The organism is Erwinia papayae (assembly GCF_058241465.1).
The window spans coordinates 575,826-691,168 of sequence record NZ_JBZCHT010000013.1 but is presented as its reverse complement, the minus strand read 5'-3'; the positions used below and the strand labels follow the sequence as shown (position 1 = coordinate 691,168).

The following is a 115,343-nucleotide window of genomic DNA, read 5'->3' as shown; positions in this document are numbered from 1 at the left end:
ACAAAGGGAATGACGTTGTCAGCCATACCGTGGATCAGCAGAACCGGCGTCTTGTGCGCCGCATTAAAGGGTTCAGGGGAGGCCAGCCTGCCTGAGAATCCCACCACACCCGCCACCGGCCAGCGTCCGGTCACCACGGCATCCAGCGCCATAATCGTACCCTGCGAAAAGCCAGCCAGCACGACGTTGTCCAGCTGGTCGTGCATCTGATGCTGAATCAGGATGTCGTTGAGCAGGGCATCAAAGGCTTCGCGAGCTTCTGCAACCCGCGCTGGCCGATTATCCGGCGTGATACCTGTCAGGCTGAACCACTGGTAACCGGCACCATGCTCGAAATGAAACGGGGCATCCGGGCTGACGGCGTGGAGATCGGGCAGGCTGGCGCACCAGTGCGCGCCCAGCCCGGCTAAATCGTCACCGTTGCTGCCTACACCATGCAACAGAATCACCAGTTTTTTTGTCATATTTAACCTCACAGGGGGACAGAGGCGTCATCCTTCAGATTGCAGGCGTTTGCCACTTTGTGCATCAAAAAGATGAAGTTTATCGACGTTGACAGCCAGCGCCAGCGGTATCTCCGGGGATGCGGAAACGCGACCGGCAAACTGCACGTGCATCGGGAATCCCTGCCAGTCAATGTGCAGCAGGCTGGATTCACCGGTGACTTCCACCAGTTTCACCCGTGCTTCCGGCAGGTCTGTAACCCTGTTCAGCACAAAATCCTGCGCACGTATCCCGACGATCACTGGCCGCTGGCCCTGCTCCGAGGCCGCCTTTTGCCACTGTGCAGGCAGGGCGAACCATAAGCCATTGCACTCTACGCCGGCCATTCCCTGACGATTTTCCAGCTGGCCTTCCAGCAGGTTCATCGGCGGGGAACCAATAAAGCGTGCGACAAAGGTATCTGCCGGATGGTCATAGATCTCCAGCGGTTTGCCCTGCTGCACGATCTCACCTTCACGCATCACCACGATTTGATCGGCCAGCGTCATCGCCTCGACCTGGTCATGAGTGACGTAAACCATGGTGGTTTTGAAACGCTGATGCAGAGCTTTGATCTCTGCACGCAGCTCCATGCGCAACTGTGCGTCAAGGTTGGAGAGCGGTTCGTCGAACAAAAAGACCTGGGGATTACGCACCATTGCCCGTCCCATCGCCACCCGCTGGCGCTGACCACCTGATAATGCACGGGGATAACGGTTCAGCAGCTTGCTGATGCCCAGGATCTCCGCCACGCGAGCGATCTTGCTCTGCTGTTCCTCACGCTTTACGCGCCTGACCTTCATATGAAAGCCCAGATTTTCGGCCACCGTCAGATGGGGATAAAGGGCATAACTTTGAAAGACCATCGCAATATCGCGATCCGCCGGATCGAGATCGTTAATCTTTTGGTTATCCAGCATTATTTTTCCGTCTGAGACGGTGTCCAGCCCTGCCAGCAGGCGCAGCAGGGTGGATTTTCCGCAGCCGGAAGGGCCAACCAGCACGGTAAAACTGCCATCAGGAATGATCAGATCCAGCGGGCTGAGTACCGTTTGTTTGGCATAGCGTTTTGTCACGCCAACCAGTTCAACACGAGCCATACAGCTATCCTCTTAATTCTGTTGCGGTCAGCCTTTACTGCCGCCACTGGCCAGTCCGCTGACCAGGCTTTTTTGTAGCCAGATGGCAATAAACAGCGGGGGAACCGAGGCCAGAATACCGACGGCGGCAATCAGCCCGTCATCGGTGGCGCGTCCCGCCGTGAAACCGGCAATGGTCACCGGCAGCGTTTGTGCGCTGATGTTGCTGGTAAACAGCAGCGCATAGAAAAACTCGTCCCACGCCAGCAGCCAGCCAAACAGCGCGGAGGCACCCAGCATCGGTTTCGCCAGCGGCAGGGTGATGCGCAGCAGCACCTGCCAGAAACGCAGACCGTCAAGCCGGGCAGCCTGCTCAATATCCAGCGGCAGCGTATCAAACTGATTTTTCAGCATCCAGGTGAGAAACGGCAGGATCAGCGAGCAGTAGACCAGCACCAGCCCGGCATGGGTGTTGAGCAGACCGAGTTGTTGCAGGATGAAATAGAGCGGCAGAACGAAGGCCACCGGCGGCACCATGTAAATGGCCAGGCTGCCAAACAGCCAGCCATCGCGTCCAGGATAACGGGAGAAACTGAATGCCGCCGGGACAGCCAGCAGCAGCGAGATAGCAGTGGCTCCGCAGGCGACCAGCAGACTGTTACCCAGTGCATGCAGGAACAGGGCACCGGGCTCACCAGGCTGTAGCGACACCAGCCGGGCATAGCGACTGAAATCCCACTGACGCGGCAGCCACTCCAGCGGCACGCGGGTCAGATCGGTGTTGGAACTGACGCTCATCATAAACAGCCACAGCATGGGGCCAAGAATACTGGCAGCCACCAGCAGGGCGGCAAAATAACGGAAGAAAATACGCAGATTACGTTTCATGAGCGGTACTCCGACGGCGTTGACGCCAGACCATCGCCATATAAATAGCAATCAGCACGCTGCACATCAGCGTCATCAGGATGGCATAGGCTGCGCCGCTTCCTGCACGCAGGTAGCTGAAAGACTCCTGATAGACATAAAAACTCAGCGTTTTGGTGCTGTCTACCGGGCCGCCTCGCGTCATGACATAGATGATGTCGAACACTTTAAAGGCGTCGATGGTGCGCAGGATCAGCGCCACGCTGAGTGGACCGACAATCGCCGGGAAGGTGATTGCACGAAACCGGCGGAAGGCGGATGCGCCATCAAGCCTGGCGGCCTCGAACAGGTCATCCGGAATGGATTGCAGCGCGGCCAGCACCAGTAAGGTCACCAGCGGGTAGTTTTTCCATACGTCGGCCAGCATGACTGCATTCAGCGCCGAATCCGGCGAGCCAAGCCAGCTGCGGTAACCATCAATAATTCCCAGCTGGGTAAGCAGTGCGTTAATGCTGCCGTAGTCGGGATTAAAGTTCAGCCGCCACATCATCGCATTGACAATGGTTGGCAATGCCCACGGCAGGATAACTAATACCCTGAGCACGCTTCGGCCATAGAATTTCTGGTTAAGCAGTAGCGCCACCAGCACCCCGATAACGCCTTCCAGCGCTACCGACAGGACGGTGAAGTACAAAGTACGCAGCAGTGATGAGAGGAAGTCGGGATCGGTCAGGGCGAAAAGGTAATTCTCCAGACCAGTGTAGTTAATGCTGCCGCCATTATTGATTAATGCGGCATCGGTGAAGCTAAGCCAGATGGTACGCAGCAGGGGCCAGGCAGTTAACAGGCCCATCACCAACAGCATGGGTGCCAGAAGCACCCATGCCTGTCGCTGCTCACGTCGTTGCAAACTGAGCATTAATACCTCTTAACGCAGGCGCTGGGCGCTTTTGGTCACAGATTCCATCGCGGATTGAGGCGTCTGTTGGCCTTGCAGAACCTGCTGAAGCTGCTGCTGAAGGGTGTTAGACAAACGTGAATAGTCTGCGGTAATCGGACGCATCAGCATCACGTTCAGCGCCGGTTTCGCCGCCGCGATCAGCGGTTCCTGGCCCTTTTGCACCGCTGGATCATCATAGGATGATTTCCAGATTGGCAGGCTCAGACGGGCATACTTGTTCTGCACCGGCTGCGATGTCAGATAACGGATATATTGCCAGGACTGATCGGGGTGGCTGCTGGACTGGGTTACGCCCAGGCCCATTGAGCCGTTCATGGCTGCCACTTCCCCCGGTTTTTCTGACGGGGCAGGGATAATACCCACCTCTCCGGCCACTTTACTCTGCTTCGGATCGTTAGCCATGTTGTACATGTAAGTCCAGTTCAGCGCGAAGGCCGCATCGCCATTGGAGAAGACTTTACGCACGTCCTCTTCCAGATATTCGCGAGAGTTCGGATTACTGACACCTTTATCCAGCGTGGCTTTCATGTAATCAACCGCTTTAATCGAACCGGCGTTGCTAAAGTTCAGTTTGCCATTCTGATAAAACTGCCCGCCAAAGGCTGACACCAGCGTGGTGTAGTCACACACCAGCGCCTCTGCCTGCGACCAGCTCCAGACCAGAGGATACTTAACAATGCTTTTTTCTTTTAACGTTTGCGACTGCTCCATCACCTGCTGCCAGGTTGTTGGCGGCGTGGTGATCCCGGCTTTAGCCAGCATCGCTTTGTTGTAATAAAGGTACTTGGTATCGAGGATCCACGGCATCCCCCACTGTTTGTTATTCCAGCTGACCGTACTCCAGGCTCCGTCGAACACTTTGGCTTTCTCGTCCGCAGAGATCAGGGGAGTGACATCTTTCAACATGTTGAATTTACTGAATTCCGCTGGCCACATATCGTCGAACAGCACTACGTCGTAGCCGTTACTACCGGCACCGCGAGCGGCCACGATTTTGTCGTGCAACGCTTCGTAGGGGACGAATTCCAGATTAACCTTGATATCCGGATGGGCTTTCTCGAAGTCGCTGGTCATCGAGCGGACATCACTTTCGCTGTACGCCGCCTGTGACATGAAAAGTGCATTGATTTGCGTTTGTGCTGAGGCCACGCCAGCAGCGCTCAGCGCCAACAGGGTGACTAAACATTTGCTGAAGCTGGGTGTAAATCGACTCGTCATAACAATTCTCCATAACGATAAATGAGAAGCGATTGATTAGTGAGGTTAAGGCCAGAAAAATGCCTGGACCCATCGTAAATTAAATGGACCAGGCATGAATTAACAGCATTTTATTATTTATAACTTACAGTTGGCGGGATTCCCTGTGTATTGGCCGTATTGGCTACCCCTGGCACGCCCGCCGCGTGACCTGGGGATATTTATTAGTTTATTTTACAACTTATGGTTGGCGGGTTCCCCGTAGCGTTGGCAGTATCGCCGCCCCCAGCGCGCCCGCCGCGTCGCCAAGAGCAGATTGTGAAATCTTGCGGTTAACGGCATAGCCGTCAGCGCGGTTCAGAGCGGTATCCAGCCCTGACTGGAAAAGCGGCAGTAGTGCGGCAGCACTGCCGCTCAGCACGGTAACATCAGGCCCATATAACGCCAGTAACGTATTCAGACCACGACCAACCATCTCACCATACTGGTGGAGAATTTTGGCTATACGAGGCCGTGTTACCATCATGTTCTGGAGTAATGCCGGGGTATCCGCACCCCACTGCAAATCTGCTATCTCCTGCTCCAGCTTCTGTTGCAGGAAACCGCGTGAGGCCAGCGACTCCCAGCAACCCTGCAAACCGCAGTAGCAGCTGGTCGCATCTGCGGAAACCGGGATATGTCCGGCTTCCGGATGCCTGCCGTCAGCAGCGCGAAATGGCTGACCCTCATTCAGTAACGCGACGCCAATACCTGTCCCCAGCGTGACCATCATCATGCGTTTGCTACCCTTACCCGCCCCCAGATGGTATTCACCCAGTGCGGCGGCCACGGCATCGTTATCAATGGCGACCGGAACAGCCAGTAACTCCCGCAATTGTGAAACAAGCGGATAATAAGAGAAGCAGGTCAGCGTATCGTTATTTTCAATAATTTCCGTGGTGTTATTAACCGGCCCACTGGCACCAATGCCAAGACTGACCAGAGAACCTCCTACTGGTAACAGCTGGCGAATTTTATCGACCAGCGCGCCCGCTCGCGAAGCCTGGGGAAGTGTGGCGAACCAGGCTGTCGGGATGTTTTCAACTGCCACTTCACGTTCTTCATGCAGCAAGATTATTCGGGTGCCGGTGCCTCCGATATCAATGCCTGCGCGAAACAGAAGTGCAGTCTGGGTCATATTTTCACCGTTACCTTTTGGCCGTACAGAAATTCGCCCGGCACCATCCCGTTACCCCTGGCAAGGGTGACGGTCAGGTGTTGTACCCAGAGCATAGTGCTTAATAAACGGATCAGTGTAGATTCCCCTGGTGTTGGCAAATGTTGACTGCCGGAGTATGCCACTTGTCCTATGGTAACGACTTCGGTTCCGTTGTCAGCCAGATCGCTTGCCAGCGTCTTGAGCGTTGTTCCGCTGCCGTCGCCGAACAGTAAAGCCAGCATGCCTTTACCTGAAGTCTCCATCGGGCCATGACGGAATTCACCGCCAATAAACCCTTCCGCACTGACTTTAGAGGCTTCTTTAGTAATCAGTGCGCCTGTCAGAGCCGTTGCTGCGTCGGCTCCCATGCCGATCAGCGCCACCCGAGGTTTGGCATGGGTGAAAAACCGATCGGTTATTGCCTGCACCGGCGCGCGTTTTTTGATGATTTCCGCGAGCTCGGGCAATGATGCGTTGATGTTACGTAAAAAGGGGGTTTCATCCCGTCCGGTCAGCGCCCAAAAGGTGCGGTAACCGGCAATCAGCGTGTTGAGATAGCTTTTAGCGCTGACGGTTGATTCCTCTCCACTCTTAAGTTCTACTAAAATATCAGCACGTTTTGCCAGCAGGCTTTCCGCGTTGTTGGTCACGCCAATCAGTGTTTTGGGTGCCGGGATTTTTTCCAGCACTGCAACAATTTCACCGCTCATGCCGGACTGTGACGTTAACCACAACAGGGTCTGTGGTGTGACCAGTTGTGGCATGTCCAGCAGGCGACCTGCATCAATGCGCCAGACGGGCAAACCCAGAGCAATAAGCTCTCGCTCAACCGGGATCAACGCATAATCTGATGATCCCATCCCGGCCAGTACAATACGATCAAACTGGTCAAGATTGAGCGTCTTCAGCGCCGCTGGCAGAGTATGATTCAGCTGGTCGGTCAAGGAACTGACCTGCTGATCTAACTCTTGTTCGTAAGCACTGAAATTGATGACCGTCATGGAGCATGTTCTCTTAAAAGGTAAATATAACTGATGTGTTTAACATATATGCACGAATTCGTGCGGTCAATACTATATTTCGTGAACGATGCGATTTTTTTTGCCCAATTAAACACGCTTAAGATGACATTACATCTTATGTAAGCCAGTATATGCATGAAAACGTGCAATTATAGACAGTAAGGAAGGCAGTATGACGGCGGCACAGCGTAGAGCAAAAATTGTGGAAATGCTCACAGAAAAAGGCTATCTGAACGCGGCAGAACTTTCAGAAATCTTCGGCGTGGACAGTTCGACTATCCGTCGTGATCTCTCATTGCTGGAGAAAACCGGCAAAGTGATGAGAACGCATGGTGGATTGTTACCGATTGAGGCAGCGCACACGTTTGACACGCCCTATGATGTCCGACTTGAAATGAATGCGTCAGCCAAAACTGCTATTGCCCGCTATGCTGCCAGTCTGGTTAAGGATGGTCAGTCGCTGATCCTGGATAATGGTTCCACGGTTTATGCTTTAGCGCTGGCCCTGAAAGACAAAAAGAATCTCACCGTTGTCACCAATGATATTTATTGCGCGATGGCAATGGGGCAGCATCCGGGGATCACCCTGCATGTCGCAGGAGGGCTGATGCTGGATAAGGTTTACACTTTAGTCGGTCAGGAGACGGTGGATAAAATCAACAGCGTGCATGTTGACTGGGCTTTTCTGGGATCGGAAGGAGTGCATTACGACAATGGTATCACCAATATCAATACCATTGAGATCCCGGTAAAGCAGGCAATGATCAAAGCCGCAGATAAAACGGTGGTGCTGGCTGACAGCAGCAAAATTGGTTATCGTGCGCTGGCACATGTCTGTCCGTTGAGCGATATCAGTATGGTGATCACTGAAGCGTCGCCTGACCTTAAGCAGCGCAGCAAATATGGTTCACAGTTAGTGGTGGTTGAGCCTGAGCCTGATGCAGAACAGAACTGATACCCCAGGTATCAGTTCTTCTTTTATGTTCGCCACTGTCAGGTTAGTGATGGACGAACTTAGTGGTGCAGCATTTCGTCGACGATTTGTTCTTTACTCAGACTCCACGGATAAAAAGTTGGCCAGTTATCCATCTCGCTGAGCAGGGCTTCGTGCGACTGATTGCCGAAAAAGATGTGGAAGTGTTGAGATTTGCGTGGCCCGATAATGTGATCGCTGAACTGCACATAAGCCGGTGCCTGAGAATTTTTGTCCTGGCAGGTAAACAGGTAGCGTACCCCTTTCTTCCCGGAAGCATAGGTCAGTATTTTAAATCCGGCATAGTCATAATGGCAGGCACTGACTTTGTCGCCGCGATGAAATTCAATGACGTTTTTTTCAATGCCAATCATATCGATATCCGTGGCATACCCTTTTTTGTAGTAAGCCCGGTACTCTTCCACCGATTTTTCACCGCTTTTGGCTTTCTGTTGCAGCACAGGGTCCAGGTCGCCTCTTAATAACCAGGGATTGAGTGACTGCCAGATACCATCCCAGTCGCTTAACTGACGGTCTTTAACGTTCTGGTCGTCAAAAACACCCTCGCTGGCTTTGCGCTCAATGTCCGTCAGCGGGGCACCGTGATCGTGCGCATCGTGGGCAAATGTGCCCATGCTGGTCATGCTGATGCCTACGGCCAGCAGGGTAGCAGATACTTTCCTTAACATTTTCTTCTCCGGTGAAATTCTTTATTTTATCAGGAAATGTTATAACATAACATTTCATATGTTAAAAGAGCAGTTGCTGACCCGTTTGCCGGTGAGAGATTTATTCTGTTGCGCACTAACTGTCGCAAGGCCGGGCGAAAATGCACTAAGATCCGTTTTTTGGCCTGTGAAGTGAGCCCCTTATGCTGTATCGCCGCTTTGAACGACTGAACGACATTTTTCAGGATGCGCCCGCCAGTACACCGCCAAACCGCGTCTGGGCTTTTTATATCTATTATCTGCGTCAGGTGTGGCAAAGCTTCGCCATGTTACTGGTAGTCGGGCTGATTGCCTCACTGATTGAAGTGGCGCTGTTCCGTTATCTGAGCACCATTATCGATATGGTTAACAGTACCCCGCCGGAGCGTTTTTTCAGTGACCATGCCAGTGAGCTGATCTGGATGGCGGTGGTGGCATTGCTGTTACGGCCGGTTTTTATCGGGCTGCATGACTTGCTGGTGCACCAGACCATTAACCCCGGCATGACCAGTATGATTCGCTGGCAGAATCATAACTACGTACTGCGCCAGAGCCTGAATTTCTTTCAGAGTGATTTTGCCGGGCGTATCGCTCAACGAATTATGCAAACCGGTAACGCGCTGCGTGATTCTGCGGTACAGGCGGTCGATGCTTTGTGGCATGTCCTGATCTACGCCATTACCTCGCTGGTGCTGTTTGCTGAGGCCGACTGGCGGTTGATGGTCCCATTGCTGGTGTGGATCCTGGGGTATGTCATCAGCCTGAGATATTTTGTGCCAAGGGTGAAATCCCGTTCTGTCGCGTCGTCTGAATCCCGCTCCCGGCTGATGGGAACTATCGTCGACGGTTACACCAATATCACCACCCTCAAATTGTTTGCGCACAGCTCTCTGGAACGCTCTTTTGCACGTGAGGCGATTGGCGATCAGACCGATAAAACCCGCCAGCAAGGGCGTATGGTGACCAATATGGATGTGGTGATCACCACGCTTAACGGCATGTTAATTGTGACGACGACCGGGCTGGCGCTGTGGCTCTGGACAGAATCACTGATCAGCGTCGGTGCTATCGCGCTGGCGACCGGTCTGGTGATCCGCATTGTCAATATGTCCGGCTGGATCATGTGGGTGGTGAATGGCATTTTTGAAAATATCGGTATGGTGCAGGATGGTCTGAAAACCATCGCCCAGCCTATCGCTGTGACTGACAAACCGCAGGCTGCGGCGCTGAAAGTGCAACGCGGTCAAATAAGCTTTGAGGGCGTGGACTTTAACTATGGACCTGAGCGTCGGGTTATTACGGATTTGCAACTGGCGATCGGTGCGGGTGAAAAAATCGGGCTGATTGGGCCGTCCGGGGCAGGAAAATCCACGCTGGTCAATTTGCTGTTGCGTCTGTATGACCTCGATGGGGGCCGGATTGTGATTGATGACCAGGATATTGCGCATGTCAGCCAGGAAAGTCTGCGTGCGCAGATTGGCATGATTACTCAGGATACGTCCCTGCTGCATCGCTCAATTCGTGACAACCTGTTATATGGTCGGCCAGATGCCAGTGAAGAAGAGTTGCAGCAGGCTATCCACCGGGCCAGAGCCGATGAGTTTATTCCCATGCTCTCTGATTCACAGGGCCGTTACGGGCTGGATGCGCATGTTGGTGAGCGTGGGGTGAAGCTCTCCGGAGGACAGCGCCAGCGTATTGCTATCGCCAGAGTGTTGCTGAAGGATGCGCCAATCCTGATTATGGATGAGGCGACTTCCGCCCTGGATTCAGAAGTAGAGGCGGCAATTCAGGAAAGCCTGGAGTCGCTGATGGCCGGTAAAACGGTGATTGCTATCGCACACCGCCTGTCGACCATTGCCAGAATGGACCGGCTGGTGGTACTGCAACATGGCAGGATCGCCGAAATGGGTAGCCACGCCGAACTGCTGGCTAAAGGAGGACTTTATGCCCGCCTGTGGCAGCATCAGACCGGTGGTTTCGTCGGCGAATCAGAATAAAACCGGCCTGCTGAGGTAACACCTTGTCAACGTACGGGAGGTGCTCCCTGCGTTGGCAGATTGGGCCTGTCAGGTTCTCATATGCGGCAGGTCAGGGAGGGTGGGCGGCCTGAATCAGCCCGTTAAGCCGCCTGCATCCCGACGATAAGGGAGTGCGTCCCGCGCCTCTTCCATCCATGCCAGTACGCCTTCCCGCTCCTGTTGCAGATAGTCTGCTACCGCAGCCCGTAGGCCTTCATGCCGCAAATAGTGCCAGGAGTGCGTAAGAACAGGTTCAAATCCACGCACCAGTTTGTGCTCGCCCTGTGCGCCGGCATCAAACCGTGGCAGGTGATGAGCGATGGCATAATCCATCCCCTGCCAGAAACAGGTTTCAAAATGCAGTCGGTTAAATTCTGCCAGACACCCCCAGTAGCGTCCGTAGAGAGATTGACCGTCTACCAGACTGAAAGCCATTGCGACCATGAGGCCATTTTGCTTAGCCAGGACCACACGGATTGCATCAGGCATTTTCTCGCTGAGCAGGCTAAAGAATTCACGGGTCAGATAGGGATGCTGGCCGCGAACAGCATAGGTGTTGGCATAACAGTGATAAATAAAATCCCACTGCGCCTCACTTAGCTGATGGCCGGCCAGCCACTCAAATTCAAAGCCCTGGCTGGCAACCAGCTCGCGTTCTTTACGGATCTGTTTGCGTTTACGGGACATCAGAGTATCAAGAAAATCCTGAAAATCACGATAGCCGGGATTATGCCAGTGATACTGACAGCCAGTGCGATGCAACCACTGACTTTCATCAGCCATTAGCGCTGCGGTTTGTGCATTGCCGAAATTAATATGTGCGCTGTACAACTGGGCCTGTGCTGAAAACGCCGGGATCGCCTGCAACAGCTGCTTCGCCGCGTCAGGTTCGCCCAGCAAACGTGCGCCGGTGACCGGGCTGAAAGGCACTGCGGCCAACCATTTGGGATAATAGGGTACACCGGCACGCTGACAGGCATCTGCCCAGGCATGATCAAACACATACTCGCCTCTGGAATGGCGTTTGCGATAACCCGGTATGGCGGCGCGCAGTTCGCCGTTTTCCATCCACAGCAGATGCTCAGAATGCCAGCCTGTTTCATTATTCACACAGCCACTCTCTTCCAGCGTGCTGAGAAAGGCATGGCGCAGGAAAGGCTGACTGTCAGGGATGAGGCAATCCCACTGGCTGGCGGGAAGGTCTGCCAGCCGGGTCAGAAGGGTAAGTGACATCAATACGCTCCGTTTTCAGTCCGCCAGCAGTAAAATCACTGCCGTTAAAGTGACGGGGTTAACGCTGAAGATCAATGTCTTCTGCCAACTGCATACCTGGTGGCAGTTGCTGCCACCGTTGCAAATGAATCTGTCATTACGTTCAGCAGGCTGCCCGTTTTCCTTTTACAGACAACCACTTTTACGGCCTGGCTCAGGCGGAGATCATCATCGGGGCCACCTGGCGCAATATATTGAAAAACCAGCTTTTGGCGGTGATATCACCAATTTCAGTATGAGAGTAGAGAAACACTTCGGAATCAGCCACCTGGAAGGGCAATTCCAGCACCCGGCCATTTCCCCTCTGCACATAAATTGCAGCGGCGTTATAAGGCAGGGTCACCAACAATTCGCTGGAGGCGATTAACTCGCCCAGCGCGGCAAAATGCGGTACTTCAACCACAACTTCCCGCTCCAGGCCGAACTCCTTCAGACGATCTTCCACCAGACCGTATCCGCTGGTGGCCGAAACGACGACATGTTGTTCATGCATATACTCATCCAGGGAGAGTTGCTGGCCGATCCGGGGATGGTGAATATTCAGCAGGCAGACGTAGCGTTGGTGCATCATCAGCTCGCGTCGGGCGGATAATACAGATTCATTACGATTACAGATAGCGGCATCAATCCTGCCTGTCAGCAACCATTCTTCCAGCTTTTGCATCTCTACCGGGATCACTTCCAGCTGCACACCGGGGGCCATCTGCCGCAGATGTGCCACCAGACGTGGCAGGAGTAGCAGTTCTCCCAGATCCGATAGCGCCAGGCGAAATTTATGGCGCGATGTTTCAGGGGCAAAAGTGCGCGTTTCAGCAACGGCTTTCTCAATCCCCGTCAGCGATTTTTTAAACACTTTATACAGCTGCAAGGCGTTGGGGGTGGGTTCCATCCCGTTCCGACTGCGCTTGAACAGCTCATCGTTGGTTTCCCTGCGTAGCCGTGCCAGCGCATAACTGACGGAAGGCTGGGTGATAAACAGACGCTGTGCAGCACCGCTAACGCTGCGGGTTTCATAGATGGCGGTGAACACCCGCACCAGGTTGAGATCTAACATCAGGCCTCTGTATAGATTCTGTCTATAAATCAGGATTCAAATTATCTATTTGAACTATTTTAAGCATCTTTATAACATTCACTCCAGAAAATTTTCATAAGTCACAGTATCAGTTGCATATTTATTTTATTCATTAAAAACAATCTATTGAAATTTAACATCATCGCAAAACCAGCAACGTAACATGCAGGGCGGGGCTGAAAGGAGAGAATAAATGAAAGGTGAAATTGTGGATGTCATTATCGACTGGATTGAGGAGCATCTGGATGATGGTCTGAATATTGAAGCGGTTGCTGCCCGGTCTGGCTACTCAAAATGGCATCTTCAGCGTGCATTTAAAGAGAAAAAAGGCATTACGCTGGGGACGTTTATCCGCCGCCGTCGGCTTGATGAGGCAGCAAAAAGTCTGGTCAGCTCACGCAAAACCATTATGACTATTTCCACCGACCTGGGCTTCTCTTCACAACAATGTTTCCAGCGCGTGTTTAAAAAGCACTTTAATGTGACGCCCAAAGACTACCGTAACCAGCATCGCGAGTTTCACTGAGTTACCGGGTCCGGGCAGCGGTCTGTCCGTCAACGGTGGCAAGCTAATGAAAAAATATCTTCTTATTATCCTCGCTCTGGCAATGGGCGAACCTTCTGTGGTGAGTGCCCGAAGCCTTACTGCACAGGCCAGCACGGCTACCGTGCAGTGTGAACCGGCTTACTGTATTGATCCTGTTATTGCCGGTGACGAACTGACACACGGAATGATGGGTTACCAGCGCCAGATTCAGCGTGTGCTGGAGTCTGAGAGGCCAGACCAGCCGGTCATGTTGTCAGGTAAAGCCAGTTAAATTGCGGATTAATGCCGTATCCTGATGCAGAATTTAACCCCTCATCAGGTATACTGATGCCGTGTTAAATTGCTCACGGGATGATATGGAACGTTTCACTGAAAATCTAATTTATGCTTCGCGCTGGCTGTTGGCACCGGTATATCTCGGGTTGTCACTGGGCCTGCTGGCGTTGACGATCAAATTTTTCCAGGAAGTTCTGCATCTGTTGCCAAACGTGTTGGCGATGGCGGAGAACGATCTGGTACTGGTGCTGCTGTCGATGATCGATCTGACTCTGGTGGGCGGCTTACTGGTGATGGTGATGCTCTCCGGTTATGAAAACTTCGTCTCCAGACTGGACATCTCCGAACATAAGGAGAAACTCAGCTGGTTAGGAAAAATGGATTCCGGATCGCTGAAGAACAAAGTCGCAGCGTCGATTGTGGCTATCTCTTCTATTCATCTGTTGCGGGTATTTATGGATGCGAAAAATATTCCGGACAATAAGCTGATGTGGTACGTCATTATCCACCTGACCTTCGTGCTGTCCGCCTTCGTAATGGGGTATCTGGATGGCATCTCCCGCCGTGAGAAATACACCAGTAGCTAACCTTTCCCGATTTGCCCGGCCTGTCTCCGGGCAGATTTTCCCTGTTGCATGATTTTTCTTGCCCGGAGAGGGCAAAATCGCATAAAAAGCGGTGCAGAAATCGGACCGCCATGCCGATAAAATAATCGCGTTCATTCAAAGGCTGGCAGATTGCCTGCATTAACCAGAATATATTGGCACCCACTTTGCATCTTTAAAATGTCTGTCGGCAATCTGCTGTTCGGCACGACGGAACAAGAGTGAGGGTCACAGAGGAAAGAGATGTCAGATGATTAGTCGTCGTCGGTTAATACTGGGTACCGGCGCCACTTTACTTGCGATGACAACCGGGAAGCTGTTTGCCCGCGAAGATATCATTCCTCTCTGGCAGGATGAGCCGCCGGGGGGCGGTGGCCCAAGTGGTGATTTACATGTTACCGCTAATGGTTCCTGGTCGAATATTGTCAGCCCGGCTATTCAACGTTTCCAGCCAGAGAATCCCAATGGTGCGGCAGTACTGATTGCGGCAGGGGGAGGCTATCGCTGGATTGGAATGGGGGGCGAGGCCTGGCCCGTGGCGCGCTGGCTGAATGCCCGTGGCTATACGGCTTATGTATTGAGTTACCGTTTGCCGCGTGAAAAATGGCGGGCAGGGCGACTGGCACCTTTGCAGGATGCGCAACGTGCGATTCGACTGGTGCGTTCAATGGAGCGCAAAGTGCATCTGCTTGGTTTCTCCGCCGGGGGGCATCTGATGGGGATGGTTGCAGCACGACCGGACTTTGTTACCTATCAACCACAGGACCCCCTTGACCAGATCAGGCCGCTGGCAGACAGCGTGGGGCTGATTTATCCGGTTATCACCCTTGAACCGCCTTATACCCACACCAATACGCACTTTGAGCTGCTGGGCGAAAATCCGTCTGCGGCTGACGAAGCCGGCTGGTCGGTGGAAAACTATGTCACCCGGCAATTCCCGCCAACGTTTCTGGCGCAGGCGGAGGATGATCTTGTTTCCAATCCGCACAACAGCCAGATCATGCATGATACCTGCCGTAAAATGGGGGTGCCGGTCGAGCAGATTAAAATTACTCGTGGCGGACATGGCTTTGGTTTGGGAAGAGCGGGGAGTCCGGCAGCAATATGGGATGAAGCCTATGCTGTCTGGCTGGAAACACGCAGAAAAAAAGAGGGGACCATCGCATGACGCGATGGTCAGAGACTATTTTCTGAGTCGCACCAGATCGACCGCATGATTAACACTTTTCGTCATAATCAGGCTGGCACGTTCGCGGGTTGGAAGGATGTTTTCTTTCAAATTCATCAGGTTGATCTCTTCCCACAACTGACCGGCAATGGTAATGGCTTCTGCCTCTGGCAATTTTGCGTAATGGTGGAAATAAGAATCGGGATCGGTAAACGCCCCCTGACGGAATTTGAGGAAGCGGTTGATGTACCAGTGCTGTAGCAAATCTTCAGGTGCATCAACATAAATTGAGAAATCTACAAAGTCTGAGACAAATACGTGATGTGGGTCGTGGGGATAATCCATGCCGCTTTGCAGCACATTCAATCCTTCAAGAATCAGAATATCCGGTTGTTGTACAACCTTGTCTCCATCAGGGATCACGTCGTATATCAGGTGCGAGTATACCGGCGCGGTAACCTGGGCCGCTCCGGATTTCAGGTCGGAAACAAAGTTCACCAGTCTGTGCATGTCATATGACTGGGGAAACCCTTTTTTCTTCATCAGCCCGCGCTCTTTCAGCACCTGATTAGGATGCAGAAAGCCGTCAGTGGTAATCAACTCAACGCGGCGGTGCTCTGGCCATCGGCTAAGCAGAGCTTGCAGAACACGCGCTGTGGTGCTTTTGCCAACTGCCACGCTACCGGCAATGCTGATGATGTAAGGGATTTTTTGTCCGTTAGTACCCAGAAACTGTTCCAGTACGGCCTGCCGACGCAGATTGGAACTGATATAGAAATTAAGCAGACGAGAAAGCGGCAAATAGATTTCAGTCACTTCATCAATGGATAAATCTTCGTTTATACCTTTAAGACGAGCCACTTCCTCTTCGCTGAGGGTCATCGGAACCGAATCACGTAGGGCGGCCCATTGTGTGCGGTTAAATTGCAAGTAGGGTGTGGTTAGCAGGGACTCTTTTTTAATCATATGGATGTTTCTGCCAGCAAGAATTTGCCTGATGTGGCGTAAAAAAACGAGGGAAGGAGGCAAAGAGTGCGCTTCCGGCTCACAAGCTCAGGAAAATTTCAGAAAACAATGCGCAGGAGATTACCACCAGACGGGCAGGAACCAGAAGGAAAAATAAAATCAGCGGGTGCAAACGCAACGGCTCCCGCATTTATCAAATAATTAGCTGGCAATCATGCGGATAACCTGATTTGCGGCCATCAACCGTTTGTAGTAGATCACCGCGGCATGTGAGTAGCCCTCAGGGGAGCAGGAAAAGTCGGGCAGCTCTCCCAGGCGGCGATAACCCTGAGCGCGGTAGAACGCCTCTGCTGCACCACCTGCTGGAGTATCCAGATAAAGAAGACCACGTTGCAGGTTCACCGCTTCCTGTTCTAGTGCCGCCATCAGCTTTCTGCCGGCTCCCAGGCGTCGCGCACGATCGTGAACCAGAAGTTGCTGAATTTCCGCACGATTTCTGCCTTCAGGTTTCTGACATATTTCCAGTTGCACACTTCCACTGATGCCCTGTTCATCACGAGCAATCCACAATTTTCTCTCTCCTCTGGAGAGTGCTGCCCGCAGGCTGTGGAAATAACTCTCGGCTTTTTGCCGCGAAAGACGTTGTTGTTCACCATCAGTAGCGTCGCTGGTTGCGGTGTTCAACAGCAGGTTTGCAAGCTCACTGCGATAAACAGGCAGGGTGGCGGCATTGATCATTACGATTTTCATGCTGTGTCCTCCACTGATGATGAAATATTAATCATGCAATAAGCGATCCAGGCTGTTTTAAGCGGCAGGCTGGGCAAATCTGACGTGAGATGAATAAAACAATGCACGATCAATGTGCAGGACGACCGCGATGGTGCAAAAGATCACCTTTTAAACCTGACTGGAGTATCCACAGATTCAGCTTAACAATGGGCATCGGTTAAAAGTGCTGGTGATTAAAACGCCATAGAGGTGATTAATTGAACGAAAGTCCTGGTGGTATATGGCAATTTGCGAAGAATTGCACAAATAACAGGCATAAGAACATTTATCGCAATTTTTTTGTTGCATCACGCGGCCGGTCTTCCTAGAATGCGCGTCACTTGATGCCGGCTTAGCTCAGTAGGTAGAGCAACTGACTTGTAATCAGTAGGTCACCAGTTCGATTCCGGTAGCCGGCACCATCAAGTACCCCTGGTGGGGTTCCCGAGCGGCCAAAGGGAGCAGACTGTAAATCTGCCGTCATCGACTTCGAAGGTTCGAATCCTTCCCCCACCACCATCTCAACCTTGAGTTTAAGGCTGAGGGCACAGAGCAATGCCATATTATTTCTCTGGGTCAAAGTGACATAGTGATTTTAGACTGAGCTCATGCGCAGTCGGAGTCATCAAGCGTATGCGGGTTGACTCGAATAGTAAGGCTTTCCTTATTATTCAAAAGCTACAGAATGAACAGGTAGCCGAGTTCCAGGATGCGGGCATCGTATAATGGCTATTACCTCAGCCTTCCAAGCTGATGATGCGGGTTCGATTCCCGCTGCCCGCTCCAAGCCGTGCTGATATGGCTCAGTTGGTAGAGCGCACCCTTGGTAAGGGTGAGGTCCCCAGTTCGACTCTGGGTATCAGCACCACTTCTAATTCTCCCTCCCTGATTCTTCTCTGTTACGTTAAAATTCAACAATTCAGGCAATGCCTGGTTGATGTGGTGATATCACCGATTTATCCGTGTCTTAGAGGGACAAGCGATATCTAAAGAAAAATTTGAACGTTCCAAACCGCACGTCAACGTTGGTACTATCGGCCACGTTGACCACGGTAAAACTACCCTGACCGCAGCTATCACTACCGTTCTGGCTAAAACCTACGGTGGCTCTGCTCGTGCATTCGATCAGATCGATAACGCACCAGAAGAAAAAGCAAGTGGTATCACCATCAACACCTCTCACGTTGAGTATGACACCCCAACCCGTCACTACGCTCACGTTGACTGCCCGGGCCACGCCGACTATGTGAAAAACATGATCACCGGTGCTGCGCAGATGGACGGTGCGATTCTGGTTGTTGCTGCGACTGACGGCCCAATGCCGCAGACCCGTGAGCACATCCTGCTGGGTCGTCAGGTAGGCGTTCCTTACATCATCGTGTTCCTGAACAAATGTGACATGGTTGATGACGAAGAGCTGCTGGAACTGGTTGAGATGGAAGTGCGTGATCTGCTGTCTCAGTACGAATTCCCGGGCGACGACACCCCAATCGTTCACGGTTCCGCGCTGAAAGCGCTGGAAGGTGACGCAGAGTGGGAAGCCAAAATCATCGAGCTGGCGGGCCACCTGGATAACTACATCCCGGAACCAGAGCGTGCTATTGACAAGCCGTTCCTGCTGCCAATCGAAGACGTGTTCTCCATCTCCGGCCGTGGTACCGTTGTGACCGGTCGTGTTGAGCGCGGCATCGTTAAAGTGGGTGAAGAAGTTGAAATCGTTGGTATCAAAGATACTGTGAAATCAACCTGTACCGGCGTTGAAATGTTCCGCAAGCTGCTGGACGAAGGCCGTGCTGGTGAGAACTGCGGTATCCTGCTGCGTGGTATCAAGCGTGAAGATATCCAGCGTGGTCAGGTACTGGCTAAGCCAAGCACCATCAATCCACACACCAAATTCGAGTCAGAAGTTTATATTCTGTCCAAAGATGAAGGCGGCCGTCATACTCCGTTCTTTAAAGGCTACCGTCCACAGTTCTACTTCCGTACTACTGACGTGACCGGTACCATTGAACTGCCAGAAGGCGTTGAAATGGTAATGCCAGGCGACAACATCAAAATGGTTGTTACGCTGATCCACCCAATCGCAATGGACGACGGTCTGCGTTTCGCAATCCGTGAAGGCGGACGTACTGTTGGTGCGGGCGTTGTTGCTAAAGTTATCGCTTAATCGCTGATAACATTTGACGCAACGCACAGGAAGAGGGCATCATTTGATGCCCTTTTTATACGCTGTAACATAGAACCTGGCTCATCAGTGATTTTCAATCATAATAATCATTGCTGAGGCAGGCTCTGTTGAACGGCGTAAAGCCCGACAGATTTCACGTTGCATCGCGATAGTAACTGAACAATTCCCGGACATTGTGGGTTGCCATAATGCCGGGTGAGTGAAGACAGTTAAGCATGTTGCAGCCTGAAAGATAAAGGGATATGCCGAGTTTCGCCTGAAAGCATCATTCGGTTCGGTTGCTCACATTTTTGTGGGCAAAATAGTTTCTGATTTATTGTGGCAGGTTGGTTTATGAGTGCTAATACCGAAGCTCAAGGGAGCGGGCGCGGCCTGGAAGCAGTTAAATGGCTGGTTGTTGCGATACTGCTGATTGCGGCTATCGTTGGCAACTATTTTTACCGTGAAATTACTCTCCCGCTGCGTGCGCTGGCCGTGGTTGTCCTGATTGCCGCAGCAGGTGGCATCGCACTACTGACAGCAAAAGGCAAGTCAACGCTGGCATTCGCGCGTGAAGCGCGCACTGAAGTTCGCAAGGTCATTTGGCCTACTCGCCAGGAAACGTTGCATACCACGTTAATCGTTGCCGCGGTCACTGCCGTGATGTCACTGATTCTGTGGGGGCTGGATGGCATTCTGGTCCGCCTGGTATCGTTTATTACTGGCCTGAGGTTCTGAGATGTCTGAAGCTCCAAAGAAGCGCTGGTACGTCGTTCAGGCGTTTTCCGGTTTTGAAGGCCGTGTAGCGCAGTCGTTACGCGAGCATATCAAGTTACATAACATGGAAGAACTTTTTGGCGAAGTCATGGTGCCAACCGAAGAAGTGGTTGAAATCCGTGGTGGTCAGCGTCGGAAAAGCGAGCGCAAGTTCTTCCCTGGCTACGTTCTGGTCCAGATGGTGATGAACGATGCAAGCTGGCATTTAGTGCGCAGTGTGCCCCGTGTCATGGGCTTCATCGGTGGGACCTCCGATCGCCCCGCACCTATCAGCGATAAAGAAGTCGACGCGATCATGAACCGCCTGCAACAGGTTGGCGATAAACCACGTCCGAAAACGTTGTTTGAACCAGGTGAAATGGTCCGCGTCAATGACGGTCCATTTGCTGATTTCAACGGCGTGGTGGAAGAGGTGGATTACGAGAAAAGCCGCCTCAAGGTTTCTGTTTCTATATTTGGCCGTGCGACGCCGGTTGAACTGGACTTCGGTCAGGTAGAAAAAGGCTGATAACCGGTTATTTGCTGGTGTGCGGGATTGTGAAATTGACAATCCGCGATGCGATTGAATAGCTGTTGCGAAAGGCGCGAAATTACACTACAATTTCGCGCCTTTTGTTTTTATGCGCTGTTTCATGCGTGTAAATATTAATCACGGGGAGCCTTTCAGGGCGTTTGTACCCAATAGAGGAAATATCATGGCTAAGAAAGTACAAGCCTACGTTAAGCTGCAAGTTGCAGCCGGTATGGCAAACCCAAGTCCACCAGTTGGTCCGGCACTGGGTCAGCAGGGCGTTAACATCATGGAATTCTGTAAAGCGTTCAACGCCAAAACAGAATCTCTGGAAAAAGGCCTGCCAACTCCGGTGGTGATCACCGTTTATTCTGACCGTTCTTTTACCTTTGTTACCAAAACGCCTCCGGCAGCCGTTCTGCTGAAAAAAGCGGCGGGCATCAAGTCTGGTTCCGGTAAGCCGAACAAAGAGAAAGTAGGTAAAGTTACACGTGATCAGTTACGTGAAATCGCAGCCACTAAAGCTGCGGACATGACTGGTGCTGACGTTGAAGCGATGACTCGCTCAATTGAAGGTACTGCTCGTTCCATGGGCCTGGTAGTAGAGGACTAAGAAATGGCTAAGCTGACCAAGCGCATGCGCGTGATCCGTGACAAAGTTGATTCAACTAAACAGTATGACATCAACGAAGCTGTTGCTCTGCTGAAGGAACTGGCCATGGCCAAATTCGTAGAAAGCGTTGACGTAGCAGTTAACCTGGGCATCGACGCTCGTAAATCCGATCAGAACGTTCGCGGTGCAACTGTACTGCCGCACGGTACTGGCCGTTCTGTTCGCGTTGCCGTATTTACTCAGGGTGCAAACGCAGAAGCTGCTAAAGCAGCCGGTGCTGAGCTGGTAGGTATGGAAGATCTGGCTGAACAGATCAAAAAAGGCGAAATGAACTTTGACGTCGTTATCGCATCTCCTGATGCAATGCGCGTTGTTGGCCAGTTGGGCCAGGTTCTGGGTCCACGCGGCCTGATGCCAAACCCGAAAGTGGGTACTGTAACTCCTAACGTTGCTGAAGCAGTTAAAAACGCTAAAGCGGGCCAGGTTCGTTACCGTAACGACAAGAACGGCATCATCCATACCACCATTGGTAAGGTTGATTTCGATTCAGACAAACTGAAAGAAAACCTGGAGTCTCTGCTGGTTGCACTGAAAAAAGCAAAACCTTCTCAGGCTAAAGGCGTTTACATCAAGAAAGTTAGCATCTCCACCACTATGGGTGCAGGCGTTGCGATTGATCAGGCAGGCCTGAGCGCAGCGGCTAACTAATCTGCTTTACCTGGGCGTCAGTTTCGACTAGAATCTTTCGCCCATTGTTCTGTTAACATGCAGAACCTCTAATCGATGTTGTCCAGTATCGGTTCGAGTGACAAATAAAAGCTGTTCAAGTCAGTCGGATTGAGACAAGGCGGCCAGTGAGCGAGTCGGCAGGAGCATAGCAAGCTATGTGACTGTTGCGAGCGAAAGCAGCCAACGCCGTATCGGTTCGAGTGACGCAGAACAGAAAGAATTTTCGGTTGGAGCCTGGCCTTATCCAGGCCTCCGTCCAAGACCGCAGGTGTGGGACCGCAAGGTCATGCTTAATTTCCTGCGTAGACGGTGACAGAACCTGAAGAATATTTTTATAGTCTTTGCTGGATTCTGCTCACCGTGTTTAGCGCCTGCCTCGGGAAACTGAGGTCAGGTGATGTGAGTTCCGGGGAAATTCATCTCCGGCCAAAATCCAGGAGCAAAAGCTAATGGCATTAAATCTTCAAGACAAACAAGCGATTGTTGCTGAAGTCAGCGAAGTAGCCAAAGGCGCGCTGTCTGCGGTAGTTGCGGATTCTCGTGGCGTAACCGTAGATAAAATGACCGAACTGCGTAAAGCAGGTCGTGAAGCTGGCGTATACATGCGTGTTGTTCGTAACACCCTGCTGCGCCGCGTCGTTGAAGGAACTCAGTTTGAGATCCTGAAAGACACGTTTGTTGGTCCGACCCTGATTGCATACTCTATGGAACACCCGGGCGCTGCTGCTCGTCTGTTCAAAGAGTTCGCGAAAGCGAATGCAAAATTTGAGGTCAAAGCTGCGGCCTTTGAAGGTGAGCTGATCAGTGCGGCCAATATTGACCGTCTGGCAACGCTGCCGACTTACGAAGAAGCGCTGGCACGTCTGATGTCGACCATGAAAGAAGCCGCTGCAGGCAAACTGGTCCGTACTCTGGCAGCCGTTCGCGACGCCAAAGAAGCTGCTTAATCGCACTTCCTTGTCTGTTGCACTCTAAGCACACACTATTTCTGATTTACAGGAACAATTGTTATGTCTATCACTAAAGAGCAAATTCTGGAAGCAGTAGCGGCTATGTCTGTAATGGACGTTGTTGAGCTGGTTTCCGCTATGGAAGAAAAATTCGGTGTTTCTGCTGCTGCTGCTGTAGCTGTTGCTGCTGGCGGTCCTGCTGAAGCTGCTGAAGAAAAAACTGAGTTCGACGTTGTACTGAAAGCTATCGGCGCTAACAAAGTTGCCGTGATCAAAGCAGTACGTGGCGCAACTGGTCTGGGCCTGAAAGAAGCTAAAGATCTGGTTGAGTCTGCACCTGCTGCCCTGAAAGAAGGCATCAGCAAAGATGACGCCGAAGCTCTGAAGAAAGCACTGGAAGAAGCTGGCGCAGAAGTTGAAGTTAAATAAGCCACGCTTTCAGGTTGCAGCCTGATTAGTCCGCAAGGATAACTCAGGCTGATGGCTGGTGACTGATTGGTCACCAGCCTTTTTGCGCTCTAAAGCGGCAATGACGTTTCACACTGTTTAGTCATTGTTTTGCTTAATATCTTTTTCTATCGACGACTTAATATACTGCTCTCCTGCCCGGTGGTCTGCTGCGGTTACGCGATGGCAATGAAATGATTTAAGAGTGATAGAAAGAGGTATTACGGAGGGGATTTCCTTCCGCGTCACAAAATAGTGTTGCATGAACTGTCCCCCCTGGACGGACAGAGAGGTTCTACTTTTCAGCGAGCTGAGGAACCCTATGGTTTACTCCTATACCGAGAAAAAACGCATTCGTAAGGATTTTGGAAAACGTCCACAAGTTCTGGATATTCCTTATCTCCTTTCTATCCAGCTTGACTCGTTCCAGAAGTTCATCGAGCAAGATCCGGAAGGTCAGTACGGTCTGGAAGCTGCTTTCCGTTCTGTATTTCCCATCCAAAGCTACAGCGGTAACTCAGAGCTACAGTATGTTAGCTACCGTCTGGGCGAGCCTGTTTTTGATGTTAAAGAGTGTCAGATTCGTGGCGTCACGTTCTCTGCACCTTTGCGCGTAAAACTGCGTCTGGTGATCTACGAGCGCGAAGCGCCGGAAGGCACGGTTAAAGACATTAAAGAACAAGAAGTTTACATGGGCGAAATTCCGCTCATGACCGATAACGGTACCTTTGTCATCAATGGTACAGAACGTGTTATCGTTTCTCAGCTGCATCGTAGTCCTGGCGTCTTCTTTGACAGCGACAAGGGTAAAACCCACTCTTCGGGTAAAGTGCTGTATAACGCACGTATTATCCCTTACCGTGGTTCCTGGCTGGACTTTGAATTCGATCCAAAAGATAACCTGTTCGTCCGTATTGACCGTCGCCGCAAGCTGCCTGCGACCATCATTCTGCGTGCGCTGAACTACACCACTGAGCAGATCCTTGACCTGTTCTTTGAAAAAGTAGTGTACGAAATCCGTGTCAATAAGTTGCAGATGGAGCTGGTGCCTGAGCGTCTGCGTGGTGAAACGGCTTCCTTCGATATCGAAGCTAACGGTAATGTCTACGTAGAAAAAGGTCGCCGCATTACGGCCCGCCACATTCGTCAGCTGGAAAAAGATGGCGTTGAGCACATCGAAGTTCCGGTTGAATACATTGCGGGTAAAGTCGTCGCTAAAGATTATATCGACGAAAACACCGGCGAATTGATCGTTGCCGCGAACATGGAACTGTCGCTGGATCTGTTGGCTAAACTGAGCCAGTCCGGTCATAAGCGTGTTGAGACGCTGTTCACCAACGATCTCGATCACGGTCCGTACATGTCCGAAACCGTACGCGTCGACCCAACCACCGATCGTCTGAGCGCGCTGGTTGAGATCTATCGCATGATGCGCCCTGGCGAACCGCCAACGCGCGAAGCGGCAGAAAACCTGTTTGAAAACCTGTTCTTCTCTGAAGACCGCTATGATCTCTCTGCGGTTGGCCGGATGAAGTTCAACCGCTCTTTGCTGCGTGATGAGATCGAAGGTTCAGGCATCCTGAGCAAAGATGACATCATCGAAGTGATGAAGAAACTCATCGGTATCCGTAACGGCATCGGCGAAGTGGATGACATAGACCACCTCGGTAACCGTCGTATCCGTTCCGTGGGTGAAATGGCTGAAAACCAGTTCCGTGTTGGGCTGGTGCGCGTTGAGCGTGCGGTGAAAGAGCGTCTTTCACTGGGCGATCTCGATACCCTGATGCCTCAGGATATGATCAATGCCAAGCCAATCTCTGCTGCGGTGAAAGAGTTCTTTGGTTCCAGCCAGCTGTCACAGTTTATGGACCAGAACAACCCACTGTCTGAGATTACGCACAAGCGTCGTATCTCGGCACTGGGCCCGGGCGGTCTGACGCGTGAGCGTGCAGGCTTTGAAGTTCGAGACGTTCACCCGACGCACTATGGTCGCGTGTGCCCAATCGAAACGCCTGAAGGTCCAAACATCGGTCTGATTAACTCCCTGTCTGTTTATGCGCAGACCAACGAGTATGGTTTCCTGGAAACCCCATACCGCCGCGTTCGCGATGGCGTGGTGACCGACGAAATTCATTACCTCTCTGCGATTGAAGAGGGGAATTACGTTATTGCGCAGGCGAACACCAACCTCGACGACGAAGGCCACTTTGTCGATGACCTGGTTACCTGCCGTAGCAAAGGCGAATCCAGTCTGTTCAGCCGCGATCAGGTTGACTACATGGACGTTTCCACTCAGCAGGTGGTTTCTGTCGGTGCGTCACTGATTCCGTTCCTTGAGCACGATGACGCCAACCGCGCATTGATGGGTGCAAACATGCAACGTCAGGCGGTTCCCACTCTGCGCGCTGACAAGCCGCTGGTTGGTACCGGTATGGAGCGCGCGGTAGCGGTTGACTCCGGTGTAACCGCGGTGGCGAAACGTGGTGGTGTTGTGCAGTATGTCGATGCTTCCCGTATTGTTATTAAAGTCAATGAAGATGAGATGTACCCGGGCGAAGCCGGTATCGACATCTACAACCTGACTAAATACACCCGTTCTAACCAGAACACCTGCATCAACCAGATGCCGTGTGTCAATCTGGGCGAACCGATTGAACGCGGTGACGTGCTGGCTGACGGTCCTTCAACGGATCTGGGCGAACTGGCTCTTGGCCAGAATATGCGCGTCGCGTTCATGCCGTGGAACGGCTACAACTTCGAAGACTCCATTTTAGTCTCCGAGCGTGTGGTGCAGGAAGATCGCTTCACCACCATCCACATTCAGGAACTGGCCTGTGTCTCCCGTGACACCAAGCTGGGGCCGGAAGAGATCACTGCTGATATCCCGAACGTAGGTGAAGCCGCGCTCTCTAAACTGGATGAGTCCGGTATTGTCTATATCGGTGCAGAAGTGACCGGTGGCGACATTCTGGTAGGTAAAGTGACGCCGAAAGGTGAAACCCAGCTGACGCCAGAAGAGAAGCTGCTGCGTGCGATCTTCGGTGAGAAAGCCTCTGACGTTAAAGACTCTTCTCTACGCGTGCCAAACGGCGTGTCAGGTACGGTTATTGACGTACAGGTCTTCACCCGCGACGGCGTGGAGAAAGACAAGCGTGCACTGGAAATCGAAGAGATGCAGCTGAAGCAGGCGAAAAAAGACCTGTCTGAAGAACTGCAAATCCTCGAAGCGGGCCTGTTCAGCCGTATCCACTACCTGCTGGTTTCCGGCGGGGTGGAAGCGGAAAAACTGGACAAACTGCCACGTGAGCGCTGGCTGGAACTGGGTCTGACCGACGAAGAGAAGCAAAACCAGCTGGAGCAGCTGGCGGAGCAGTACGACGAGCTGAAGCACGAGTTTGAGAAGAAACTCGAAGCGAAACGTCGCAAAATCACCCAGGGTGATGACCTCGCACCTGGCGTGCTGAAAATCGTCAAGGTGTACCTGGCGGTGAAACGTCAGATCCAGCCTGGTGATAAAATGGCAGGTCGCCATGGGAACAAAGGTGTTATCTCCAAGATCAACCCGATCGAAGATATGCCATACGATGAGAACGGTACGCCGGTCGATATCGTACTGAACCCGCTGGGCGTACCGTCACGTATGAACATTGGTCAGATTCTGGAAACCCACCTGGGTATGGCGGCGAAGGGCATCGGTGAGAAGATCAACGCGATGCTGAAGCAGCAGGAAGAAGTGGCCAAACTGCGTGAATTCATTCAGCGCGCCTACGACCTGGGCACCGACGTGCGTCAGAAAGTGGACCTGTCTACCTTCTCTGATGATGAAGTGATGCGCCTGGCTGAAAACCTGAAGAAAGGGATGCCAATCGCCACGCCGGTGTTTGATGGCGCAAAAGAGAGCGAGATCAAAGAGCTGTTACAGCTTGGCGGTCTGCCATCTTCTGGTCAGATTACCCTGTTCGATGGTCGTACCGGCGAGCAGTTCGAGCGTCAGGTTACCGTTGGCTACATGTACATGCTGAAACTCAACCACCTGGTAGATGACAAAATGCATGCACGTTCTACCGGTTCTTACAGCCTTGTTACTCAGCAGCCGCTGGGTGGTAAAGCGCAGTTCGGTGGACAGCGCTTCGGTGAGATGGAAGTGTGGGCACTGGAAGCATATGGTGCTGCCTACACCCTTCAGGAAATGCTGACCGTGAAGTCTGATGACGTTAACGGCCGTACCAAGATGTATAAGAACATTGTTGACGGCAACCATCAGATGGAGCCAGGCATGCCGGAATCTTTCAACGTTCTGTTGAAAGAGATCCGCTCGCTGGGTATCAACATCGAGCTGGAAGACGAGTAAACACTCGCATTTGTAATGGTTACAGCACGTCCTTCGGGGCGTGCTCAGAAGTCTCACTCCGACGGGAGCTAATCCGTGAAAGACTTTCTTAAGTTTCTGAAAGCGCAAACTAAGACCGAAGAGTTTGATGCGATCAAAATTGCGCTGGCCTCGCCAGACATGATCCGTTCCTGGTCTTTTGGTGAAGTTAAAAAGCCGGAAACCATTAACTACCGTACGTTCAAACCAGAGCGTGACGGGCTTTTCTGTGCGCGTATTTTCGGGCCAGTAAAAGATTACGAATGCCTGTGCGGTAAGTACAAGCGTTTGAAGCATCGTGGTGTGATCTGTGAGAAGTGTGGCGTTGAAGTTACACAGACCAAGGTCCGTCGTGAGCGTATGGGCCACATTGAGCTGGCTTCGCCAACGGCACACATCTGGTTCCTGAAATCGCTGCCATCCCGCATCGGTTTACTGCTGGACATGCCACTGCGTGACATCGAACGTGTACTGTACTTCGAATCTTATGTTGTTATCGAAGGCGGTATGACCAACCTCGAGCGCCGTCAGATCCTGACTGAAGAGCAGTATCTGGATGCGCTGGAAGAGTTTGGTGATGAGTTCGACGCGAAAATGGGTGCCGAAGCTATCCAGGCTCTGTTGAAAAACATGGATCTGGAGCAGGAATGCGAGCAGCTGCGTGAAGAGCTGAACGAAACCAACTCCGAAACCAAGCGTAAAAAGCTGACCAAGCGTATCAAACTGCTGGAAGCGTTCGTTCAGTCTGGTAACAAACCAGAGTGGATGATCCTGACCGTGCTGCCTGTGCTGCCGCCGGATCTGCGTCCACTGGTTCCGCTGGATGGCGGTCGCTTCGCGACAAGCGATCTGAACGATCTGTACCGTCGTGTGATCAACCGTAACAACCGTCTGAAGCGTCTGCTGGATCTGGCCGCGCCAGATATCATCGTCCGCAACGAAAAACGTATGTTGCAGGAAGCGGTTGATGCGTTGCTGGATAACGGCCGTCGTGGTCGTGCTATCACCGGTTCTAACAAACGCCCTCTGAAATCTTTGGCCGATATGATCAAAGGTAAACAGGGTCGTTTCCGTCAGAACCTGCTGGGTAAACGTGTTGACTACTCCGGCCGTTCGGTTATCACCGTGGGTCCATACCTGCGTCTGCACCAGTGTGGTCTGCCGAAGAAAATGGCACTGGAGCTGTTCAAACCCTTTATCTACGGCAAGCTGGAGCTGCGTGGCCTTGCCACCACCATCAAAGCGGCCAAGAAAATGGTTGAGCGTGAAGAAGCAGTGGTCTGGGATATCCTCGATGAAGTTATCCGCGAACACCCGGTGCTGCTGAACCGTGCGCCAACGCTGCACCGTCTGGGTATCCAGGCTTTTGAGCCAGTACTGATCGAAGGTAAAGCAATTCAGCTACACCCGCTGGTCTGTGCGGCTTATAACGCCGACTTCGATGGTGACCAGATGGCGGTTCACGTTCCGTTGACGCTGGAAGCCCAGCTGGAAGCGCGTGCGCTGATGATGTCCACCAACAACATCCTGTCGCCTGCTAACGGTGAGCCAATCATCGTTCCTTCTCAGGACGTGGTACTGGGTCTGTACTACATGACCCGCGACTGTGTTAACGCCAAAGGCGAAGGCATGGTGCTGACCGGCCCGAAAGAAGCTGAGCGTGTTTATCGCGCTGGCCTGGCCTCTCTGCATGCCCGCGTTAAGGTGCGCATCACCGAGCACGAGAAAAACGATCATGGCGACTGGGTAGCGAAAACCGGTCTGGTCGATACGACCATTGGTCGTGCCATCCTGTGGATGATCGTACCAAAAGGCCTGCCTTACTCCATCGTCAACCAGGCGCTGGGTAAGAAAGCTATCTCCAAAATGCTGAACACCTGTTACCGCATTCTGGGTCTGAAACCAACGGTTATCTTTGCTGACCAGACTATGTACACCGGCTTTGCCTATGCGGCGCGCTCTGGTGCGTCTGTGGGTATTGACGACATGGTTATCCCGGAGAAGAAAGTCGAAATTATCACCGAAGCGGAAGCGGAAGTGGCCGAGATCCAGGAGCAGTTCCAGTCTGGTCTGGTAACGGCTGGCGAACGCTATAACAAAGTGATCGATATCTGGGCTGCGGCTAACGAACGCGTTGCGAAAGCGATGATGGAGAATCTGTCCACCGAAACCGTGATCAACCGTGACGGTGAGGAAGAGCGTCAGGTCTCCTTCAACAGCATCTTTATGATGGCCGACTCCGGTGCGCGTGGTTCTGCGGCACAGATTCGTCAGCTGGCAGGTATGCGTGGTCTGATGGCGAAGCCAGATGGCTCGATCATTGAAACGCCAATTACCGCAAACTTCCGTGAAGGTCTGAACGTACTCCAGTACTTCATCTCCACGCACGGTGCGCGTAAAGGTCTGGCGGATACCGCACTGAAAACCGCGAACTCCGGTTATCTGACCCGTCGTCTGGTTGACGTGGCGCAGGACCTGGTGGTGACCGAGGACGACTGCGGCACGCACGAAGGCATCCTGATGACCCCGGTTATCGAAGGCGGCGACGTGAAAGAACCCCTGCGTGAGCGCGTACTGGGCCGTGTGACGGCTGAAGACGTACTCAAGCCGGGTACCGCAGACATCCTGCTACCACGCAACACCCTGCTGCACGAGCATCAGTGTGACCTGCTGGAAGAACACTCTGTTGACAGCCTGAAAGTGCGTTCCGTTGTAAGTTGTGAGACTGACTTCGGCGTGTGCGCCCACTGCTATGGACGCGATCTGGCGCGTGGTCACATCATCAACAAGGGTGAGGCTATCGGCGTTATTGCAGCACAGTCCATCGGTGAGCCGGGTACTCAGCTGACCATGCGTACGTTCCACATCGGTGGTGCGGCATCGCGTGCGGCAGCCGAATCCAGCATTCAGGTGAAAAACAAAGGTACGCTGAAACTGATCAACGCCAAGTCGGTAACTAACTCGGCTGGCAAGCTGGTGATCACCTCGCGTAACGTTGAACTGAAAATGATCGACGAGTTTGGTCGTACCAAAGAGAGCTATAAAGTTCCTTACGGTGCAACCATGGCGAAAGGTGACGGTCAGCAGGTGGCGGCGGGTGAAACTGTCGCAAACTGGGATCCGCACACCATGCCGGTTATCACTGAAGTGAGTGGTTTTGTTCGCTTCACCGATATGATCGACGGCCAGACCATTACCCGCCAGACGGATGACCTGACCGGTCTGTCCTCACTGGTGATCCTGGACAGTGCTGAGCGTACGTCCGGTGGTAAAGATCTGCGTCCTGCGCTGAAAATCGTTGATGCCAACGGTGATGACGTGCTGATCCCAGGTACAGATATGCCTGCTCAGTACTTCCTGCCGGGTAAAGCGATTGTGCAGCTGGAAGACGGTATCAAGATCAGTTCTGGTGACACCCTGGCGCGTGTGCCGCAGGAATCCGGCGGTACTAAAGATATTACCGGTGGTCTGCCACGCGTTGCGGATCTGTTCGAAGCCCGTCGTCCGAAAGAGCCGGCAATCCTGGCTGAAATCAGCGGCATCATTTCCTTCGGTAAAGAAACCAAAGGCAAACGTCGTCTGGTCATCACCCCGGTAGACGGTAGCGATCCATACGAAGAGATGATCCCGAAATGGCGTCAGCTGAACGTGTTCGAAGGCGAGCGCGTGGAGCGTGGTGACGTGGTTTCCGATGGCCCTGAGTCACCGCATGACATTCTGCGCCTGCGTGGCGTGCATGCTGTGACCCGTTATATCACTAACGAAGTGCAGGAAGTTTACCGTCTGCAAGGCGTTAAGATTAACGATAAGCACATCGAAGTCATCGTTCGTCAGATGCTGCGTAAAGCAACCATCGAAAGTGCAGGTAGCTCTGACTTCCTGGACGGCGAGCAGGTTGAAGTATCACGCGTTAAGATCTCTAACCGTGAGCTGGAAGCCAACGGCAAAATCGCGGCCACTTACATGCGCGATCTGCTGGGTATCACCAAAGCATCACTGGCGACCGAATCCTTCATCTCTGCGGCATCGTTCCAGGAAACGACGCGCGTACTGACCGAAGCAGCCGTTGCGGGTAAACGCGACGAACTGCGCGGCCTGAAAGAGAACGTTATCGTGGGCCGTCTGATCCCAGCCGGTACTGGTTACGCCTATCATCAGGATCGTATGCGTCGCCGTGCTGCTGGTGAAGCGCCGGTTGTGCCTCAGGTAACCGCAGATGAAGCGTCTGCCAGCCTGGCAGAACTGCTGAATGCAGGTCTGGGTGGCAACGACGATTAATCGTTGCTAATGCCCAGCATAAAAACCCCACTTCGGTGGGGTTTTTTATTGCCCGCTTAAAATCATCCACAGTCGGTGAGGTCAACAACGGCTGCTGGCTGTGTCGGTTCAACGCTGACAGACCGTCAGCGTATTTATTGCTTTCAAAGCCACCTGCCAGACAGATCGGTTTTCAGCTGCGATACCCTTTTACGACATGACTCTTTCAGCGAGATTGCAGAAAATCACCACCGTCCCGCAGGTTATCCGGTCACATCCTGTTTACGATACCGGTCCGCATCAATACCGTAGCGTTTGAGTTTGTTATACAGCGCCCCCCGCGAGAGACTGAGCGCAAAGGCCACCTGGCGCAGGTTTCCCTGTTTTTCAGCCAGACACAATTCAATTAAATGTTTTTCACCGCTCTTCAGGCTAAAAACATCAGCCGGCCTGGCGTCGGGCAGGATTTTGTTACGCAGTAAGGGTTTGACCTCATCAGGAAGATCGTGAACGTCGACGATCTGGCCCTCCATCATATTCAGCGTTCTTTCGACGATATTCTCCAGTTCACGGACATTTCCCGGCCACGAGTGCTTTTCGAGTAAATCGACAGCGGCGGCAGAGAAGCTGGCTTTATCACGCCGGAGAGAGCGACAAATTTTTTCACAGAACCAGTCAGCCAGCTCTTTAATATCTTCTCTTCTGGCGCGCAAAGGTGGAATGGTCAGACTGATAACATTCAGGCGAAAGTACAGATCCCGGCGAAATGCGCCAGACTCGACTTCTTTATTCAGGTCGCGATGGGTGGCGGCGATGATGCGCACGTCCACGTTAAGCGGACGTTTACCGCCCAGACGCGTTACCTCATTTTCCTGTAATACCCGCAGCAGGCTTGCCTGTGCTTCCAGTGGCATATCGCCAATCTCATCCAGAAACAGGGTGCCGCCATCAGCCAGTTCAAATTTGCCCGCCGCGCCGCCACGACGTGAGCTGGTAAAAGCCCCTTCCTCGTAGCCGAACAGTTCACTCTGTACCAGATCGCGCGGGATAGCGCCGCAGTTGAGGGCGAGAAAAGGTCCCTGGGCACGCGAACTGCTGTTATGAATCGACTGGGCAAACAGCTCCTTGCCGGTACCACTTTCCCCCGTCAGCAGCACCGTACTGTCGCTACGTCCCGCCGAATAAGCTTTACTGCGAATATCCTGCATGATCTGCGACTGGCCGAGGATCATATCAAAGCTGTAACTGGCGCTGCTTCCCAGCACGCGGCGGGTAATGTCTCTGGTCCGCCTGTTTTCGCGCAGCGAAATCACACGTCCTCCTTCCGGGGTAACAATGACCGAAATCAGGCAGGGAACACGTAAGCTTGGTGTCGGGCAAAATGTGATATTGCGATCCTTACAGGCAGGCAGGGCGCGCACCGTTTTTCCCTCTGGCCGCAACACCTCATCAACATTACGATCGGGCACCTCATCACCTATCATCAGAACCTGACGGGCGTAGCGATTTAACTGGCGTATTGCCCCTTGCGTATCCACCACGATCACGCCTTCGTTGAGCGATTCCATCACCGATTTTTGTTCTTCCACCATGCGGTGCAGAATTAGTTGCTGAGAAACAGCCTCGGCCGCTGCCTGCACTGTTCCCAGCGTGTGGTAATGGAAACAGTCCGGATCGGCGGTGAGTGTCAGTACGCCCAACATGTTGCCATTACCATCGTGAATCGGTGCGGCGGCACAGTGCTTGCCGCGTTCACGCAGCGTCTGCTTATAATTCTCTTCACTCAGCAGATAAACCAGCCGATTTTCTGCCAGACACCGTCCGGAGCAGTTTGTACCGAGCACATTTTCTCTCAGGATACTGCCAACGGGGGTTAGATCCTGGCCACAGAAGCACAGGGTTATTCCACTGGCATCGGTCAGATTGATATGACCATCCGGGTTATAAGCCAGTAAGTTACGCATGGTGTCACGCGCGGTTTGGATTAACAGCGCGTTGTGGCTGAGCGTACTCCGTAGTTGATCGGACGTACAAAAACTGTACTGAAAATGGCAGGGATCGATCCCCTGTTGTCGCGAACGGCCCCATGAGGCACAGATGCTGCCGCGCAGTCCTTCCGGCATTCGGCCTTCAGCGAATTCGCACCATGCTTTTCGCAAACTACGGCGATACTGACTGAAACGTTGCTGATGATTTAGCTGTGCCAGCAAGCTCCATTCCTCCTCCCACTGATGTGCATTTTCCTGATACATATTTTTCACCCTGAAAAAAAGTGGAGTGTTCATTCTATACACATGTTGAATGTACATGTCTTTATTGTGAACACTTTGTGATCGCCATCCTTTTTTTATTTCCTTTAAAAACAGCGAACTAACAGCTGGCATAGCTTTTGCTAAAGTGACAATGCCTTACCTGTACCGGATAAAAACGAAAAAAATCAACGTGGAGAAATAGTATGTCGACACGAAAACACAATGTGCCCTACATCATCTTTATTTGTGCGATTGCTTCGCTGAGTGGCGTCATATTAGGTTACGACGCTTCAGTAATCTCAGGGGTTATCGATCCCCTTACCGCACACCTTGCTTTAACCCCGGCAGAGAGCGGCTGGGCGGTATCAAACGTAATTCTTGGGTGTGTTATCGGTGCCTGGGGTGTGGGATATGTTTCTGACCGCTACGGTCGTAAATCGACACTGATTATCACCGCCATCCTGTTTGCGATTTCGGCAATCGGCGCGGCGCTGGCCTCGGGGCTGACGGAGTTTGTCATCTATCGAATGATTGGCGGTCTGGCAGTTGGGATGGCATCGGCGGTGACGCCGTTGTATATCGCGGAAGTGTCACCTAAAGATCTGCGCGGTCGGATGCTGGGAATGCAGCAAATGCTGATGGTGTCAGGCCAGGTGGTGGTTTATGTGGTGAATTTTCTCATCGCAAAAGGCATGCCGCATCAATGGCTGGTCACCACCGGCTGGCGCTGGATGCTGGCCTCCGGTCTGATACCCTGCCTGCTGTTTATGCTACTGGTGTGCTTTATGCCGGAATCTCCGCGCTGGTATGTGCTGCGTGATAAGCAGGAGAAGGCGCTGAAGGTTCTGACCCGCCTTTCCAATCCGACCCATGCGCAACGTCTGCATAGTGAAATCAGGCAGTCACTGGTGATTGCAGAACAGCCGGACGGCGTGGCGGAAAAAGGCATACTGCGCGATAAAAAAGCCACTTACATCCTGTGGATTGGCTGCGCGATTGCGGTGCTGCAACAGGTTTCGGGCATTAATATCCTGCTCTACTTCGCGCCGTCGCTGCTTCAGAACGTCACCGGTAATACTCAGGACTCCCTGTTCCAGAGTATCTTTCTTGGCCTTGCTTTGCTGGCTGGCGTCATCTTCGCCCTGTTTGCTGTCGATCGGACAGGGCGTATCCCGCTGCTGCGCTGGGGTTCGTTAGGCTGTGCGGCATGTTTATTTATCACCTCGTGGACCTTTATGCATGACATGAAAGGGTATGCCCCGGTGATTGGCCTGATCTGTTTTGTGCTGGTGTTTGGTATGTCCTGGAGTCTGGGAGCCTGGCTGCTGATCTCCGAAATCTTCCCAAACCGTATGCGTGCGGTGGCAATGGGATTTGCCTTCTGTTCGATGTGGATGTCGAACTTTATCGTGACGCAAAGCTTCCCAATGATGAATCGCAACCCCACCCTGATGGCGCATTTTAATGGTGCTTTTCCGCTGTTGCTTTGTGGTGGCTTCAGCCTGGTTGCATTTTGGTTTGTTGGACGCTTCCTTCCGGAAACCAGAGGCGTCTCTCTGGAGCACATTGAACCGCTGATGCTTTCAAAATCACGTCGCTTTGGCGGTGAACAGGCAAGGTCTGTTTCCTCCGCGTCCGTTTCAGAAAAATAAGCATTTCAACCTGACAGAAAGGAGAACGATATGTCTGTTAACAACACTGTACGCGTGGGTTTGATTGGTGCAGGACGCATGGGGAGTTTTCATGGTCAGACGGTAGCGCAAATTATTCCCGGTGCGGTTCTGGCGGCAGTCGCCGATCCGGTTCCGGGTGCAGCCGAAAAACTGGCCGCGTCACTGGGTGCGGAGAAGTCTTTTACCGATCCGGAGGCAATGCTGAATGACCCGGAAATTGACGCGGTGATCATTGCATCGCCCGCCCGCACCCATGCGGCGCTGGTGGTATCGGCGGCCAGAGCGGGCAAAAGCATTTTCTGCGAGAAACCGATGGCCATCACGCTGGAAGAGGCCGACAGCGCAATCAATGCCGCCCGATCCGCCGGTGTGGTATTACAGGTGGGGTTTAATCGCCGTTTCGTCAGTGGCTTTTCCGCAGCCAGAAAAGAAATTGCCACCGGGAAAATTGGTGTTCCGCAATTGCTGCGCTCCACCACTCGCGATCCCGCGCTGGTTGACCCTTCGCCAATCCCCCACTGGACCATCTTTCTGGAAACGCTAATCCACGATTTCGACATTTTACTGTACCTGAATCCGGGCGCAAAACCGGTCAGTGTTTACGCTATAGCCGATGCGCTGGTGCGGCCCGATTTTAAACAGCATGGCTTACTGGATACGGCAGTGGTCAATATCCATTTTGATAATGGCGCTATTGCCACGGCAGAAGCCAGTTTCCAGGCGGTTTATGGCTATGATGTGCGTGGTGAAGTCTTTGGCAGCAAGGGTATGCTTCAGGCTGGCAGCATTAATGTGAATAACTGCATACGCTATACCGCCGAGGGAATTTCCGTGGATACCGCACGTCGTGACACCGATCTGTTACGTGACGCCTATGTTGCTGAGCTGACTGACTTTGTTCGATGCGTGTCGTGTGGGGATGCACCCAACGCCAGCGGTACGGATGCGCGTAACGCACTGGAAATCGCGCTCGCCTGCATCGCGTCGGTGCAACAATCTAAACCGATTACGCTCTGAGGTCAGCTATGTCTCAATACACATTATCTGTCTGTGCCGAAATGGTATTTCTCGACCTGCCCTTTATTGAACGGGTGAGGCGCATTCACGCGCTGGGCTTTGGCGTGGAGATCTGGGGCTGGGCGCAAAAGGATATTGACGCGCTCATTCAGACCGGTGCCCGTTTTACTTCTATGACCGGTTATCTCTCCGGAAATCTGACGGAGAAAGAGGGGATCCGCGAGCTGCTCGGCAGCGCAGAAGAGTCGCTGCGGGTTGCGGAACGGCTTGGCTGTCCGTCACTCAATCTGCATGGTACGGGATTGAATAACGTTGGTTTGCCGGTAAGGCCGGTCGAGGTGGTCACTGGTGAGATGTGGCTTACGGCAAAGCAGACGTTAGATGCGCTGACTGCGTTGGGTGAAGGGGCCGGACGGGTATTCACACTGGAAAATCTGAACACCGCCGTCGACCATCCTGGTACGCCATTTGCCAGAGCAGAAGAGACGCTGGCGCTGGTCAGGGCGGTAGACAGCCCGTTTTTGAAGATGAATCTCGACATTTATCATGCCCAAATTGGCGAAGGGAATTTGTGCGAGTTGATCCGCAGAAGCAACCGTCATATTGGTGAAATTCAGGTTGCCGACGTGCCGGGACGAAAAGAACCGGGAACCGGAGAGATCAACTATCCGGCTATCGCCAGGGTACTGCGTGAAATTGACTACCGGGGTGTGGTGGCGCTGGAAGGCTGGGCATCCGCAGATGCTACCACCGCGCTAAATGCCTTCCGTACGGCCTTTTCCTGATTGAGTTTACCGGCATCGCGCTGATAAGGCGGTGCCGGTAAATCAGGCGCAATATCCGCATCCACCCAGGCTCCTTCCGCGCATCAGGCTTGCCTGCGGTAAATATCCGGGCGAACGATCTGCCAGGCGTTGCTTTTTTTGGTCATTGCTGAATAACCGCATTTCTCATACAGCCAGGGCGCGGTGCTGGTTACCAGCATAATTCTGCGTAATGTTGCCAAAAGCGGATGGGAATGACAGCACTCCATCAGCCAGCGGCCCAGTCCCTGCTTCTGAAACTCTTCTATGACCCAGACGTCGCAAAGATAGCCAAAGGTGGCGTAATCGGTGATCAGCCGGGCAAAGCCAATCTGTTCATTGTGCTGATACAGACCAAAATTGAGGCTGCCTTGCAGGCTTTTCTGCACGGTAGCCCGGTCAATCCCTGCGGCCCACGTTGAGCGGGTAAGATATGCATGGATAGCGGTGAGATCCAGTTGTGCCGGATCGGTTGACACCACAAAAGTGTCACGATGCCAGCTGAGATGCGAGGTCATGACTTACTCCACAGGCTTTACAGCAGAAAAAAAGTTGCTGAGCCAGCCTCAGCAACCGGGAGGGCGAAAGCTTCCGCGCCCAATGCCACATCACTTAAGGCGGTTTACATCTTCACAGGTTAAGCCGATATCCCGCAGCTGCGCTCTGTCCAGTCGGGACAATGCCCGTCGGGTAAGCGTACGCAACCGCCAGCTTTTCCACATCCGGTATGGCAGCTGACAGATCAAACGAAATGGTGATTCTTTAAAAGGGCGAGCGCTGCGGTTTTCGTAAAATTCCATACTGTCCTCCTCGCGTTAGTCTCGTTCTATTTTGCGGCGCGGAGGCAGGATGATACAGATGCAAAAATCACTTTTCTTTAACATACAGATCGCGTAATAGTAGCGCTGAATGGTGATTTAAAACGCTATCTGTACTGCTTTTATCGCAGTTACCGTTAGGGGGAGGATACAATTGACACGTTATCAGCATCTGGCCGCGCTGCTGATGCAGCGGATTGAGCAGGGTTTATATCAAAGTGGCGAGCGATTGCCCTCGGTCAGAACCTTAAGCAGTGAACATGGCGTCAGCATCAGCACCGTTCAGCAGGCGTATCATCTGCTGGAGGAGAAGCAACTTATCGCTCCTCAGGCGCGCTCAGGCTATTTTGTCAGCTCACGCCGTGCGGCACCTCCTGTACCGGCCATTACCCGACCGGTACAGCGGCCGGTGGAGATCACGCAATGGGAGTCGGTGCTCGAGCTGCTCAATGTGCGTGAAGGTGAGAATGTCATCAAGCTGGGCAGCGGAATTCCGGATCTGCAACAGCCGACGCTGAAACCCTTGTGGAAAATTTTCAGCCGCATGGGAAACCAGCAGGATATGCAGATGCTGGATTACGACAGTCTGTATGGTGTTTTGGAACTGCGTGAACAGGTGGCCAGACTGACCATCGACAGTGGCTGCCATCTGACACCTGAGGAGATTGTCATTACCACCGGTTGCCAGGAGGCGTTGTCAGTTGCCATCCGCGCAATCTGTCAGCCAGGTGATATCGTCGCCGTGGAGTCGCCCGCCTTTTATGGCACCATGCAGACGCTGCGTGGTTTTGGCATTAAAGCTATTGAGATCCCTACTGACTCCTGTACCGGCATCAGTCTGGAAGCGCTGGAGCTGGCCTTTGACCAGTGGCCGGTAAAAGCGGTGCTCGTTGTACCTGTCTGTAATAACCCGCTGGGTTTTACCATGCCGGACTCGCGTAAGCGAGCGTTGCTGGCGCTGGCTCAGCGCTTTGACGCGGCGATTATTGAAGATGATGTCTATGGCGAGCTGAGCTATGACTACCCGCGTCCCATCACCATCAAGTCGCTGGATGATGATGGTCGGGTGCTGCTTTGCAGCTCATTCTCTAAAACCCTCTCACCGGGGTTGCGTGTGGGATGGGTGGCGCCGGGGCGCTATCTTGATCGCGTATTGCACATGAAATACATCGTGACCGGTTCTACGGCGAAGCAGCCACAAATGGCGGTGGCGGAATTTATTCGTCAGGGTTTTTATTCTGTGCATTTGCGCAGAATGCGGCAGCAGTACCAGAAAAATCTTCAGGCTTTCACGCTCTCCCTGCGCAGGCATTTCCCCTGCGGTATCTGTGTGACGCGGCCCCAGGGCGGCTATCTGGTATGGATAGAACTGCCGGAGGCACTGGATACCGTGCGGCTGAACAGAAAGCTCAAAGAGAGTCATATCCAGATAGCGGTGGGCTCGCTTTTTTCTGCTTCAGGTAAGTATCGCAACTGTCTGCGGCTGAATTACGCCCAGCCTTTTACCGACAAGACCGAGAATGCGCTGAAGATCCTTGGTGCGGCGGTCGAAGATGCAATGGAAAAATGCGTCACCACGGTGGAGGAGTAATGAAGGCAGGCCCGACTGGAAGGAAGGGTTTCGGGCCTGGACGATGCCGTTTTGGCATCGACAGCAGGTAATTTACAGCAGAAGACCTTCGCCGAAAGTGGCTGAAAACAGGCCCGGAAGACGGGCCGTAATAGTATTCAGTGGTTGCAGCAAGTTTTTTAAAAATTGTGCGTTGTTACGCACGAACGTCCCAGATGACTGTCCCAGTCTTTCCACACCGGCTGCATTCCTGCCGCCATTAACGCTTTCGCGACCTGCTGTGGATGACGATTGTCGTGGGGAGAAAACTGCTCCAGCTCCGTATTGCCATCGGCATAGCCACCAGGTTGCGTTTTCGAGAAGGCGCTGAGCGAATTAATCGCCAGCGGCACCACCCTGTCCCGGAAACGGGGAGATTCGCGGGTCGACAACGACTGTTCCACTTCCGGCGCAAACAGACGGAAAGCGCAAATAACCTGTACCAGCTGTGCTTCATCCATCAGCGAGGCGGGTTGGATGCCCCCGGCACAGGGGCGCAGGCGGGGAAATGCCACGGAATAACGGCTCTGCCACCAGCTCTTTTGTAGCCACAACAGGTGCTCTGCCATCATATAACAGTCTGTTCGCCAGCTGTCTGACAAGCCAATCAGCGTACCCAGCCCAATCTTATCCACCCCTGCGCTGCCCAGCCTGTCCGGCGTTTCCAGTCGGAAAAAGAAATCCTGTTTATTCCCCTTCAGATGGTGCTGGCGGTACACCGCCGGATGGTAGGTCTCCTGATACACCAGCACGCCATCCAGCCCCAGCGTTTTCAGCTCAACGTAGTCTGCCTCGCTCATTGGTTGCACTTCCATCATCAGTGAACTGAAGTGGCGGCGAATGCCCGGCAGATGTTGGCGAAAATAATCCATGCCGACTTTGCTCTGGTGCTCGCCGGTAACCAGCAGCAGCTGGTCAAATCCCAGCTCGCGGATAGCCTGACATTCCCGGTCAATTTCCCGCGCATCCAGCGTCTTGCGTTTAATCCGGTTGCTCATGGAAAAGCCGCAATACGTGCAGTCGTTGGCACACAGGTTGGAAAGATACAGAGGAACAAACAGATTTACCGCATAGCCAAATCGCTGGCGGGTCAAGTACTGAGCTTTTTGCGCCAGCGGCTCAAGATAAGGCTGTGCGGCAGGGGAAAGCAGCGCCATCAGCTCCTCACGCCCCACCCTGGGCGCATTCAGCGCCCGCTCAACGTCGGCGGCTGTTTTACTGTGGATACGCATCCGGATGTCATCCCAGTCCAGCTTTTCCCATTGAGTAACAAAACTCTTCATGGCGTCGCCTCGTCAGTCAGGAAGCGGGTCAGCGGGCTGGTGGCCACCGCCTGCTGATGGCGACTGCCCGGACCGCTGCGAAAGGCAAGCTCGCCAGCCTCCACCGCCAGCCGGAAGGCCCGCGCCATATTGACCGGATGGCTGGCACAGGCCAGCGCGGTGTTGACCAGCACAGCATCGGCCCCCAGTTCCATCGCCTCGCTGGCGTGACTGGGCACGCCTATCCCGGCATCAATGACGACCGGGACATTCGACTGTTCAATAATAATTGCCAGCAAATCGCGGGTTTTCAGCCCCTGATTGCTGCCAATCGGCGCGCCCAGCGGCATAACGGCCGCACAGCCTGCCTCCTCCAGTCTTTTACACAGCACCGGGTCGGCGGGACAGTAGGGCAGCACGGTAAAGCCCTCTTTTACCAGCTGTTGGGCTGCTTTAAGCGTTTCAATGGCGTCGGGTAACAGGTAGCGAACATCCGGATGGATCTCCAGCTTCAGCCAGTGTGTATCCAGCGCCTCACGCGCCAGCCGTGCGGCAAAAACCGCTTCTTCGGCGGTTTTTGCACCGGAGGTGTTAGGCAACAGCTGTACGCCCAGCTGTTGCAAAGGCCGCAGGATACCGTCATCCCCGCCACGTAAATCGACTCTTTTCATCGCCACGGTGACCAGCTGGCTGCCGGAGGCGGTTAAAGCCTCCAGCATGATGGCCGGACTGGAGAATTTTCCCGTGCCGGTAAACAGACGGGAAGAAAACGTTTTATCGGCTATCTGTAACATATCAACCTCCGGCGATGACCTGGAATATCACCAGCTCATCCCCTTCCTGTAAGTACCAGTCTGCCCAACGATCGCGGGGCACAATCTGCTGATTAACCGCCAGAGCGATGCCTGCTGGCGAGCGGGACAGCTGTTGCAGCAGGGATGCCAGCGTCAGTGCGGCAGCCAGGTGAAAAGGCTCATCGTTAATGACGATGTTCATGATGGCCTCCACAGAGTGGACACTGACTGCTGCGCTCAAGATTCAGCGTTCGCCAGGTCTGCTGGCGGCCATCAAACAGCCGCAGTTTGCCATCCAGGGCAGAAGTCAGTCCCGCCAGCATTTTCAGCGCCTCCAGCGCCTGCATGGTGCCCATTATCCCCACCACCGGCCCCAGCACCCCTGACGTCCGGCAGTTACGAGGGGGCTCGGCATCGTCCGGCCACAGACAGCGGTAACAGCCGTGCAGGAATGGCGGGGTCAGCACCAGAAGCTGACCGCTGAAACCCACGGCGCTGGCGCTGACAAGCGGTGTGGCGTTCTGTACACAGGCGACATTGATTGCCTGCCGGGTCGCCATGTTGTCACTGCAATCGAGCACCAGATCCACTGAGCGGATGGTTTCTGCCAGCGATGTGGCTTCCATGCGGCGATCCAGAGTGATCACCTCTGTCTGTGGGTTCAGGGCCAGCAGATGCTGTCTGGCAGCTGCGGTTTTGGGCAGGCCGGTTTCATCACTGCGGAACAGAATCTGCCGTTGCAGGTTGCTGATATGCACACGGTCATCATCGGCCAGCAGCATTTTTCCCACGCCCGCCGCCGCAAGATAGAGCGCCGCCGGGGAGCCCAGGCCGCCCAGCCCGACAATCAGCACGCTGCTGTTATGCAGTTTTTGCTGTATATCAGCACCAAACTCTTCCAGCAGCAGCTGACGGCTGTAACGCATAAAGTCGCTGTCACTGAGCATCAACACCCCCTCCCACACCGACCAGTGACAGCAACTGCCGGGTTGCGGCCTGCCAGTCCTCAGCCTGAGTAATGGCGCTGACGACGGCAATGCTGCCAACGCCGGTTGCCAGCACGGCCGGGGCGCGTTGCAGGCTGATGCCGCCTATTGCCACGGTGGAGATACCGGGCAGCCGGGCGACATGACGTTGCAACTCGCTCAGCCCCTGGGGAGCGGATGGCATCTGTTTAGTTTGTGTCGGAAAAATATGTCCCAGGGCAATATACGAAGGCTGTTCGGCCAGCGCACGCTCCAGTTCAGCATCATCGTGAGTGGATAGCCCCAGACGCAGCCCCGCATGTTGAATGGCATCCAGATCGGCGCTGTCCATGTCCTGTTGCCCAAGGTGGACGCCGTAAGCCTGATGTCTGACAGCCAGTTGCCAGTAGTCGTTGATAAACAGCCGGGCGCCATAGCGTCGTCCCAGCGCCACAGCGGCAGCCACCTGTTGGTCGGCCATTTCTCCGGTCAGGTCTTTTATCCGTAGCTGAATGGTGCGAACGCCGGTTTCCAGCAAGCGCTCAATCCAGGTCACGGAGTCCACGACCGGATACAGCCCCAGTCTTTGTTCAGTCGCAGCAAAGGGAGGGCGACTCATACCTTTTCCTCCGGCGAGCGGTCAGTCACAGGGTGGTAGAGTTCGCCACCCAGCTCCCGGAATGTGGCTGACATCCCGGCCATGCCAATCTCAATCGGCTGTGCTGTCGCTTGCTGTTGTGCCGCATACTCCCGGACTTCCTGGGTTATTTTCATTGAGCAGAATTTTGGCCCGCACATTGAGCAAAAATGTGCCACCTTGCCGGACTCCTGCGGCAGCGTTTCATCGTGGTATGCCCGGGCCGTGTGTGGATCGAGCGCCAGATTAAACTGGTCCTCCCAGCGGAATTCGAAACGCGCTTTCGACATCGCGTTATCGCGGATCTGTGCGCCGGGGTGGCCTTTCGCCAGGTCTGCGGCATGGGCCGCAATTTTGTACGTGATCAGCCCTTGTTTGACATCCTCTTTATTTGGCAATCCGAGGTGCTCTTTTGGCGTGACGTAGCACAGCATGGCGCAGCCAAACCAGCCAATCATTGCGGCGCCAATCCCGGAAGTGAAGTGGTCGTAACCCGGCGCGATATCGGTGGTCAGCGGCCCCAGCGTATAGAAAGGGGCCTCGTGGCAATGCTCCAGCTGTTCAGTCATATTGCGGCGGATCATTTGCATCGGCACATGGCCGGGACCTTCGATCATCACCTGCACGTCGTACTCCCAGGCGATGCGGGTCAGTTCACCCAGCGTACGCAGCTCGGCAAACTGGGCTTCGTCGTTAGCATCCTGAATGGAGCCTGGCCGCAGGCCATCACCCAGCGACAGGGAGACATCATAAGCCGCACAGATTTCACAAATGTCGCGAAAGTGTTGATACAGGAAGCTCTCCTGATGATGCGACAGGCACCATTTCGCCATAATCGATCCACCGCGTGAAACAATGCCGGTCAGGCGCTTCGCGGTCATCGGTACATAGCGCAGCAGTACACCGGCGTGAATAGTGAAGTAGTCGACTCCCTGTTCCGCCTGTTCCAGCAGGGTATCGCGGAAGATTTCCCAGTTGAGGTTTTCTGCTATGCCATGCACTTTTTCCAGCGTCTGGTAAATCGGTACGGTGCCAATCGGCACCGGGCTGTTACGCAGGATCCACTCGCGGGTTTCGTGGATATTACGCCCGGTAGAGAGGTCCATTACCGTATCGGCTCCCCAGCGGGCGGCCCAGACGAGTTTTTCCACTTCCTCCTCAATCGAGGAGCTGACCGCAGAATTGCCAATGTTGGCGTTGATTTTCACCAGGAAATTACGCCCGATGATCATCGGCTCTGATTCCGGGTGATTGATATTGGCGGGAATAATGGCGCGTCCGGCAGCCACTTCCTGACGAACAAACTCCGGGGTGATCGCCTCCGGCAGTTGCGCGCCAAAGCTGTTACCCGGATGTTGCGCAAGCAGCACCTCGCCACGGATCCGCTCGCGGCCCATGTTTTCACGCAGGGCGATAAACTCCATCTCCGGGGTAATCACGCCCTGCCGGGCATAGTGCAGCTGAGTGACCCTGCGTCCGGGCACAGCCCGCTGCGGAACGGGACGATGAGCAAAGCGTAGCTGATCTAATCCTTCATCAGCCAGACGCTGCTGGCTGTAGCGCGAGCTGAGTTGCTCAACGGGATGGGTATCCCCGCGCTCGGTTATCCAGCGTTTACGTAGCGGCTCCAGTCCGGCGTGTACATCGATTTGTGCATCCGGATCGCCGTAAGGTCCGGCGGTATCGTACACCGGCACCGGCTCGTTTTCTTCAAACTGCGGGTTCTCTTTACTGCCGCCAACCATCGTTGCGCTGAGCTGAATTTCACGCAGCGGTACGCGGATATCGGCCCGGGAGCCGGTCAGGTAAATTCGTCTGGAATTGGGAAAAGCGCTGCCCTGTAAAGAATCAATAAACTGCTGGGCTTCAGCACGTTGTTCACGGCGGGTAGGTTTTTTATCAACGGTAGACATAGCACATTCCTGAATCAGGGAAAATGGCTTGTCCGGAGCTCGGCGGGAGTAAGCGCAGGAATGATGCCGCAGGCCTCATAACCTCACTGGATGTTTACTCTTGTTCCCTTCGCAGGTACTAACCTGATCAGGTTCCGCGGATCCCGAATTAACGGTCTCAGCCCCGAAGGGCACTCCGACAAGATGAATTCTGCTGTCCGATGGGGAGAGGCAGAATGAGAATGACCACTAACAGTCGGTCACTTTATTGCCCCCTGAGCATAAAGGGGCTTTCAGCAAAGCTCAAGATTTTTACAAATTGGTAACGTTTCAGGCCGGACGAGCCAGTGCGGCATCGTTTGCCGGGGCCAGCTGCTGCACATTTCTCTCCAGCGCCAGCTGGATAAACTTGTCTTCCAGGGTAAAACGGGCTTCCAGCGCTTCGCCTACGGCGGATAAAGCCTGTTGAAACTCACGGTAGTTATCATCATCGATAGCGGTTTCGAGATGTGAATCATAAACCTGCATGATCTGCTCGGTATTGGCCTGGAGCGAGGGATAAATTAATGCGGCTTTGGCCAGCTGCTTACTGCCTTCCATCTCTTTGATAAAGCGTTCGTAGATGGTGAAGTGGCCGGTGGAGAGATAATCCACCAGGGTCTGGCAAAAGGTGTCCAGCGCATTTTCATTGAGCGTGGTCAGCGAATCCTTGACAGGCTTGATGCCAACCATCTGATAATAAGCAACTAACAGCTGCTTACGTAATTGCAGACAAAAGTCCACCAGCTCATTGCATCCGCCAACGCGTGCGCTCAGGACGTCTAACTGGTCAAGCATGAGTGACTCCGTAAGTGTTATTTTTAATATCTGAGAGCAATCCCGTCGTACAGAGTGCCTGTGAAGTGGAGGATGAGCAAATTTATGCAACGTGAGATCTCAAGCGTAGACGCTGGCTGGTGGATTGTCAGCCATGAACAGAAACTTTGGTTGCCGGAAGGTCAGCTTCCCAGAGGCAGCGCACAAGATTTCGGACTGGCAGGTTTACAGGGATCGCTAATTGGTGAATGGCTGGGCGAGCCGGTATTTCTGATTTGTGCCAGCCGCAAAGAGGGAATGGCCTCGGTGCGACAACTTCTCAGTGAGGATGTCGGGCTGTTTCAGCTTGCCGGACGTGGGGTACAACTGGCAGAGTTCTATCGCTCACATCAGTGGTGTGGCTACTGCGGCCATCAGATGCTTCACAGCAAAACGGAGTGGGCCTGCCTGTGCAACCACTGTCGTCAGCGTTACTATCCGCAGTTCGCCCCCTGCATCATTGTGGCGATTCGTCGTGGCGATGAGATCCTGCTGGCTCAGCACACCCGACACCGTAACGGCATCTATACGGTGCTGGCTGGTTTTGTCGAAGTGGGGGAAACGCTGGAGCAGACCGTGGCACGAGAAGTAATGGAAGAGAGCGGCATTACGGTGAAAAATCTGCGCTATGTTTCCTCGCAGCCGTGGCCGTTTCCGCAATCACTGATGGTGGCATTTATGGCGGATTATCACAGTGGCGACATCAACATCGATCCGAAAGAGCTGCTGGATGCGGGCTGGTATCGCTTTGATGCCTTGCCAGCTCTGCCACCGGTGGGAACGGTGGCGCGTCGCCTGATTGAGGATACCGTTGCGCTCTGCCGCGCCTCAGAACAATGAAATGTTATACCCTTCATACTTCAAGTTGCAGGTGCGTTGGCTGCGCGAGCGCACCCCAGTCACTTACTTCAGTAAGCTCCTGGGGATTTACTCGCTTGCCGCCTTCCTGCAACTCGAATTATTTTGGGTATATACTGCGCACCTGCAAAACGAGAGCCCAAAAAAATGAGTGAACTGAAGAACGATCGTTATCTGCGCGCGCTGCTGCGCCAGCCGGTAGATGTGACGCCAGTCTGGATGATGCGCCAGGCAGGACGCTATCTGCCAGAGTACAAAGCTACCCGTGCCCAGGCCGGAGATTTTATGTCGCTGTGCAAAAATGCAGAGCTGGCCTGTGAGGTCACGCTGCAACCGCTGCGTCGTTATCCGCTGGACGCGGCGATTCTGTTCTCTGATATTCTGACAATCCCTGATGCGATGGGGCTGGGACTGTGGTTTGAGGCCGGTGAAGGACCCCGTTTTTCCTCCCCGGTCAGCTGCCGGGCAGATGTGGAAAAATTACCGGTCCCTGACCCGGAGCAGGAGCTGGGCTATGTGATGAATGCGGTGCGGACTATCCGGAAAAATTTGCAGGGCGCGGTGCCACTGATTGGCTTTTCAGGCAGCCCCTGGACGCTGGCGACTTACATGGTCGAAGGGGGGAGCAGTAAGGTTTTCACCAAACTGAAAAAGATGATGTACGCCGAACCACAAACCCTGCATCTGATGCTGGATAAGCTGGCCGACAGCGTCATTCTCTATCTTAATGCTCAGATCCGCGCCGGGGCGCAGTCGGTCATGATTTTTGATACCTGGGGCGGCGTGCTGACCGGGCGTGACTATCAGCAATTTTCTCTCCACTACATGCATAAAATCGTGGACGGGCTGCTGCGTGAAAACGAAGGTTGCCGGGTGCCGGTTACGCTGTTTACCAAGGGCGGTGGACAGTGGCTGGAAGCGATGGCTGAAACGGGCTGTGATGCATTAGGTCTGGACTGGACCACCGATATCGCTGATGCCCGTCGTCGTGTCGGTCACAAGGTGGCATTGCAGGGCAACATGGACCCATCGATGCTTTATGCACCGCCAGCGCGTATTGAGCAGGAAGTTGCCGGGATTTTGCAGGGGTTTGGTCAGGGAAATGGCCATGTGTTCAATCTCGGGCACGGCATCCACCAGGATGTTCCGCCTGAACATGCCGGGGTGTTTGTTGAAGCAGTACATCAGCTCTCGCGCCCGTATCATCAGGACTGAGTATGGATCTTCAGGCATTAAAGCAGCAGCAGCTTATGCTCGCCGCCGGGGTGGTGCGTGAAGATGATTTCGCGATAATGCCACCGCGCCTTATTGCGGGTGCGGATGTCGGATTTGAACAGGGCGGTGAGATCACCAGAGCCGCCCTGGTGATTCTTGAATATCCCTCGCTGAAACTGGTGGAACATCACGTTGCGCGCATAGCCACCACCATGCCCTATATTCCTGGTTTCCTCTCCTTCCGTGAATACCCTGCCTTACTGGCTGCCTGGCAACAGTTGCAGCATCAGCCAGACCTGCTGTTTGTCGATGGTCACGGCATTGCCCACCCACGTCGTCTGGGGGTTGCCAGTCATTTTGGTCTGCTGGTGGATGTACCCACTATAGGGGTGGCCAAACGTCGTCTGTGTGGTCAGTTTGACCCGCTGGCAGAACAGCCGGGCGCGCGGCAGCCACTGATCGACAAAGGAGAGCAGACTGGCTGGGTGCTGCGCAGCAAGCGGCGTTGTAACCCCTTATTTATTTCCTGCGGGCACCGTGTCAGTGCGGATACGGCTCTGCACTGGGTGGAAGCCTGTCTGCAAGGCTACCGCCTGCCGGAACCGACCCGCTGGGCGGATGCTGTGGCTTCGCAGCGCTCTGCATTTAAGCGGCTTTACTCTGAGGGTTAACGGTGTGAGTACCAGGCTTTTCAGTTACACTTCCCGACGCGCACTATTGTTGAAGAGAACCCATCATGTTACGTAATCCGATCCACCTGCGGCTGGAAAAGCTGGAAAGCTGGCAGCATGTGACTTTCATGGCCTGCCTGTGTGAGCGTATGTACCCCAACTACCGGGCATTTTGCCAGCAGACCGCATTTGGCGATGGGCAACTTTATCGCCGCATTCTTGACCTGGTTTGGGAAACGCTGGTGGTTAAAGAGGCCAAAATCAATTTTGATTCACAGCTGGAAAAGCTGGAGGAGGCGATTCCGGCAGCAGAGGATTACGATCTCTACGGTGTTTACCCCGCCATTGATGCCTGTGTTGCGCTGAGTGAGCTGTTACATTCCCGACTCAGCGGTGACACGCTTGCGCACGCTATTACCGTTAGCGAAACCTCTATTACTACCGTGGCGATGCTGGAAATGACCCAGGCCGGTCGTGAAATGACCGAAGAAGAATTAAAAGAGAATCCGGCCGTGGAAGAGGAATGGGACATCCAGTGGGAGATTTTTCGACTGCTCAGCGCCTGCGAGGAAAGGGACCTGGAATTGATAAAAGGACTGCGTTCTGAGCTGCGGGAATCAGGGATTAGCAATATTGGTATAAATTTTCAGCAATAAGGCGAGAAAACGTGACTTCAGGCCTGATTTGTAGCGCCTTAAGGCTTCACATTCGCCCCCTGTCTGGTCTACATTTGGGGGGCTGAAAAAAGTGGCTATCGGTGCGTGTATGCAGGAGAGTGCCAGAATCTGGTTTTTCCCTCGCACTCGATGCTTAGCAAGCGATAAATACACTGTAAGGATAACTTATGAACAAGACTCAACTGATTGATGTAATTGCGGACAAAGCGGACCTGTCTAAGACCCAGGCTAAAGCTGCTCTGGAATCCACCCTGGCTGCGATTACTGAGTCTCTGAAAGAAGGTGATGCTGTACAACTGGTTGGTTTTGGTACTTTTAAAGTTAATCACCGTGCTGAGCGTACTGGCCGCAACCCGCAGACTGGCAAAGAGATCAAAATTGCTGCTGCAAACGTACCGGCATTTGTTTCTGGTAAAGCACTGAAAGACGCTGTTAAGTAATCGTGTGACAGTGAAAAGTTTTAAACAGGGGGGCGTGAGCCCCTTTTGTTTGCGACGGATATCACTCTCCACTTTCCTCTGCCCCGACGGCATGACTGTCATTTTTGCGTGATACTCACCTGATGACCCGATTCCCTTTCTCCCTTCCCGTATTGTTAGCCGTGCTGTTAATGGCGGGTTGTAGCTCAAGTCAAAAATTGCCTGATTTTACTGCCAGCGGTTATCTTGCCGATCGCGGTGCCGTGCGCATATGGCGCAAGGAGGGCTCGGCCCGGTCCAGTCACCTGATAACGGTTTATACGCCGTTCAGTGGGACAGCGACGGAAACGACAACCTACCAGTGGCAGCAAAATAAGCTGCTCTCCATTGAGCGTCATACCGGTGGTGAGCATCCTGAAAGTGTGATGATGCGCTTTCAGGATGACAAACTGAGCTTTATGCAGCGACAGCTTGAAGGGCGTCGGGAAGCGCTCTCAGCGGACGCGGTAGCGCTGTATCAGTTTGATGCCGGGCGTATGCTCAGGATCAGCGATGACCTGCTGGCCGGGCGTGTGATGCTGAAACAGGGCCACTGGTCAGCAGATGGCACGGTAACGCTCTGTCAGGGAAGCCAGACACGCCCCGCATTTGACAGTTTTTCGCTGCATTACATCACTCAACATCAGCAGGCATCCGGTAAACCGGTGAGTCTCTCCTGGCTTGAAGCCCCGCGAGGCACACAGCTACTGCTGGTTTCAACAGAAAATATCTGTGCTACAGAACCAAAGGCTGCCGATCTCTGACGGCGTCAGACTCTGTCGGATCGTAAGAAACTGAGGTTGGATAGAGAAAACGAGTTTGCAGCTGTATGAAATGATATGGCAGCAACTGTCGCAAAAGGATGCTGTTACAACGGAATCAGTTACAGCCTGTTGAATGCATTGCTCCTGACGTGTCGTGGTATCTGGCAAGGCGGCCATCAGAAACCGATCGGCAATAGCAGATATCCGGGCGGCGCACCGGGGATTTTATTAATACGCATACCAGGAAGATATTGAACTGCAGACAATGACGACGGCTCTGAAGGCTAATCGCGGCTATCTCGCACTCGTTTTAAGTACAATATTTAAGATTTGACCATATTGGTGGAGGAGGGCGTAAGAAGCTCTGTTTCTGCTTTGCAGCATACGATTTCTCGTTAGCGTGATGATGAGGGGCATATCTGCCTGTTACTAAAGCTGCACCCTCCATGGTGCAGAGCAGGTATGTTCGCCGGTGAACTTTTCTATCTCAACTACTGACGCCCAATCGCCCGATAACCAATATCACTGCGGCAGAAGCTGCCTTCCCATGAGATGTGCTTCGCCAGCTCGTAGGCATGCTTTTGCGCCGCTGCAATGTCGTGACCTAAAGCCGTCACGCACAATACCCGTCCACCGTTCGTCACGACCAGCTCATCCTGCATTTTGGTGCCCGCGTGGAAGACTTTGCCATTCGGCACCTCTTCCAGCGGCAAACCATGAATTTGCGTACCCGTACGGTAGTCGTCAGGGTAACCTCCTGCTGCCAACACCACGCCGAGCGCAGGGCGAGGATCCCATACGGAATCTTTACTACTTAACCGGCCATCGACGGCTGCCAGGCAAAGCTCAACCAGGTCGGACTGCAGGCGCAGCATGATTGGCTGCGTTTCCGGATCGCCAAAGCGGCAGTTAAATTCAATCACCTTCGGCTGGCCGCTTTTGTCGATCATCAAACCGGCATAGAGGAATCCGGTATAGACATTGCCCTCAGCAGCCATACCTTTGACGGTAGGCCAGATCACCTCATCCATGACGCGCTGATGAATTTCATCGGTGACTACCGGCGCAGGTGAGTAAGCACCCATGCCACCTGTGTTCGGCCCGGTATCGCCATCTCCCACGCGCTTATGATCCTGGCTGGTAGCCATCGGCAACACATTTTCACCATCAACCATAACGATAAAGCTGGCTTCTTCGCCTTCAAGAAACTCTTCCACCACGATGCGGTGTCCGGCATCACCAAAGGCATTGCCTGCCAGCATATCCTGAACGGCATCTTCTGCTTGCTTAAGTGTCATTGCTACGATGACGCCTTTTCCGGCGGCCAGTCCATCTGCTTTAATCACGATGGGCGCACCCTTGCTGCGAACATAGGCCAGTGCAGGTTCCACCTCGGTGAAGTTCTGGTATTCCGCGCTTGGGATTTTGTGGCGAGCCAGAAAATCTTTAGTAAAGGCTTTGGAGCCTTCCAGTTGAGCTGCCGCCTGCGTTGGGCCGAAAATTTTCAGACCCGCAGCCCGGAACGCATCAACCACGCCAATGACCAGTGGCGCTTCAGGGCCAACAATAGTCAGATCAATCTTTTCACTTTGGGCAAAGCTTACCAGGGCAGCAATGTCGGTGGCGCTAATGGGTACGTTCTGTAAAGCAGGTTCCAGCGCAGTGCCTGCGTTGCCGGGAGCCACAAAAACGGTTTCAGCCAGCGGTGATTGGGCTGCTTTCCATGCCAGCGCATGTTCACGTCCGCCATTACCAATAACTAAAATTTTCATTCTTTAGCTCCTTAATCAGTGCCGGAAATGGCGCATATCGGTGAAGATCATCGCAATGCCGTGTTCATCAGCGGCGGCAATCACCTCTTCGTCGCGGATTGAGCCACCTGGCTGGATAACACAGCTCACGCCGACGGCAGCAGCGGCATCAATACCATCGCGGAACGGGAAGAAAGCATCAGACGCCATGGCACAACCCTTCACTTCCAGCCCTTCATCTTCTGCTTTGATTCCGGCGATTTTCGCGGAATAGACCCGGCTCATCTGGCCCGCACCAATACCGATGGTCATGTTGTCACGCGCATAAACAATGGCGTTGGATTTAACAAATTTGGCTACTTTCCAGCAGAACAGTGCATCACGCAGCTCCTGCTCTGTTGGCTGGCGTTTACTGACTACGCGCAGTTGGTCAGCCGTTACCATTCCCAGATCCCGATCCTGAACCAGCAGGCCACCGTTGACTCGTTTAAAGTCCAGACCCGCCCGGCGCTGCTGCCACTGGCCGCAGGTCAGTACACGCACATTTTGTTTTGTTGCGGTTATCTTCAGCGCGGCTTCGCTAGCGGAAGGGGCAATAATTACCTCAACAAACTGACGGCTGATAATGGCCTGAGCCGTTGCTTCGTCAAGTTCGCGGTTAAAAGCAATAATGCCGCCAAAGGCCGAAGTGGGATCGGTTTTCCAGGCAAGTTCGTAGGCATCAAGAATCGATCCCGCCACGGCCACTCCGCATGGGTTTGCATGTTTAACAATCACACAGGCCGCATCACTGAACTCTTTTACACACTCCAGCGCTGCATCGGTATCTGCGATGTTGTTATAAGACAGTGCTTTGCCCTGAAGCTGTTGCGCGGTGGCAACGGACGCTTCAGCCACTGACTCTTCTATATAGAAAGCAGCCTCCTGGTGGCTGTTCTCTCCGTAACGCATATCCTGTTTCTTGATGAAGTTCAGATTTAACGTGCGAGGGAAACGGCCGGAAGCTTCAGAAGTCTCACCATGATAGGCAGGCACCAGGCTTCCAAAATAGTTAGCGATCATGCTGTCATAGGCGGCTGTATGTTCAAAAGCCTTGATCGCCAGATCAAAACGTGTTGCCAGTAACAATGAGTGATTATTGGCGTCCATTTCTTCAATGATTGCCTGGTAGTCACTGCTTTTGACCACGATGGCGACGTCTTTATGATTCTTCGCCGCCGACCGCACCATGGTCGGTCCGCCGATATCAATATTTTCAACGGCATCTTCCAGTGAACAGCCTTCACGGGCAACGGTTTGTGCAAAGGGATACAGGTTAACAACCACCATGTCGATGGGAGAGATCTCATGTTCCTTCATGATGTCATCATCCTGGCCGCGGCGTCCGAGGATACCGCCGTGCACTTTAGGATGCAGAGTTTTGACACGTCCATCCATCATTTCCGGAAAACCGGTGTAATCAGAAACTTCAGTGACGGGCAGACCTGCTTCAGCCAACAGGCGGGCAGTACCACCTGTCGACAGCAGTTCAACACCGCGCGCTGAAAGCGCCTGAGCAAATTCGAGGATACCGGCTTTGTCTGACACGCTAAGCAGAGCGCGGCGTACAGGACGAGGTTGTTGCATGAGGTTGATCCCTTGGCTTTGGTTCGCATAGATAAGAGCGTTATATCAACCTTCACTATTATCTCTTATTACGTAAATAAAGTGTGGGCTGAGATAACGACCCTGGCTGGCACCAGGATTTTGCCGGGCATTGTAGCGAAAACGTTTGCGTGATGCTCGTCTAAATTCCTGGTTGGCATCAAATGTGGATAAGTTTGTGAATAACTGCGTATAACCAGGGCTTTTGCTGTGGAATGCAGCGAACGCTCTGTTTTTAATAAATTAGGGGTTGTCAGGCCCTGAAAACTCCCTATAATGCGCCACCACTGACACGGAACAGCGGCTGAGAAGCCGACGAGTCAGGAGGTTCAGCAACGCTGAGCCGCCGGAGAAAACCTCTTAAAAAAGAAGTTGACTCTGAAGGAGGAGAGCGTAATATACGCCACCTCGCAACAGCAGCAGCGCTGCCGGTTGCACCGCTCTTTAACAATTTATCAGACAATCTGTGTGGGCACTCACAGGATTGATATCCGCATCTTAGGATGCAAAAAAATATCAAGCCTCAGAGTGAACACGTAATTCATTACGGTTTTTCCTGAGCACCGCTTCACGAGTTGAAGCAAATCAGACTTTTAATTGAAGAGTTTGATCATGGCTCAGATTGAACGCTGGCGGCAGGCCTAACACATGCAAGTCGAACGGTAGCACAGGGGAGCTTGCTCCCCGGGTGACGAGTGGCGGACGGGTGAGTAATGTCTGGGAAACTGCCCGATGGAGGGGGATAACTACTGGAAACGGTAGCTAATACCGCATAACGTCGCAAGACCAAAGTGGGGGACCTTCGGGCCTCACACCATCGGATGTGCCCAGATGGGATTAGCTAGTTGGTGAGGTAACGGCTCACCAAGGCGACGATCCCTAGCTGGTCTGAGAGGATGACCAGCCACACTGGAACTGAGACACGGTCCAGACTCCTACGGGAGGCAGCAGTGGGGAATATTGCACAATGGGCGCAAGCCTGATGCAGCCATGCCGCGTGTATGAAGAAGGCCTTCGGGTTGTAAAGTACTTTCAGCGGGGAGGAAGGGAGTGGAGTTAATAACTTCATTCATTGACGTTACCCGCAGAAGAAGCACCGGCTAACTCCGTGCCAGCAGCCGCGGTAATACGGAGGGTGCAAGCGTTAATCGGAATTACTGGGCGTAAAGCGCACGCAGGCGGTCTGTTAAGTCAGATGTGAAATCCCCGGGCTTAACCTGGGAACTGCATTTGAAACTGGCAGGCTTGAGTCTTGTAGAGGGGGGTAGAATTCCAGGTGTAGCGGTGAAATGCGTAGAGATCTGGAGGAATACCGGTGGCGAAGGCGGCCCCCTGGACAAAGACTGACGCTCAGGTGCGAAAGCGTGGGGAGCAAACAGGATTAGATACCCTGGTAGTCCACGCCGTAAACGATGTCGATTTGGAGGTTGTGCCCTTGAGGCGTGGCTTCCGTAGCTAACGCGTTAAATCGACCGCCTGGGGAGTACGGCCGCAAGGTTAAAACTCAAATGAATTGACGGGGGCCCGCACAAGCGGTGGAGCATGTGGTTTAATTCGATGCAACGCGAAGAACCTTACCTGGCCTTGACATCCACGGAAGACCCCAGAGATGGGGTTGTGCCTTCGGGAACCGTGAGACAGGTGCTGCATGGCTGTCGTCAGCTCGTGTTGTGAAATGTTGGGTTAAGTCCCGCAACGAGCGCAACCCTTATCCTTTGTTGCCATCGGTTCGGCCGGGAACTCAAAGGAGACTGCCGGTGATAAACCGGAGGAAGGTGGGGATGACGTCAAGTCATCATGGCCCTTACGGCCAGGGCTACACACGTGCTACAATGGCGCATACAAAGAGAAGCGACCTCGCGAGAGCAAGCGGACCTCATAAAGTGCGTCGTAGTCCGGATCGGAGTCTGCAACTCGACTCCGTGAAGTCGGAATCGCTAGTAATCGTGGATCAGAATGCCACGGTGAATACGTTCCCGGGCCTTGTACACACCGCCCGTCACACCATGGGAGTGGGTTGCAAAAGAAGTAGGTAGCTTAACCTTCGGGAGGGCGCTTACCACTTTGTGATTCATGACTGGGGTGAAGTCGTAACAAGGTAACCGTAGGGGAACCTGCGGTTGGATCACCTCCTTACCTGAAGATACCTTCCCGTGCAGTACTCACACAGATTGTCTGATAGAAAAGTAATGAGCAGGACGGCTGCGAAGTCGAGACACCTTTGTGTCCCCTTCGTCTAGCGGTTAGGACTCCGCCCTTTCACGGCGGCAACAGGGGTTCGAATCCCCTAGGGGACGCCACCTGCCTGGTGACAGGTGAAAGATGTCTCCGCCCGTATCTCAGAGCTGATTTACCGCAAGGTGAATCGGTTATGAGATACATGCTCTTTAACAATCCGGAACAAGCTGAAAATTTGAAACGACATGTTGTGGTCATTCTCCGTAATAAGAATGGCATGACGACATGTTCGGGTCTCTCAAATGCTTACAACATGCAGCGTGACTCTGTCGGAGTAACGAACGAGCAAGGTCGTGGCAAGGCGTCAGCGCGCAGCAGGGCGGAGTGGACTGATGTCCATGAGCACTGCAAGCACTGCATAACGCGGCCATGACGACGCGCAGTCGTTACGAAACCAGAAGAAAGGACGCCTGTGGGTTGTGAGGTTAAGTGACTAAGCGTACACGGTGGATGCCCTGGCAGTCAGAGGCGATGAAGGGCGTGCTAATCTGCGATAAGCGTCGGTAAGGTGATATGAACCGCGATACCCGACGATACCCGAATGGGGAAACCCGGTGCACTCAGTGCATCATTGCAGCATGAATACATAGTGCTGCAAGGCGAACCGGGGGAACTGAAACATCTAAGTACCCCGAGGAAAAGAAATCAACCGAGATTCCCCCAGTAGCGGCGAGCGAACGGGGAGGAGCCCGGAACCATCATCGGCTTGTGCATCAGTGGAAGCGTCTGGAAAGTCGCAGGATACAGGGTGATACTCCCGTACACGAAGAGGCACAGGCCGTGAGTTCGAAGAGTAGGGCGGGACACGTGGTATCCTGTCTGAATATGGGGGGACCATCCTCCAAGGCTAAATACTCCTGACTGACCGATAGTGAACCAGTACCGTGAGGGAAAGGCGAAAAGAACCCCGGCGAGGGGAGTGAAACAGAACCTGAAACCGTGTACGTACAAGCAGTGGGAGCACCTTCGTGGTGTGACTGCGTACCTTTTGTATAATGGGTCAGCGACTTGTATTCTGTAGCAAGGTTAACCGTATAGGGGAGCCGAAGGGAAACCGAGTCTTAACCGGGCGTTAAGTTGCAGGGTACAGACCCGAAACCCGGTGATCTAGCCATGGGCAGGTTGAAGGTTGGGTAACACTAACTGGAGGACCGAACCGACTGATGTTGAAAAATCAGCGGATGACCTGTGGCTGGGGGTGAAAGGCCAATCAAACCGGGAGATAGCTGGTTCTCCCCGAAAGCTATTTAGGTAGCGCCTCGTGAACTCATCTCCGGGGGTAGAGCACTGTTTCGGCCAGGGGGCCATCCCGGCTTACCGATCCGATGCAAACTGCGAATACCGGAGAATGTTATCACGGGAGACACACGGCGGGTGCTAACGTCCGTCGTGAAGAGGGAAACAACCCAGACCGCCAGCTAAGGTCCCAAAGTCATGGTTAAGTGGGAAACGATGTGGGAAGGCCCAGACAGCCAGGATGTTGGCTTAGAAGCAGCCATCATTTAAAGAAAGCGTAATAGCTCACTGGTCGAGTCGGCCTGCGCGGAAGATGTAACGGGGCTAAACCATGCACCGAAGCTGCGGCAGCGGCGCGCAAGCGTTGTTGGGTAGGGGAGCGTTCTGTAAGCCTGCGAAGGTGGCCTGTGAGGGCTGCTGGAGGTATCAGAAGTGCGAATGCTGACATAAGTAACGATAAAGCGGGTGAAAAGCCCGCTCGCCGGAAGACCAAGGGTTCCTGTCCAACGTTAATCGGGGCAGGGTGAGTCGACCCCTAAGGCGAGGCCGAAAGGCGTAGTCGATGGGAAACGGGTTAATATTCCCGTACTTGGTGTTGCTGCGAAGGGGGGACGGAGAAGGCTGTGTCAGCCGGGCGACGGTCGTCCCGGTTTAAGCGTGTAGGCTGGTTTTCCAGGCAAATCCGGAAAATCAAGGCTGAGGCGTGATGACGAGGCACCACGGTGCTGAAGTGACAGATGCCCTGCTTCCAGGAAAAGCCTCTAAGCATCAGGCAACACGAAATCGTACCCGAAACCGACACAGGTGGTCAGGTAGAGAATACCAAGGCGCTTGAGAGAACCCGGGTGAAGGAACTAGGCAAAATGGTGCCGTAACTTCGGGAGAAGGCACGCTGGCGCGTAGGTGGAGGGACTTGCTCCCCGAGCCGAGGCCAGTCGAAGATACCAGCTGGCTGCAACTGTTTATTAAAAACACAGCACTGTGCAAACACGAAAGTGGACGTATACGGTGTGACGCCTGCCCGGTGCCGGAAGGTTAATTGATGGGGTTATGGGTAACCAGAAGCTCCTGATCGAAGCCCCGGTAAACGGCGGCCGTAACTATAACGGTCCTAAGGTAGCGAAATTCCTTGTCGGGTAAGTTCCGACCTGCACGAATGGCGTAATGATGGCCAGGCTGTCTCCACCCGGGACTCAGTGAAATTGAACTCGCTGTGAAGATGCAGTGTACCCGCGGCAAGACGGAAAGACCCCGTGAACCTTTACTACAGCTTGACACTGAACGCTGAGCCTTGATGTGCAGGATAGGTGGGAGGCTTTGAAGCGTGGACGCCAGTCTGCGCGGAGCCATCCTTGAAATACCACCCTTTAACGTTTGGCGTTCTAACCTTGCGCCGTGATCCGGCGCGGGGACAGTGTCTGGTGGGTAGTTTGACTGGGGCGGTCTCCTCCCAAAGCGTAACGGAGGAGCACGAAGGTTGGCTAATCCTGGTCGGACATCAGGAGGTTAGTGCAATGGCATAAGCCAGCTTGACTGCGAGCGTGACGGCGCGAGCAGGTGCGAAAGCAGGTCATAGTGATCCGGTGGTTCTGAATGGAAGGGCCATCGCTCAACGGATAAAAGGTACTCCGGGGATAACAGGCTGATACCGCCCAAGAGTTCATATCGACGGCGGTGTTTGGCACCTCGATGTCGGCTCATCACATCCTGGGGCTGAAGCAGGTCCCAAGGGTACGGCTGTTCGCCGTTTAAAGTGGTACGCGAGCTGGGTTTAGAACGTCGTGAGACAGTTCGGTCCCTATCTGCCGTGGGCGCTGGAGAATTGAGGGGGTTTGCTCCCAGTACGAGAGGACCGGAGTGAACGCACCGCTGGTGTTCGGGTTGTCACGCCAGTGGCACTGCCCGGTAGCTAAGTGCGGAAAAGATAAGCGCTGAAAGCATCTAAGCGCGAAACTTGCCCCGAGATGAGTTCTCCCTGTGGCTTTAAGCCACCCGAAGGGACGTTGAAGACGACGACGTTGATAGGCCGGATGTGTAAGCGCAGCGATGCGTTGAGCTGACCGGTACTAATGACCCGAGAGGCTTAACCTTACAACGCCAGAGGCGTTCTGTTGAGAGACAGTGAATAATTTTCAGCTTGTGACGGATAAGTAATTTGCAGGGAACGTGAGATTTTGTGCTGAGAGAAGGCGGCAGGCGAAGGAAAGGAAAGAGCATACATAAGTATGCGACTGACTTTACGAGCGCAGGCAACGCGGTATCAGGGCAAAAGAAGCGTTTTGTGCACCAAGATTTGCCTGGCGGCCGTAGCGCGGTGGTCCCACCTGACCCCATGCCGAACTCAGAAGTGAAACGCCGTAGCGCCGATGGTAGTGTGGGGTCTCCCCATGCGAGAGTAGGGAACTGCCAGGCATCATATAAGAAGATGCGAAAAGGTGAGATGATCGTTCGTAACTTCAAACCTTTCAGGTGACATGAAAGGAATAAGTAATACCTGATATCAGAAGCAACATTCTGAGTTCAGTGCAGAATCGGTGGAGCGGTAGTTCAGTTGGTTAGAATACCTGCCTGTCACGCAGGGGGTCGCGGGTTCGAGCCCCGTCCGTTCCGCCACCCTTTTAGGGGCGTAGTTCAATTGGTAGAGCACCGGTCTCCAAAACCGGGTGTTGGGGGTTCGAGTCCCTCCGCCCCTGCCAGAAATGGTCCTTTACTTCGGTAAAGGATTTTTTTTGTCTAAAAAACCCTTCAGCTATAATCGCAAGACAACATTTCCCATACCGTCACTTTAAGTTCTGTCACTCCCCTGATGGTTAATAAAAAATATATTAATCATGAAGTAATAATCTTTATGTCAGCATTCAGCAAAGCATATGAAACCCACCCGTTGTACAGGTGGATTGTATGTGCCTCTTTTGCTTGCAAATATCTTTAATGTTCAGCGGAAATGCTCTGGATAATAGAGTACTGCCGTTATTGAAAAATATTACTGAGTGTTGACAGGGTACTTCAACAACTGGCGAATGTGCGTTTGTTGATCGCTGTTTTGCAGCCAGACAGCATACAATGGGCGAACTGCAACAGGTGTATCCGGCATGGTGATGAGATCCGGATAATCTTTGTGCCATATTTCCGGCAAAAAAGCACAGGAATCAGTAGTATGTAACAGCTCTCTGGTGAGATGCGCAGAGGTGGTTGTCAGCACCGGCACATCGTCAGCACCTGCCAGATAGCTCTCGTGCTGATGAAAATCTGCTCCCCATTCCAGTTTGATATAGTCATATTTTTCGCATTTATCCGATCTCCCTGAACGAAACAGCGACAGAGTAATATGCCCTATTTGCTGGCTGGTCAACTCGTCCATTTTGGGAGCTTCAGTCGTAATTAACAGATCCAACTGGCGTTCATGAAGTTGCTTGACGAGCAAATGACGCTGCGCCACACGGGCCTCAAGGTGAAGGCTTTCCCTGTTCTCATAGAGCGTCCTGAGCCATGGCGTAAGATAAGCCTCCCACAGCGATGCACTGGCACCTATAGACAGTTCATTATGCTGTTGGGTGTGCGACACTTCCTTCTTCGCCATAAGCCATGTACTCATCAGGCTTTCGGCATAAGGAAGCAGGCGTTCGCCAGCCGAAGTTAGCCTGATATTATTCCGATGTCGGGTAAAAAGATTCACTCCCAACTGATTTTCGAGCTGCCTGATGCGGAAGCTGACGGCAGACTGGGTGAGATAGAGCGCTTCAGCGGCACGTCCAAAGTGGCGAGTTCTGCTCACTTCCAGAAAGGTTTTAAGTAATTCCGTATCCACATCCATCTCCAAAAAAACATTTGTCGTTATGATTTAAATGTTTTGTTTTACACTCTGTCAAGCGTATCTAATACTCCGCGCCATAAATAGCACGGCCATAAAAGAGTTAGGAGCGTGTAAAATGGCGGAAAGCTTCGCAACAACTAATCGTTTTTTTGATAACAAACATTACCCGCGCGGATTCTCCCGACACGGTGATTTCACCATCAAGGAAGCCCAACTTCTTGAGCGCCACGGATATGCTTTTAACGAGTTGGATCTGGCAAAGCGTGAACCCATAACCGAAGAGGAACGCCTGTTCGTTGAAGTGTGTCGTGGCATCCGCGAGGCGCAAACTGAGGCAGAACGAGTCTGGTCGAAATATATGGCGCGTATCAAACGCCCCAAGCGCTTCCATACGCTGTCTGGCGGCAAGCCGCAGATGGAAGGAGTGGAAGATTACTCGGACAGCGAGGAATAAGAATAAAGGGGCTTCAGCCCCTTTATTGATTGTTTATCAGCAACCTTTAACCGCGAATTTAATCACAACACGACCAGCCCTTTCCCGCACAGGCTCACGACAAATTTTTCTGCAAATGGATAAGTAGCCTGTCAATCGCACGATAGCTCAGAGCTTCATGCAAATGTTCACGCTGTATCTTCTCTTCACCAGCGACATCAGCAATTGTGCGGGCGACCTTCAGTATTCGTTGCCATGCGCGAACTGATAATCCCAGGCGGTTCAACACCTCCTCCAGCCACCGGGCATCTCCCTGAGAGATATGACAGACCCGTTTTATGTCATCGGGTCCGAGGGACTGATTGATGATCCCTGAGCGCGCAAGCTGCCGCGCACGCGCTTCATGTACCCGCCTGCGCACCGTTTCACTTGATTCACTACAAGTGGGCGTATTGCTGAGCGTGCCCGGTGGCAGAAGAGGAACTTCCAGCGATAAATCAAAACGGTCCAGAAAAGGTCCTGACAGACGACTCAGGTAACGCAGTGTCTGCTGTGGCGTGCTGCGATTATGGGGACCGCTGTAATGTCCGGTGGGGCTCGGATTCATCGCGGCGACTAACTGAAAACGAGCAGGATAAATTACTCTGGCTCGTGCCCGAGAGAGACATATTACGCCTGCTTCGATAGGCTCCCGTAAGGCATCCAGCGTTTTACGCTCAAATTCTGGTAATTCATCCAGAAACAGGATGCCATTGTGCGCCATAGAAATTTCCCCTGGTTTTGGTAAAGATCCACCACCAACCAGAGCATAACGGGAAGAAGTATGGTGAGGCGCTCTGAAAGGCCGCTGACGCCATTGTCTCTGTATATCCTCGCCATTGACCAGACTGGCAATGGCGGCGCTCTCCAGTGCCTCATGATCGCTTAAAGGGGGCATCAGACCAGGAAGCCGACTGGCCAGCATAGTTTTACCCGTGCCCGGAGGTCCAATTAACAATAAGTTATGTCCTCCGGCTGCGGTAATCTCAAGTGCTCTTTTGGCCTGCTGCTGCCCAATAATGTCGAGCAGATCGCCCTGCCTGAAGAAGGCAGCCTGGGGAGGGGAGTGAGCTGACTTTAGTTCTGCCTGATTGTTGAGAAATGCACAGACTTCCAGAAGTTCGGCACTGAGCAGGCAGCTTCCATGTTGTAGCAGCCCAGCCTCTGACTGATTATCACTGGAAAGGATCAACTTTCGCTTAGCCGCAATAGCGGCCATTGCAGCGGGAATGGCGCCCTGAACCCCCCTGACCGCGCCGGTCAGGGCAAGTTCCCCCAGAAATTCATATTGCCCCAGCTTGTCTGAGGCGATTTGTTCTGATGCGGCCAGAATGGCGATGGCAATTGGCAGGTCATAACGTCCTCCCTCTTTAGGAAGATCTGCGGGTGCCAGGTTGACCGTAATACGCCTGGCCGGAAAAGTGAATCCGCAGTTGATAAGCGCACTGCGTACACGTTCACGTGCTTCCTTGACTGTCGCTTCCGGCAAACCGACCAGGGCAAGGGCAGGCAGACCATTGCTCAGATGGACTTCAACAGAAACCAGAGGTGCTTCCACACCAATGGCCGCACGGGTATAAGTCATGGATAACATCAGACGCTCCTTATTAGAGCGAAGTGTGCGATGTCTGGCTTGAAGATTCGATGCGGAATTAAAAACTGTTGCAGGCTGCGCGCAAACATTCCTTCCCGAGCGCTCCGGATTACAACAGATTACAGAGAATGATCGCAGATTATGAAAATTGTCTGCATGGCAGCAGACCATATACCGTGGAAAATGAATAATTTTCAATATTGAGGTTATTCCCTGAATACCCTTTGGTTTTACCGAAATTTTAAGGATTACCTTAAAATAAAATGATTAAAAAAGTTGAATGTCGGCAGCAAACTGTGATAACTCTGTAGGTATTACATCGTTAAAGCGAAATTACCAAACACAAATGAAAGCCCTTCTACGAGTTCTAAGCCTGGTCGTCATTAGCGTCGTCGTGATTATTATCACGCCGTGCGGGGCTACGCTCGGAGGAAGAAAGGATTAAAAATCAAGCCTGATTTCGAAAGAACCCCCGCACCGAAAGGTCCGGGGGTTTTTTTTCGGCAAGGTATTAATGACAGAGGATTAGGAAATGAACAGTAGGATTAAATGCTGCATTTCCCGGCCAGAGGCGGGGAAATAACTATGAATGGTGCACAGTGGGTGGTTCAGGCATTGCGTGGGCAGGGAGTTGAAACAGTTTTTGGCTACCCCGGTGGAGCAATTATGCCCGTCTACGACGCGCTATACGACGGCGGCGTTGAACATCTGTTGTGCCGTCATGAGCAAGGTGCGGCTATGGCTGCTATTGGTTACGCTCGTTCAACAGGCAAAGTGGGGGTCTGTATTGCGACTTCCGGGCCGGGCGCAACCAATCTGATTACCGGCCTTGCTGATGCGTTACTGGACTCTGTTCCGGTGGTTGCAATTACTGGGCAGGTAGCCGGAGGGCTGATTGGTACCGATGCTTTCCAGGAAATTGACGTGCTGGGCCTGTCACTGGCCTGCACCAAGCACAGTTTTCTGGTGGAATCGCTCGAAGAGTTACCTACGGTGATGGCTGAAGCATTCGCCATCGCTCAGTCTGGCCGCCCGGGTCCGGTGCTCATTGACATTCCAAAAGATATACAGCTGGCTTCAGGCGATCTCAGTGCGCACCTTATTCCGGTTGAAGATGAGGTTGCGCATCCTCACTAGCAACTGCAACAGGCTCGTGCAATGTTGGCTCAGGCACAGAAGCCCATTCTGTATGTAGGAGGTGGTGTTGGCATGGCGAATGCCGTTGAGGCGCTGCGAGCATTTGCCAGAGAAACCGGCATTCCTGTTGTTGCCACCCTGAAAGGTCTGGGTACACCGGATGCAGAGGATGTCTGCTATCTGGGAATGTTAGGAATGCATGGCACCAAAGCGGCTAATTTTGCCGTGCAGCAGTGTGATTTGTTAATTGCCGTGGGCGCCCGTTTTGATGATCGTGTCACTGGTAAGCTGAACGAGTTTGCACCCAATGCCAGCGTCATCCATATGGATATCGATCCTGCCGAACTGAATAAGCTGCGCCAGTCTCATGTTGCCCTGCAAGGGGACCTCAATAAACTGCTGCCCGATCTGTATCATCCGGTAAACATCGCCGCCTGGCGCGAACATGTCCAGGGTATGAAAGCGGAACACGGCTGGCGTTATGACCATCCGGGGGATGCTATTTATGCTCCTCTGTTTATTAAGCAATTGTCCGATCGCAAACCGGCCAGTGCGATTGTGACCACCGATGTGGGTCAGCATCAGATGTGGGCTGCTCAGCATATGCGCTTCTCTCGCCCGGAAAATTTCATTACCTCCAGTGGTCTGGGTACGATGGGCTTCGGCTTGCCAGCAGCCGTAGGTGCGCAGGTTGCTCGTCCGCAAGACACGGTAATCTGTGTCTCCGGTGACGGTTCTTTTATGATGAACGTGCAGGAACTGGGAACCATCAAACGTAAACAACTTCCGGTAAAAATCGTTCTGCTGGATAACCAGCGTCTTGGGATGGTGCGGCAGTGGCAACAGCTGTTTTTTTCAGAGCGTTACAGTGAAACCAATCTGTCCGACAATCCCGATTTCCTGATGCTGGCAAGCGCTTTTGATATTCCAGGCCAGCGTATCACCCGTAAAGACCAGGTTGATGCTGCATTAGACGCCTTGTTGCACAGCGAAGGTCCTTACATGCTTCATGTCGCCATTGACGAACATGAAAACGTCTGGCCTCTGGTACCGCCGGGCGCAAGCAATGAAAATATGATGGAGAAAATTTTATGATGCAGCATCACTTGTCTATCGAAGCGCGCTTTCGTCCGGAAATACTGGAGCGCATTTTACGTGTCGTTCGTCACCGTGGCTTTCGGGTGTGTACCATGAATCTGGCTTCAGCGGGCAATACCGACAATGTTAATATTGAAATGACCGTTGCCAGTCAGCGCTCAGTCGATTTACTGTCAACACAACTTAACAAACTCATGGATGTCGCGAACGTCCAGATCCACCAACAGACAACACAACAAATCCGCGCCTGAGCGTGAAAGGAAATAAGAATGACGAAGAAAGCCGACTTTATCTGGTTCAATGGCGAGATGGTTAAGTGGGAAGAAGCAAAGCTCAGCGTGATGTCCCACGCACTGCATTATGGTACTTCTGTTTTCGAAGGTGTCCGTTGCTATGACTCGCACAAAGGACCTGTCGTCTTCCGCCATCGTGAACACATGCAGCGCCTGCGTGATTCTGCAAAAATCTACCGTTTCCCGGTCAAACAAAGCGTGGATGAGCTGATGGCAGCCTGCCGTGAGGTACTGCGTGTCAATAACCTGAAAAGTGCTTACATTCGTCCTTTAGTGTTTGTTGGAGATGTGGGGCTTGGCGTTAACCCACCAGATGGCTACAGCACCGACGTGATTATTGCTGCTTTCCCATGGGGAGCCTATCTGGGTGCCGAAGCGCTGGAGCAGGGGATCGACGCGATGGTTTCATCCTGGAACCGTGTTGCACCCAATACGCTGCCAACCGCGGCTAAAGCCGGGGGAAATTATCTCTCTTCTTTGCTGGTAGGCAGTGAGGCACGTCGCCACGGCTACCAGGAAGGTATCGCCCTGGACACCCACGGTTATATTTCCGAAGGCGCAGGTGAGAACCTGTTTGAAGTGAAAGATGGCGTCCTGTTTACGCCGCCGTTCACTTCATCTGCACTGCCAGGCATTACCCGTGATGCGATCATTAAGCTGGCGCAGGATATGGGCATCGAAGTTCGTGAGCAGGTACTGTCGCGTGAGTCGCTGTATCTGGCCGACGAAGTCTTCATGTCCGGTACTGCAGCCGAGATCACCCCGGTTCGTAGCGTAGACCGTATTCAGGTTGGTGAAGGTAAACGCGGTCCGGTCACTGCCCGTATTCAGGCTGCCTTCTTTGGCCTGTTCACCGGCGAAACTGAAGACAAATGGGGCTGGCTGGATCCGGTTAACCCACAATAACGACATTTTGCGGGCGTCATTTGACGCCCGTGTACTATCTGATTCTGGAGTATGAGCATGCCTAAGTACCGTTCCGCCACCACCACTCATGGCCGTAATATGGCGGGTGCCCGTGCCTTGTGGCGCGCCACCGGAATGACCGATGATGATTTCGGCAAACCGATTATTGCCGTGGTTAACTCGTTCACCCAGTTTGTGCCGGGACACGTGCACCTGCGTGATTTGGGTAAACTGGTCGCCGGGCAGATTGAAGCCTCCGGTGGTGTGGCTAAAGAGTTCAACACCATTGCCGTGGATGATGGTATCGCGATGGGACATGGCGGCATGCTTTATTCCCTTCCTTCACGTGAGTTAATCGCTGACTCCGTGGAGTATATGGTCAACGCCCATTGTGCTGATGCGATGGTCTGCATCTCCAACTGTGACAAAATCACCCCCGGAATGCTGATGGCTTCTCTGCGTCTGAACATTCCGGTGATTTTCGTTTCAGGTGGTCCAATGGAGGCCGGTAAAACCAAACTTTCCGACAAAATCATCAAACTGGATCTGGTTGATGCGATGATTCAGGGGGCAAACCCAAACGTCAGCGACGCTGACAGTGAGCAGATTGAACGTTCGGCCTGTCCAACCTGCGGGTCATGTTCCGGGATGTTTACCGCCAACTCCATGAACTGCCTGACCGAAGCATTGGGTCTGTCGCAGCCGGGCAACGGTTCACTGCTGGCCACCCATGCCGATCGTAAAGACCTGTTCCTTAATGCCGGCAGGCGCATTGTCGGTCTGGCAAAACGTTATTACGAGCAGGATGACGAGAGCGTATTGCCTCGCAGTATTGCCAACAAAGCCGCTTTCGAAAACGCCATGACGCTGGATATCGCGATGGGTGGCTCAACCAATACCGTTTTACATCTGCTTGCTGCGGCGCAGGAAGGTGAGATTGATTTCAATATCTCCGATATCGACCGTTTGTCCCGCAAAGTTCCGCATTTGTGCAAAGTGGCACCCAGCACCCAGAAATACCATATGGAAGATGTCCACCGTGCGGGTGGCGTCATCGGTATTCTCGGTGAGCTGAGTCGTGCGGGGCTGATGGACAACAGCGTCAGAAACGTGCTGGGTCTGAGCCTGCAAGAGACGCTGGACAGCTATGACATCATGCTGACCAAAGATGACGCGGTTAAGAAAATGTTCCGTGCGGGACCCGTGGGCATTCGTACTACCCAGGCATTCTCGCAGGATACCCGTTGGGAAACGCTGGATGATGACCGCCAGGAGGGCTGCATTCGTTCCCGTGAATTTGCCTTCAGTCAGGACGGCGGTCTGGCGGTTCTTTACGGCAACATCGCTGAAGACGGCTGTATTGTGAAGACCGCCGGGGTGGACAAAGACAGTCTGACCTTCCGGGGACCGGCCAAAGTTTATGAAAGCCAGGATGATGCCGTTGCCGCTATTCTGGGCGGTAAAGTGGTAGCTGGCGACGTGGTGGTGATTCGCTACGAAGGACCAAAAGGTGGGCCGGGTATGCAGGAAATGCTCTATCCCACCACCTATCTGAAATCGATGGGTCTGGGCAAGAGCTGCGCATTAATCACCGACGGACGTTTCTCTGGTGGCACCTCCGGGCTGTCTATTGGCCATGCTTCTCCGGAAGCAGCGAGTGGCGGCACTATCGCACTGGTGAAGGACGGCGATATGATTGATATCGACATTCCGAATCGTGGCATCAAACTGGATGTGCCTGACAGCGAACTGCACGCCCGGCGTGAGCAGGAAGAGGCGCGCGGCGAAGCGGCTTACACGCCTCATGATCGTCAGCGTCAGGTATCGTTCGCGTTGCGTGCTTATGCCTTGCTGGCTACCAGCGCAGACAAAGGTGCGGTCCGTGATAAGAGCAAGCTGGGAGGCTGATAAACATGGCTGAATCTCAACCGCTGCCCGCCGAGCCTTGTGGCGCGGAGTATCTGCGAGCGATCCTTCGCTCGCCGGTGTATGAAGTGGCGCAGATTACCCCGTTGCAGAAGATGGAGAAGATCTCATCCCGTCTTAACAACATCATCCTGGTAAAACGTGAAGATCGTCAGCCGGTGCACAGTTTTAAACTGCGCGGGGCTTACGCGATGATGGCAACGTTGAGTGAAGAGCAGAAAGCGCGCGGGGTGATCACTGCCTCAGCGGGCAATCATGCTCAGGGTGTGGCGCTGTCGGCGACCCGGATGGGCATTAAATCCCTGATTGTGATGCCGGTGGCTACCGCTGATATCAAAGTGGATGCGGTGCGGGCGTTTGGCGGTGAGGTTTACCTGTTTGGTGCCAACTTCGATGAGGCAAAAGCAAAGGCGATCGAACTGGCTGAACAGCAGGGATACACCTTTGTGCCGCCTTTCGATCATCCGATGGTGATTGCCGGTCAGGGTACGCTGGCGATGGAGCTGTTGCAGCAGGATGCGCACATCGACAGAATCTTTGTCCCGGTCGGCGGTGGCGGACTGGTGGCTGGCGTGGCGGTGCTGATTAAACAGTTGATGCCACAAATCAAAGTCATCGCCGTCGAGGCGGAAGATTCCGCCTGTCTGAAAGCGGCACTGGATGCGGGGCATCCTGTAGATTTGCCTCGCGTCGGGCTGTTTGCTGAAGGGGTGGCAGTAAAGCGCATCGGCAGCGAAACCTTCCGTCTTTGTCAGGAATATCTCGATGACATCATTACCGTGGACAGCGATGCTATCTGCGCGGCAATGAAGGATCTGTTTGAAGATGTGCGGGCTGTAGCGGAACCTTCTGGTGCGCTGGCGCTGGCCGGGATGAAAAAGTACATTCAGCAGCAGCAGATCAGGGGCGAACGTCTGGCACACATTCTGTCCGGCGCCAACGTTAATTTTCACGGTCTGCGCTATGTCTCTGAGCGTTGCGAACTGGGTGAACAGCGTGAAGCCCTGCTGGCAGTGACCATTCCGGAACAGAAAGGCAGTTTTCTGAACTTCTGTCATCTGCTTGGCGGTCGTTCCGTCACCGAGTTTAATTATCGTTACGCCAACGCTGACAACGCCTGTATTTTTGTCGGCGTGCGCCTGACACGCGGGCTGGAGGAGCGGGGCGAAATCCTGAAATTGCTGGATGAAGGCGGCTATAAGGTGGTCGATCTCTCCGACGATGAGATGGCAAAGTTGCATGTTCGCTACATGGTGGGTGGACGTCCGTCGAAACCCCTGCGCGAGCGGCTGTTCAGCTTTGAATTCCCTGAAGCCCCCGGTGCGCTGTTACGCTTTCTGCAAACCCTGGGCACACACTGGAATATTTCGCTGTTTCATTACCGCAGTCATGGCACCGACTATGGTCGCGTGCTGGCCGGTTTTGAGCTTGACGAAAACGAACCACAGTTTGAAGAGCATCTTCAGGCGCTGGGCTACGACTTTCATGATGAAACGGCTAATCCGGCGTTCAGTTTTTTTCTTGCTGGTTAGCTACATCAGGCTCCAGAAAGCATTAATCAGCGGCTCATCGAGCCGCTTTTTTTGTACGCAAATACCCAGTTCAAACGGCGCGACCATCTCAACATTTTCCAGTTCCAGAATCCGCTTACGCACCGGTTCCGGGCTGTTTTCCAACACCACGTCCGGCAGCAACGCGATACCACATCCCAGTGCCACCATCGACACAATCGCTTCATGCCCGGAAACCGTGGCATAAATCAATGGATTGGCAATGCGACGACGACGAAACCACAAATCAATTCGCTGTCGTGCCGGTCCCTGGTCAGGCAGGATGAAGGGGATTTCTGACCAGTCAGGTTCTGGCTGAGTGGCCTGGCTGCGAACCGGGCACGGCAGCGCTGGTGCAATCAGCACCAGTGGGATCAATCCCAAAGGGGTAAAGCTGATACTGGAGGGCAACGTTGCGGGTCGTCCGGCAATGGCAATGTCGGCCTCGGTACTCTGTACTTTCTCTACCGCATCAGCGGCATCGCCAGTGGTGAGCTTGATTTCAACCAGAGGATGCTCAGCACGGAAGCGGTCAAGAATGGGAGGCAGGTGACTGTAAGCCGCCGTTACCGAGCAGAACAGCCGCAGTTCGCCGCTGAGTGACGGGCCGTTCTGGCCGATGACATGGCGCAGTTGCTGATAGTGCAGCAGTGTTTGCTGGGCAAACTGACGCAGCTGTTCCCCGGCATCGGTTAACGTGACGGTACGGTTATCCCGCAGAAACAGCGCCTGTCCCAGATCTTCCTCCAGCCGCTGGATTTGTCGGGACAGCGTCGAAGGACTGACATGCATTGCCCTGGCGCTTCGGCCAAAATGGCGGCTTTCGGCCAGATTCAGAAACAGTTTCAGATCGCGTAAATCCATATTCCGGGAACCTCATTTCAGCGTTGCATTTTCTGCAATATCACGTTGTTAATATATCAATTTAAGCAATGCATTTCCTGTCATATGATAGGGGTTATGCAGAGTGAGCCGCTGGCGGTGTCACTGACTACGATAAAATCAAGACAATCTTATACGGAGTACCCATGGCTAACTATTTCAATACTTTGAACCTGCGCAACCAGTTAGCGCAATTAGGTAAATGCCGCTTTATGGCGCGTGATGAATTCGCTGATGAAGCTAGCTACCTGAAAGGTAAAAAAGTCGTCATCGTTGGCTGTGGTGCTCAGGGTCTGAACCAGGGCCTGAACATGCGTGATTCTGGTCTGGATATCGCTTATGCCCTGCGCGCAGAAGCCATCGCTGAAAAGCGTGCATCATGGCGTAAAGCGACCGAAAACGGTTTCAAAGTCGGGACTTACGAAGAACTGATCCCGCAGGCTGACCTGGTGGTTAACCTGACTCCGGACAAGCAGCACAGCGCTGTGGTGCAGGCTGTTCAGCCGCTGATGAAAGACGGTGCGGCCCTGGGTTACTCTCACGGCTTCAACATCGTTGAAGTGGGTGAGCAGGTGCGTAAAGACCTGACCGTGGTGATGGTTGCGCCGAAGTGTCCGGGTACGGAAGTGCGTGAAGAATACAAACGTGGTTTCGGCGTGCCAACCCTTATTGCGGTGCATCCGGAGAACGATCCGAAAGGCGAAGGTATGGCGATCGCTAAAGCCTGGGCTGCGGCAACGGGTGGTCATCGTGCAGGTGTACTGGAATCGTCCTTCGTCGCCGAAGTGAAATCTGACCTGATGGGCGAGCAGACCATCCTGTGCGGTATGTTGCAGGCGGGCTCTCTGCTGTGCTTCGATAAGCTGGTGGCAGAAGGTACTGACGCGGCTTACGCGGAAAAGCTGATCCAGTTTGGTTGGGAAACCATCACCGAAGCGCTGAAACAGGGCGGGATCACGCTGATGATGGACCGTCTGTCCAATCCGGCAAAACTGCGTGCTTTTTCCCTGTCTGAGCAGTTGAAAACTATTATGGCTCCGCTGTTCCAGAAGCATATGGATGACATCATCTCTGGTGAATTTTCTTCCGGCATGATGGCTGACTGGGCTAATGACGATAAGAAATTGCTGGGCTGGCGTGAAGAAACCGGTAAAACGGCGTTTGAAACGGCACCACAGTTCGAAGGCAAAATTGCCGAGCAGGATTACTTTGATGAAGGCGTGGTGATGGTTGCTATGGTGAAAGCAGGCGTTGAGCTGGCCTTCGAAACCATGGTTGATGCGGGCATCATCGAAGAATCAGCTTATTACGAATCCCTGCATGAGCTGCCGCTGATTGCCAACACCATCGCCCGTAAGCGCCTGTACGAAATGAACGTGGTGATTTCCGATACCGCAGAATATGGTAACTACCTGTTCTCTTATGCGGCGGTTCCCCTGCTGAAAGAATTCATGACCACTTTGCAGGCGGGCGACCTCGGTAAAGCGGGTGCAGCTTCGTCAACGGTGGATAATGCCCAGTTACGCGATGTGAACGAAGCGATTCGTCACCATCCAATTGAAGCGGTAGGCCGCAAACTGCGTGGCTACATGACCGACATGAAACGTATTGCGGTCGCAGGTTAATCTCTCTTGCAGCTGGTCAGTGATGGCCAGCTGCCTCTCCTTCTCTCCCCCCTTATGCAGTTGCCAGAAAACGGCGGGCAAGCAGGCACCAGTAGGCTGCCGCAGGAATAATTAACTCGTCATTAAAGTCATAAGCAGGGTGGTGAAGCATCGGGCCTTCTCCTGCACCGATCATCAGATACGCCCCTTGCGGATTCTCGTCCAGCATAAAAGCGAAGTCTTCACTTCGTGTCAGTGGCGGTGTATCTGTGCAAATCAGGGATTCATCGACCAGTTCTCTGGCAACACTGATGGCGAATGCCGTCTCCTCAGCAGCATTAAACAGCACCGGGCAGCCGTTAATGTGCCTCACCCTCGCGGTGGTGTTTACCTTTTTCGCCTGGGCGTGTACCTCATCCTCAATACGATGCAGTAACTGCTCGCGGCGCTGTGGATCAAGCGTTCCGACGCGAAGTTTCAGCCGTGAAAGTTGGCCTGGATTACCCTCGGACTGAATTTCGCCGGAGATAATAGTGGACGGCCCGAAGAGTGACGCCTTTCTGACAATAAAAGTTTTGATCTGAGCGGCAGTCAGAGAGGCATCGGCCTGGCCGCCGCTGGCGCTTATTTCAATATTCAGGGTATCGCAGGAGGCCATCATGGCACCGGACCTGAAATGAAAAGCGCCTTCGGACAGCCCCGGCATGGTATGCAGGGCAAACACAGCATCACAGGGGAATTGTGCAAACAGCCCCTCTGCAAGCATCACTCTGCTACCATACAGTAGCTCCGCCGCTGGCTGGAAAATCAGATGCAGGGTGCCGTCAAATGATCGATGCTCTGCCAGATATTCGGCGGCACATAATAAAATGGCGACATGTCCGTCATGACCACAACCGTGAAACTTTCCGGCGGTTTTACTACTCCAGGCTTTGCCGCTCTCTTCCTGTAGCGGCAGCGCATCCATCTCTGCGCGTATCGCCAGCACTTTGTCTCCTGTACCCGCCCTGAGCGTAGCTATCACGCCGGTGGTGTCCGGTTGATGACTGATGCTGAAACCCATTTTTTCAAGCTGTGAAGCCACTAAATCACGGGTGCGAAACTGATCAAAACCGATTTCAGGGTGCTGGTGTAGATCACGACGGAATGCCACCCAGCTGCTTTTTCTCGCCGCAAGGGCCTGATGAAGCGGATGCATAACTCTCTCCTTGTGTGCAGATAAAACGGCGATCCGGCCGTTGCGATAAAATATAACTTATTGAAAATTATATTTTTAATCTTGTTTAACACTATAAATATGCCGAAGCCTGCCGGTCAAACCTAAAGGTCATTTTTCGCTGCGGAAAGGGAGGGCGTTCATAAATTAAGCAGAAGGGGAGGAGAGAACGGGCGGGTTTATCGTGGCTTAAAAGGCTAACCACCGATATGAGGTTGCAGGAATGTCAGCCGGTTGATGACCTGCTACTTTCCTGCAACGTAAAAAGGGCCTGATCAGTTACGGTACAGTACCTTAATAATGTGGTAGCCAAACTGCGTATGCAGTGGGCCATAAGGCGTGATAAGTGGGCATGAAAACACCACCTTATCAAAGGCCGGGACCATCGCCCCCTGCTTGAATTCCCCCAAATGGCCGCCTTTTTTGCCTGACGGGCAAATGGAGTGCTTTTTGGCTAATTTTTCAAAATCAGCGCCCTGCTCCAGTTGAGCCAGAATGTCCTGCGCCTGTTTCTCTTCTTTAACAAGGATATGGAGTGCTGCTGCGGTTTTTGCCATGTTCGTACCTTGAGTCATAGGGATGCGGCTGGCTATACTAGCACGCTGTGATTTCTTTCCCCCTGTCATTTCATTGAGTGATTTCCCCTATGCGTCTTAATCCTGGGCAGCAACATGCCGTCGAATTTGTTACCGGACCGTGTCTGGTGCTTGCCGGAGCGGGTTCAGGAAAAACGCGTGTTATTACCAATAAAATTGCGCATCTGATCCGTGAGTGTGGCTATCAGGCGCGGCATATTGCTGCGGTGACGTTTACCAACAAGGCCTCGCGAGAGATGAAAGAGCGCGTGGCGCAAACGCTTGGACGCAAGGAAGCCCGGGGTCTGATGATCTCCACTTTCCATACGCTGGGGCTGGAAATTATCAAAAAAGAGTATGCGGCGCTGGGGATGAAATCCAACTTTTCCCTGTTTGACGACCAGGACCAGCTGGCATTACTGAAAGAGCTGACCGAACCGTGGCTGGAGAATGACAAGAATCTGTTACAGCAGCTGATTTCAACCATCGGGAACTGGAAAAATGATCTGATGGACCCGTCCCGCGTTGCCGCCACGGTGACCTCAGAACGCGATAAGATCTTTGCCCATTGTTATGGTCTCTATGACCGGCATCTCAAATCCTGCAATGTCCTGGATTTTGACGATCTGATCCTGCTGCCTACACTGTTGTTTCAGCGCAATACCGAGGTGCGCGAGCGCTGGCAGCAGCGCATCCGCTATCTGCTGGTGGATGAGTATCAGGATACCAATACCAGCCAGTATGAGCTGGTGAAATTGCTGGTGGGCGCGCGTGCGCGGTTTACCGTGGTGGGGGATGATGATCAATCCATCTACTCCTGGCGAGGTGCAAGACCGCAAAACCTGGTTCTGCTGAAAGAGGATTTTCCGGCATTACAGGTCATCAAGCTGGAACAGAATTACCGCTCCTCTGAGCGGATTCTGAAAGCGGCCAATATTCTGATTGCGAATAATCCACACGTTTTTGAAAAGCGTCTGTTTTCAGAGCTGGGCTACGGTGCGGAGCTGAAAGTGGTGACCGCCAATCATGAAGAGCACGAAGCCGAGCGGGTCACCGGCGAGCTGATTGCCCATCACTTCATCAATAAGACTGGCTATAAAGATTACGCCATTCTCTATCGCGGTAACCATCAGTCGCGTGTTTTTGAAAAGATGCTGATGCAGAACCGTATCCCTTACCGCATTTCTGGCGGCACGTCGTTCTTTTCCAGACCGGAAATAAAAGATCTGCTTGCCTACCTGCGCGTACTGACCAATGAGAACGACGACAGCGCTTTTATGCGCATCGTTAACACGCCGAAGCGTGAAATTGGCCCGGCAACCTTACAAAAGCTGGGCGAGTGGGCGCTGCAACGCAACAAGAGCCTGTTCAGCGCCAGTTTTGATCTGGGCTTAGGGCAAACCTTAAGCGGGCGGGGTCTGGAATCGTTACAGCGTTTTACCGTCTGGCTGCGTGAGATTGCCGTTCTGGCGGAACGGGAGCCGGTCAGCGCAGTGCGTGATTTGATCCGTGGCATCGATTACGAAAGCTGGCTGTTTGAAACCTCTACCAGCCCCAAAGCCGCCGAAATGCGCATGAAGAATGTTAATACGCTGTTCCAGTGGATGACGGAAATGCTTGAGGGCAGCGATATTGATGAACCCATGACGCTGACGCAGGTGGTTACACGCTTTACGCTTCGCGACATGATGGAACGCGGTGAAAGCGATGAAGAGGCCGATCAGGTACAGCTGATGACGCTACATGCGTCGAAAGGGCTGGAGTTTCCCTATGTCTACCTGGTCGGTATGGAAGAGGGATTGCTGCCTCACCAGAGCAGCATTGATGAAAATAATGTCGAGGAAGAGCGCCGTCTTGCCTATGTCGGCATCACCAGAGCACAAAAAGAGCTGACCTTTACCCTGTGCCGCGAACGTCGCCAGTATGGCGAGCTGGTGCGGCCGGAACCGAGCCGTTTTTTACTGGAGTTGCCACAGGACGATCTCAGCTGGGAAACCGAACGCAAAGTTGTCAGCGCGCAGGAACGGATGCAGACCGGACAGAGCCGCGTCGCTGGCTTGCGGGCGATGCTGGATAAGGCGAAAAATAACGCCTGACCTGCTTTAACGGGTGGTTGGCCACTGACAGAGGATTGCTCAAATACCTGCTTTCAGTGGCCCGACTGCCACTTCCTGTTGCCCCAGCCCCTTTTGTTATGCCATCACCGCCGCCCCCTTTCCCGGACGATTATTTCGACAATTTATTATCACAACCGGGAACCTGATTACCCAGGCTACCACCTAAACCACATCGCGATAATTGTGGGCCTTCAATCCCCTCCATAACCAATGATCAGGACAGATCTCAGCTTCTTGTAAGGGTTTATTATGATGATTCAAAACAGAGTGACGGGTTTGTCCACGCCGACTTTTTCTGAAAGCGCGGGCAGCCAGGCCCAGGATCCGCTGAAACAGTCGTTAGCGGGTTGTCATGGTGCTGGTGGTGGTTCATTTTCTTCGGTTTCAAATTCCCCCATTTCCTATGGCAAAACCACATCGCCTGACGCCTTGCAATCAGGTGCTGCGGGAACGAACTCGGGTCAGCCAACTTTGCAGTCGGCATTAACCCAGATTGCTCAGTTGCTGCGTGAACTGTTGCCACTACTGCTCTCACGTATGTCGCAAAATAATCAATCATCTGGCACAGGCGGTGGGCAGCAGGGTAGCGGCTCGTCTTTGGGCGGTTCCGGGCAGCAGGGGGAGTGGACAGAATACGTCTGGTACAAACAATCCCATCGATTTTTCTAAATTCGCTTCGCCATCAAATAATCTTCCCGCCACCAACAGTGGCACGTCGTCATCAGACAGTATAAAAGGCACGTCGCTGGCGGCCGCGCCAGTGAGCGTTAACTCTCCGGTAAAAGAGACCTCGCTGGCGGCCTCACCCGTCACAACCAGTTCCACGTCCACTGACACCTCATCAATCAAAGGAACATCACTGGCAGCGTCACCTGTGACCACATCGTCCAGTGGCAGTACGCCAGCAAAAGAGACGTCAACAGATAGCACCACCGTCAGCGCCCCGACATCAAAGTCAGTGGCGGCTACGCCAGCAGCGGATGCGACTCACAGCGCCAGCTCGACCAGTAAGGTCTCTGCCACCAGCGCAACGTCAGAGGTTTCCTCCAGCAAAAGTACCGGACTTGCCGGCATGACAGGTTTCGCCAAAGCTGCAAACACCACCGGGGGGGCCGGGGGGAAAGTGGTGACGGTATCCACCGTGGATGAATTGCAAAAAAGTCTGGAAGGCGATGAACCAACGACCATCAAGCTCTCTAAAGATCTGTCGTCTGCTGACAAAGTCGTGCTCAAATTTGGGGCGAACAAGACTCTGGAAGGGACATCGGAAGGGACCGGATTGCACAATATCTATCTCGCCAGTGACAAAACGGCAGGTAATGATGTGTTCCAGAACCTTAATTTCACCCATGACGATCGTTATCGTGCTAACGGTGATATTCCGCTCTTTATCAGCAATGGCTCAGGATACTGGATTGACCACAACACCTTCTCCGGGACCAAAGACAAAGATGCCACCGGGCTGGATAAATTACTGTATGTCGGCGGTACGGCAGACAATGTGACACTGAGCAACTCTGTATTTAAGGACAATGAGTACGGCGTGATTCTTGGTCAGCCGGATGACTCAGCGTCGGCAAAACAAACTTACGGCGGATATCCGCGCATGACGATTGCTAATAACGTCTTTGACAATCTGGATGTGCGTGCGCCTGGTTTGATGCGTCAGGGGAAATTTGATGTCTACAACAACACCATCAACAATTTCCATCTGGGTTACACCATTGCTTCCAATGCCACGGTCCTTTCGCAGTCAAACTATTTTAATGGCGGCTATGATGTTAATGCGAAAAGCAGTGACTCTGGCGTACTGGACGATAAAGGTGATGCCGCTGGTTTTAAAGATATTGGCAGTAATGTCAGCTTTAAACAGACCTCAGCCACTACTGACTGGGTGCCAGACTACAGCCGCACAATAAAGACACCTGAAGAGGCCAATGCATATAACCTGGCTAATGCAGGGGCGGGCAAGGGCAGTTTCGCCTCTTAAGTTCTGAGCGGCCCGCCAGGCGGGCCTGCACGGATTTAATGAATGGTCAGCTGCTGCTGGACATAGCTCTGCCAGTGATACTCCTGCTCAAGCAGTTCAGCCCTTAAGGGATGTGAATCCAGCCAGCCAGCGGGCAGTGTCAGCTCGAGCGCATCACCGTTGGTATGCAGTTTAACCACGGGCAGCGTGTCATCACGACGACGGCTGGCGAGGATGATGGCCAGCCGCAGTAAGCAACATAGTCTTTCCGCCGTTTTCGATGGCAGCGTGTTTTGCTGGCTGAATAATGCCAGATCGATGCTGTTGGCCTGATTTTGTAACAGCGTTGCCAACAGTTTTTTCTGGGCTGGAGTAAAACCGGGAAGATCAAGATGACGGATAAGATAGGCGGCGTGTTGCGGGGCCTGTCTGAAATCAACGCTGAGGCCGATTTCATGGATCAGACAAGCACTGTCGAGTAACTCGCGACAGCGTTCGTCCAGTTGCCAGCTGTTGCTGACCTGCTGTGCAAAGCTTTCTGCCAGCAGGCGTACGCGATCGGCCTGCTCAGCGTCAATACTGAAACGACGCTGGATATTATGCAGCGTACGGCCACGGATATCGTGGTCTGTTGGCAGATTCAGCATCCCGTACACCAGGCCTTCACGTAGTGCCCCGCCCGCCAGCGTCATGGTGGTGATCGACAGCTCGGTAAAGATGGCGATCAAAATCGACAGACCGCTGGGGAAAACCAGCGCACGTTCCAGCGTCAGTCCTTCAATTTCCAGCTCTTCCAGCTTGCCACACTGAATAGCGCGCAGCTTAAGCTGTTGCAGTTTATTCAGTGTGATACGCTCATCCATGCCCTGCGCAATCATAATCTCCTGTAGCGCCTGCACCGTGCCGGAAGCCCCAACGCACACCTCCCATCCCTGCTCACGTAGCTGGTCGACTACCGGGCGAATTTGCTCACGGGCGGCATTTTCCGCCTGAGCGAAATTGTCTCTGGTCAGGTGACGATTGCCAAAGTAGCGTTCCAGCCAGGTGACGCAGCCCATTGGCAGACTCAGCAGCGTGGTGGTCTGTGAACCGCTGCCGGTAACCAGCTCTGTGCTGCCGCCGCCGATATCTACCACCAGACGTTTATCAGGGCCACCGGTGGTGTGCGCCACGCCCTGATAAATCAGACGTGCTTCTTCCTCGCCGCTGATGACGTTTACCGGACAGTTAAGAATTTGTCGGGCTTTTTGCAAAAAAGTATCGGCGTTGGTGGCAATACGCAGCGTCGCTGTGGCAACGACGCGGACCCGCTCTGGTGGGATATCCTGTAATTGTTCTGAGAACAAACGCAGGCACTGCCAGCCTCGCTCCATCGCCTCTTCTGACAGCTGATGATTGCCGTCGAGGCCCGCCGCCAGTCGTACTTTGCGCTTGATGCGTGCCAGGGTCTGGACATTGCCTGCCACTTCGCGCACCACCAACATATGAAAGCTGTTAGACCCTAAATCTATCGCAGCATAAAGCGATGATGCGCCTGGCATAGCTGTTTAACCTGAACGTTTGCGGTTGGTGTTGCGAGGCGCACCGCTGCGGCGATTATTATTACCGCCACGACGAGGACCGTTGCCAGAGCGATTTCGCGTCAGACGCTTTGGCGGAGGCAGATCGGTCATCAGCGCATCACTGTTGTAGCGGCTCACACTAATACTGTGGCCGATGTACTCTTCAATTGCTGGCAGGTTCAGTGCGTACTCTTCGCAAGCCAGGCTGATTGAGTGCCCGTTGGCACCAGCTCGTCCGGTACGACCAATACGATGCACATAGTCTTCGCGATCATCAGGCAGATCGTAGTTAAACACATGGGTTACTGCCGGGATATGCAGACCCCGCGCCGCAACGTCAGTTGCAACCAGAATATCCACGTCACCTTTAGTAAAATCATCCAGGATACGCAGGCGCTTCTTCTGTGCCACATCACCGGTTAGCAGACCAACCCGATGACCGTCGGCTGCCAGATGGCCCCAGATATCCTCACAGCGGTGCTTGGTATTAGCAAAAATAATGGCGCGGTCTGGCCACTCTTCTTCCAGCAACGTTTGTAGCAGCCGCATTTTCTCTTCATTAGAAGGATAAAAAAGCTCTTCTTTAATACGATGCCCGGTTTTTTGCTCGGGTTCGACTTCCACGTATTCGGCGTTATTCATATTTTCGAACGCCAGTTCGCGCACGCGGAAGGAGAGGGTGGCAGAAAACAGCATATTCAGACGCTGATTAGCCGCAGGCATACGACGAAACAGCCAGCGAATATCTTTAATAAAGCCAAGATCAAACATCCGGTCAGCTTCATCGAGCACTACAACCTGGATGGCGCCTAAATTGACGTGATTCTGTTTGGCATAGTCGATCAGCCTGCCGGTCGTGCCGATCAGAATATCAACGCCGCTTTCCAGCACTTTCAGCTGTTTATCATAGCCGTCGCCGCCGTAAGCCAGCCCGAGATTCAGGCCCGTTGCCTGTGCCAGCGGTTCAGCATCAGCATGGATCTGCACGGCAAGCTCACGTGTTGGTGCCAGAATTAACGCACGTGGCTGATTCACCTGGCGGCCGTCCGGCGCAGGGTGAGAAAGAAGATGATGAAACGTTGACGTCAGAAACGCCATCGTTTTGCCAGTACCGGTTTGCGCCTGTCCCGCGATATCACGCCCGGAGAGCGTAAAAGGTAATGCCAGCGCCTGAATAGGCGTGCAATAGTGAAAGCCTTTATTTTCAAGGGCTTCAACAACCTTTGGGTGCAGGGCGAAGTCGGAAAACTTCTGTTCGGTTAAGTGTGTTTTGCTCATAGTGTGGTAGAATATCAGCTTACTATTGCTTTACGAAAGCGTATCCGGTGAAATAAAACCAAACTCTGTTGGCATATTTTACGCCAACCAGCCAGGCATAATCTTTTGGAGTAAGACATGAGCAGCGATAAAATTGTCCATCTGACCGACGACAGCTTTGAAACCGACGTACTGAAAGCAGAGGGTTTGACGCTGGTCGACTTCTGGGCGGAGTGGTGTGGCCCATGCAAAATGATCGCCCCCATTCTTAATGAAGTCGCTGAAGAATACGACGGCAGGTTGACAATCGCCAAGCTGAATATTGACGAAAACCCAGGCACTGCGCCTAAGTATGGTATTCGCGGTATTCCAACTTTGCTGCTTTTTAAAAATGGTGAAGTGGTGGCAACGAAAGTTGGTGCGCTTTCCAAGGGCCAGCTTAAAGAGTTTCTGAACGCGAATCTGGGCTAAACAGCCTTTCCGGCGGCTGACGGTGGGTACTGATACGCCTCATCCGTCCGGCCTCCGGTATATTTTTAGAACAACCCTGGACGTTTAGCATCAGACATGCTAATTTGAATCACACTGCACGAAGAACTTACCTGTATTTGAATCTTAGATATGCTCCTTGTTGGACACTGTATACACCCTGATATTTACAGATACCCAACAACCTGGCGGTTAGTATCATCAGTATTTCGGCCTCTTGTCTGTTACCGTCTCCTCGTTTCTGATGCACGTTTTCCTGTACGTCATCGTCGGGACTTTGACAAGAAAGCCATTAGCAGGCATGGATTTTTTGCCATACCACTTACAACAAACATTTCGAGATTTACCCCGAGTTTAAGAACCCACCATTATGAATCTTACCGAATTAAAAAATACGCCGGTTTCTGACCTGATTACCCTCGGCGAAAACATGGGGCTGGAAAACCTGGCGCGTATGCGTAAGCAGGACATTATTTTCGCCATCCTCAAACAACATGCAAAAAGTGGCGAAGATATCTTCGGTGATGGCGTACTGGAGATATTGCAGGATGGATTTGGATTCCTCCGCTCTGCTGACAGCTCCTACCTCGCCGGTCCTGATGATATCTATGTTTCTCCCAGCCAGATTCGCCGCTTTAACCTCCGCACGGGTGACACCATTTCTGGTAAAATCCGTCCGCCAAAAGAGGGTGAGCGTTATTTTGCCCTGCTGAAAGTTAACGAAGTTAACTACGACAAACCAGAAAATGCCCGCAGCAAAATTCTGTTTGAAAACCTGACGCCACTGCATGCTAATTCGCGCCTGCGGATGGAGCGTGGTAATGGTTCTACCGAAGATTTAACCGCTCGCGTACTGGACCTGGCTTCACCAATCGGTCGTGGTCAGCGTGGTTTGATCGTGGCACCGCCAAAAGCGGGTAAAACCATGCTGCTGCAAAATATCGCGCAGAGCATTGCCTACAATCATCCTGACTGTGTGCTGATGGTGCTGCTGATCGATGAGCGCCCGGAAGAAGTGACCGAAATGCAGCGTCTGGTGAAGGGTGAAGTCATCGCCTCGACCTTTGACGAACCTGCTTCCCGCCATGTGCAGGTTGCTGAAATGGTGATTGAAAAGGCTAAACGTCTGGTTGAGCATAAGAAAGATGTCATCATCCTGCTTGACTCAATCACTCGTCTGGCGCGTGCTTACAACACCGTTGTACCGGCTTCCGGTAAGGTTCTGACTGGTGGTGTGGATGCTAACGCCTTACATCGTCCAAAACGCTTCTTCGGTGCTGCGCGTAACGTGGAAGAGGGTGGTAGCCTGACTATCATCGCGACGGCGCTGGTGGATACCGGTTCGAAGATGGACGAAGTCATCTACGAAGAATTTAAAGGTACGGGCAACATGGAGCTGCATCTGGCGCGTAAAATCGCTGAGAAGCGTGTCTTCCCGGCGATCGATTACAACCGTTCTGGTACCCGTAAAGAAGAGCTGCTTACCAGTTCAGAAGAGCTGCAAAAAATGTGGATCCTGCGCAAAATCATTCATCCGATGGGTGAAATTGACGCAATGGAGTTCCTCATTAACAAGCTGGCGATGACCAAAACCAATGACGAATTCTTCGATATGATGAAGCGTTCCTGAGTATTGTCGCTGCCAGAAGGTGAAGGGCGCAGCCCGTATTACTTTCTCTCTGAAGTTTAAATACACGGGCACCAGCAGTAAAACCCGTAGAACGCCACGCGTAAACGTGGCGTTTTTCTTTTGTCAGCTATACGATTAGGCACTGGAGAATCACATAAAAGGTGCAACTCAGGATGAAATACAGCCGGACGCTGCATTTTTTACTGAAGCAAGACGGAAATCAGAGTTTAGCCGCTGTTAATGGCATATAAATTGCTTATAACTACGCGAGATTCTTAGCAGAGAGCTGTTTAATGTGAATTTACTCAATATGAGTACTGAGCTTGCTTTAATTTTTTTGTTTTCACTGGTTTTTCTTTTCTTCGCCCGTAAAGTGGCCAAAAGTGTTGGTCTGGTGGATAAACCCAATTATCGCAAGCGCCACCAGGGTGTCATTCCTCTGGTGGGGGGTATCTCTGTTTTTGCCGGAATCTGTTTCGGGTCGGTTATCACCAATTATTACATCCCTCACTTCCTGCTTTATCTGGGTTGTGCCGGTGTGCTGGTTCTGGTCGGTGCGCTGGACGACCGTTTCGATATCAGTGTAAAAATTCGCGCCTTTGTACAGGCGGCCATCGCCGTGGTCATGATGACAGCGGGCAAACTTTATTTGCTCAGTCTTGGCTATATTTTTGGCCCCTGGGAACTGGTGGTCGGCCCGTTTGGTTATGTACTGACTCTGTTTGCGGTCTGGGCCGCCATTAACGCCTTCAACATGGTTGACGGTATTGATGGCCTGTTGGGCGGTCTGTCCTGCGTCACCTTTCTGGCGATGGGCATCATTCTGCTGCTGGACGGCCAGCAAAGCCTGGCGATGTGGTGTTTTGCCATGATCGCCGCCATTGTGCCCTACATCCTGCTGAATTTTGGCGCGTTTGGTGGCCGTTATAAAGTTTTTATGGGGGATGCCGGCAGCACGCTGATTGGCTTCACCATCATCTGGATCCTGCTGGAGGCAACCCAGGGTCAGTATCATCCCATCACCCCGGTCACCGCGTTGTGGCTGATTGCCATCCCGTTGATGGACATGGTGGCTATTATGTACCGCCGTCTGAGTAAAGGGATGAGCCCTTTCTCTGCCGATCGTCAGCATATTCATCATTTGATCATGCGTGCCGGGTTCACTTCCAGACAGGCCTGCTTCCTGATAACCCTTGCGGCTGCGCTGCTGGCGGGCATCGGGGTGCTGGGAGAATCTCTCAGCTTTGTCCCCGAGTGGTCGATGCTGGTGCTCTACTTACTGGCGTTTATGCTTTATGGCTACTGCATAAAGCGCGCATGGCGCGTGGCGAGATTGATTAAAAGAGTAAAAAGACGGCTGCGCAGGGCCAGGTAGCCGTGAACACACTTAATACCCTGAAAACAAGGAATATGAAGTATGACCCGTCCTGACGTTGCTGATAACGAACTGGATATCCGTGGACTTTGCTGCACCTTATGGCGTGGCAAACGCTGGATTGTCGGTGGCATGCTGCTGTTTGCGCTGCTGGCTTATATCTGGTCCTTGCTGGTGACGCCACAGTGGAGCACCACGGCGATCACCGATCGGCCAACGGTCAATATGCTGGGAGACTTTTATACCCAGCAGCAGTTTCTTAACAATCTGGATGTACGAAACAGCAGCAGTACCTTTGTGCCGCCGTCGGTGACCGATGAAGCTTACCGGGAATTTGTCATGCAACTCTCGTCATATGACACGCGCCGTGAGTTCTGGTTACAGAGTGATTATTACCAAAAGCGCCAGACCGGTAACGTCGGCAAGGACGCGGCACGCCTCGATGAGTTAATCGGCAACATTCAGTATCAGCCAGCGGATGCGGCAAAAAATCTCAATGACACGGTTAAACTGCTGGCGGAAACTGCGTCAGACGCCAACACATTACTGCGACAGTATGTGGCATTTGCTAATCAACGGGCAGCTTCTCATCTGAATGAGGAACTGGCTGGCGGTTGGGCGGCAAAGACTGCGCAATTACAGGCACAGGTTAAAAGGCAGGAAGCGGTGGCGAAAGCCATCTACGATCGCCAGCTGAACAGCGTACAACAGGCGTTAAAAATCGCCCAGCAGCAGGGTTTTGAACAGGCAAAAACAAACACACCTTCTGAACAGCTGCCCGATTCTGAGTTGTTTTTACTGGGGCGTGCCATGTTGCAGGCTCGTCTGGAGAGTCTTCAGGCCAGCGGACCCGGCTACGAACTGGACTATGATCAAAACAAAGCCATGCTGAATACCCTTGATGCCGGCCCGTCGCGGGTGGCGACTTTCCAGACCTGGCGCTATTTGCGGACGCCGGAAGAGCCAGTGAACCGCGACAGCCCTCGTCGGCTGTTTTTAATGATTATGTGGGGTGCAGTGGGCGCCCTGACCGGAGCAGGGACTGCGCTGGTGCGTCGGCGCCGGGATTGAACGCTGGTAAGCCTGGCGTGACCACAACAGATAAAGGGAAGAGAGTAACAGTGAAAGTATTAACGGTATTCGGCACGCGCCCGGAAGCGATAAAAATGGCCCCGCTGGTTCACGCACTCGCTCAGGACAGTGAGATAGAAGCACGCCTGTGCGTGACGGCACAGCATCGTGAGATGCTGGACCAGGTGTTACAGCTGTTTGCCATCGTCCCGGATTACGATCTCAATATCATGCGTCCTGGTCAGGGGCTGACTGAGATTGCCAGCCGTATTCTTGAAGGGTTGAAAGCCGTTTTTACTGAATTCACTCCTGACGTGGTGCTGGTGCATGGCGATACCACCACCACGCTGGCCGCCAGTCTGGCTGCGTTCTATCACCGGATTCCGGTAGGACATGTGGAAGCGGGCCTGCGTACCGGAGATCTCTATTCGCCGTGGCCAGAGGAGGCGAACCGCACTCTGACCGGTCATCTGGCGTCTTACCACTTTACGCCAACGGAAACGGCCCGGCAGAATCTGCTGCGGGAGAACCTGTCCGCCACGCGCATGTTTGTCACCGGCAACACGGTCATTGATGCGCTGTTTTGGGTTCGTGACCGGGTGCTGAGTGATGATGGATTGAGAAATAGCCTGGCGACACGCTATCCGTTTCTGTATGCGGATAAAAAGATGGTCCTTGTCACCGGACACCGGCGTGAGAGTTTTGGCGGTGGCTTTGAACGTATCTGTAGTGCGCTGGCGGAGATTGCCCGCCTGCATCCGGATGCTCAAATCGTCTATCCGGTCCATCTCAATCCTAACGTCAGTGAGCCGGTTAACCGCATTCTTAGCGGCATTGATAACATCGTGTTGATCGAACCACAGGAGTATCTGCCATTTGTTTACCTGATGGTGCGTTCCTGGCTGATCCTCACCGATTCCGGCGGTATTCAGGAAGAAGCGCCATCACTGGGCAAACCTGTGCTGGTGATGCGCGACACCACCGAACGCCCGGAAGCCGTTGAGGCGGGCACGGTGAAGCTGGTGGGCACCGATGTCAAAAAAATTGTCAGTGAGGTGACACGCCTGCTGACGGATGAAGAAGCGTACCAATCCATGAGCCGTGCCCATAACCCCTATGGCGACGGCCTGGCCTGCGAACGTATCGTGCAGGCACTCAAAAATAATCGGGTTTCGTTATGATTTTCAATACCATATCTGTAATCGGGCTGGGCTATATTGGCCTGCCCACCGCTGCCGCTTTCGCTTCACGGCAAAAATCGGTGATCGGCATCGATATCAATGCTCACGCAGTTGACACCATCAATCGCGGCGAGATTCACATCATCGAACCTGACCTCGACAGGGTGGTGAAAACGGCTGTGGAGCAGGGCTGGTTGCGGGCAGCAACCCAACCTGAACCGGCAGATGCCTTTCTGATTGCTGTGCCAACCCCCTTTCAGGAAGGGCATCAGCCCGATTTATCCTTTGTAAAAGCGGCTGCGGAGTCGATTGCGCCGGTGTTGAAAAAAGGGGATCTGGTGATCCTCGAATCCACCTCTCCGGTGGGGGCCACGGAGCAGATGGCCGCCTGGCTGGCATCAGCGCGCAGCGACTTAACCTTCCCCCAGCAGGCCGGTGAGCAGGCTGATATCCATATTGCCTACTGCCCGGAACGGGTATTACCGGGCAAGGTGATGATTGAGCTGTTTAAAAACGACCGGGTGATCGGCGGCATGACCGCCACCAGTTCGCAAAAAGCCTGCGCGCTGTACGATATTTTCCTTGAGGGCGAATGTGTGGTGACCAACTCACGCACCGCCGAGATGTGCAAGCTGACGGAAAACAGCTTTCGGGATGTCAACATCGCCTTTGCCAATGAACTGTCACTGATTTGCACCGAACAGCGGATCAACGTCTGGGAGCTAATCGCGCTGGCCAACCGCCATCCCCGCGTCAATATTCTCCAGCCAGGACCTGGCGTTGGGGGGCACTGCATCGCTGTCGATCCCTGGTTTATCGTGGCGCAAAACCCCGACGAGGCCCGCTTAATCCGTACGGCGCGTGAGGTGAACGATGCCAGGCCGCACTGGGTGCTGGAACAGGTGAAAAAGACCGTAGCAGAGTGCCTGCTGACCAGCGATAAACGTCCCAGCGAGCTGACCATTGCCTGCTTTGGCCTGGCATTCAAACCGAACATCGACGATCTGCGTGAAAGCCCGGCAATGGAAGTAACCGGTCTGATCGCGAACTGGCATCAGGGAGATACGCTGGTGGTGGAGCCCCATATCCATCAGCTGCCTGACGCGCTGCCGGGTAAAGCCCGGCTGGTATCACTGGATGACGCTTTACAACAGGCAGATGTGCTGGTGATGCTGGTCGATCACGCCGTATTCAGGGCGGTGGACAACAACCGCGTCAAATCTCACTGGATTGTCGACACCAAAGGGGTCTGGCAGTGAGTCTGACAGGCCAGCCATTGCAGGCAATCAAGGGGCGACTCACGCCGCTTGGCTGGGAAAATGCCTTTTTTGCGCAAAACAGCGCGCTTCTCAGCCTGGATACGCATCAGCCCCCCCTTGATGAAGCGCAGTTGCAGGCCTGGGGACTGGTGCAGGTTAAAGTCCTTTTCCAGCAGACGGCGGAGCTTGATGCGCTGCATAAACTGGGCTTCCGTCTGGTTGAAGGCGAAGCCGAGCTGGTGTTGGGTATCGGCACGGGCGGCAGGCCGGAGGGGATCCGCATCGCTAAAAAAGAGCACATTGCGCCACTGCGTGAAGCCGCAAGCGGTGCCTTTGCCCACAGTCGTTTCCGACAGCCCTGGTATCAGCCGGGCGACAGCAGCCGCTTCTATGCGCAGTGGGTGGAGAACGCGGTGCTGGGCAGCTTCGACCACCAATGCCTGCTGGCCGTTAGTGAGCAGGGTGATTTGCAGGGTTTCGTCTCCCTGCGCGAATTGTCAGATGGCAGTGCGCGTATTGGCCTGCTGGCAACCCTCCCCGAAGCGCAGGGGCTGGGCGTCGGGCAGAGAATGGTTGCGGCGGCCGTTGACTGGTGCCGCGCCCGCCGTCTGACGCGCCTGCATGTGGCAACCCAACTGGGCAACCTGCCTGCGCTACGGCTTTATCTTCGTTGCGGTGGCGTGATTGAACGTACCGCTTACTGGCTTTACAGGTAACCTTATGATCCCGTTTAACGCCCCACCGATAGTCGGTAGCGAGCTTGAATACATGCAGTCTGCGATGGGCAGTGGCAAGCTGTGCGGTGACGGAGGCTTTACCCGCCGCTGTCAGCAATGGATGGAAAATAAATTCGGCAGCAAAAAGGTGCTGTTAACGCCCTCCTGTACCGCGTCGCTGGAGATGGCCGCCATCCTGATTAACATCCAGCCGGGTGACGAAGTGATTATGCCCAGCTACACCTTTGTTTCCACTGCCAATGCCTTTGTGCTGCGCGGCGCGACCATTGTCTTTGTGGATATCCGTCCGGATACGCTCAACATTGACGAACGGCTGATAGAAGCGGCGATCACCGACAAAACCCGCGCGATTGTGCCGGTTCATTATGCGGGTGTCGGGTGCGAAATGGACGTCATTATGGCGCTGGCAGAGAAATACAAGCTATGGGTGATCGAAGATGCCGCGCAGGGCGTGATGTCCACTTACAAAAGCAAAGCGCTGGGCACCATTGGCCATATCGGCTGCTTCAGCTTTCACGAAACCAAAAACTACACCGCAGGTGGCGAAGGCGGCGCGACGCTAATCAACGATCCTGCGTTGGTCGAGCGGGCAGAAATTATCCGTGAAAAAGGGACTAACCGCAGCCAGTTCTTTCGCGGGCAGGTGGATAAATATACCTGGCGGGATATCGGCTCCAGTTATCTGATGGCCGATTTGCAGGCGGCATACCTCTGGGCGCAGCTTGAGGCGGCGAAGCGAATTAACGATCAACGCCTGCGCCTGTGGCAGCACTACTTTACTGCGCTGCAACCGGTAGCGGCCAGCGGCAGAATATCGCTGCCATCCCTGCCGCCAGCTTGCCAGCACAACGCCCATATGTTCTATATCAAGCTGCGCGATAACGATGATCGCACGGCGCTGATCGCCTGGCTGAAAGAGGCGGAAATCCTGGCGGTGTTCCATTACATTCCGCTACATGCTTCCCCCGCCGGAGAGCGTTTCGGTCGTTTTCACGGTGATGACCGCTACACGCAGTCAGAGAGCGAGCGCCTGCTGCGTCTGCCGCTGTTTTACAACCTGTCTGACAACAATCAGCAGACGGTGATCAACTCTCTGCTGAGCTATTTTTCCTGATATGTCACTGGCAAAGGCTTCGGTGTGGACGGCAGCGTCCACGCTGGTAAAAATTGCTGCCGGATTGCTGGTGGTGAAAATGCTGGCGGTGTCGTTTGGCCCCGGCGGTGTCGGACAGGCGGGTAATTTCCGCCAGCTCATCACCGTGCTGGGCGTGCTGGCCGGGGCGGGTATCTTCAACGGTGTAACGAAATACATCGCGGAATATCAGCAGCAGCCGGCGCGATTACAGGCGGTTACCGGCACCGCGTCAGCAATGGTGCTGGTTTTCTCTCTCGCGCTCGGCGTGTTTTTCCTGCTTTTCGCGAAGCAAGTCAGTATCGGGTTGTTTGCCCGTGGTGAATATCAGAACGTGGTGCGCGTGGTGGCCTTTCTCCAGATGGGCATTGCCTGGGCTAATCTGATGCTGGCGATCATCAAGGGGTTCCGCGATGCACGGGGCAACGCGCTGGCATTGATTTCCGGCAGCCTGGCAGGCGTGGTCGCGTGGTTTGTTTGCTACTGGCTTGGTGGATACAGCGGTGCGCTGGTGGGTATGGCACTGGTTCCGGCGTTGGTTGTCTTGCCTGCGGCGATGATTCTGGCGAAGCGTGACCATCTGCCGCTGCGTTTTCTCCGACCGGTATGGCATGGGGACATCGCCCGTAACCTCAGTAAATTCACCCTGATGGCCTTGATCACCTCGGTGACGCTGCCGGTGGCGTGGATAATGATGCGTAACCTGCTGGCAGAGCATGATGGCTGGGAGCAGGTTGGCCTGTGGCAGGGCGTGACCAGCATCTCCGATGCTTACCTGCAATTTATTACCGCCTCCTTCAGCGTATATCTGCTACCAACGCTCTCCAGACTGACCAGCAGGCAGGCCCTCTCGCAGGAGATTTTTCGCGCGTTACGCTTTGTGCTTCCGACGGTGATGGCGGTCAGTCTGACGGTCTGGCTACTGCGCGATCTGGCCATCTGGTTGCTGTTTTCCAGCAAGTTCACGGGGATGCGTGACCTGTTCGTCTGGCAGCTGACCGGTGATGTGTTCAAAGTCGGATCGTATATTTTCGGATACCTGGTGATCGCCAAAGCGTCGCTGCGTTTTTACATTCTGACCGAGGTCAGCCAGTTTTTACTGCTGACGTTATTTGCGCGCTGGCTGATCCCACTGCACGGTGCCACCGGCGCAGCGCAGGCCTATATGGCCTGCTATATCACTTATTTTGCACTCTGTGTGGGTGCCTTTTTTATCTGGCGCAGACAAGTATGACAACCATCATTCATGTGCTCGGCTCTGCCATTCCTCACCATAATCTGACGGTGTTGAGGTTTTTTAACGACATACTGTTCGAAGCTGCGCCCTGTTCTGTGCGCCGTCAGTTCTGGGTGGTGGGTGAAGCCAGCGAATGGCGCAATCTGGCGGTGCGCACCTTTGCTGACAAGCAAGCCATAGCACAGGCGGTGACAGTGATGGCCTCTGCTGACCGCAGCACGCGCTTTTTCTTTCACGGGCAGTTTAACCCGACGTTATGGCTGGCGATGCTGACCGGTCGGTTGCGCAGGTCGCAGGTCTGGTGGCATATCTGGGGGGCCGACCTGTATGAACAGGCCGCTGGTCTGAAATTCCGCCTGTTCTATCTGATGCGCAGGCTGGCTCAGCGGCGGGTGGGGCATATCTTCGCCACGCAGGGAGATATCAGTTATTTCCGACAGCGTAATCCGTCTGTCCCGGCCTCTTTGCTCTACTTCCCGACCCGTATGGCGCAGGTAGCTGTGCCGACGATGTCCGGAAACCAGCGCTTCACCATCCTCGTGGGTAACTCCGGGGACAGCAGTAACCGTCATATTCAGGCGCTGCATGACATTCATCAGCAGTTTGGCGATGAGGTGGAGGTGATAGTCCCACTGGGTTATCCGGAAAATAACGCCGCTTATATCCGGGAGATCGCGCAGGCAGGGAAGGCACTCTTTGCCGAGGGCCGCGTGCACCTTCTCCATGAAAAGCTTGATTTCCCGGCCTACCTCCAGCTGATTTCCCGCTGCGATTTAGGCTATTTCATTTTTGAACGCCAGCAGGGTATTGGCACGCTGTGCCTGCTTATTCAGGCCAATATTCCCTTTGTCATCAATCGCAAAAATCCATTCTGGCAGGATCTGACCGCGCAGCAGGTTCCGGTACTGTTTGCCGGCGATCCGCTAGACGCCGCCGTGGTGGATGAAGCGCGACGGCAGATGCAGCTGCTGGACAAATCTTCGATAGCCTTCTTTGATCCGGCATACGTGGCTGGCTGGCAAAAGGCGTTGATGCTGATCGAAGGAGAAACGGCATGATGTTATCGCAGTTTGCAGGGCTGCTGATGGTCTGGCTGCTGTCGCTGGGGATGATACTGACGCTCACCTGGCGTGAATTTCGCCGGGTGCGTTTTAACTTTAACGTTTTCTTCTCGCTGCTGTTTCTGCTGACTTTTTACTTCGGCTTTCCGTTCACTGCGCTGTTAGTGTCACGCTTTAACGTCGAGGTGGTGCCTGCGGAGTATCTGCTTCAGGCGATGCTGTCTGCCACCTGCTTTTATGCCATCTATTATGTCAGCTACAAGACCCGCCTGCGGTCGGACAACCATCGGCCTTCCCGCCAGATCTTCACCATCAATCGCGTCGAGGCGCATCTCACCTGGGGGATCCTCGCGCTGATTGCGCTCGGTACGGTGCTGGTGTTCTTTCTGCATAACGGTTTTTTGCTGTTCAAACTGCACAGTTACAGCCAGATATTCTCGGCTGACGTCTCCGGCGTCGCCCTCAAACGCTTTTTCTATTTCTTTATCCCGGCGATGTTAGTGGTCTATTTCCTCAATCAGAGCCTGCGTCGCTGGCTGTTCTTTCTGGTGGCGACGGTGGCATTTGGTCTGTTGACCTACGTGATTGTGGGTGGCACGCGGGCCAATATCATTATCGCCTTCGCCCTGTTTCTGTTTATTGGCATTATTCGCGGTTGGATCACGCTCTGGATGCTGGCAGCGGCGGGCGTGGCAGGCGTGGCGGGCATGTTCTGGCTGGCGCTGAGACGCTATAACCTTGACGTCAGCGGCGATGAGGCTTTTTACACCTTTCTTTATCTGACGCGGGATACCTTTTCGCCGTGGGAAAACCTGGGGCTGCTGTTACAAAATTATCACCGGATTGATTTCCAGGGACTCGCGCCAGTGGTGCGGGATTTTTACGTCTTTATTCCTGGCTGGCTGTGGCCGGGAAGGCCCTCCATCGTGCTGAATAGCGCCAACTATTTCACCTGGGAAGTGCTGAATAACCACTCTGGCCTAGCGATCTCCCCGACGCTGATTGGCTCGCTGGTGGTGATGGGCGGCGTGTGGTTTATTCCTCTGGGCGCGGTAGCCGTTGGCATGATCATTAAATGGTTCGACTGGCTGTATCAGCAGGGCCAGCGTGAAAGCAGTCGTTATAAGGCCGCGGTGCTGCAAAGTTTCTGCTTTGGCGCGGTGTTTAACATTATTGTGCTGGCGCGTGAGGGGCTGGATGCGTTTGCTTCTCGCGTGGTGTTCTTCTGCCTGATTTTTGTCGCGGCGGTGGTGGTAGCCAAGCTGATTTTTTGGCTGCTGGACAGCGCAGGCCTGATCCGCGGCCGTAAAATGACGGTTTCTGTCCCTGTGCAGAGCTGATTGTCAGATTCAGAGTCATTGACCTTAAGGAACCTGCAATGGATATCCCCTCTATTGTGCCGCAGTATCAGATCCGTGGCATTACCCTGCTGGGATTCAGCGACATGGCCGGGATGCTGGACTATCTCTGTCAGGAAGGGACGGTTAGAACCGGTACGCTGGTGGCGATTAATGCCGAAAAAGTGCTGACCGCCGAGAGCCAGCCGGAGATTCAACAGTTGATTGCGGCGGCAGAGTACAAATATCCCGACGGCATCAGTATCGTGCGCTCCATCCGCAAAAAGTATGCGGGTGCCCGAGTATCGCGTATTGCCGGTGCTGATTTATGGCAAGCGTTGATGGAGCGAGCCGGGCGGGAAGGCACGCCTGTTTTTTTGGTCGGTGGCAAGCCTGCAATACTGAATCAGACCGCAGATAAGCTGCGCCGACAGTGGAATGTGAATATTGTCGGCGTACAGGATGGGTATTTCACCCCGGTGGAAAGCGAGGCACTGTTTGCGCGCATTGCTGCAAGCGGCGCAAAGATTGTCACGGTGGCGATGGGTTCACCGCGTCAGGAAGTGTTAATGCGTGACTGTAAGGCCGTTTATCCGCAGGCGCTGTATATGGGGGTTGGCGGCACCTATGATGTTTTCACCGGCCATGTAAAGCGTGCGCCCAAAATCTGGCAGAAAATGGGGCTGGAGTGGTTATATCGACTGATTTCGCAGCCCTCGCGTTTACGGCGTCAGCTCCGGCTGCTGAAATACCTTAACTATCACTGGCGTGGCGAGCTGTAACTTTTATTTCCAATGTAAAAGGGGGCAGTTTGGATATCGGAATTATTGTTCGTCAGGACTGTTTTTGGCCTTTCGGTTTTGGCTGGTTTCAGGCGATGAAAGTTGCCGGAAACCGGTATCCGGTTGCTTTTCCAACTATGATTGCCTGTCAGATTAATGCGCTCCCAGCTTGAAGAGGACAACTGCGACAGCAGTTGCTGGCAGATAAAAATTCTTCGCAGGCTGATCCGTGGCTAACGCCATCAACAGGAAATTGAACGGGCGTATGCGCTGGGGAAATATCGGGGAAAACAGGCCGATCAGGAGCGGCATCAGAAAGTCCTGTACTACCGGCAGGTAAAAAAACACTATCCGCAAACCGCAAACGCGACGGGCTACAGACCTTCGCAACTCCGCCGTATCCAGGCACTGTACCGACAATCAGAAGCCTGAAATTTTGGTTAAGTCAGGATTAAGGTATGATGCGCTGATTTTATAACCACTGTATTCATGAGGGATTATGACAACGGGATTCTTTTTGTATCACCTGGATAAAACCACCTGCGGTGGCCGGATTCTTTGCGGCGCAGCTGACGACACCTACGAAATCGGCGGCATCGAGCGTCAGCAGGTCAGGGAGGGCGACCCGGTGACCTGCGGTAAGCATGAAGGACGTTTCCGCGTGTGCGGCGGGATGGGCGATACCTACGAGGTGGGCGGAGTGCTGAAGGAGTGGGCGGGTTCACTGGACAGTTACAGTTCCTGTCCGTGCCGTGCCCGGTTTATCGCTTCCGTCGAGACACACACTTATGAGAGAGATTGCAACGCAGGACGGGCGGCAGAGGCTGCGAGGAAAAAAGCGCAGCAGTCAGAACCTGAACAACGAGCACAGGGCGCGAAGAAAAAACGGGAAATCACGCTGACCATCGGGGTGTTCTTTGATGGCACCGGCAACAATGCGCATAACAGTGCAGACCGTCAGGCCGCCTGTTCCGGTGAACATTACGGGATGAATGATGCAGAATCTACGTCTGCGTTAGAGCAGTGTGTCCGGCTGAACAGAGGGGTAAGCGGCACCGCCGCCGGCAGCTATACCGGCTACTACAGTAATGTGCACTGGCTCAATACGCTCTACTCTACTGATTTTCTCTCTAATGCTGAACAAAGGCAAAACGCCATTTATATTGAAGGTATCGGTACAGAAGACGGGGCTGGCGACAGCACTTACGGGATGGGAACAGGCCGGGGTGATACCGGGGTGGTGAGAAAAACCGATAAGGCGGTGGCTGCACTGGCTACGGCTATCAAAACCTATTTAGCCAAGCCATCTGAAACCGATGTGGGGCTCGTCAGGGAACTACAGTTTGATATATTCGGCTTCAGCCGGGGCGCGGCGGCGGCGCGGCACTTTGCCAACCGGGTATTGAGTCAGGATCGCGGCATTATTGCGGCCATCAAGTCCGGGTTGGGTGATGTCGAGTTCTCAGGTACGCCGGGAGGTAAAACCCGCTTTCTGGGGATATTCGATACCGTAGCCGCTATCGGGACGCTGGTTAACGGGCTTAACCCGCACAGCGCCGATAGCGGGGATGTGAATCTGGTGCTGCGTCCGGGCGTGGCGGAGAAGGTGTTCCATATTACCGCGCAGCACGAATGCCGGTTTAACTTCGCGCTGAACAGCGTGAAACCGGCGTGGCCGGAGCTGGCTCTGCCCGGTGCGCACTCCGACATTGGCGGCGGCTACAACCCTGAGGAGCACGAAGCCTGCTTCCTGACCCGGCCGGAGTTTGAAACGGTGCCGCTTTCCACCCCGGATACGGAAACGCGGATTTACGGGCAGACCTGTGCACAGCTTAAAGCGATGGACGGCTACCCGGCGATAGCGCCATTGCTGAGCGCGGTGAAGGTGAGCGCCGATACCTGGCATGACGACAGAATGCCCGCTGACCGCTACGGTACGTTGCAAAAGCGCAGCGGAGCCGCGCTGGTGATTGACCGCCCAACGCATAACGACTGGTCGAAGGTGGTGCTGCGGGTGATGCTCGATGCGGCGCAGGATGCCGGAGTAGAATTTTCCCCTATTTTACCTAAAGACGACAATCTGTCACTCCGGCCAGAGCTGAACAGCCTGTGTGAAAAAGCGATAGTGATGGGCCGTGCCATAAGAAGTGGTCAGTCTGCCCCCGGCTTTACCACGCCAGAAATTCTGATGCTGGCCGAAAAATATATCCATTGCTCAGCCAACTGGAACAGCGTGGCGCGGAACGGCGAGGGTATTATCAGCGGAGCGGTCAAACCGGCGAAGCTGGTGACGTTCACCCACCGGCCGGACGAGCGCTGGCAGCGGACGGTTTACGATATGGAGGGGAATAAAATATGGAAATAATTCGTGTGGCCTGTCTTCTTCCATTACTGGCACTGGCGGCCTGTCAGGGGAAAACTTTGCCCGCTACCGCCGCTCATAGCGATGTGCCGAAAGAGTGGTGGTTTAATTTTTTCACGCCCAGGGCACTGCCAGCAGTAGTGACATTCGCCGTTGTTCAGGATGCTGATGGTACTGTTTATGAGTTTAATACTCTCGACAGCACAAAAGCACTTAACGGTATTGTCGGCGAATGGAACGATAACGCCCGGACGCTTAACGGCCACTGGAATCATGTTAAGCAACCTCCCAGACATATTATTTTTTGCTGGGACTCGATTATCGATAAAAAAGTGTATGAAACCCATCTGACGATCCCTAAACCCGATCTGGAAAAAATGCGCAGGCCGAGTGAGTTCAAGGATTATCGGGGAAGAACGGCGTATTACGACAGAGTGCAAATTGGTCTGGCACCGGAAGGAAAGGTGGTTGTCTGGCTACAGGGCATAGGAGTTGAGCCTAATTATCGCGTCACTCCGTCGATTCTGAAAACCCTGTCAGGGGATAAATTAGATATTTGCAAAGGGGTAACGCGGTTTTCCAGAGGCTATGAGTACGGAAAAGAGACTGAGGATTTTATCAAAGGGAAAAAATATCCTTACGGTAATTGGTAAGCAACTCCTCAAGCCCTGAGGGATTTTCTTACGATGCTTCAGGGCTCAGCGGTCATTTTAAGCCTTAACGAACAGCGTGGTGCGGGACGGCGAGGGAATTATTCGCGGTGCGGTCAAACCGGCGAAGCTGGTGACGTTCAGCAACCGGCCGGACGAGCGCTGGCAGCGGACGGTTTACGATATGTACGGGAATAAAATATGGAAATAATTCGTGTGGCCTGTCTTCTTCCATTACTGGCACTGGCGGCCTGTCAGGGGAAAACCTTGCCCGGTACCGCCGCTCCAAATGATGTGCCGACAGAGTGGACTTTTGATTTTTTCACCCCCAAAGCGCTGCCAGCATTGGTGACCTTAGCCTTTGTTCAGGACGCTGATGGTAAGGTATATGAGTTTAATACCCTGAACCGTACATCAAATCTCCCCGGGGTGGTTGGTGGCTGGAATGACAAGGATCGTACCTCTGGTGGTTACTGGAATCACGTTAAGCAACCTCCCAGACATATTATTTTTTGCTGGGACTCGATTATCGATAAAAAAGTGTATGAAACCCATCTGACGATCCCTAAACCCGATCTGGAAAAAATGCGCAGGCCGAGTGAGTACCGGGATTATCGGGGAAGAACGGCGTATTACGAAAGAGTGCAAATTGGTCTGGCTCCGGAAGGAAAGGTGGCCGTCTGGCTACAGGGAAGTGGTTCTGAGCCTAATTATCGCGTCACCCCGTCGGTTCTGAAAACCCTGTCAGGGGATAAATTAGATATTTGCAAAGGGGTAACTAAGAGCGACTTTTCTTATGGATATGACAAAGATATAAAAGATTTTATCAAAGGGAAAAAATATCCTTACGGTAATTGGTAAGCAACTTCTCAAGTCCTGAGGGATCTTCTTACGATGCTTCAGGGCTCGGCGGTCAATTTTTAGCCTTAACGTACAATGTTTCCGATGTCCAAACTGCTCCCTGGCACGGCGCGATGCAGTGTCATCATTTTATTTTTCTCTTCGACGGTGATTAAAAATTCGCTGTTTAGCCGTCATTTTCGGTCAAAAACGAGGGTGCTTCAGACAGAACGCACAAAGCGTAAGCAAACTGATTTTTTTATGAAAAAAGCACTGGACAGTATCGGCCCAAATCCGTAGTATGCCCATCCGCAACGGCGCTACGCGCCCGTAGCTCAGCTGGATAGAGCGCTGCCCTCCGGAGGCAGAGGTCTCAGGTTCGAATCCTGTCGGGCGCGCCATTAAGTTGTGCGCAAGAGCTGCGGTGGTGGTATTACCGCGTTAGTAACAAGAAGTAGCAGTAATGGTGGCTATAGCTCAGTTGGTAGAGCCCTGGATTGTGATTCCAGTTGTCGTGGGTTCGAGTCCCATTAGCCACCCCAGATTTTGAATGGTATGCGAAGGTGGCGGAATTGGTAGACGCGCTAGCTTCAGGTGTTAGTGTCTTAACGTACGTGAGGGTTCAAGTCCCTCTCTTCGCACCACAAAATCGGCAGTACAGAGAAGACGTTTTCGGCGAGTAGCGCAGCTTGGTAGCGCAACTGGTTTGGGACCAGTGGGTCGGAGGTTCGAATCCTCTCTCGCCGACCATCTTTTAAGACCTTGCCATCGCAGGGTTTTTTGCTTCAGGGCAACACAAATTTAGTATTTAGCCGTATCCGGCGAGTAGCGCAGCTTGGTAGCGCAACTGGTTTGGGACCAGTGGGTCGGAGGTTCGAATCCTCTCTCGCCGACCATCTTCAGAAAAGGCCAGCCTTCGTGCTGGCTTTTTTGCATCCGGAATTCAAAGAGGATGAGAACCTCCGCAGGAGGTTTGAGCCGGGCACTCGTCCATTTACGGATGCCGGATGCCGCATCATAACGACACGACCTCCGGCTACAGCCGTCAGCTGCGTGACCGCAGAATCTGACTGATACGCCGCCCCAGCTGTTGGCGGTTATCCTTATCGCTCATCATGCTGGCATGGTCTCCTTTTACCTTTGCAACAGTGAGTTGCGCTTCAGAGTACAGCCTGCGCCAGCCCAGATCTGCCTGGCCTGCCGTCTGCGCGACAAACCGGTTAAATCTGGCGGCATCGGCCAGCACCACAGGATCAACCTCCGGCACCGGCAGGGTTTTCTCCGCCGCCAGCAAATGAACACGCGGAAGCACCGGGCGCAGCAGCGCATTGCCACACAGTTGTTGATAGTGATAGCTCTGCTGCCAGCGTTCAGGCGATACGGCAAACAGCGACCGGGTTTCCGGCATATTCAGCGCCTCAACCCTTTGATGAAGGGCATCCTGATTCAGCTGCATTAATGCCTCAATCTCAGGCCTGTCCCACTGCTGCGCCAGCGTTGGCGCATTGAACAGGAACATGTTTACCAGCCATGAATTGAAAGCCGGTGCGGGAGCCGAACCTGCGAGAGTATCGATCAGGCCAACCAGCGCCACCGTCTCTCCCGCCTCCTGCAACTGTGCACCGATTTCATGCGCCAGCAACCCGCCGGAAGAGTAGCCGAACAGCGTATAAGGTCCCTGGGGCTGAACTTCCCGCACCTTTTCCACCATCTGCCCTGCCAGCCTCTCCAGCGTGGCCGGTTGCGCCACTGCGTGATCAGGCCAGGGCAGAGCGTAAAGAGGACAGTCAGTGTCGATTTCACGGGCGAGCCGGAAGGCATAAGTGTAATCACCGAGGCCGGTAGGCACAAAGAAGACGGGTTGCTCTGCGCCAGTGTTGCGGATGGTAACGGCGCGTGATGGCATCTTTTCATCCTGTGCGGCCAGCGCGGCGGCAAATTCCCACAGCACCGGTTTAGCAAACAGCGCATCGACGCCGATAGCGCCATATGGACGCAGACGTTCGACCACCCGCACCGCCAGCAGGGAATGACCGCCAAGATCGAAAAAGTTATCGAAGCGGCCTGGCTGCTCAATATCCAGCAGTTCACCCCAGATATCCGCCACGATTACCTCGGTCGCTGAGACAGGGGCTGCATTTTCAGCCCGGATAAAAGCCTGTTCGTCCGCAGGCGGCAGCTGGTTGCGTGCCAGCTTGCCATTGGGCGAAAGCGGCAGGCTCTCCATCATCACCCAGGCGGCAGGGATCATATAGTCCGGCAGAGTGTCAAACAACCGGTGACGCAGATCGGCCGCATCCAGCGATCCCTGTTGATGCAGCACCACATAAGCGACCAGCTGCGGCTCTCCACGGCGATCATCGACGATAACCGCAGCGTCATCCACCTCAGGAAGCCTCTGAATCGCCGACGCAATTTCACCGGGTTCAATACGCAGCCCACGAATTTTTATCTGATCGTCATTGCGACCCAGATAAACCAGGCTGCCATCGGCCTGGTAGCGCGCCAGATCGCCAGTGCGATACATCCGCTCACCCTGCCGATCGCTGAAGGGATCGCGCAGGAAGCGTTCCGCCGTCAGTTCATCCCGCTGATGATAACCCCGCGCTACCGGCACACCGCCAATATACAGCTCGCCGCAGGCACCAAAAGGCACGGGTTGCTGCTGGTCGTTTAACAGGTAGAGCCGCGTATTGGCAATCGGTCGGCCAATCGGCACCGCCTGGTGCGGCTCTAACGGATGGCAGCGCCAGGAGGTGACATCAATCGCGGCCTCGGTCGGGCCGTAGTGATTGAAACAGCTCGCCGACGGCAGTGCGCTCAGCACCGCTTTCAGCAGTTCGGCGGACAGCGCCTCGCCGCTGAAGATCAGGCGGCGCAGGTAGCTATCGCAGCGCCCGATCGGATGGCGTAAAAACTGCGCCAGCATCGAAGGCACAAAGTGGGCGGTGGTCACCTGTTGTTGCTCAATCAGTTCTGCCAGATAAGCAGGATCCCTGTGCCCACCCGGTCTGGCGATGACCAGCGAGGCACCGGTGATCAACGGCAGGAAAAGCTCCCAGACTGACACGTCAAAGCCAAAAGGCGTTTTTTGCAGCACCCGGTCACTGGCGTTCAATTCATACTCTTTCGCTGCCCACAGCAACCTGTTGAGCAGGCTGCGGTGGCTGTTACCCGCGCCTTTAGGGTTGCCGGTGGAGCCGGAGGTATAAATCAGATAGGCCAGGTCGTCCGGTGAACCCACTGTCCGGGGATTAGTTTGCAGCCAGCTCCCCTCTGGCGGGATATCGACAGCAAGGCTGTCGAGCGGATGTTCACCCAGCGCGGAGCGTCCGGCGGCGTCGGTCAGCAGCAGCGGTGCGCCGCAATCATGCAGAATGTAGTGCAGGCGTTGTTGCGGATAATCAGGATCGAGCGGGACGTAAGCGGCCCCGGTTTTCAACACCGCCAGCAGGCTGACCATCAGATGCAGGCTGCGAGACGCGCAGATAGCCACCAGGCTCTCTGGTCCGACGCCTCTTGCCAGCAATCTGTGTGCCTGCTGATTGGCCATGCGGTTAAGCTCACCATAGCTGAGCGTTTGTCCCTCAAAGGTTAGCGCCAGCGCGTTGGGGCGTTGTGCTGCCTGCTGCTCAAACAGCGTCTGAACCGGTAAACTGCACGGCCACTCCTCGCGGGTCTGATTGAGTTCCTCCAGCAGGAAATGCCGCTCCTCTGCCGACAGTATTGCCAGCGACCTGACGGCGGTATCCGGCGCGTTTTCCAGCGTATCGACCAGTGACGTCAGCGCCTGGTTCATCCAGCCACACACCTGTTCTGGCGTCACCCTTGCGGTGGTCTGCGCGGTCAGACCCAGCGCATCCCCGAAATCTTCGATGGATAACACAAACGGATAGTTGGTGCGCTCCTGTGCATCGAGGATCTGCATACCTTCCGGTGTGTGCTGTATGTTGCGCGCATCGCTGTGCCGGTAATTGAGCAGGGCACTGAACAGCGGTGCCGGTGCGGCAATGCTGCTACAGCGCTGGGCCAGCGCCAGCGAAGCATGTTCATGCATCAGCAGTTCGCTCAGTGCCTGATGGGTTGCTGCCACCGCCTGAAGGACGCCGCGCTGATCGATATCCAGCCGCAGCGGCAGGGTATTAATAAACAGCCCCATGGTGCTTTCCGCATCGCGGCCGCCCTGTAAGCGTCCCAGCAGTACGGTGCCGAACACCACCTGAGTATTGCCGCTGGTATGAGCCAGCAGCACACCCCAGGCGAGATGGCACAGGCTGGCGAGGCTGACGCCAAGCTGGCGCGCCTGCTGGCGCAAACGCTGGTTCAGCCCGGCTGACAGGCGTTGGTGTGCTTCCGTTATCCCGGCGGTAGCGTCCGGCTCTTCGGTCAGCTCAAACGGCAGGGTGGGTGTATCAATATCACCAAGCATCCGTCGGTAAAACGCCTCATGTTCCTGTCGGCTGACACCAAGCCTGGCCTGAGCGATCAGATTGCGATAAGGCGTAGCGGGCGGCAGGCTGTCGCCCTCTCCGGCATAAATCGCCGCGATCTCCTGCTGCTGGATAGCCAGCGTGGAGTGATCACCGATCAGGTGGTGCCACAGCTGCACGGCGTACCAGCGCCCGTCTTTTTTGTCGCGGGCGGCGATCAGCCGCAGCAGCGGAGCCTGGCGGAGATCCAGACGGAAATGCGACAAATCATAACGCGCCAGCAGTTGCTCCTGTATCGGTGCGCTGTCGTCCAGCGTCAGTTCGGTCAGCACCGTTTCCACCCGGCGCAGCACCACCTGGGCGGGTTCGCTCAGGCCTTCCCAGAGGAAGGCGGTGCGCAGCACGTCGTGGCGGGCCACCACCCGGTCAAGGGCGTCGGCATAGCGCAGCAGGGCGTGGCGATCGTCAAAACAGAGCTGAACCCGCAGCAGGTAGGGGTCGCCCCTGTCGCTCCTCAGGTGGTGGAACAAAATCCCCTCCTGAAGCGGCGACAGGCCGTAGATATCCTGGATGGCGGCGGCGACGCCGGGCAGGCGGTCGGTGATGCGGTCAATGTCGGCCTGACTGAGGGCGATAAGCGGCAGATTTTCCGGGGTGATCTGGCTGCACTCTTCGGTCAGCAGCGAAGGCGGCACGGCCACCTCCTGCTTCCCGCCGAGTCCGGCAAGGGTGCGGGTGGTGAACACCGCCTGTACGCTGGCGGGCAGGTCCTGTCGGCGCATCTGCTCCATCAGGCGCACCGCCAGCAGGGAGTGGCCGCCAAGGGCGAAGAAGTTATCGTCACGGCTGACGCGCTCCACGCCGAGCAGTTCCTGCCAGATGGCGGCAAGGGTCTGCTCCACTTCCCCCTGCGGCGCAACAAAGGCGCGTCTGGCAACGGCATTGTCGTCCGGCTGCGGCAGGGCGCGGCGGTCAAGCTTGCCGTTGGCGGTTAGCGGCAGATGCGGCAGAGCAATATACGCCGCCGGAACCATCCAGGCCGGGAGTCTGTCGCTCAGGAAGTCGCGCAGCGTGGTCGCGAGATCTTCCGGCGAGTGGTGGAGGACGACCCAGGCGATCAGCTGCGTTTCACCACGCCACGGACGGGCGAGCACTGCCGCCTCGCGCACAGCCGGGTGTTCACTCAGCTGCGCGGCGATTTCGCCCGGCTCGATACGGAAGCTGCGAATTTTGACCTGGTCATCATTGCGGCCCAGGCAGGCGATATTGCCGTCGGGCAGGTAGCGGGCAAGGTCGCCGGTACGATACATGCGTGCGCCGGGTATCTGGCTGAACGGCTCAGGCAGGAAGCGCTCTGCGGTCAGTTCTGGCCGATTCAGATAGCCGCGTGCGACACCCAGACCGCCGATATAGATCTCGCCGGTAGCACCGGTCGGTACTGGCTGCTGATTTTCATCCAGCAGCCAGATGCAGCCGTTGGTCACCGGCTGTCCGACGGGAATATATCCTTCTTCGCAAGGCCGGTCTGCCACCCAGGCAGTGGCGCAGACTGCCGCCTCCGTCGGACCATAGGCGTTAAGCACACGGGAGTGCGGTGCAAGTGCATTGAGCAGTGTGGCGTCCGGCGCTTCTCCGGCAAACACCAGGCACTCTGCAAACGCCAGCGGAGCGGGATCAATTCCCCTGAACAGCGCCGGAGGCAGCGTGGCATGGGTGATCCCCTGTTGCTGAATAAAATCCATCAGCCGTCTGGCATCCCGTCTTTCATCGCCAACCAGCGTCAGCCTGGCCCCCTGACTGAAGGCCATTGCCAGTTCAAATACGCTGGCATCGAAGCTGATGGAGGCAAACTGGAGTACCCGGCTGTAGGGTTTAACGGCCAGCATCTCCTGCTGGGCAAAGCACAGGTGTGTCAGCTGGCGGTGCTCGACCATCACGCCTTTAGGCCGTCCGGTAGAGCCGGAGGTGTAGATAACGTAGGCGAGGTGTTCGGGTGCCACGTCGGTGCGCGGATTATAGTCCGGCCAGCGGCGATCTTCGCTGGCTTCCTCCAGCGCGAGGGTGGGGAGCGCCACGTCGCCGAGTGCGTCGCGTCCGGCGGCGTCGGCCAGCAGCAGGCGGGGGCGGGCGTCGTCGAGGATATACGCCAGACGTTCGCCAGGGTAATCCGGATCGAGGGGCAGCCATGCGGCCCCGGCTTTGAGTACGGCGAAGATGGCGGCGATCATTGCCGGGCTGCGGTCGGCGCAGAGAGCGACGAGGTCGTCGGGTTGCAGGCCGAGATCCCGCAGGCGGTGTGCGAGGCGGTTGGCGCGGGCGTTGAGCTCGCCGTAGGTGAGGGTGCCGTCGTGCCAGGCGAGGGCCACGGCGTCAGGGCAGGTGGCGGCGTGGCGCTCCAGCTGTTGATGCAGGCACCGGCTGCCGGGGTCGACCGGGGTGGCGTTGCTGCCCAGCAGCAGATGCTGTTGTTCTTCCGGCGGCAGGATATTCAGATGGCGAACCGGGGTTTCAGGTGCCTGCTGCAACGCCGTAAGTAGCGACAGCATCGCCTGTTGCATCAGGGCGCAGATACGCTCCGGCGGTATGGCCGCCACGCTTTGTGCCGTCAGTCCCAGCGAGCGATCGTTATCTTCCACGGAAAGAACAAACGGATAGTTGGTGCGTTCTTCCATTGCCAGTATCTCAACCCCGTCAATCAGCGGCTGGGTGACGTCGGTATCGTTGTGACGATAGTTGAGCAGGGCGCTGAACAGCGGCGTCGGTGCGGCAATGCCGCTACAGCGCTGGGCCAGCGCCAGCGAGGCGTGTTCATGCATCAGCAGCTCACTCAGCGCCTGATGGGTTGCTGTCACCGCCTGACTGACGCCGCGCTGGTCGATATCCAGCCGCAGCGGCAGCGTATTGACAAACAGTCCGAGGATACGGTCCGCGTCTGGCCCTGCCTGCAAACGCCCCAGTAGCACGGTGCCGAACACCACCTGGGTATTGCCGCTGGTGTGGGCCAGCAGCATCCCCCAGGCGAGGTGGCACAGGCTGGCGAGGCTGACGCCGAGCCGCCGCGCCTGCTGGCGCAGGCCGTGATTCAGCGCCTCTGGCAGTGCGAGATGTGCCTCCCGCACCCCCTGACCGTCGGCATGAACGTCACCCAGTCCGAAGGGCAGCGTCGGGGTGTCAATATCACCCAGCATGCGGCGGAAGAACTGCTCCTGCTGCTGCCGGGTGACGCCGAGGCGGGCCTGGGCAATCAGATTGCGGTACGGCACCGGCGGCGGCAGGCTGTCTGCGTGCCCTTCGCATATCGCGACGATCTCCTGCTGCTGGATGGCCAGCGCGGTGTGGTCACCGATCAGGTGGTGCCACAGCTGCACGGCATACCAGTAGCCGTCGTTGTCGCGGGCGGCGATCAGCCGCAGCAGCGGAGCCTTGCGCAGATCCAGCCGGAAGCGGCGGGGATGGAAGCGGGCCAGCAGCTGCTCCTGGACCGGCGCGTCGCCGTCCGGCGTTATTTCGCTCAGCACCGTCTCCACCCGGCGCAGCACCACCTGGGCGGGTTCGCTCAGGCCTTCCCAGACGAAGGCGGTGCGCAGCACGTCGTGGCGGGCCACCACCCGGTCAAGGGCGTCGGCATAGCGCAGCAGGGCGTCGCGGTCATTAAAGCGCAGCCGGGCGATCAGCAGGTAGGGGTCGCCCTTATCGCTCATCAGGTGGTGGAACAAGATCCCCTCCTGAAGCGGCGACAGGCCGTAGATATCCTGGATGGCGGCAACGCCGCCGGGCAGGCGGTCGGTGATGCGGTCAATGTCGGCCTGGCTGAGGGCGATAAGCGGCAGCTTCTCCGGGGTGATCTGGCTGCACGTTTCGGTCAGCAGCGAAGGCGGCACGGCCACCTCCTGCTGCCGGCCGAGGCTGGCGGCGAGTCCGGCGAGGGTGCGGGTGGTGAACACCGCCTGTACGCTGGCGTGCAGGCTCTGTCGGCGCAGCCGCTCCATCAGGCGCACCGCCAGCAGGGAGTGGCCGCCGAGGGCGAAGAAGTTGTCGTCACGGCTGACGCGTTCAACGCCGAGCAGTTCCTGCCAGGCGGCGGCAAGGGCCTGCTCCACCTCCCCCTGCGGGGCGACAAAGGCGCGTCGGGCAACGGCGGCGTCATCCGGCTGCGGCAGGGCGCGGCGGTCAAGCTTGCCGTTGGCGGTCAGCGGCAGGGCGTCAATGCTGAGCCAGGCGTCGGGCAGCATGTAGCCGGGCAGGCGTGCGGCGAGGAAGTCGCGCAGGGCGGCGGGGTCGGGGTGGCGTCCGGCGTCGCGGGGCACGAGGTAAGCGACGAGGCGGGGCACGAGGTAAGCGACGAGGCGGGGGTCGGCGTCGTTGCGCCGTTGCGCGATAACGGCGGCGTCGCGCACGTCGGGGTGTCCGGCGATGCGGGCGGCGATTTCGCCGGGCTCGATGCGGAAGCCGCGTATTTTGACCTGGTCGTCGTTACGGCCGAGGTAGGCGAGGCCGCCGTCGGGCAGGTAGCGGGCGAGGTCGCCGGTGCGGTACATGCGCGCGTCGGGCAGCGGGCTGAACGGGTCGGGGAGGAAGCGTTCGGCGTTCAGTTGCGGGCGGTTGAGGTAGCCACGAGCCACCCCGGCACCGCCGACGTACAGTTCGCCGGTGGCCCCGGTGGGCACCGGCTGTTGCCGCTCGTCGAGCAGGTAGAGGCGCAGGTCGGCAATGCGCTGCCCGATGGGGCTGTGGGCGAGGGCGGTATCCTCCGGCGTCAGCCGGTGCCAGGTGACGTGGACGGTGGTTTCGGTGATGCCGTACATATTAACCAGTCGTGGCGCGTCGGCGGGGTGGCGCTGATACCAGTCGCGCAGGGAGGCGGTGTCGAGCGCCTCGCCGCCGAAAATCACCCAGCGCAGGCGGTGCGGGGCGTCGCATTCGTCCAGTGCCCGGGCAAAGGCGCGGAAAGCGGAGGGGCTCTGGTTGAGGACGGTGACGCCGTGTTCACAGACCAGGCGGGCAAAGTCGGGCGCGGAGCGGGTGACGTCGGCGGGGACCATCACCAGCCTGCCGCCGTGATACCAGGCCCCCCAGATTTCCCAGACGGAGAAGTCGAAGGAGAAGGAGTGGAACAGGCACCAGGTGTCGTGCGCGCCGAAGCCGAAGCCGAAGGTGGGGGCGGTGGCGTGGAGCAGGCGGTCAACCTGGCGGTGCTCAACCATCACGCCTTTGGGGCGTCCGGTGGAGCCGGAGGTGTAGATAACGTAGGCGAGGTGTCCGGGTGCCACGTTGGTGCGCGGATTATCGTCCGGCCAGCGCTGGTCTTCCGCGTCGTCGTCCAGCGCGAGGGTGGGGAGCGCCACGTCGCCGAGGGCTTTGCGTCCGGCGGCGTCGGCCAGCAGCAGGCGGGGCTGCGCGTCGTCGAGAATGTAGGCCAGCCGCTCACCGGCGTAGGCGGGATCGAGGGGCAGATAAGCGGCCCCGGCCTTGAGGATCGCCAGCAGTCCGATCGGCAGACGGTGGGAGCGGTCGGCGCAGAGGGCGACGAGGTCGTCGGGTTGCAGGCCGAGATCCCGCAGGCGGTGTGCGAGGCGGTTGGCGCGGGCGTTGAGCTCGCCGTAGGTGAGGGTGCCGTCATGCCAGGCGAGTGCCACGGCGTCAGGGCAGGTGGCGGCGTGGCGCTCCAGCTGTTGATGCAGGCACCGGCTACCGGGGTCGACCGGGGTGGCGTTGCTGCCCAGCAGCAGATGACGGCGCTCCTCCCCGCTCAGCAGGGTCAGCTGCGCCAGCTGGCGCTGCGGCTCCGCGAGCATGTCGCGCAGGACGTTCAGCAGATAGCCGACGTGACGGGCGGCGGTGGCGGGGTCGAACAGGGCGGTGGCGTAGCGCAGCGCGCCGCGGATACCGGCGTCGTCGTCGACCAGCGACAGCTCCAGGTCAAACTTGATGCGGGCATACGCGTCGGGGCCGGGGCTGACGCGCAGGCCGTCAAAGTCGGGGCTGACGGGGGCGGTCTGCCAGGCGAGCAGGGCCTGGAACAGCGGGGCGTGGGCCAGCCGTCGCGGCGGGTTAAGGCGTTCGACCACCTGTTCAAACGGCAGGTGCTGATGGGCCTGGCCGTCCAGCACCTGGCGTCGGACCTGCGCCAGCAGGCCGGCGACGGTGTCATCGTGCTGCGGTCGGATGCGCAGGGCGAGGGTGTTGACGAGGAAGCCAATCAGCGGCTCAAGCGCGGGGTGGTCGCGCCCGGCGACCGGGGTGCCAATCACCAGGTCATCGCGTCCGGCGAGGCGGCCAAGGACCACGGACCAGGCGGCAAGGACGGTCATATAGGGTGTGACGCCGTGCTGCCGGCTGAAGCGGCGGAGCGCGTCGCTGAGCGTCGGGCCGAAGTCGACGGGCGCGGAGGCCCCGTCGAAGGACTGGCGCTCAGGCCTCGGCCGGTCGGTGGGCAGGGGGATGAGGGGGTCAGCGCCGTGGAGCTGCTGATACCAGTAGTCGGCCTGACGTGCAAGGCGCGGCGGGGTGAGTACGCGCTGCTGCCAGGCGGCGCAGTCGGGGAACTGTACCGTCAGGGGCGGCAGGTCGGGCTGGCGTCCGGCGCGTCGGGCGTTGTAGCAGGCGCTGAGTTCGCGCCACATGACGCCGACCGACCAGCCGTCGGAGACGATATGGTGCTGGGTGACCAGCAGGCAGGCGCGCTGGTCGGGGAGCCGGAGCAGGCGTGCGCGGACCAGCGGGCCGCGGGTCAGGGAGAAGGGGTGGTGCGCCTCCTCTTCGCAGAGGTGCAGCAGCGCGGCGTGGGGGTCGGGCCGGTCGCGCAGGTCGTGCAGCGGGAAGGCGAGCGGCGCGTCCTGGGGCAGCAGGCGGGCGACGGGGCGGCCGTCGTGCTCGCTGAAGGTCATGCGCCAGGCCTCGTGGCGGCTGAAGAGGTCGCGCAGTGCGCGTTGCAGTGCGTCATAGTCAGTTTCGCCGTGGAGGATGAGTGCGGCGGGCATGTTGTAGGTGGCCGGGTCCTGCTCAAGCTGTCGGAGGAACCAGAGTCGCTGCTGGGCGGAGGAGAGGGGCAGCGGCCGGTCGCGGTCGGCGGCGACAAAGTCGGGCAGGGCCTCGCGTGGGGCGATGTCGGCGGCGGCGGCGGCCATCTCCGCGAGGCAGGGACGGGCGAAAATCTGCTGCACGGAGAGCAGGCGGCCGGCGTGCTGGCGCAGGCGTCCGCTGAGCTGGACGGCGAGGAGAGAGTGTCCGCCGAGAGCGAAGAAGTTATCGCGTCGTCCGACGCGCGGAACGCCGAGGAGTTCGCGCCAGAGTTCGGCGAGGTGGCGTTCGGCATCGCCGTGCGGGGCTTCGAATACGGCGCGGGCGAAGGCGTCGTCGTCCGGCAGAGGGAGTGCGCGGCGGTCGAGCTTGCCGTTGGGTGTGAGTGGCAGTGCGTCGAGGCTGAGCCAGGCGGCGGGGAGCATGTAGTCGGGGAGGCGTGCGGCGAGGAAGTCGCGCAGTGCGGCGGGTTCGGGCCGGAGGTCGGGGTCGCGTGGCACGAGGTAAGCGACGAGTCGGGGTTCCGCGCCGTGAAGGTGCTGTGCGGTGACGGCGGCGTCGCGGACGTCCGGGTGTTCGGCGATGCGTGCGGCGATTTCGCCGGGCTCAATGCGGAAGCCGCGTATTTTGACCTGGTCGTCGTTACGCCCGAGGTAGATGAGGGAGCCGTCGTGGTGATAGCGTGCGAGGTCGCCGGTGCGGTAGATGCGCGCGCCGGGCAGCGTACTGAAGGGGTCTGGCAGGAAGCGCTCTGCGGTGAGTTCCGGACGGTTGAAGTAGCCACGGGCCACCCCCGCGCCGCCAATCCAGATCTCACCCACCGAGGCGGGCGGTACGGGCTGCATCGCATCATCCAGCAGGTAAATACGGGTATTCGCCAAAGGGCGGCCAATGGTTTCGCTGATTGCTCCGTCGCGCGTGTAGCGGTGCCAGGTGGAGTAGGTGGTGGTTTCTGACGGGCCATACAGATTACACAACCGCTGAACCTGCGTTTCAGCAAAAATACGTCCGATCAGGCTGACGCTCAGGGCTTCGCCTGCCAGGTTCAGGCTGGTCAGGGCTTCGGGGAACTGGCGGTTGTTCAGCAGCGTCTGCACAGCGGAAGGCACGGTATTCAACAGGGTAATATCGCTGTCTTTATCAAGTGCCAGCGCATTTTCACCAATGTGTACCGCCGCACCGCGTATCAGTTGCGCAAAGCACTCATAGACCGACAGATCAAAGTTGAGCGAGGTGGCGCTGTAGGTGCGCAGCATCTCGGCCTGACTGAACGCGCTCTGACTCCAGCACAGAAAGTTCACCATATTTTCATGGGTGATCATCACGCCCTTCGGCTGCCCCGTCGAGCCGGAGGTATAGATAATGTACGCCAGGCTTTGCGGCGTCAGCGCCGGATTATCAGGCTGCGGATCTTCAGCGGAGTAATCGGACAGCGCCATCGCGTCAAGTGACAGCATGGTTACGGAAGAGGGCGTCATGGTCTGACTTCCCAGCGTATCGGTCAGCAGACAGACCGGTGCTGCGTCCTGCAGGATATAGTGCAGGCGTTCGCCGGGCCAGGCAGGGTCAAGCGCCACATAAGCCGCGCCCGCCTTGAGGATACCGAGCATGGCGACGACCATTTCTGTTCCCCGTTTCATGCAGAAGGCGATGCGATCTTCCGGCGAAACGCCGCGCGCCAGCAGGCAATGGGCCAGCTGGTTGGCACGCTGGTTAAGTTCAGCGTAGGTCAGTTGTTGTTCACCGCTGACCAGCGCCACGTTGCCGGGGCACTGCTGTACCTGAGCTTCAAACATTTGTGTCAGACGAGACGCCGACAGCGGCGTGCTCGCCGGTGCATACCAGGCGTCCAGCCGCTGACGGTCAGCGGTGGTGAGTATCGGCAAGGTGGCCGCGGGCATAGCAACGTTTTCAGTGCGCATCGCCGCATTAAGCAGCGTGTACAGGCGATCGGTCAGCTGTTCTGCTTCTTCCTCAGCAAGAAGAGTGGCGTTGTAGCGCCAGCGTACAGCATTGCGCTGGCGGTGGTATTGCAGCGCCAGCAGGTGACCCGGCGGGCTGTCATTATCTGCTGCATCATCGTCGTCAACAATGCTCAGTGTGAAGGCGTGAGAGGTTCCACCGGGGACGTGCAGCCACTCCGCCGGGCAGGGTAGATGGGTAAGAAGAGCCTGGAATTGCTCACTCACCGCCTGCTCAATATGGCTGAACGAGCGTGAGAGATCGATGGGGACGGCAAAGGGAACCTTCCCGGCGAACAGCCCGCTGGGATGGTGATGCGTTACAGAACTTATTCTTATGCCGATCTGCGGCGATGGCAGGTGGGTGTCGCGGGCAAGATAAATCAGCCAGGCGCTCAGCAGCGCAGTCAGTGCGCCCCCGGGCTCGACAGGCGTGACAGACCAGGCGGTAGTTTGCCAGCGTGGCGTAACAGACGATTGCTCAGGCAGGGCTGCGGATAACCAGCCGCTGTCACAGGGTTTGAGGCGCTCGTTCCACCAACGCTGGTGTGTGGCCGCCTCTTCCCACGCCCCGGTCAGTTGCCGGGCCTGCTCATCGTTAATGATTTTCAGCACCGAACCCGGCCTGATGCCTGCTGACTGGGCCAGGGCAAGCGGGCAGCAGGCGGAGCCGTCAACAGCGGAAAATCCGCTAAGTTGCACCGCGCCATCGGCAACGGCAATCTGCCAGCCGTGCTCGTCTGCATTCAGCACGCTACCCGGTTCGGCCTTCGCCGAGCCAGTCAAGGGAGACATTTTACTGAAGCTGATGAAGGTGTTATCCAGCCAGATTTTACAGGCCGGTAGTGGGATGTTGGTCGTGGCAGGCCACTGGTGGGCATAAAACTGCCTGATTAGCCGATCGACGGGCTGGTCCCAGCGCATTACGCCTGCGCAGGCCGGGCGGCGACGCAGGGCATAAAAACTTTGTGCCAGTCTGGGATCGGCATACCGTTCGGCCATCTCATCGAGCTGTGCCAGTGTCCTGTCCTGCGCCTCCGCCAGCTGTTGCAGGAAAAAATCCAACTGGCTGCCGATTGCCGCAAGCTGCGCGGCGTTGTGTCCTTCAGCGGCGTCATCCAGCAGGATTTCCATTTCACCCTGCTGCGAATCGGCCCAGAAGGTAAAGTGCATATCGCTGCTGGGGATATGGCGTCCGAAATGTGCCTGCGTCTGGCAATCCTGAAAAGGTGTCCCGTGGTCGAACAGCATAATGTTTACATGCGGGCCAAATCCCTGTCCGGCACTCAGACCGGCGAGGCGCTGGATCGCCTGAGCACGATAGCGTTGGTGAGGTAACACCCGGTGCAGTTCTTCCCTCACCAGGGTCAAAATTTGTGTTAAGTCAGCCTGCGCGGGGAGCGTGAGAATAAGCGGAATGACATTGGAGGTCATGCCCGTTTGTTCGGTGTTTTGTGTGCCCTTAACCGGCAGGCTGAGACTGATTGTTTCCTGGCCGGTAAGGTAGCGCATCAGCAGTGCGACGGCGCTGAGCCAGATAACCGGCTCTTTGACCTGCTGCCGGCTGGCTGACGCGCGCAGACGTACGCGTTTTTCTGCCGCCAGAGTCTGGCGATGTCGAACATTGAGCGCTTTTCTCTCTTCACCGATGACACGTTGCGTCATCGCCGCAGAGGACAGCCTGCTGACATAGCGCTGCCAGAACTGAGCATCCTCTTTGCTGGCTGGGGAAGTGAGCCAGGTCTGCTCCTCCTGCGGTAACACAGCGGTGTCCAGCCACGGAAATGTCGGCGGGGTTGAACCGTTGACCAGCGCGTTATAGCTCTCGGCCAGCAGGGATTTCAGCACCATCCATGAGCGTACGTCGGTAACACTGTGATGCAGCCAGGCGACCAGACAATAACGCTGGTTGCCAAGCCGGAACAGCCTGAAATAACTCAGCGCGCCATCGGTAGATTTACCCTCCGGCGGGTTTTGCGTCAGCTGATGCAGGCGTTCTTCTTCAGGTGCCTGAAGGTGACGTAAATCAGTCTGTTCAGGTATCAACTGGTCCGCAGTAGCACGCCGTTGCCATAAGCGGCCATCCTCACAATGCAGACGCGTTTGCAGCTGAGGAACCTGTTGATGCAGATGTTCCAGCGCCTGGACAAGTTTATCGACGTCCAGTCGCCCGTTGATATCCAGTGAGAAGGAAAGCCAGCAATTCGCCTGCTGATGGGTTTCCTCAATCAGGAAGATCTCTTGCTGAGCCAGGGTGGAGGCTGTCATGTGCGGATGACGGTTACTGGAAGAAGGTAAAACCGGGGTGTTCGCATTCATCTTGATGTTATGACCTTATTTTTTGTTTGCGATATTTACCGCTGCGTGGGCAAAACAACCTGCCCGACAGCGTTGTGCCTGAATCAGGTATCTGTGAGCCGTTTCACCGGCAGGTTGTATTTTTCTGGCTGACAGACAGAAGGGGCGGGAAGAGAGCCGTTATGCAGGATAAAATGTGGTGCCAGGGGGTAAACAGGTAAGGCAACATCCAGTTTCTCCGTATCTATTTATAAGAAAAAGCGGAGTTTTATAGCCTGCCACTCCGCGTGAATCCGCGTTTGTGGCTTATTCTTGCGAGAAACAGGTTATGAATATATAAGAAAAATTACCATTTTTTTAAAATTACTTAATTTTTTCTTTACAAATAACGGTGCATTGAATACCCAAAAAAGGGTATGAAA

The 115,343-nt window shown here is 54.7% G+C and carries 83 protein-coding genes, 12 tRNA genes, 3 rRNA genes, 2 pseudogenes and 1 riboswitch (1 of these 101 only partly in view); of the genes and pseudogenes, 67 read left to right on the top strand and 33 right to left on the bottom strand.

Annotated features, from left to right (window positions below; all coding sequences use genetic code 11):
* The 7 genes from AC3RPL_RS19365 to AC3RPL_RS19335 form a co-directional block, all read right to left on the bottom strand.
* A protein-coding gene (locus AC3RPL_RS19365; RefSeq protein ID WP_490741198.1) for an alpha/beta hydrolase crosses the window boundary here: on the bottom strand, positions 1–464 show its 5' portion. It extends 139 nt beyond the left edge of the window; 464 of the gene's 603 nt are visible here — the first part of the coding sequence; it begins with the start codon at positions 462–464; its stop codon lies off the left edge, out of view.
* A gap of 27 nt (positions 465–491) precedes the next feature.
* Positions 492–1,583, bottom strand: coding sequence for an ABC transporter ATP-binding protein (locus AC3RPL_RS19360; protein WP_490741197.1), 1,092 nt, complete (start codon positions 1,581–1,583; stop codon positions 492–494).
* 27 nt (positions 1,584–1,610) lie between these two features.
* The gene (locus AC3RPL_RS19355; protein ID WP_034934527.1) at positions 1,611–2,450 is read right to left on the bottom strand and encodes a carbohydrate ABC transporter permease; all 840 of its coding nucleotides are present in this window, start codon (positions 2,448–2,450) and stop codon (positions 1,611–1,613) included.
* Positions 2,440–3,348 carry a carbohydrate ABC transporter permease gene (locus tag AC3RPL_RS19350; protein ID WP_034934524.1) on the bottom strand — a complete coding sequence of 303 codons (909 nt, stop codon included), beginning with the start codon at positions 3,346–3,348 and terminating at the stop codon, positions 2,440–2,442. The genes AC3RPL_RS19355 and AC3RPL_RS19350 overlap by 11 nt, the downstream gene beginning before the upstream one ends.
* Before the next feature lie 9 nt (positions 3,349–3,357).
* Positions 3,358–4,608: an extracellular solute-binding protein gene (locus AC3RPL_RS19345; protein ID WP_490741196.1), complete on the bottom strand. Its 1,251-nt coding sequence runs from the start codon at positions 4,606–4,608 to the stop codon at positions 3,358–3,360.
* Between the two features lie 220 nt (positions 4,609–4,828).
* Positions 4,829–5,764, bottom strand: a complete 936-nt coding sequence (locus AC3RPL_RS19340) for an ROK family protein (protein ID WP_490741195.1) — start codon at positions 5,762–5,764, stop codon at positions 4,829–4,831.
* The gene (locus AC3RPL_RS19335) at positions 5,761–6,786 is read right to left on the bottom strand and encodes an SIS domain-containing protein (protein WP_490741194.1); all 1,026 of its coding nucleotides are present in this window, start codon (positions 6,784–6,786) and stop codon (positions 5,761–5,763) included. Before AC3RPL_RS19335 ends, AC3RPL_RS19340 begins: the two co-directional genes overlap by 4 nt.
* Positions 6,787–6,979: 193 nt before the next feature.
* Between AC3RPL_RS19335 and AC3RPL_RS19330 the strand changes: the two genes are divergently transcribed.
* A complete protein-coding gene (locus AC3RPL_RS19330) occupies positions 6,980–7,762 on the top strand; it encodes a DeoR/GlpR family DNA-binding transcription regulator (RefSeq protein WP_490741193.1) in 783 nt (260 codons plus the stop codon).
* 59 nt (positions 7,763–7,821) lie between these two features.
* Here the strand turns inward: AC3RPL_RS19330 and zinT are convergent, their stop codons facing one another.
* Positions 7,822–8,469: a metal-binding protein ZinT gene (zinT, locus tag AC3RPL_RS19325; protein ID WP_490741192.1), complete on the bottom strand. Its 648-nt coding sequence runs from the start codon at positions 8,467–8,469 to the stop codon at positions 7,822–7,824.
* Between the two features lie 182 nt (positions 8,470–8,651).
* Between zinT and AC3RPL_RS19320 the strand changes: the two genes are divergently transcribed.
* Complete coding sequence (locus AC3RPL_RS19320; RefSeq protein ID WP_490741191.1) at positions 8,652–10,487, top strand: ABC transporter ATP-binding protein; 1,836 nt, start codon at positions 8,652–8,654, stop codon at positions 10,485–10,487.
* A gap of 114 nt (positions 10,488–10,601) precedes the next feature.
* Here AC3RPL_RS19320 and AC3RPL_RS19315 read toward each other — a convergent pair whose 3' ends face one another.
* Complete coding sequence (locus tag AC3RPL_RS19315) at positions 10,602–11,741, bottom strand: GNAT family N-acetyltransferase (protein ID WP_490741190.1); 1,140 nt, start codon at positions 11,739–11,741, stop codon at positions 10,602–10,604.
* Between the two features lie 193 nt (positions 11,742–11,934).
* Positions 11,935–12,834, bottom strand: coding sequence for a LysR family transcriptional regulator (locus AC3RPL_RS19310; RefSeq protein ID WP_490741189.1), 900 nt, complete (start codon positions 12,832–12,834; stop codon positions 11,935–11,937).
* Between the two features lie 214 nt (positions 12,835–13,048).
* Between AC3RPL_RS19310 and AC3RPL_RS19305 the strand changes: the two genes are divergently transcribed.
* The 4 genes from AC3RPL_RS19305 (at position 13,049) to AC3RPL_RS19290 (ending at position 15,451) form a co-directional block, all read left to right on the top strand.
* Positions 13,049–13,381 (top strand): helix-turn-helix domain-containing protein, encoded by a 333-nt coding sequence (locus AC3RPL_RS19305; RefSeq protein ID WP_034934507.1) that lies wholly within the window; start codon positions 13,049–13,051, stop codon positions 13,379–13,381.
* Positions 13,382–13,427: 46 nt separating this feature from the next.
* Complete coding sequence (locus tag AC3RPL_RS19300; RefSeq protein WP_490741188.1) at positions 13,428–13,673, top strand: hypothetical protein; 246 nt, start codon at positions 13,428–13,430, stop codon at positions 13,671–13,673.
* 85 nt (positions 13,674–13,758) lie between these two features.
* On the top strand, positions 13,759–14,265 hold the full coding sequence (locus AC3RPL_RS19295) for a TIGR00645 family protein (RefSeq protein ID WP_034934503.1): 507 nt from the start codon (positions 13,759–13,761) through the stop codon (positions 14,263–14,265).
* A 268-nt stretch (positions 14,266–14,533) separates the two neighbouring features.
* On the top strand, positions 14,534–15,451 hold the full coding sequence (locus AC3RPL_RS19290) for an alpha/beta hydrolase (protein ID WP_490741187.1): 918 nt from the start codon (positions 14,534–14,536) through the stop codon (positions 15,449–15,451).
* A 15-nt stretch (positions 15,452–15,466) separates the two neighbouring features.
* On the opposite strand, the gene coaA is transcribed toward AC3RPL_RS19290, so the two are convergent.
* Together coaA and AC3RPL_RS19280 are read right to left on the bottom strand one after the other, a co-directional pair.
* Positions 15,467–16,417 (bottom strand): type I pantothenate kinase, encoded by a 951-nt coding sequence (coaA, locus tag AC3RPL_RS19285; protein ID WP_034934499.1) that lies wholly within the window; start codon positions 16,415–16,417, stop codon positions 15,467–15,469.
* Positions 16,418–16,618: 201 nt separating this feature from the next.
* On the bottom strand, positions 16,619–17,167 hold the full coding sequence (locus AC3RPL_RS19280) for a GNAT family N-acetyltransferase (protein ID WP_490741186.1): 549 nt from the start codon (positions 17,165–17,167) through the stop codon (positions 16,619–16,621).
* A gap of 367 nt (positions 17,168–17,534) precedes the next feature.
* Between AC3RPL_RS19280 and AC3RPL_RS19275 the strand changes: the two genes are divergently transcribed.
* The 13 genes from AC3RPL_RS19275 to rpoC all read left to right on the top strand — a co-directional run bounded on the left by AC3RPL_RS19275 (position 17,535) and on the right by rpoC (position 32,029).
* Positions 17,535–17,610 (top strand) — tRNA-Thr (locus AC3RPL_RS19275).
* A 12-nt stretch (positions 17,611–17,622) separates the two neighbouring features.
* A tRNA-Tyr gene (locus tag AC3RPL_RS19270) sits at positions 17,623–17,707 on the top strand.
* Positions 17,708–17,899: 192 nt separating this feature from the next.
* Positions 17,900–17,974 (top strand) — tRNA-Gly (locus AC3RPL_RS19265).
* A gap of 6 nt (positions 17,975–17,980) precedes the next feature.
* Positions 17,981–18,056, top strand: a tRNA-Thr gene (locus AC3RPL_RS19260).
* Between the two features lie 114 nt (positions 18,057–18,170).
* Positions 18,171–19,355, top strand: coding sequence for an elongation factor Tu (tuf, locus tag AC3RPL_RS19255; RefSeq protein ID WP_490742096.1), 1,185 nt, complete (start codon positions 18,171–18,173; stop codon positions 19,353–19,355).
* Positions 19,356–19,709: 354 nt separating this feature from the next.
* Positions 19,710–20,093 (top strand): preprotein translocase subunit SecE, encoded by a 384-nt coding sequence (secE, locus tag AC3RPL_RS19250; protein ID WP_034934444.1) that lies wholly within the window; start codon positions 19,710–19,712, stop codon positions 20,091–20,093.
* A gap of 1 nt (position 20,094) precedes the next feature.
* Positions 20,095–20,640: a transcription termination/antitermination protein NusG gene (gene nusG, locus AC3RPL_RS19245; protein ID WP_004154985.1), complete on the top strand. Its 546-nt coding sequence runs from the start codon at positions 20,095–20,097 to the stop codon at positions 20,638–20,640.
* A gap of 187 nt (positions 20,641–20,827) precedes the next feature.
* Complete coding sequence (gene rplK, locus AC3RPL_RS19240) at positions 20,828–21,256, top strand: 50S ribosomal protein L11 (protein ID WP_490741185.1); 429 nt, start codon at positions 20,828–20,830, stop codon at positions 21,254–21,256.
* Between the two features lie 3 nt (positions 21,257–21,259).
* Entirely contained in the window at positions 21,260–21,964 is a 705-nt protein-coding gene (gene rplA / locus AC3RPL_RS19235) for a 50S ribosomal protein L1 (RefSeq protein ID WP_490741184.1), read from the top strand.
* A 470-nt stretch (positions 21,965–22,434) separates the two neighbouring features.
* On the top strand, positions 22,435–22,932 hold the full coding sequence (rplJ, locus tag AC3RPL_RS19230) for a 50S ribosomal protein L10 (protein WP_034934449.1): 498 nt from the start codon (positions 22,435–22,437) through the stop codon (positions 22,930–22,932).
* Between the two features lie 63 nt (positions 22,933–22,995).
* Positions 22,996–23,364, top strand: coding sequence for a 50S ribosomal protein L7/L12 (rplL, locus tag AC3RPL_RS19225; protein WP_490741183.1), 369 nt, complete (start codon positions 22,996–22,998; stop codon positions 23,362–23,364).
* A 340-nt stretch (positions 23,365–23,704) separates the two neighbouring features.
* Entirely contained in the window at positions 23,705–27,733 is a 4,029-nt protein-coding gene (gene rpoB / locus AC3RPL_RS19220) for a DNA-directed RNA polymerase subunit beta (protein ID WP_490741182.1), read from the top strand.
* Positions 27,734–27,808: 75 nt separating this feature from the next.
* Positions 27,809–32,029 (top strand): DNA-directed RNA polymerase subunit beta', encoded by a 4,221-nt coding sequence (gene rpoC / locus AC3RPL_RS19215; RefSeq protein WP_490741181.1) that lies wholly within the window; start codon positions 27,809–27,811, stop codon positions 32,027–32,029.
* A 242-nt stretch (positions 32,030–32,271) separates the two neighbouring features.
* Here the strand turns inward: rpoC and AC3RPL_RS19210 are convergent, their stop codons facing one another.
* The gene (locus AC3RPL_RS19210; protein ID WP_490741180.1) at positions 32,272–34,293 is read right to left on the bottom strand and encodes a sigma-54-dependent Fis family transcriptional regulator; all 2,022 of its coding nucleotides are present in this window, start codon (positions 34,291–34,293) and stop codon (positions 32,272–32,274) included.
* Between the two features lie 170 nt (positions 34,294–34,463).
* On the opposite strand from AC3RPL_RS19210, the gene AC3RPL_RS19205 reads away from it, so the two are divergent.
* From AC3RPL_RS19205 to AC3RPL_RS19195, 3 genes are read left to right on the top strand one after another with little or no spacing between them, the layout of a single operon-like run.
* Positions 34,464–35,912 (top strand): sugar porter family MFS transporter, encoded by a 1,449-nt coding sequence (locus AC3RPL_RS19205; protein ID WP_490741179.1) that lies wholly within the window; start codon positions 34,464–34,466, stop codon positions 35,910–35,912.
* Positions 35,913–35,942: 30 nt separating this feature from the next.
* Positions 35,943–36,950 carry a Gfo/Idh/MocA family oxidoreductase gene (locus tag AC3RPL_RS19200; RefSeq protein WP_490741178.1) on the top strand — a complete coding sequence of 336 codons (1,008 nt, stop codon included), beginning with the start codon at positions 35,943–35,945 and terminating at the stop codon, positions 36,948–36,950.
* 8 nt (positions 36,951–36,958) lie between these two features.
* Positions 36,959–37,735 (top strand): TIM barrel protein, encoded by a 777-nt coding sequence (locus tag AC3RPL_RS19195; RefSeq protein WP_490741177.1) that lies wholly within the window; start codon positions 36,959–36,961, stop codon positions 37,733–37,735.
* 83 nt (positions 37,736–37,818) lie between these two features.
* On the opposite strand, the gene AC3RPL_RS19190 is transcribed toward AC3RPL_RS19195, so the two are convergent.
* Positions 37,819–38,271 (bottom strand): GNAT family N-acetyltransferase, encoded by a 453-nt coding sequence (locus tag AC3RPL_RS19190; protein WP_490741176.1) that lies wholly within the window; start codon positions 38,269–38,271, stop codon positions 37,819–37,821.
* 90 nt (positions 38,272–38,361) lie between these two features.
* Complete coding sequence (locus tag AC3RPL_RS19185) at positions 38,362–38,553, bottom strand: DUF1127 domain-containing protein (protein WP_490741175.1); 192 nt, start codon at positions 38,551–38,553, stop codon at positions 38,362–38,364.
* Positions 38,554–38,725: 172 nt separating this feature from the next.
* On the opposite strand from AC3RPL_RS19185, the gene AC3RPL_RS19180 reads away from it, so the two are divergent.
* Positions 38,726–40,162, top strand: a complete 1,437-nt coding sequence (locus tag AC3RPL_RS19180) for an aminotransferase-like domain-containing protein (protein ID WP_490741174.1) — start codon at positions 38,726–38,728, stop codon at positions 40,160–40,162.
* A 158-nt stretch (positions 40,163–40,320) separates the two neighbouring features.
* Here the strand turns inward: AC3RPL_RS19180 and thiH are convergent, their stop codons facing one another.
* The 7 genes from thiH to rsd all read right to left on the bottom strand — a co-directional run bounded on the left by thiH (position 40,321) and on the right by rsd (position 46,567).
* The gene (thiH, locus tag AC3RPL_RS19175; protein ID WP_490741173.1) at positions 40,321–41,463 is read right to left on the bottom strand and encodes a 2-iminoacetate synthase ThiH; all 1,143 of its coding nucleotides are present in this window, start codon (positions 41,461–41,463) and stop codon (positions 40,321–40,323) included.
* On the bottom strand, positions 41,460–42,236 hold the full coding sequence (locus AC3RPL_RS19170; RefSeq protein WP_034934466.1) for a thiazole synthase: 777 nt from the start codon (positions 42,234–42,236) through the stop codon (positions 41,460–41,462). Before AC3RPL_RS19170 ends, thiH begins: the two co-directional genes overlap by 4 nt.
* A 1-nt stretch (position 42,237) precedes the next feature.
* On the bottom strand, positions 42,238–42,438 hold the full coding sequence (thiS, locus tag AC3RPL_RS19165) for a sulfur carrier protein ThiS (RefSeq protein WP_490741172.1): 201 nt from the start codon (positions 42,436–42,438) through the stop codon (positions 42,238–42,240).
* The gene (locus AC3RPL_RS19160; RefSeq protein ID WP_490741171.1) at positions 42,422–43,183 is read right to left on the bottom strand and encodes a HesA/MoeB/ThiF family protein; all 762 of its coding nucleotides are present in this window, start codon (positions 43,181–43,183) and stop codon (positions 42,422–42,424) included. Before AC3RPL_RS19160 ends, thiS begins: the two co-directional genes overlap by 17 nt.
* Positions 43,173–43,820 (bottom strand): thiamine phosphate synthase, encoded by a 648-nt coding sequence (gene thiE / locus AC3RPL_RS19155; RefSeq protein WP_490741170.1) that lies wholly within the window; start codon positions 43,818–43,820, stop codon positions 43,173–43,175. The genes AC3RPL_RS19160 and thiE overlap by 11 nt, the downstream gene beginning before the upstream one ends.
* A complete protein-coding gene (thiC, locus tag AC3RPL_RS19150; protein ID WP_490741169.1) occupies positions 43,817–45,751 on the bottom strand; it encodes a phosphomethylpyrimidine synthase ThiC in 1,935 nt (644 codons plus the stop codon). The genes thiE and thiC overlap by 4 nt, the downstream gene beginning before the upstream one ends.
* An 87-nt stretch (positions 45,752–45,838) precedes the next feature.
* Positions 45,839–45,939, bottom strand: a riboswitch (TPP riboswitch).
* A gap of 121 nt (positions 45,940–46,060) precedes the next feature.
* Positions 46,061–46,567 (bottom strand): sigma D regulator, encoded by a 507-nt coding sequence (gene rsd, locus AC3RPL_RS19145; protein WP_490741168.1) that lies wholly within the window; start codon positions 46,565–46,567, stop codon positions 46,061–46,063.
* A gap of 84 nt (positions 46,568–46,651) precedes the next feature.
* Here rsd and nudC point away from each other — a divergent pair, with 84 nt between their 5' ends.
* The 6 genes from nudC (at position 46,652) to AC3RPL_RS19115 (ending at position 51,228) form a co-directional block, all read left to right on the top strand.
* The gene (gene nudC / locus AC3RPL_RS19140) at positions 46,652–47,425 is read left to right on the top strand and encodes an NAD(+) diphosphatase (RefSeq protein WP_490742095.1); all 774 of its coding nucleotides are present in this window, start codon (positions 46,652–46,654) and stop codon (positions 47,423–47,425) included.
* Positions 47,426–47,590: 165 nt separating this feature from the next.
* Positions 47,591–48,658, top strand: a complete 1,068-nt coding sequence (gene hemE / locus AC3RPL_RS19135) for a uroporphyrinogen decarboxylase (RefSeq protein WP_490741167.1) — start codon at positions 47,591–47,593, stop codon at positions 48,656–48,658.
* A gap of 2 nt (positions 48,659–48,660) precedes the next feature.
* Entirely contained in the window at positions 48,661–49,329 is a 669-nt protein-coding gene (gene nfi / locus AC3RPL_RS19130; protein ID WP_034934478.1) for a deoxyribonuclease V, read from the top strand.
* A 65-nt stretch (positions 49,330–49,394) separates the two neighbouring features.
* On the top strand, positions 49,395–49,985 hold the full coding sequence (locus AC3RPL_RS19125; RefSeq protein ID WP_034934480.1) for a YjaG family protein: 591 nt from the start codon (positions 49,395–49,397) through the stop codon (positions 49,983–49,985).
* Positions 49,986–50,173: 188 nt separating this feature from the next.
* On the top strand, positions 50,174–50,446 hold the full coding sequence (gene hupA, locus AC3RPL_RS19120) for a nucleoid-associated protein HU-alpha (protein ID WP_002438605.1): 273 nt from the start codon (positions 50,174–50,176) through the stop codon (positions 50,444–50,446).
* 122 nt (positions 50,447–50,568) lie between these two features.
* On the top strand, positions 50,569–51,228 hold the full coding sequence (locus AC3RPL_RS19115) for a DUF1481 domain-containing protein (RefSeq protein WP_490742094.1): 660 nt from the start codon (positions 50,569–50,571) through the stop codon (positions 51,226–51,228).
* A 491-nt stretch (positions 51,229–51,719) separates the two neighbouring features.
* Here AC3RPL_RS19115 and purD read toward each other — a convergent pair whose 3' ends face one another.
* Entirely contained in the window at positions 51,720–53,000 is a 1,281-nt protein-coding gene (gene purD / locus AC3RPL_RS19110) for a phosphoribosylamine--glycine ligase (RefSeq protein WP_490741165.1), read from the bottom strand.
* A gap of 15 nt (positions 53,001–53,015) precedes the next feature.
* Positions 53,016–54,605 carry a bifunctional phosphoribosylaminoimidazolecarboxamide formyltransferase/IMP cyclohydrolase gene (gene purH / locus AC3RPL_RS19105; protein ID WP_490741164.1) on the bottom strand — a complete coding sequence of 530 codons (1,590 nt, stop codon included), beginning with the start codon at positions 54,603–54,605 and terminating at the stop codon, positions 53,016–53,018.
* A gap of 612 nt (positions 54,606–55,217) precedes the next feature.
* Here purH and AC3RPL_RS19100 point away from each other — a divergent pair.
* The 6 genes from AC3RPL_RS19100 (at position 55,218) to AC3RPL_RS19075 (ending at position 60,793) form a co-directional block, all read left to right on the top strand.
* A 16S ribosomal RNA gene (locus AC3RPL_RS19100) occupies positions 55,218–56,759 on the top strand.
* An 89-nt stretch (positions 56,760–56,848) separates the two neighbouring features.
* Positions 56,849–56,923, top strand: a tRNA-Glu gene (locus AC3RPL_RS19095).
* Positions 56,924–57,284: 361 nt separating this feature from the next.
* Positions 57,285–60,188: ribosomal RNA gene (locus AC3RPL_RS19090) — 23S ribosomal RNA — on the top strand.
* 205 nt (positions 60,189–60,393) lie between these two features.
* Positions 60,394–60,509: ribosomal RNA gene (gene rrf, locus AC3RPL_RS19085) — 5S ribosomal RNA — on the top strand.
* The 16S, 23S and 5S rRNA genes sit together here with 3 tRNA genes alongside, the layout of an rRNA operon.
* Before the next feature lie 124 nt (positions 60,510–60,633).
* Positions 60,634–60,710 (top strand) — tRNA-Asp (locus AC3RPL_RS19080).
* Between the two features lie 7 nt (positions 60,711–60,717).
* A tRNA-Trp gene (locus AC3RPL_RS19075) sits at positions 60,718–60,793 on the top strand.
* Positions 60,794–61,080: 287 nt separating this feature from the next.
* Here the strand turns inward: AC3RPL_RS19075 and hdfR are convergent.
* The gene (gene hdfR / locus AC3RPL_RS19070; protein WP_034938989.1) at positions 61,081–61,905 is read right to left on the bottom strand and encodes an HTH-type transcriptional regulator HdfR; all 825 of its coding nucleotides are present in this window, start codon (positions 61,903–61,905) and stop codon (positions 61,081–61,083) included.
* Between the two features lie 121 nt (positions 61,906–62,026).
* Here hdfR and AC3RPL_RS19065 point away from each other — a divergent pair, with 121 nt between their 5' ends.
* Positions 62,027–62,365: a MaoP family protein gene (locus tag AC3RPL_RS19065; RefSeq protein ID WP_034938980.1), complete on the top strand. Its 339-nt coding sequence runs from the start codon at positions 62,027–62,029 to the stop codon at positions 62,363–62,365.
* Positions 62,366–62,459: 94 nt separating this feature from the next.
* Here AC3RPL_RS19065 and AC3RPL_RS19060 read toward each other — a convergent pair whose 3' ends face one another.
* A complete protein-coding gene (locus AC3RPL_RS19060; protein ID WP_490742093.1) occupies positions 62,460–63,980 on the bottom strand; it encodes a YifB family Mg chelatase-like AAA ATPase in 1,521 nt (506 codons plus the stop codon).
* Between the two features lie 343 nt (positions 63,981–64,323).
* On the opposite strand from AC3RPL_RS19060, the gene ilvL reads away from it, so the two are divergent.
* The 6 genes and pseudogenes from ilvL (at position 64,324) to ilvA (ending at position 70,869) form a co-directional block, all read left to right on the top strand.
* Positions 64,324–64,422 (top strand): ilv operon leader peptide, encoded by a 99-nt coding sequence (gene ilvL / locus AC3RPL_RS19055; RefSeq protein WP_490742092.1) that lies wholly within the window; start codon positions 64,324–64,326, stop codon positions 64,420–64,422.
* A 140-nt stretch (positions 64,423–64,562) separates the two neighbouring features.
* Positions 64,563–66,209, top strand: a pseudogene (ilvG, locus tag AC3RPL_RS19050) (acetolactate synthase 2 catalytic subunit).
* Positions 66,206–66,463 carry an acetolactate synthase 2 small subunit gene (gene ilvM, locus AC3RPL_RS19045; protein WP_034938976.1) on the top strand — a complete coding sequence of 86 codons (258 nt, stop codon included), beginning with the start codon at positions 66,206–66,208 and terminating at the stop codon, positions 66,461–66,463. Before ilvG ends, ilvM begins: the two are co-directional and overlap by 4 nt.
* Before the next feature lie 18 nt (positions 66,464–66,481).
* Positions 66,482–67,411, top strand: a complete 930-nt coding sequence (locus AC3RPL_RS19040) for a branched-chain amino acid transaminase (protein ID WP_490741163.1) — start codon at positions 66,482–66,484, stop codon at positions 67,409–67,411.
* 57 nt (positions 67,412–67,468) lie between these two features.
* Positions 67,469–69,319, top strand: a complete 1,851-nt coding sequence (gene ilvD / locus AC3RPL_RS19035; RefSeq protein WP_490741162.1) for a dihydroxy-acid dehydratase — start codon at positions 67,469–67,471, stop codon at positions 69,317–69,319.
* A gap of 5 nt (positions 69,320–69,324) precedes the next feature.
* Entirely contained in the window at positions 69,325–70,869 is a 1,545-nt protein-coding gene (gene ilvA / locus AC3RPL_RS19030) for a threonine ammonia-lyase, biosynthetic (protein WP_261643991.1), read from the top strand.
* On the opposite strand, the gene ilvY is transcribed toward ilvA, so the two are convergent.
* On the bottom strand, positions 70,870–71,751 hold the full coding sequence (gene ilvY, locus AC3RPL_RS19025) for an HTH-type transcriptional activator IlvY (protein WP_034938970.1): 882 nt from the start codon (positions 71,749–71,751) through the stop codon (positions 70,870–70,872). It abuts the gene before it with no gap.
* Between the two features lie 164 nt (positions 71,752–71,915).
* Here ilvY and ilvC point away from each other — a divergent pair, with 164 nt between their 5' ends.
* Positions 71,916–73,394 carry a ketol-acid reductoisomerase gene (gene ilvC / locus AC3RPL_RS19020; protein WP_490741161.1) on the top strand — a complete coding sequence of 493 codons (1,479 nt, stop codon included), beginning with the start codon at positions 71,916–71,918 and terminating at the stop codon, positions 73,392–73,394.
* A 52-nt stretch (positions 73,395–73,446) separates the two neighbouring features.
* Here ilvC and AC3RPL_RS19015 read toward each other — a convergent pair whose 3' ends face one another.
* A complete protein-coding gene (locus AC3RPL_RS19015; protein WP_490741160.1) occupies positions 73,447–74,571 on the bottom strand; it encodes an amidohydrolase in 1,125 nt (374 codons plus the stop codon).
* A gap of 293 nt (positions 74,572–74,864) precedes the next feature.
* Positions 74,865–75,146 (bottom strand): peptidylprolyl isomerase PpiC, encoded by a 282-nt coding sequence (ppiC, locus tag AC3RPL_RS19010; protein ID WP_034938966.1) that lies wholly within the window; start codon positions 75,144–75,146, stop codon positions 74,865–74,867.
* Between the two features lie 89 nt (positions 75,147–75,235).
* Here ppiC and rep point away from each other — a divergent pair, with 89 nt between their 5' ends.
* From rep to AC3RPL_RS18995, 3 genes are all read left to right on the top strand, one after another.
* Positions 75,236–77,260 carry a DNA helicase Rep gene (gene rep, locus AC3RPL_RS19005; protein WP_034938965.1) on the top strand — a complete coding sequence of 675 codons (2,025 nt, stop codon included), beginning with the start codon at positions 75,236–75,238 and terminating at the stop codon, positions 77,258–77,260.
* A gap of 270 nt (positions 77,261–77,530) precedes the next feature.
* Positions 77,531–77,950, top strand: coding sequence for a hypothetical protein (locus AC3RPL_RS19000; RefSeq protein WP_490741159.1), 420 nt, complete (start codon positions 77,531–77,533; stop codon positions 77,948–77,950).
* 91 nt (positions 77,951–78,041) lie between these two features.
* Positions 78,042–79,271 carry a pectate lyase family protein gene (locus tag AC3RPL_RS18995; RefSeq protein ID WP_490741158.1) on the top strand — a complete coding sequence of 410 codons (1,230 nt, stop codon included), beginning with the start codon at positions 78,042–78,044 and terminating at the stop codon, positions 79,269–79,271.
* A 35-nt stretch (positions 79,272–79,306) separates the two neighbouring features.
* Here the strand turns inward: AC3RPL_RS18995 and gppA are convergent, their stop codons facing one another.
* Positions 79,307–80,791, bottom strand: a complete 1,485-nt coding sequence (gppA, locus tag AC3RPL_RS18990; protein ID WP_490741157.1) for a guanosine-5'-triphosphate,3'-diphosphate diphosphatase — start codon at positions 80,789–80,791, stop codon at positions 79,307–79,309.
* A 6-nt stretch (positions 80,792–80,797) separates the two neighbouring features.
* On the bottom strand, positions 80,798–82,090 hold the full coding sequence (gene rhlB, locus AC3RPL_RS18985; RefSeq protein ID WP_490741156.1) for an ATP-dependent RNA helicase RhlB: 1,293 nt from the start codon (positions 82,088–82,090) through the stop codon (positions 80,798–80,800).
* A gap of 117 nt (positions 82,091–82,207) precedes the next feature.
* Here rhlB and trxA point away from each other — a divergent pair, with 117 nt between their 5' ends.
* From trxA to wecG, 12 genes are all read left to right on the top strand, one after another.
* Positions 82,208–82,540 (top strand): thioredoxin TrxA, encoded by a 333-nt coding sequence (trxA, locus tag AC3RPL_RS18980; RefSeq protein ID WP_034938960.1) that lies wholly within the window; start codon positions 82,208–82,210, stop codon positions 82,538–82,540.
* Between the two features lie 388 nt (positions 82,541–82,928).
* Entirely contained in the window at positions 82,929–84,188 is a 1,260-nt protein-coding gene (gene rho / locus AC3RPL_RS18975; RefSeq protein WP_016192346.1) for a transcription termination factor Rho, read from the top strand.
* 295 nt (positions 84,189–84,483) lie between these two features.
* Positions 84,484–85,563, top strand: coding sequence for a UDP-N-acetylglucosamine--undecaprenyl-phosphate N-acetylglucosaminephosphotransferase (wecA, locus tag AC3RPL_RS18970; RefSeq protein WP_490741155.1), 1,080 nt, complete (start codon positions 84,484–84,486; stop codon positions 85,561–85,563).
* A gap of 42 nt (positions 85,564–85,605) precedes the next feature.
* On the top strand, positions 85,606–86,634 hold the full coding sequence (gene wzzE, locus AC3RPL_RS18965) for an ECA polysaccharide chain length modulation protein (protein ID WP_261644000.1): 1,029 nt from the start codon (positions 85,606–85,608) through the stop codon (positions 86,632–86,634).
* 50 nt (positions 86,635–86,684) lie between these two features.
* Entirely contained in the window at positions 86,685–87,815 is a 1,131-nt protein-coding gene (gene wecB, locus AC3RPL_RS18960; RefSeq protein ID WP_490741154.1) for a non-hydrolyzing UDP-N-acetylglucosamine 2-epimerase, read from the top strand.
* On the top strand, positions 87,812–89,074 hold the full coding sequence (gene wecC / locus AC3RPL_RS18955; protein ID WP_490741153.1) for a UDP-N-acetyl-D-mannosamine dehydrogenase: 1,263 nt from the start codon (positions 87,812–87,814) through the stop codon (positions 89,072–89,074). The genes wecB and wecC overlap by 4 nt, the downstream gene beginning before the upstream one ends.
* Positions 89,071–89,790: a dTDP-4-amino-4,6-dideoxy-D-galactose acyltransferase gene (gene rffC / locus AC3RPL_RS18950; protein WP_490741152.1), complete on the top strand. Its 720-nt coding sequence runs from the start codon at positions 89,071–89,073 to the stop codon at positions 89,788–89,790. The genes wecC and rffC overlap by 4 nt, the downstream gene beginning before the upstream one ends.
* A 4-nt stretch (positions 89,791–89,794) precedes the next feature.
* On the top strand, positions 89,795–90,925 hold the full coding sequence (rffA, locus tag AC3RPL_RS18945) for a dTDP-4-amino-4,6-dideoxygalactose transaminase (protein WP_490741151.1): 1,131 nt from the start codon (positions 89,795–89,797) through the stop codon (positions 90,923–90,925).
* Position 90,926: 1 nt separating this feature from the next.
* Positions 90,927–92,177 (top strand): lipid III flippase WzxE, encoded by a 1,251-nt coding sequence (wzxE, locus tag AC3RPL_RS18940; protein WP_490741150.1) that lies wholly within the window; start codon positions 90,927–90,929, stop codon positions 92,175–92,177.
* Positions 92,174–93,238 carry a TDP-N-acetylfucosamine:lipid II N-acetylfucosaminyltransferase gene (gene wecF, locus AC3RPL_RS18935; protein WP_490741149.1) on the top strand — a complete coding sequence of 355 codons (1,065 nt, stop codon included), beginning with the start codon at positions 92,174–92,176 and terminating at the stop codon, positions 93,236–93,238. Before wzxE ends, wecF begins: the two co-directional genes overlap by 4 nt.
* The gene (gene wzyE, locus AC3RPL_RS18930; protein WP_490741148.1) at positions 93,235–94,581 is read left to right on the top strand and encodes an ECA oligosaccharide polymerase; all 1,347 of its coding nucleotides are present in this window, start codon (positions 93,235–93,237) and stop codon (positions 94,579–94,581) included. Before wecF ends, wzyE begins: the two co-directional genes overlap by 4 nt.
* Before the next feature lie 38 nt (positions 94,582–94,619).
* Entirely contained in the window at positions 94,620–95,360 is a 741-nt protein-coding gene (wecG, locus tag AC3RPL_RS18925) for a lipopolysaccharide N-acetylmannosaminouronosyltransferase (RefSeq protein ID WP_490741147.1), read from the top strand.
* Between the two features lie 153 nt (positions 95,361–95,513).
* Here the strand turns inward: wecG and AC3RPL_RS18920 are convergent, their stop codons facing one another.
* Positions 95,514–95,672, bottom strand: coding sequence for a hypothetical protein (locus AC3RPL_RS18920; RefSeq protein ID WP_490741146.1), 159 nt, complete (start codon positions 95,670–95,672; stop codon positions 95,514–95,516).
* On the opposite strand from AC3RPL_RS18920, the pseudogene AC3RPL_RS18915 reads away from it, so the two are divergent.
* The 9 genes and pseudogenes from AC3RPL_RS18915 to AC3RPL_RS18875 form a co-directional block, all read left to right on the top strand.
* Positions 95,598–95,792: pseudogene (locus AC3RPL_RS18915) on the top strand (recombinase family protein); the annotation flags it as partial. The gene AC3RPL_RS18920 and the pseudogene AC3RPL_RS18915 overlap by 75 nt on opposite strands.
* Before the next feature lie 67 nt (positions 95,793–95,859).
* The gene (locus tag AC3RPL_RS18910; RefSeq protein WP_490741145.1) at positions 95,860–97,725 is read left to right on the top strand and encodes a type VI secretion system family protein; all 1,866 of its coding nucleotides are present in this window, start codon (positions 95,860–95,862) and stop codon (positions 97,723–97,725) included.
* The gene (locus AC3RPL_RS18905; protein ID WP_490741143.1) at positions 97,716–98,375 is read left to right on the top strand and encodes a DUF2931 family protein; all 660 of its coding nucleotides are present in this window, start codon (positions 97,716–97,718) and stop codon (positions 98,373–98,375) included. Before AC3RPL_RS18910 ends, AC3RPL_RS18905 begins: the two co-directional genes overlap by 10 nt.
* 198 nt (positions 98,376–98,573) lie before the next feature.
* Positions 98,574–99,233, top strand: coding sequence for a DUF2931 family protein (locus tag AC3RPL_RS18900; protein ID WP_490741142.1), 660 nt, complete (start codon positions 98,574–98,576; stop codon positions 99,231–99,233).
* Positions 99,234–99,536: 303 nt separating this feature from the next.
* Positions 99,537–99,613: transfer RNA gene (locus tag AC3RPL_RS18895), tRNA-Arg, on the top strand.
* A gap of 65 nt (positions 99,614–99,678) precedes the next feature.
* Positions 99,679–99,754 (top strand) — tRNA-His (locus AC3RPL_RS18890).
* Between the two features lie 15 nt (positions 99,755–99,769).
* Positions 99,770–99,856 (top strand) — tRNA-Leu (locus tag AC3RPL_RS18885).
* A 29-nt stretch (positions 99,857–99,885) separates the two neighbouring features.
* A tRNA-Pro gene (locus AC3RPL_RS18880) sits at positions 99,886–99,962 on the top strand.
* Between the two features lie 69 nt (positions 99,963–100,031).
* Positions 100,032–100,108 (top strand) — tRNA-Pro (locus AC3RPL_RS18875).
* Between the two features lie 149 nt (positions 100,109–100,257).
* On the opposite strand, the gene AC3RPL_RS18870 is transcribed toward AC3RPL_RS18875, so the two are convergent.
* Positions 100,258–114,942, bottom strand: a complete 14,685-nt coding sequence (locus tag AC3RPL_RS18870) for a non-ribosomal peptide synthetase (RefSeq protein WP_490741141.1) — start codon at positions 114,940–114,942, stop codon at positions 100,258–100,260.
* Positions 114,943–115,343: the final 401 nt, after the last annotated feature.

Bases quoted from the DNA above. Each gene is read 5' to 3' on its own strand.
- AC3RPL_RS19360 (WP_490741197.1), bottom strand. From the start codon at position 1,583: ATGGCTCGTGTTGAACTGGTTGGCGTGACAAAACGCTATGCCAAACAA.
- AC3RPL_RS19355 (WP_034934527.1), bottom strand. From the start codon at position 2,450: ATGAAACGTAATCTGCGTATTTTCTTCCGTTATTTTGCCGCCCTGCTG.
- AC3RPL_RS19350 (WP_034934524.1), bottom strand. From the start codon at position 3,348: ATGCTCAGTTTGCAACGACGTGAGCAGCGACAGGCATGGGTGCTTCTG.
- AC3RPL_RS19345 (WP_490741196.1), bottom strand. From the start codon at position 4,608: ATGACGAGTCGATTTACACCCAGCTTCAGCAAATGTTTAGTCACCCTG.
- AC3RPL_RS19340 (WP_490741195.1), bottom strand. From the start codon at position 5,764: ATGACCCAGACTGCACTTCTGTTTCGCGCAGGCATTGATATCGGAGGC.
- AC3RPL_RS19335 (WP_490741194.1), bottom strand. From the start codon at position 6,786: ATGACGGTCATCAATTTCAGTGCTTACGAACAAGAGTTAGATCAGCAG.
- AC3RPL_RS19330 (WP_490741193.1), top strand. From the start codon at position 6,980: ATGACGGCGGCACAGCGTAGAGCAAAAATTGTGGAAATGCTCACAGAA.
- zinT (WP_490741192.1), bottom strand. From the start codon at position 8,469: ATGTTAAGGAAAGTATCTGCTACCCTGCTGGCCGTAGGCATCAGCATG.
- AC3RPL_RS19320 (WP_490741191.1), top strand. From the start codon at position 8,652: ATGCTGTATCGCCGCTTTGAACGACTGAACGACATTTTTCAGGATGCG.
- AC3RPL_RS19315 (WP_490741190.1), bottom strand. From the start codon at position 11,741: ATGTCACTTACCCTTCTGACCCGGCTGGCAGACCTTCCCGCCAGCCAG.
- AC3RPL_RS19310 (WP_490741189.1), bottom strand. From the start codon at position 12,834: ATGTTAGATCTCAACCTGGTGCGGGTGTTCACCGCCATCTATGAAACC.
- AC3RPL_RS19305 (WP_034934507.1), top strand. From the start codon at position 13,049: ATGAAAGGTGAAATTGTGGATGTCATTATCGACTGGATTGAGGAGCAT.
- AC3RPL_RS19300 (WP_490741188.1), top strand. From the start codon at position 13,428: ATGAAAAAATATCTTCTTATTATCCTCGCTCTGGCAATGGGCGAACCT.
- AC3RPL_RS19295 (WP_034934503.1), top strand. From the start codon at position 13,759: ATGGAACGTTTCACTGAAAATCTAATTTATGCTTCGCGCTGGCTGTTG.
- AC3RPL_RS19290 (WP_490741187.1), top strand. From the start codon at position 14,534: ATGATTAGTCGTCGTCGGTTAATACTGGGTACCGGCGCCACTTTACTT.
- coaA (WP_034934499.1), bottom strand. From the start codon at position 16,417: ATGATTAAAAAAGAGTCCCTGCTAACCACACCCTACTTGCAATTTAAC.
- AC3RPL_RS19280 (WP_490741186.1), bottom strand. From the start codon at position 17,167: ATGAAAATCGTAATGATCAATGCCGCCACCCTGCCTGTTTATCGCAGT.
- secE (WP_034934444.1), top strand. From the start codon at position 19,710: ATGAGTGCTAATACCGAAGCTCAAGGGAGCGGGCGCGGCCTGGAAGCA.
- nusG (WP_004154985.1), top strand. From the start codon at position 20,095: ATGTCTGAAGCTCCAAAGAAGCGCTGGTACGTCGTTCAGGCGTTTTCC.
- rplK (WP_490741185.1), top strand. From the start codon at position 20,828: ATGGCTAAGAAAGTACAAGCCTACGTTAAGCTGCAAGTTGCAGCCGGT.
- rplA (WP_490741184.1), top strand. From the start codon at position 21,260: ATGGCTAAGCTGACCAAGCGCATGCGCGTGATCCGTGACAAAGTTGAT.
- rplJ (WP_034934449.1), top strand. From the start codon at position 22,435: ATGGCATTAAATCTTCAAGACAAACAAGCGATTGTTGCTGAAGTCAGC.
- rplL (WP_490741183.1), top strand. From the start codon at position 22,996: ATGTCTATCACTAAAGAGCAAATTCTGGAAGCAGTAGCGGCTATGTCT.
- rpoB (WP_490741182.1), top strand. From the start codon at position 23,705: ATGGTTTACTCCTATACCGAGAAAAAACGCATTCGTAAGGATTTTGGA.
- AC3RPL_RS19210 (WP_490741180.1), bottom strand. From the start codon at position 34,293: ATGAACACTCCACTTTTTTTCAGGGTGAAAAATATGTATCAGGAAAAT.
- AC3RPL_RS19205 (WP_490741179.1), top strand. From the start codon at position 34,464: ATGTCGACACGAAAACACAATGTGCCCTACATCATCTTTATTTGTGCG.
- AC3RPL_RS19200 (WP_490741178.1), top strand. From the start codon at position 35,943: ATGTCTGTTAACAACACTGTACGCGTGGGTTTGATTGGTGCAGGACGC.
- AC3RPL_RS19195 (WP_490741177.1), top strand. From the start codon at position 36,959: ATGTCTCAATACACATTATCTGTCTGTGCCGAAATGGTATTTCTCGAC.
- AC3RPL_RS19190 (WP_490741176.1), bottom strand. From the start codon at position 38,271: ATGACCTCGCATCTCAGCTGGCATCGTGACACTTTTGTGGTGTCAACC.
- AC3RPL_RS19185 (WP_490741175.1), bottom strand. From the start codon at position 38,553: ATGGAATTTTACGAAAACCGCAGCGCTCGCCCTTTTAAAGAATCACCA.
- thiH (WP_490741173.1), bottom strand. From the start codon at position 41,463: ATGAAGAGTTTTGTTACTCAATGGGAAAAGCTGGACTGGGATGACATC.
- AC3RPL_RS19170 (WP_034934466.1), bottom strand. From the start codon at position 42,236: ATGTTACAGATAGCCGATAAAACGTTTTCTTCCCGTCTGTTTACCGGC.
- thiS (WP_490741172.1), bottom strand. From the start codon at position 42,438: ATGAACATCGTCATTAACGATGAGCCTTTTCACCTGGCTGCCGCACTG.
- AC3RPL_RS19160 (WP_490741171.1), bottom strand. From the start codon at position 43,183: ATGCTCAGTGACAGCGACTTTATGCGTTACAGCCGTCAGCTGCTGCTG.
- thiE (WP_490741170.1), bottom strand. From the start codon at position 43,820: ATGAGTCGCCCTCCCTTTGCTGCGACTGAACAAAGACTGGGGCTGTAT.
- thiC (WP_490741169.1), bottom strand. From the start codon at position 45,751: ATGTCTACCGTTGATAAAAAACCTACCCGCCGTGAACAACGTGCTGAA.
- rsd (WP_490741168.1), bottom strand. From the start codon at position 46,567: ATGCTTGACCAGTTAGACGTCCTGAGCGCACGCGTTGGCGGATGCAAT.
- nudC (WP_490742095.1), top strand. From the start codon at position 46,652: ATGCAACGTGAGATCTCAAGCGTAGACGCTGGCTGGTGGATTGTCAGC.
- hemE (WP_490741167.1), top strand. From the start codon at position 47,591: ATGAGTGAACTGAAGAACGATCGTTATCTGCGCGCGCTGCTGCGCCAG.
- nfi (WP_034934478.1), top strand. From the start codon at position 48,661: ATGGATCTTCAGGCATTAAAGCAGCAGCAGCTTATGCTCGCCGCCGGG.
- AC3RPL_RS19125 (WP_034934480.1), top strand. From the start codon at position 49,395: ATGTTACGTAATCCGATCCACCTGCGGCTGGAAAAGCTGGAAAGCTGG.
- hupA (WP_002438605.1), top strand. From the start codon at position 50,174: ATGAACAAGACTCAACTGATTGATGTAATTGCGGACAAAGCGGACCTG.
- AC3RPL_RS19115 (WP_490742094.1), top strand. From the start codon at position 50,569: ATGACCCGATTCCCTTTCTCCCTTCCCGTATTGTTAGCCGTGCTGTTA.
- purD (WP_490741165.1), bottom strand. From the start codon at position 53,000: ATGAAAATTTTAGTTATTGGTAATGGCGGACGTGAACATGCGCTGGCA.
- purH (WP_490741164.1), bottom strand. From the start codon at position 54,605: ATGCAACAACCTCGTCCTGTACGCCGCGCTCTGCTTAGCGTGTCAGAC.
- AC3RPL_RS19065 (WP_034938980.1), top strand. From the start codon at position 62,027: ATGGCGGAAAGCTTCGCAACAACTAATCGTTTTTTTGATAACAAACAT.
- ilvL (WP_490742092.1), top strand. From the start codon at position 64,324: ATGAAAGCCCTTCTACGAGTTCTAAGCCTGGTCGTCATTAGCGTCGTC.
- ilvM (WP_034938976.1), top strand. From the start codon at position 66,206: ATGATGCAGCATCACTTGTCTATCGAAGCGCGCTTTCGTCCGGAAATA.
- AC3RPL_RS19040 (WP_490741163.1), top strand. From the start codon at position 66,482: ATGACGAAGAAAGCCGACTTTATCTGGTTCAATGGCGAGATGGTTAAG.
- ilvD (WP_490741162.1), top strand. From the start codon at position 67,469: ATGCCTAAGTACCGTTCCGCCACCACCACTCATGGCCGTAATATGGCG.
- ilvA (WP_261643991.1), top strand. From the start codon at position 69,325: ATGGCTGAATCTCAACCGCTGCCCGCCGAGCCTTGTGGCGCGGAGTAT.
- ilvY (WP_034938970.1), bottom strand. From the start codon at position 71,751: ATGGATTTACGCGATCTGAAACTGTTTCTGAATCTGGCCGAAAGCCGC.
- ilvC (WP_490741161.1), top strand. From the start codon at position 71,916: ATGGCTAACTATTTCAATACTTTGAACCTGCGCAACCAGTTAGCGCAA.
- AC3RPL_RS19015 (WP_490741160.1), bottom strand. From the start codon at position 74,571: ATGCATCCGCTTCATCAGGCCCTTGCGGCGAGAAAAAGCAGCTGGGTG.
- ppiC (WP_034938966.1), bottom strand. From the start codon at position 75,146: ATGGCAAAAACCGCAGCAGCACTCCATATCCTTGTTAAAGAAGAGAAA.
- rep (WP_034938965.1), top strand. From the start codon at position 75,236: ATGCGTCTTAATCCTGGGCAGCAACATGCCGTCGAATTTGTTACCGGA.
- AC3RPL_RS19000 (WP_490741159.1), top strand. From the start codon at position 77,531: ATGATGATTCAAAACAGAGTGACGGGTTTGTCCACGCCGACTTTTTCT.
- gppA (WP_490741157.1), bottom strand. From the start codon at position 80,791: ATGCCAGGCGCATCATCGCTTTATGCTGCGATAGATTTAGGGTCTAAC.
- rhlB (WP_490741156.1), bottom strand. From the start codon at position 82,090: ATGAGCAAAACACACTTAACCGAACAGAAGTTTTCCGACTTCGCCCTG.
- trxA (WP_034938960.1), top strand. From the start codon at position 82,208: ATGAGCAGCGATAAAATTGTCCATCTGACCGACGACAGCTTTGAAACC.
- rho (WP_016192346.1), top strand. From the start codon at position 82,929: ATGAATCTTACCGAATTAAAAAATACGCCGGTTTCTGACCTGATTACC.
- wzzE (WP_261644000.1), top strand. From the start codon at position 85,606: ATGACCCGTCCTGACGTTGCTGATAACGAACTGGATATCCGTGGACTT.
- wecC (WP_490741153.1), top strand. From the start codon at position 87,812: ATGATTTTCAATACCATATCTGTAATCGGGCTGGGCTATATTGGCCTG.
- rffA (WP_490741151.1), top strand. From the start codon at position 89,795: ATGATCCCGTTTAACGCCCCACCGATAGTCGGTAGCGAGCTTGAATAC.
- wzxE (WP_490741150.1), top strand. From the start codon at position 90,927: ATGTCACTGGCAAAGGCTTCGGTGTGGACGGCAGCGTCCACGCTGGTA.
- wecF (WP_490741149.1), top strand. From the start codon at position 92,174: ATGACAACCATCATTCATGTGCTCGGCTCTGCCATTCCTCACCATAAT.
- wzyE (WP_490741148.1), top strand. From the start codon at position 93,235: ATGATGTTATCGCAGTTTGCAGGGCTGCTGATGGTCTGGCTGCTGTCG.
- wecG (WP_490741147.1), top strand. From the start codon at position 94,620: ATGGATATCCCCTCTATTGTGCCGCAGTATCAGATCCGTGGCATTACC.
- AC3RPL_RS18920 (WP_490741146.1), bottom strand. From the start codon at position 95,672: ATGCCGCTCCTGATCGGCCTGTTTTCCCCGATATTTCCCCAGCGCATA.
- AC3RPL_RS18910 (WP_490741145.1), top strand. From the start codon at position 95,860: ATGACAACGGGATTCTTTTTGTATCACCTGGATAAAACCACCTGCGGT.
- AC3RPL_RS18905 (WP_490741143.1), top strand. From the start codon at position 97,716: ATGGAAATAATTCGTGTGGCCTGTCTTCTTCCATTACTGGCACTGGCG.
- AC3RPL_RS18900 (WP_490741142.1), top strand. From the start codon at position 98,574: ATGGAAATAATTCGTGTGGCCTGTCTTCTTCCATTACTGGCACTGGCG.
- AC3RPL_RS18870 (WP_490741141.1), bottom strand. From the start codon at position 114,942: ATGAATGCGAACACCCCGGTTTTACCTTCTTCCAGTAACCGTCATCCG.